Source organism: Streptomyces sp. TRD_SC_5 (assembly GCF_056836825.1).
In genome coordinates, this window is record NZ_JBWZZS010000001.1 from 5966586 (window position 1) to 6081928 (window position 115343).

The following is a 115343-nucleotide window of genomic DNA, read 5'->3' on the forward strand; positions in this document are numbered from 1 at the left end:
GAGTCGAACGGCACCGTCGTCGGGCTGTCCTCGCCCTCGAGACGGGTGGAGGCACCCGTTCCGCGCGGGTCGAACCCGATGAGGTCGTACACCTCGCCCAGCGGGGTCGCGGCGGCGAGCCGGGCGGGCAGCCCCCGGCCGATGCCGTTGTCCCCGCCGGGCCCGCCGTTCACGGACAGCAGAATGCCCCGGCGTCGCCCGGGGTCACCCGTGGCCCGGACCCGGCTCAGGGCGAGCGTGATGCGCGGGCCGTCGGGACGCGCGTAGTCGAGCGGAACTCGGATCTCGGCGTGTTCGAGTTGTCCGTACGGCGCGTCGGCGGATTCCACGGGTGTCCACCGCACGGTATCGGTCCCATTGGTCATGCTCCGCACCTTGCCGCCGGCGCCTCGAGAGGGGGTGGAGCCGGGCGCGCGCGTACCGCCGGCCGTCCGGGGCGTCCAGTTGGGCTGCAGCCTGCCTCAAGGCGGCACGGGCAGCTTGGCCTTCCTGACTGCGACAGGAGGCATCCATGAAAGCCCTGGTCCTGTGCGGGGGTTCGGGGAGTCGACTGCGCCCTCTGAGCCACTCCATGCCCAAGCAACTGATGCCGGTGGCCAACCGACCTGTTCTCATCCGGGCGGTGGAGAGCCTGTGGGAGCTGGGCAACGAGGAGATCGGAGTGATCGTCGGTGACTGGCAGGACGAGACCGAAGCGGTGCCGGGACACGGTGCCGCGCACAGCGCCCGCGTCATCTGCATCTCCCAGCCGGCGCCGCTGGGCCTGGCGCACTGTGTCCTGCTCGCCCGCGAGTTCTTTGAAGGCAGGGTGACCCGGCTCGTCGAGAAGCCGCGGCAGCCGGTGACCGATCTCGCCGTCGTCGGCGTGTACTTCTCCACCCCGGCCCTCGATGACGCCGTCGAGCCCGGCGCCCGCGGCGAACGGGAGATCACCGACGACGTCGTCAGGGACTGCCCGGATCGGCCCGCACACCTCGATCGGATCCGGCTGCACACTCGAAGCCGCCGGGATCTCCGACTCCATCCAGCTGCCGGGCGCCCGTGCGCAGCACGTCAGCGGTGTGCACGGCTCGGTCCTCGGCCGCGAGGCGACCACCGGCCGGGGCGTGGCAGGCCTCCGGCTCGTGGCCGGCGACAGCACCTGGGTGGAGACCGCGGCGTGAGACTCCTCGTCACCGACGGGGCCGGACTCATCGGCTCTGCCTGTGTGCGCAACGCGCTGGACGGCACCCTGACCCGCCTGGGCGACGCCCGGATCACCATCCTGGACAAGCTCACCTACGCCGGCAGCACCGACCAACCGCCCCTCGGGCATCCCCGGCTCGACTTCGTCCGCGACATCTGCGATCTGCCGCTCCTCCTGGATCTGCTGCCCGGGCATGACGCGGTGGTGCACTTCGCCGCTGGATCTTCCGTCGACCGTTCCCTCCAGGACGAGGCGGCCTTCGTCGTCAAGAACTCCCCGTACGCCGCGTCCAATGAGCCCGCGGCGCCCTTCGAGCGGGGCCTGGCCGAGCCGGTGGTCTGGCACCGCCACCGGCTCTTCGCGGGCGCCTGGGCCAGGGCCGCGTCATGAGCGGGGACGGCGGAGGTGGCGTACTCGTCCTCGGAGGCACCGGCTTCGTGGGCCGGCAGGTGTGCGCGGCATTCGCCGCAGACGGCCGCCGGGTGCTGGCCGCCTCCCGGAACCCGCAGCCGCCGGCCTGGCCTGCGCAGCCCGGTGTACGGCCGGTGCGGCTGGACCTCGGCGCCGCGTCGGCCGCCGCCCCGCTGGCCCGGCTCCTGGACACGGAACGGCCCACCACCGTCGTCAACTGCGTGGGCAGCATCTGGGGGCGTACTGCCGAGGAGATGGCGCCCTCGATCGTCGCTCCGACCGAGCGGCTCGTCGAGGCCCTCGCCCTGGCCGCCGCACGACCGCGCCTCGTCCACCTGGGGTCCGTTCTCGAATACGGCCCGGTGGCACCGGGTACGACCGCCCACGGCCCGGCCAGGCCGGACACCCCGTACGGGAAGGCCAAACTCGCGGCCACCGAGACCGTCCTGGCCGCGCACGCCGCCGGGACCCTCGACGCGCTCGTCCTCAGGATCGCCAATGTGGCCGGGCCCGGAACGCCCGGCGTCAGCCTGCTCGGGCAAGTGGCCGCGCGCCTCGCCGCGTGGGACGGCGGGGCTGCCGGGCCGGTGGTGATCGAGCTGTCGCCGCTGCGGGCACACCGCGACTACGTGGACGTACGGGATGTCGCCGACGCGGTTGTCGCCGCGGCACGGACGTCCGTACCCGCATCGGGACAGGTGGTCGACATCGGACGCGGTGTGGCCGTGCCCGTGAGGGAGCTGGTCGAGCTGCTCGTCTCGACCAGCCTCGTCCCTGCCCGGCTGGCCGAAGTCGAACGGGGCGGGCCGGGCGGTGGGGGGCCGGGCGCGGCCGACTGGATGCGCGTCGACCCCGGACCGGCCCGGGAGCTGCTGGGGTGGTGGCCCTGCCGGTCCCTGGAGGACGCGGTACGGGCCTATTGGGAGCAGTACACGGCCGAGTCACGGGCCGCCTGACGGAATGCGTGGATGAGGGGGCACCGGCCGGTGCCCCCTCATCCACGTTCATCCATGTACGCAGTCCGTCATACCGACGCCGGCACCTCGCGCAGCGCCTCGATGCTGCGGTCCTGCACATCACGCGGGAGCGAGGGGTACATCGGCGGCGAAGGGACCACCCTTGCCAGGCGTTCCGTAACCGGCAGCGATGCGCTCCTCCATGCCGTAGTAGCGCAGCCGCCGCAGCGTGCGCTCCACACGCTCGTCGGCCGTGACCACGGCGCCGCCGTCGCCGTACGCGCCGAGCACCTTCGTCGGACAGAAGGTGAACGCGGCGGCGTCCGGCAGTAGGAGTGGGCGAACACACGTGGTCACGGGGTGAGCGTCGTACCCGGGTTGGAACTCCGCTCGACGGCCGCTGGGCCGGGACCGGCGTCAGAGGTGCTTGCCGGTGTCCACCGCGCCGAAGACCAGCGTCGGTTTCGCCTCCAGGATCTCGCCCACCCGCTCCGCCTGGGCCTCGACCTCGCCGAGCCGCGCCTCGGTGAGCTTCGCGAACGCCTCGACCCGGATGTCCAGCTTGCGCCCGGAGCGCTTCTGGTGCCACACCCCGGCCACCACCCCGCCCACGGTGAGAACCTGCACCGTCCCGGCCTGGCCGGTGGACAGGGCCCGTTCGGCGGCCTGCCCCGGGTAGACGAGCTCCCGGGGGTGGCTGCCGACCGCGTACGCGTCGAAGTACGGCAGGAGCCGCACCCCGCCGGGCGCGCCCGTTTCGGCGCTGTCGTCCCCGGCGAGCAGGAAGACCGTCGTCCCGTCGCCCGACGGGCTGTCCACCGGCCGGAGTTCTTCGCCCATCGAGGCGAACAGTTCGGCGGCCCACCGGCGCGGGGCGCTCAGCCACTGGGCGAAGTGCTGCGCGCTGGCCGGACCGTAGGAGCGCAGATAGTGCCGGACCACCTCGGCGAGCGCCTTGTCGCCGTCCATCGGCGTGAAGCCGGGCAGCCAGCGGTCCGGGCTGGTGTACGTGACCTTCCGGCCGCGGTTCGGGCCGAAGCACAGCGCGCCGCGGTGCCCGGCGGTGTGCAGGGCCTGCCGCCAGCGCGGCCACATGCCGGTGAAGCCGGGTACGACCGGGTCGCCGGCCCAGTCCCCGAGCCGGGCGACCACCGCGTCGCTCAGCTCGTCGACGGTGGGCGGCTCACCCTCGCGCACGGCGTCCGCGACGGCCTCGACCACGGCATCGGTCTGCGCGGCGTCCATCCGGGCCGCCTTGGGCAGTCCTCCGGGCGGCATCGGAACGGCGGCCAGCGCCCCTGTCCATAAGGGAAGTTCGGCGGCAGGCAGCAGATGCACCGTGCCGCGCGGCCCGAACGTCTTGACCAGGGTGCGGTCCTCCCACAGCGCCCGGCGCACATCCGCGCGGGTCGTCCCGGCCGTCCGCAGGCCGATCGACAGCTCGGCCGCCGACATCACCTGGGCGTGCGCCCCGCACATCGCTCCCACGACCTCCGGCATCCGCTCGGCGGCGGCGGGCACGTCGAGACTGTGCCCGGCCAGCCGGCGCGCGCAAACCTTCCGCCACGACGCCATGGAGTCTTCGGACTGCTTGGTGCCGACCATGTTCGGGGTTCCTCCTCGAAAGCGTACGAGCCCGTCGCGAGCCCGGCCGTGGGCCGCGCGGCCCCGGTGCCAGCCTGCCACGCCGGGGCCGAGCACCTCTCGAGCCGAGGTCGACCGTGACGTACGACGCTGCCTGACGCGGCAAGTCGCCGTGCCCTGCCTGTCATTCGAGGTGATCGCATGTACGGCGCCGAAGCGGCGGAGATCTACGACCAGACCCACAGCGCCCGGGGAAAGGACTTTCTCGCCGAGGCGGAGAACGTACTGGACCGGATTCGGACCAGGACCAAGGCCACCGGGTCCCTGCTCGACGTGGCCTGCGGGACCGGAGCCCATCTGGAGGTGTTCAGCGGGCACTTCGGCCATGTGGAGGGGGTCGACCTCTCCGAGGCGATGCTGGCGGCGGCGCGGAAGCGGCTGCCGGGGGTGTCCGTGTCGGTCGCCGACATGCGGGACTTCGACCTCGGCCGGACGTACGACGTCATCACCTGCCTCTTCGCGTCGGTCGGCTACCTGGCGACGGAGGAGGAACTGACGGCCACGCTGCGCTGCTTCTTTCGCCATCTGGCCCCCGGCGGCGCCGTCGCCGTCGAGCCCTGGTGGTTCCCGGAGACGTTCCTGCCCGGCCATGTCGCCGCCGACGTGGTGGAAGTCGACGGGCGCACCGTCGCCCGGGTCTCGCACACCGTGCGGGACGGCAGCGCGTCCCGCATGGAGGTGCACTACGTGGTGGCGGACAGCGCCGATGGAGTACGGCACTTCACGGAGACGCACCGGGCGACGCTCTTCTCGCGGGAGAGCTACGAGTCGGCGTTCCGTGCCGCCGGCTTCGACGTCGAGTACGTGCCGGGCGTCCAGAACGGCCGCGGACTGTTCCTCGCCGTACGGGACTGACTGACGCCTCCGGGCCACGACAAGGGGGCTGGGTGCCACGTGGCACCCAGCCCCTTCGTCGTACCGGGGAGACTCAGCCGTGGCGCTCCGCACGGGCCAGCATCTCGTCGGCGGCCCGCGCCGCGCCGCCGGCGTCATGCACGTGCTTGCGCATGCGCCCGACGCTCTCGCGCATCTCCTGGTCCGCGTCCACGGCGGTCACCGTGTCACGGACCAGGGCGGCCGTGACCTCGTCGCGGGAGAGCACCGCGCCGAGGTTCAGCCCCGTGATCTGGTGGGCGAGCTGGTCGGTCTCGCCGACCTGCGGGACGACGACCATGGGTGTCCCCGCGTGAAGGGACTGCATGACCGTGCCCCAGCCGCCGTGGCAGACGAACACCCGGGTGTGCGCCAGCACCGCCTGCAACGGCAGCCACTCGTGCACCTCCACATGGCCGGGAAGCGGGCCGAGCGCCGCCCTGTCCACGCCGGGTCCGGTGATCAGCACCGTGTGCCAGGGCAGACCGGCGAACGCCTCGACGCACATCCGGAAGAACTCCGGCTGCGCGTTGAAGCTCGTCCCCAGGGAGATGAGCACCACCGGACGGCCGCTCACGGGCGGCTCCCATCCGCCGGCCCGCAGGTCGTCCCGGCGCAGACACGGCCCGACGAACGCGAACCGGTCGTCGAACATCTCCTGCTGGTACTGGAACTCGCGCGGTACGGAAACCAGACTCAACGCCTGCGGATCGTCGACCAGTTCGTCGAACGACACATCGCTCACCCCGTGCCGCGCCCCGAACTCCCGCAGCTCCCGCTCGATCCGGTCATACGCCTGCGCGCCGACCGCCTCCCGCGGAATGCTCCGGTTCGTCGGCGACACCGAGTAGAACTTCACACCCGGCCGTTCCCACTTGCGGGTCAGAACACCGCCGAGGAACTGCACGGAGATGTCGTACGCCAGCAGGTCCGGCAGATCGTCACCGAAGTACGACTCGACGACCGGGGCCAGCGCCGCGCTCTCCCGCACGTTGCCGAGCAGTACCCGCGCCAGCCAGTCCTCGGCGCCGGCGGGCACGATCTTCTGCGGGTCGACCGACGACGTGTACGGCAGGACCGTCGCGCCGGTGGAAGCGACGAGGTCCGCGTACTCGGCGGTCGCCGCGTACGTGACGCGGTGGCCCCGGCGCACCAGCTCCTCGACGACACCCAGGGTGGGCATCAGGTGGCCGGTCGCCGGGATGTTGAAGAAGGCGAAGTGGCGGCTCACGACAGTCGCACCACGAGGTTGCCGGTGAACTTGCCTCCCAGCAGGTCGATCAGCGCCTGCGGAGCGGCCTCCAGGCCACCCTCCACCAGGGTCTGCGGCAGTACGAAACGGTCCTCGCCCAGCCACTGCGCGAAGTTCGAGTTCCACGCCCAGATCTGCTCGGGCGTGTGGTAGGTCGCGAAGGGGCGGATGGAGATCTGCTTGACGATCGACGTCATGATGTCCAGCCGGGGGAACGCCCCCAGCGAGTCGCCGACCTGACCGGACAGCGCACCGCACAGCGCAAACCGCGCGCCGGGCGACGCGACCTGGACGGCCGCCTCGAACTGCTCGCCGCCCACGGTGTCGAAGAAGACGTCGATGCCGTCCGGAGCCAGTTCGCGCAGCCGGTCCAGGACCGGGCCGTCGTGGTAGTCGAACGCCGCGTCGTAGCCGAGTTCCTTCACCAGGTAGTCGACCTTGGCCTTGCTGCCCGCCGCACCGATGACGCGCTTGGCGCCCCGGCACTTGGCGATCTGACCGGCCAGCGAACCGACACCGCCGGCCGCGCCCGACACGAAGACGGTGTCGCCCTCGCCGACCTCCACGATGTCCACCATGCCGTGGTACGCGGTGGGGCCCTGCGTCAGGTAGTGGACCGGGCTCGGGAACGCCTCCGAGTCCAGCTTGAAGTAGTCGCTCGCGGGACCGGCCGAGTACTCCTTGAACCCGTCCATGCCCTCGACGAGGTCACCGGCCGCCAGATCGGGGCTGTTGGACTTCACCACGACGCCGACCGCCGCACCCCACATCGGGGCACCGGGCTGGTAGCCGGGCATCGGCAGGCTCGGCTCCGGCTTCATCAGGTCCTGCATCACGGCGGCGAGTTGCAGGTACTGGTAGCGGACCAGCACCTCGCCGTCACCGGGCTCGGGCACCTCGGTCTCGGCCAGCTCGAAATTCGCGAGAGTCAGCGATCCGTTCAGGTGAGCGGCGAGCCGCACTTCCTTGGACTTCGCGGGGATCTTTTCGGTGGTCATGGGGCCCTCCTGGTCGTGTGACTAGTCGGCGGACAGCATTCCGCACGCTGCTCGAATCCCGCTCGACCCTCCCGGCCCGGACCCGCGCCGCACCCCGCCGGAGGTAGGCCCGGAACGGTCGAGCGCGTCTCCAGCCGGGCTCATGGCGCTCGCTGGACCGTTCGAGCCGCAGCATCGGGCCAGGACACCACCGACGGCCGATACGGGGGAGGGCGGGGCGAGATGAGCGAGCGGAGTTTCCAGCTCTACGACACGCCCCTGCGCGACGGCAGCCGGCGGAAAGGGCTTCTCCAACGAACTCAAGGCGCACGAACTCGGCTACGGCTACGGCTACAGCTACAGCTTCGAGAGCGCCGACGCCTCCTTCGAGCTGCTGCTGCGCGAGGAACTGGTGGGCGGCCCCACCCGTCGGCGCGCTCGGCACGGCGCTGGACGCGGGGCCCCGGACCGGTTCTTCCCACAGCTCGCCCGGCTGGCGCTGGTCGACTACCGGGTACGGGTTCTCTGCGGCGAAACGGGCAGCGGAGCGGCCGCTCGCGCCCTGATCCAGTTCCACGACGGCGAACCACCGCTGGGGCGCCGTCGGCGTCGACGAGAACACGGTCACCGCCAGCTGGCGTGCCCTGCTGGAGGCCGTCCACTACGTCCTGCTCGATGATGTGCGGCCGGGCCGCGGCGCCGTGCCCCTGGCGACCGCCTGGGCGGGCTGAAACCCTCGAACTCCGGGAGCATGTTGTGCGCGTGGAAGACATCTGGATACGGGGAACCTCTGTGCGGTTGCCGGCCTCGGCGTCCGTCGCCGACGCGGTCGCCTCCGGGGCCTGCTCGCCCCGGGTCGCCGCCGCCACCGGGCTGGAGTCCGTGGCGTACTCACCCGACGAATCGGCCGCGCAAATGGCGGCCCGCGCCGCCCGCCAGGCCCTGGAACGGGCGGGTTCGGGGGCCGAGGACGTCGACCTGATCCTGCACGCCGACACCTACCACCAGGGCCAGGACCTGTGGCCCGTCGCCTCCTACATCCAGCGGGAAGCTCTCGGCAACAGCTGCCCCGCCGTCGAGATCCGGCAGATGTCCAACGGCGGCCTCGCGGCCATGGACCTCGCCACCGCCTACCTCACCGCCGGCCACGGCCACGGCGACGCCCTGCTCACCACCGCCGACCGGTTCTGCGCGCCCGGCATCGACCGGTGGAACACCGACCCGGGCACCCCCTACGCCGACGGGGCGACCGCCCTGGTCCTCTCCCGCCGGGGCGGTTTCGCCGCTCTCAGGTCCCTCGCGCTGCTGGCCGACCCCGAGCTCGAACCACTGCACCGCGGCGACGACCCCTTCACCCCGGCCCCGTTCACCCACCGCATGCCCGTCGACTTCGACGAGGCCAAACGCGCCTTCATCGGCCGCACCGGCATTTCGTACGCCATCACCCGGGCCCACAACGGACAGCAGGCCGTCATCAAACAGGCGCTGGCCGACGCCGGAATGGAACTCGACGAAGCGCGGTGGGTGATCCTGCCACATTTCGGCCGCCGCAGGCTCCAGTCCATTTATTACCGGCCCTTCGGGATCGAACCCGACCGCACCACCTGGGAGTTCAGCCGCACCGTCGGCCATCTCGGCGCGGGCGACCAGTTCGCGAGCCTCGACCATCTCGTCGTCTCCGGCCGTGCCCGGCCCGGCGACCGGGTGGTCCTGGTCAGCGTAGGAGCGGGCTACAGCTGGGGCTGCGCCGTTGTGGAGATCACCGGGCGGCCCGACTGGAGTCCAGTCGGCCTCCAGTAGCCCTCCAGCAGCCCTCCAGTACACCTCTGACACCTTGAATCCGCCGTTCACACGGCCGCACCGAAGGGAAGGTACGCCGTGACGACCGCTATGTCCGACACGTCGGCGACCCATGTCACGGAACACTCCATCACGGTCGCGGCGCCGCCCGCGACCGTCTACGCCCTGATCGCGGACGTCTCCGCCTGGCCCCAGGTCTTCGGGCCCACCGTCCACGTGGAGGTGCTGGAGGAGGCAGACCCGGACCACGGCGGCGAGCAACTCCTGCGCATCTGGGCTCTCGCCAACGACCAGGTACGTACGTGGACCTCACGCCGCGTCCTCGACCCGCCCGCCCGTACCGTCATCTTCCGGCAGGTCGTGTCCGCACCGCCCGTCGCCTCCATGGGCGGCGAATGGCGGGTGGAGCCGACCGAGGACGGGGCGACGACCCGGGTGGTCCTGCTGCATGACTACCGTGCCGTCGACGGCGACCCCGACGCCGAGCAGCTGATCGCACGCGCAGTCGACCGCAACAGCGTGGCCGAACTCTCCGCCCTGAAGAACGCGGCCGAGCTGGGGAAGACCCGCGACGAGCTTCACCTGACCTTCAGCGACTCCGAGACCGTCGACGGCGACGCGGCCGACGTGTACGCGTTCCTGGAGCGCGCCGACCTGTGGCCGCAGCGCCTGCCGCACGTGGCACGCCTCGACCTCGCCGAGGACGAACCGGGCATCCAGCGCATGGACATGGACACCCGCAGCCCGGACGGCTCCCTGCACAACACCACCTCGGTCCGGGTCTGTTTCGAGGACCGGAAGGTGATCGTCTACAAGCAGCTGAGGGTACCGGCCGCGATGAGCGGCCACACCGGACGCTGGGAGATCGAACCCCGCGGCGACGGCACCGTGAAGGCCACCTCCTGGCACACGGTGACCCTTGACCCGGAGGGTGTCCGTACGGCCCTCGGCCCCGAGGCCACCATCGGCGAGGCGCGTGAACTGGTGCGTAAGGCACTGGGGGCCAACAGCTCCACCACGCTGCGCCACGCCAGGCACTTCGCGGAGGAAGCGCGTGCACGAGCGTAATCCGGACCAGCCCGTGACCGTCATCAACCGGTTCGAGGTCAGGGGAGACACCGAGGAGTTCGAGCGCGAGTTCCACGACCACTCCCAATTCCTGCGGCAACGCCATGACTTCGACTTCCTGGTGACGGTGGGACTGGTCGACGACCCGCAGACGTATGTGCATCTGTGGCACTGGCGGAGCCTGCGGGGCTTTCTGGACACGGTGCACGACGACAACTTCGTGGCGCACGTCCGGCGGCTCCGCCCGATGGTGGACGCCGTGGCCGACCAGGCGGTGAGTGTCCAGCGGACGCTGCGCGAGCTGGCCGCGGTCGGCTCGGCCGGCATCGTGCTCGTCAGCGCCCAGGTGCACGGCGATTGCGGCGAGCTGGAGAAGCGGTTCGCGGAACTGAACTCCCGGTGCGACGAGGCAGGTGGCTTTGGCGGCAGCGACCTGCTCCGGTCCACCGTGCGGCCCCTCGCCTACACCGGCCTGTTGTGGTGGCGGGACGCCGAGCACTGCGAGGAGGCTCGGTCCGGTGACGGTTACCTGGCCGCCCTGGCGGCCCTGGGTGAGGTCGCCGAGATCACCACGGAACACGGCCGGCACGTGGCGTACGAGCGCGCGGCGGACTGAGCGGCCCACGCTCCGCTTTCCGTACTAGATGGTTGATCGGCTTTGCAGGCCGTCCAGAGAGTGTCCAGAACCGGTGGTGTTGAAGCCCGTTCAGCCCCGGAGGATCGCCGTGCACACCGATCTGGACGACGGCATCATCCCCTCGCGCAGGACGCGCTCGGCCCCGGTTCCGGTCGGGCGTCTCTTCCCGCGGCTGCTGTCGCAAAGCTCGTAGAACCAGCGGCTGCGGGATGCGGGCGATCTGATGGAGGAGGCCCTGCGCCGGCTGGCGGAACGCACCCCGCCGTCTGTCGATGTGGTACGGGTCCGGGACGGCGCCCCGGTCCGCTGCGGCCCCCCTCGTACACCGGCGTCCAGTGGTGGCGGGACAGCGCGCACTGCGAGCGCGCGCTCGCCTCCGACGCCTACCGGGGAGCGCTCGGCGACCTGTCCGGGCTCGCCGAGGTCACCACCGAACGAAGCCGGCACCTCGCCTACGAACGAGTGATCGGCTGACCGCTCCGCACGGACAGGAGCCGGGGACGACGCGTCCTCGGCTCCTGTCCGTGTCACCCGCGAGGTCCTCTCGAGCGACCCGGCGCACTCTTCCTCCATGGCAGAAGAGACAGGAATAACCGTGCTGCGGGGCGAACCGGACGCGACGGAACTCGCTGCCGTGACCACCGTGCTGCTGGCGCTCCTGCGCCAAGGGGCCACGGCCCCGCAGGAGCCGGGACCGGCCGTGTACGCCGACTGGAGAGTCCGGGGCACCGGCGGACCGGTCCCGGCGTCGTGGTCCGCGCGCGAGCGGAGGGGGACGCTGTGAACAGCCGGCCGAGCTTCATGGAGTCGTTCCACGCCGCCGCCGCCGAGTTTCCCGAACGGGACGCCCTCGTCCTGCTCGAGGAACACGACGGGCAGCTGCGCCCCGAGAGTGTCACCTACGCCGATCTCGGCGCACTGGTGCGTGAGCTCGCCGCCAGGTTGCGGGCCCACACCTCGCCCGGCGACCGCGTGCTCGTCCTGCAGACCTCGCACCGGCTGTTCGCCGCGTCCTTCCTGGCCTGCCTGCACGCCCGGCTCGTCGCCGTACCCGTGCCGCCACCGGGCCACCGCGGCCACCACGACGAACGCGTCGCGGGCATCATCAAGGACGCCGCCGCGAGCTGCGTGCTCACCGAGAGGGCCCACGCCGCGGAGACCTCCCAGCTGCTGGCCCGCACGGGCTACCCGGCGGTCACCTGCCTCCTCGCGGACAACGTGCCGGACGACGCCGTGCCGGACAGCGCGACGGACGCCGCGCCGGGACCTGACGACGTCGCGTACCTCCAGTACACCTCCGGCTCCACCCGCGAACCCCGCGGCGTGATGGTGACGCACGGCAACCTGGTCGCCAACCTGGAGGCCATCCGCCGGGCCCTCGGCACCGGCCCCGGATCCCGGTTCGGCGGCTGGCTGCCGCTCCACCACGACATGGGACTCGTCGGCCAGCTCCTGCACCCCCTGTGGCTGGGCGCGACCACGGTCATGCTCTCGCCGCAGACCTTCGTCAAGAAGCCGTTCCACTGGCTCGACACCATCTCCCGCTACGGGCTCACGGTCAGCGGAGCACCCGACTTCGCGTACGAGCTGTGCCTGCGCCGGATCAACGACTCCCAGCTCGCCAAGCTCGACCTGACCGGCTGGCGCACCGCCGTCAACGGCGGCGAGCCGGTGCACCCCGCCACCCTGCGCGCCTTCGCCGAACGCTTTGCGGCGGCCGGTCTGCGACCCGAGGCACTCACTCCGGCCTACGGGCTCGCGGAGGCGACGCTGCTCGTCTCCGGCGGCCGGCCCGCTCCGCACCCGGCGGACCCCCCGCACCCGGACCGCACCGAGTCCGGCCCCGGCCGGACCGTCCCCTGCGGGTCGCCCGCTTCGGCGGAGGTACGGATCGTCGACCCGCAGACCGGCACGGAACGAGCCGCCGGCCGGATCGGCGAGATATGGGTACGCGGCGACAGCGTGGCCCACGGCTACTGGCGCCGGCCCGCCGAGACCGCCGCGGTCTTCGACGCCCGGCTCGCCGGCCGCAGCGGCTATCTGCGCACCGGCGACCTCGGCATGCTCGACGACGACGGACAGCTCCATGTCACCGGCCGGATCACGGACATGATGGTGATCGCCGGCCGCAACCTGTACCCGCAGGACCTCGAACGCACCGCCCAGCAGGTCAGCGCCCTGTTCGGCCCGGCCACCGTCTTCGCCGTCCCCGGCGAGCGGGAACGCGTCGTCGTCGTCCAGGAACTGCGGGCCCACAGCCACTACGACATCGATCTCGGCTCGCTCGCCGCGACCGTGGAGACCCGTATCGGCGAGGAGTACGAGGTACGCACCAGCGCGCTGCTCTTCGTCCGGCCCGGCACCGTACGCCGGACCACCAGCGGAAAGGTCGAACGCGCCGCGATGCGCCGCATGTTCCTGCGCGGCGAACTCAGCCCGCTGCACCAGCGCGTCGACCATGAGGTGGAGCAGCTCATGGTGTCGGGAGCAGGCGCATGACCGACGTACAGGAGCGCATCGACGCGCTGGAGCGTTCCTTCGGACCGCTCGACGACCCCGCCCATCCGCTCGGCGGCGCCGCCTTCGTCGCGGCCGACGCGGCGGGCCTGCTGCCACCCGCCGCCGAGGCGGTGCTCGACACGTACGGGCTCAACAAGGAGTTCGTGCCCGCCGGTCTCGGCGGCCGGCTGGAGCGCATGGACGAACTCGGCCGCGTACTGCGCCCGGTCTTCCGCCGCGACGCCTCCCTCGGCTTCGGATACGGTCTCAACTGCTTCTTCGCCGCCGTCCCGGTGTGGACGGCCGGGGACCGCGACCAGCGGGAGCTGGCGGCCCGGCTGCTCCTCGGCGGCGACCGGATCGCCGTCGCACGCCACGGAGTGGCCCACGGCAACGACTTCGTACGGGACGAGTTCACCGCGCGACCAGGACCCGACGGTGCTCTGCTGCTCGACGGCAGCAAGACCGGCATCGCCAACGCCTCCCGCGCCCGCGGCCTGGTCGTCTTCGCCCGGACCGGCGCGTCCGGGCTCGCCCGCGGCCACAGCGTGCTGCTCCTGGACCGCGCCGCACTGCCCGCGGACCGCGTCGTCGACCTGGGCCGGCGCGTCACCAACGGTATGCGCGGCGCCGAGTTCGGCGGGCTGGGCATCGACGGTTGCCCGGTCCCGCCGACCGCGCTCGTCGGCGCCGAGGGCGACGGCTACGAACTGTCGCTCCGCTCCTCGCTGGTCATCCGCGGCCTGATTCCGTCGATCGTCCTGGCGGGCGCCGACACCGCGCTGCGCACCGTGGCGGCGTTCGCGGCCCGGCGCAGGTCCGACGGCCGTTCGTCGCTGGACGTGCGGCATGTCCAGGGCGTCCTGACCGGCGCCTTCCTCGACCTGCTGCTCATCGACTGCCTGGCTCTCGTCGCGACCCGGGCGCTGCATCTGCTGCCCAAGCAGATGAGCGTGTACGCGGCGGTCGCCGCCTATCTCGCGCCCAAGCTGACGGCGGAGGCCATGGACGAGATGTCCGCCGTCCTCGGCGAGGCGACCTTCGCGGAGGACGGCGCCTACGCGATGTTCCAGAAGCAGCTGCGGGATCTGCCGGTCACCTCGCTCGGCCACGCGGGCAGCGCGGGACGCCAGGTCAGCATCCTGCCCCAGCTGCCCTTCTTCGCCCAGCACGCCTGGTTCGCCGACCCGGAGGCCCCGGCCGCGCTGTTCCGGCCGCACGAGGGCCTGCCGCCGCTCGACCTGGCCCAGCCCGCGCTGCTCGGCGACGCCGATCCGCTCGCGGCCACGCTGGTGGCCAGCACCGACCTGTTCGAAGCGGCGCAGCTGCCGCTCAGGGGAGGCGACACGGGGGTGCTTCGCTTCCTCACCCGCGCTCTCGCGATCGAACTCAACGATCTGCGCAAGGCGTTCGCCGAAGTACGGCAGGACGACCGCAGGGCGCTGGGCAGCCCGCACAGCCTCGGCCTCGCCGACCGCTACACGCTCGTGCTGGCGGCCGCGGCCTGCCTGGGGGTGTGGCGGGAACAGCAGGCGGCCGGCGACGCGGGCGACCGGTTCCTCGCCGACACCGCCTGGCCGTCCGCCGCGCTCTACCGGCTGTGCCGCCGCCTCGGTCTCGCGCTGCCGGACCGGCCGTTCGCCGCCGAGCAGCGGGTCCTCGCCGAAGTCCTCGCCCGGCTGCACGGCCGGCGCAGCTATGACCTGTACGCGTCCCCGCTGGTCTGAACGGGATGCCCGCCCCCGCCCCAAGGAGCGAGCCGCATGTCCGCACATGAATCCGACCGTCACGGTGCCGCCCACCGTGAATGGCTGCTGGATCACCTCAGCCGGTACCTCGGCCGCCCGGTGGAGGACTCGGTGCCGCTGTCCGAGTACACGCTCGACTCGGTGGCCGCGCTGAGCCTCTACGGCTCCATCGAGGAGGAGTTCGGGCCGATCATCGACCTCTCCGACATCTGGGAGTACTCCACGGTCCGCGCGCTGGCCCGGCACATGGCCTCCCGCGACCTGCGCCGGGCCGACGCCGGGGTGCGGGCGGCCTTCGTCTTCACCGGACAGGGCTTCCGGCACACCGGGATGACATCGCGGCTGTACCTCGACTCCCCGAGCTACCGCGGTCATCTCGACGAGGTGGCCGCCGAGTTGCTCCCGTACCTGGGAATGTCGGTCGTCGACCTGATCCTCAGCGAGGACCCGCGCATCCAGGGGACGGCGCTGGCCCAGCCCGCTCTGTACGCCGTGGAGTACGCGCTCGCCCGTACCCTGGAGGGCTCGGGCGTGGTCCCGGTCGCCGTACTGGGCCATGGCATCGGGGAGTTCGCCGCGGCGGCCGTGGCCGGGGCGCTCGGTCCGGCCGACGCGGCCAGGCTGATCGCGATGCGCGGCGCCTTCATGCAGCTCCTGCCGCCCGGCGGCGGCATGACCGCGGCCTGTGTCTCCCCGCACGAGGCCGCCGAACTGGTTGCGGACAAGCCGCGCGTGGGCATCGGCGCGGTCAACGCCGCCCGGGCGACCGTGCTGACCGGTGAGGTCGCAGGTCTCGAGCAGATCGAGGGCGGCCTGGAGGCCCGGGGCATCAGGTGGCGGCGCCTTCCGGTGGCGCACGCCTTCAACTCGCCGCTCATGGAACCCATGGTGCCCAAGTTCGAGGCGGTGGCCCGCCGGGTGCCGGGCCGGGCCGCCCGGATCCCGTTCTACTCGACCGTGCGCGGAGCGCTCACCACGGAGCCGCTGTACGCCCCGTACTGGACCCGGCAGCTCACCTCGCCCATCAGGTTCGCCGACGCGGCCCGCGACATGCTCGCGCAGCAGACCCCCACACACATCGTCGAGATCGGTCCGCGCCCGGTGCTCACTCCGTATCTGCGGCGGATGGGCAGCCCGCCGTGCGTCTCCGTGTGCCCCCGGCCCGACAGTGATGCCGTGGACCTGGCCGGAGTGATCTCCGCGCTGAACGCGGGGCCGCTGGCCTCCGCACCGGCTGGAGCCTGAGTGGCCGCCCGCATCGGCCGGCCGTTGCCTGCCCTCGGTCCCGCGGGAGCGTGGGATCCGGTCAGGGACGAACTCGCCGCCAAGGGAAGCGTTCTGGTGTACGGGACGATGCCCGGGTGGCTCCCGCGCGGGGAGGCGGGAGCGGCGGACACGGTGCGCCGCCTGCTGGGCCGTGACTGGGTCCGTTACGAGAGTCTGGCCCGGCCGGGGTCGCGGGACCGGTTCGTCGCCTCCCGGCTGTTCCTGCGGTACACGGCGGCCGCGGTGCTGGACACCACACCGGACCTGGTCGATCTGTCCTACCAGCCTGGCGGACGCCCCTATGTCCGTGGCTGCGACCAGATCGACGTCAGCCTCAGCCACACCGAGGAGATGATGGTCGTCGCCGTCACCCGCCGGGGCAGGATCGGTGTCGACGTGGAGCGGGCCGACCGACGGCTGGCGGGCACGGGTTCGGAGTCGCAGGCCTGCACACCGTACGAAAGCGCCCTGCTCGACGCGGGCGGCGAGCAGGCGCGCAACGACACCATGGTGCGGTTGTGGACCCTCAAGGAGGCCTACAGCAAGGCGCTCGGCCAGGGCCTGCGGTTCCGGTTCACCGAGTTCGGCTTCGAGCTCGGCGGGGAGGCCACGCGGCTGGTACGGCCCGACGGCACGCCGGTCGCCGGCGACGACTGGACGTTCGACACCTTCGGGGTCGGCGAACGGTACGTGGTCAGTGCGGCCGTCCATGACACCGGCTTCGGAGACCTGGCGGATCTGTCCGTGGCGACGATGCTGGACGAGGGCCTGTTCGAGACGCTGCTGGGGCGGCCGGAGGCGGGATCACGGGATCCAGCCGGCTTCCTCGGCTATCCGGATCGCGTCGATGCGGTTGCGGGCGCCGAGCTTGCTGACGATGGCACTGAGGTAGTTGCGGACGGTGCCCTTGGACAGGAACAGGCAGCCGGCGATCTCGGCGGCGTCGGCACCCCGGGCGGCGAGCCGTAGCACCTCCAGTTCTCTGGGGGAGAGCGGGTTCTCCGGCGAGTCCCAGGCACTGAGGGCCAGTTGCGGGTCGACGACCCGTCGGCCGGCAGCCACCGAGCGTACCGCTTCGGCGAGTTGCTGAGGCGGTGAGTCCTTCAGGAGAAAGCCGGTGACATGGGCGGACAGCGCCCGTCTCAAGGTGCCCGGGCGGCCCAGGCTGGTGAGGATGAGCGTGCGACAGGACGGAAGCTGTTCGTGCAGGTCAGCGGCAGCGGTAAGGCCGTCCGTGCCGGGCAGGTCGATGTCGATGACGGCCACGTCCGGCCGCGATTCCAGCGCGGCCTTCACAATCATGTCCCCCCGGTCCACGGAGGCGACGACCTCCAGATCCGGTTCCAGCTCCAGCAGTGCGACGAGCGCGCCCCGGATCATGTGCATGTCCTCGGCGAGCAGAATCTTCACGCATAGCATCGGTCCCCCCGTGCTGTTTCAGGTCGTGACGGTCAGGCGGCAACCTTCGCGCCGGGACGAGGATCGGTGTCGCGTGACTCGTCGTCCGCGGTCCTCGGCCGTGTGGGCGCGTACACCTCGAGGTGGAACCTCCCGTTTTCCCGTAGCCCGGCCGTGAGGCGGCCGCCGATCTCCGTGAACCGCTCTCGGAGGTTGTCCAGTCCGCTGCTCGGCAGCCGCCCGGGCGACGGGCCCTTCCCCTCGTGGACCCCGTCGTTGACCAGGCTGAGCAGGACCGTTTCCTCGTCAACGGTGGCGGAGATGCTGCACCTCTGCACCTTACTGTGCCGCAGAATGTTGGTCACACCTTCGCGAAGAGCCGTGGCCAGTACGGTGTCGGTGACCGGGTGCAGCCGGCCGCAGTCGATGTTCACCTCGGCCTGGATGTCGGCGGCGGCCAGGATCTCGACCGCCGAAGTGGCCTCCTCGCGCAGCGACATGTTCCGGTAGCCGTTGGACACCAGGCGTACGTCGGCGAGGGCCTGGCGGGCCACCCCGAGCAGCTCGGCCGTCTCGACGCGCGCCTGGTCGGGGCGCGCGGCGATCAGCCGCTGGATCAGTTCTCCCTTCAGGGCGATGGCGGACAGGCTGTAGCCCAGCAGGTCGTGCAGGTCGCGGGCGAACCTCAGACGCTCCTGCCCGACGGCCATCCTGGCCAGTTCCTCGCGCGTCCGGTGCACTTCGTGGACGAGGTCGGTGAGGCGGCTCAGGCCGTAGATGACGATTCCGCAGAGCATTCCCGCGATCAGGAGGTAACCCGCCTGGGCGACGGGCTGTCCCAGCACCGTCGCGTACGCCGGGATGCTGACGATCACGGCGGCGAAGACCGGCCAGGCGACCCTGGGGCTGAAGGTCAGCAGCACCGAGGCGGCCAGCGGGCCCTCCATGCTGCCCCAGGACAGTCCGAACCAGAACAGGGGCAGATAGGTCAGCAGCGTCTGAAAAGCGAGGACACCGAGCTTGCGCCGCATGCTCCAGGAACGCGCGGAGGGCGCGGAGACCGCGAACTGCACGCCGAAGAGGACCAGGACGAGACCGATGCTGACGGCGAGGCGCGTCGTACTGGCACCGCCCCAGCGCAGCACGTTCAAAATGGTGACCACCGCGTAGCACAGCAGAGCGAGGACGGTGATACCGCGCGCCAGTCGGGGAGCGGGCAGGTCGGTCCGATCCGGCATCGTGGTCTCCTCGAAAGGACTGTGGCTTCTGACGTAGCCTAGTGATCAAAACTCGGGAGAGACCACCGGAAACCGCGATAGTTCTGATTTCAGACGAACAGACAGACGGGGTTCAACTCCTCGTACGCGGTGGCCTGATCACACCACCCCAGCCGCACAGGTACGTCGAAGAGCCGACCGGAACCGAATCGCGCCCAGAAGTGCCGCAATCCGGGAACCAGGACCTTGACCACGGGCAGCCCCACATCCGGCCGCGTCTGGTCGAGCACCAGTAATTCCATGCCCCGCGCACGTACCATCGCCTCGGCCGCCTCGACGTCCGCCCGCAGGTCCGCGCGTGGGATGTAGGGGTAACTCGCGGGTCTTCGGGGGGTCTCGACGGGGTCCGGAAGTAAATACGGCTGGTTTTCGACGGTCTTTGTACACCACCAATCCTGCAATTCCCGCGGCAGCCCGGCCTTTCCTCGCAGCGACTGGCCCGGCGGTACGTCCGGGGGCAGAAGCTGGCACATCTCGGTGACCGCCCGCCGCAGCGCCAGCCGGGGGTCGAAATGCGCCCCGAATCCGAAGGAGACGCGCTGCTCCGAGCCGTCGGTCCGGCGCGACACGGCGGCCATTACCGGAATGGGGAAATCCGCGGTGAGGTCGAGAACCCACAGCGAACGGCCCACCTTCTCGTAGGCGGTACGGGTCCGCGCGAGCCACGGTTCGTCGAAGGCGTCGAGGTCGACCGCCGGACGCCGCAGCCGGTTGTACCACCACAGCGCCACCGCGTCGCGCTCCACCAGCTCGAGGAAGCCCTGTACGACGGCGTCCTCCAGGCTGGAGCCGGCCGCGTTGCCGTTGGAGTCGGCCCACGGTGTCCGCTCGGCGCCGTCCGCGCCGGGACCGAAGTACAGCATCGAGGTGGGGAGCAGCCGCTGCCGCTGCGCGGTGAGCGACCACACCGGGGTCCACTCGCGCCGCGCACCCTCGTCGAAACGAGGCGGGACCGTGTGCATGGACGTGTGGGTGGCGTTCCAGCGCTCACGCTCGCGGTACTGCCGGTCGGCGAAGAGCTGGACGGTGCCGGGGTGCACCGCTTCCTCGCCGAGTCCCGTGAACGAGTCGCGCACGACGGGCTCGTCGCCCTGACGCGTACCGCAGTAGCGCTCCACCGCCTCGCACAGCGCGCCTGCCTCTGCCTCCTGAGGGGTGACCCCCTTGCCTCCACTGTGTCCGCGCAGCCCCTCGGCCCCACGGCCGCGCCACGCCAGATTCCGGCCCGACACCCACCGGTTGAGCCCGTCGGGCGTACCCGGCGCCGGGCGCAGACCCGACACGATGCCGGTGACCGGATCGACCAGATGCCGGTAGCGGTTCAGTACCTCCGAGGCCGACAGCGCACGGTGGTTGCTGCCGCTCCCACTCGCCTTCGGCCGGGACACCGGCACCACCGGGCGCCGCACCCGCGCGGCGACCAGCCCCGCGTCCCCGCACACGGCGCACTGCGGGCGCTTCGCCACCGGGTGATGGCTCGTACTCAGCGTGCGGGTGTCCAGCGTGCACACGGCGCCCTGCCCCGCGTACCGCATCCCGGCCGCCCACTTCTGGGTCTCCAGCACCGTCGCATGCAGCCCCATCATCCGTACGGCCGTCAGCGTCGCCTCCGGCAGCGGCACCGGGCCGGGCAGCCCGAGGGCATGCCGGACCGGTGCCTGCGACGACCGGTGGCCGCGCAGCCGCTGCGCCAGACACGACCAGCAGGGGCCGCCGGGGGAGCCGAACACCGGCCCCACCCACACCTCCGGGCCACCCGGCCGAGCCAGCAGCCACGGCAGGCCCGCGGCCCGGAACCGGGCGTCGACCTCGGCCAGTTCGTGATCGAGGTAGTCGTCGCACAGCACCAGGCCGAACGCGGCGCTCCCGGCGGACGGGGCGAGCGCCAGCCCGGCGGCCACGCACTCCGCGCGGGCCGCCTGGCCGTCCGTCCGCCCGAGCGGCACCACATGCACGGGAGTCGAGCGGACCGCCGACGCGACACTGGGACCGCTGACACCGGCCAGCTCCCAGTACGCCTCGGCGGCCGAATCCGCTTCCGGATCCCGGTAGCCGACGAGATCGGCCCGCGCGAGCTCGGCGATCACCCGGCCGGCGTCCGCCGCCGACAGCGCGGCCGCCGCCTCGGCGATCACCGCCGCCAGCGTCCGCGTTCCGTCCAGCAGCGGCGCCAGCGCCTGGACCTGCTGGCCCCACAGCACGGTGGTGCCGCGCTCCGACAGCAGGTACACCGCTTCACCGGCCACCGCCTCGACCCGCAGGTGCCGCTTGAACCCGACCGGAAGCCCGGCGGGCACCAGATCGGTGACCGTCACGAGCGCTCCGGGATCGGTCCGTGGGTGAAGTTGCAGAACGAGGCGACGGGGGACGGCCCGTGGGTGAAGTTGCAGAACGAGGCGACGGCGCCGCCGGGGCCGTCGAAGTCCTCGAGGAGCAGGCCCGGCAGCCGGCCGGCGGGGTCCTCCAGATAGACCGGCTCGGTGGCCAGGCCGAACTCGGCGAGCACCTGCAACGGGTCGTTGGTGTACCGCTGTGCCAGCTCCGGTTCGAGACCGGTGCGAGCGGTGAGCAGGGCCAGGCGGTGGTCCGCCTGAGCGTCCATGGTCGTACCGGAATCGATGGTGGTCGAGCCGATCATGAGCTTTCGCCTCCTGCGCCGTCGGACGAGATGTCTTCGTCGCCCTGTGGGTCAGGATTCTGCGTTGCGAGTCTTATCGCGGCCCAGTGTCGGGTTCACCAAACCACCATGACATTTTCACGTCCGCCTTCGTGATCGCCGCACTGGGGCCGGGACGCCCCCGGGTGCAAAGCTCGTGGAACGCTCCGGGCCGAAAGCCGGCGTCGTCCGAGTGACGGTGAACCGAGGCAGAGGGGAACGAACGATGGAAATCAACGTACTGGGGCCGCTTGCCGTCGTCGAGCAGGGAATTTCCGTGGTACCCACGGCGGGTAAGCCGCGCCAGATCCTCGCGCTCCTCGCACTGCAGGCGGACCGGGTCGTCACCGTGCCGACGCTGATGGAGGAGATCTGGGGCGAGAACATCCCGCGCAGTGCGGCGACCACACTCCAGACCTACATCCTCCAGCTCCGACGGAAGATCACCGCCGCACTCGACGACCATCCGCACCAGCGGGCCAAGGACGTCCTCGTCACCCAGCACGGCGGTTACCTGCTCCAGGTCCAGCCGGGCCGGGTGGACGCCCAGGAGTTCGCCCGCCTCGCCTCCTCCGGGCGTGACGCGCATGAGGCCGGTGACTACCGGGCCGCATCCGAACTGCTGGGCAGGTCCCTGGACATGTGGCGCGGCCCCGCACTGGTCGACGTCCGCGTCGGCAGCGTGCTGGAGCTGGAGGTGCTGGGCCTCGAGGAGGCCCGGATGGCCGCGCTGGAGCGACGCATCGACGCCAACCTCCACCTGGGCAGGCACACCGAGATCGTGCCCGAGCTGCGGGTCCTGGTCGCCAAGCACCCGATGCACGAGAACTTCTGCGCGCATCTGATGACCGCCCTGCACCGCTCGAACAGCTCCTGGCGGGCCCTGGAGTCGTACCAGCGCCTGCGCACCACCCTGATAGACGAGCTGGGCCTCGAACCGTCGCCCCGGCTGCAGCAGTTGCACCAGGCCGTGCTCTCCGCCGACCCGGCGCTCGACCTGCAGGTGCCGGCGACCGGCTGACGGCCACGGCCCCGATCCCGCCCGGGTCCGCATCCGGACCCGGGCCGGCTCGCGCCTCCTCCACCGCGTTTCGAGGAGGCGTTCCTACGTTCGGTCAATGACGATCCTTGACGAGATCACGGTCAGCGCCGCCGCCCCCGACCTGCGACGGGCCACCGACGAACTGCGCCGCCTCAAGGAAGAGGTGAGTCGCGGACCTGATCCCGCCGCTACCCGGCGGCAGCACGAGAAGGGCAAGCTCACCGCCCAGGAACGCCTGGAACTCCTCTTCGACGAGGGGACGTTCACGGAGATCGAGCCACTGCGCCGCCACCGCGCCACCGGCTTCGGCCTGGAAGACCGCAAGCCGCACGGCGACGGTGTCGTGATCGGCTGGGGCCTCGTCCACGGCCGAACCGTCTTCGCGTACGCGCACGACTTCCGTGTCTTCGCCGGAGCGCTCGGCGAGGCCCACGCCGCCAAGGTGCACAAGATCATGGACCTCGCCGAAGCGGCGGGCGCCCCGCTGGTCAGCCTCAACGACGGTGCGGGCGCCCGTATCCAGGAGGGAGTCACCGCGCTCGCCGGGTACGGCGGGATCTTCCGCCGCAATGTCGCTGCCTCCGGTGTGATCCCGCAGATCAGCGTCATGCTCGGCCCGTGCGCGGGCGGCGCGGCCTACTCGCCCGCCCTCACCGACTTCGTCTTCATGGTCCGCGACACGGCGCAGATGTTCATCACAGGACCGGACGTGGTCCAGGCCGTCACCGGGGAGAAGATCACCCACAACGGGCTCGGCGGTGCCGACGTCCACGCCACCACCTCCGGCGTGAGCCACTTCGTCCACGACGACGAGGAATCCTGCCTTGAGGACGTACGGTTCCTCCTCGCTCTGCTGCCCGCGAACAACCGTGAGCTGCCGCCCGCCGTGCGCTGCGACGACCCGGCGGACCGGCGCACCGACGCGCTGACCGACCTCGTGCCGGCCGACTCCGGCCGCTCGTACGACATTCGCGCGGTCATCGAGGAGTTCGCCGACGACGGCGAGTACCTCGAAGTGCACGAGTCCTGGGCGCCGAACGTGGTGTGCGCGCTGGCCCGGCTCGACGGGCACCCGGTGGGCATCGTCGCCAACCAGCCCGCCTCGCTGGCCGGCGTCCTCGACATCAACGCCTCGGAGAAGGCCGCCCGGTTCGTCTCCACCTGCGACTCCTTCAACATCCCGCTCGTCACCCTCGTCGACGTCCCCGGATTCCTGCCCGGCGTCGACCAGGAGCACAACGGCATCATCCGGCACGGCGCCAAGCTGCTGTACGCGTACTGCAACGCCACCGTGCCCCGGATCTCCCTCGTCCTGCGCAAGGCCTACGGCGGCGCGTACATCGTCATGGACTCGCGCTCGATCGGCGCGGACCTGTCCTTCGCCTGGCCCACCAACGAGATCGCCGTGATGGGCGCCGAGGGCGCGGCCAATGTCATCTTCCGCCGCGAGATCGCGGCCTCCGATGACCCGGAAGCGGTCCGCGCCGCGCGCATCGACGAGTACCGCTCCGAGCTCATGCACCCGTACTACGCGGCCGAACGCGGACTCGTCGACGATGTCATCGACCCCGGCGAAACCCGGAGTCTGCTCATCCGTTCCTTGGCGGTACTGCGGACGAAACGGGCCGAAGTGCCCGCGCGCAAGCATGGAAATGTGCCGACGTAGTGGGCCTTTCGGCAGTTCCACGCTCACGCGAGCCACGGTCGAGAGCACACACGTTCCATGGCTGCACCGGAGAACGGGGGCACGCCATGAGCGAGCCGCCGGCCCGGTACCCGGCCGGCCGGGGCGGGGAGGATCCGACCCTGAACCGCCCCGGCCGTCGCATCGATTCAGGAGCGTCACGGACGAAGGGATCGACAGTGACCCCCACAGTTCCATCCGGCTGGTGCGCTGCGACGCACCCGGCCCCGTCGAAGGCCAGGTAGCCCATGCGCAGAGTCGCCATCACCGGCCTGGGCGTCGTGGCGCCGGGCGGGGTCGGTGTCAAGGAGTACTGGGACCTGCTCACGGCGGGCCGCACCGCCACACGCAGGATCAGCTTCTACGACCCCTCACCGTTCCGCTCCCAGGTCGCCGCCGAGTGCGATTTCGACCCGCGGGCCGCGGGTCTCTCCCACCAGGAGATCCGCCGGCTCGACCGCGCCGCGCAGTTCGCGGTGGTCTCCACCCGCGAGGCTCTCGCCGACAGCGGGCTCGACACCTCGGTGCTCGATCCCGGACGCATCGGCACCTCGCTCGGCAGTGCGGTCGGCTGCACCACAAGCCTGGAGCGGGAGTACGTCGTCGTCAGCGACGGCGGACGCAAGTGGAACGTCGACCACGAGTACGCGGTCCCCGAGCTGTACCGGCACTTCGTGCCCAGCTCGATGGCCGCCGAGGTCGGGTACGCGGCCGGGGCGGAAGGCCCCGCTGCGGTCGTCTCCACCGGCTGCACCTCCGGCCTCGACTCGCTGGGCCACGCGGTGGAGCTCATCCGCGAGGGCACCGCCGACGTCATGATCGCGGGCGCCACCGAGGCGCCGATCTCGCCGATCACCTCGGCCTGCTTCGACGCCATCCACGCCACCACCCCGCGCAACGACACACCGGAAAGCGCGTGCCGGCCCTTCGACCGCACCCGCAGCGGGCTGGTGCTCGGCGAGGGCGCGGCGATCCTCGTCCTGGAGGAGCTGGAGAGCGCCCGCCGCCGGGGCGCGCACATCTACGCGGAGATCGCGGGCTTCGCCTCCCGCTGCAACGCCTTCCACATGACCGGCCTCAAGCCGGACGGGCGCGAGATGTCCGAGGCGATCGACGTCGCACTCGCCGAGGCCCGGCTCGCCGGCGACACCATCGGCTACATCAACGCCCATGGCTCCGGCACGAAGATGAACGACCGCCATGAGACCGGCGCCTTCAAGCGCAGCCTCGGCGACCACGCGTACCGCACGCCCATCAGCTCCATCAAATCAATGATCGGTCACTCCCTCGGAGCCATCGGCTCCCTGGAGATCGCGGCCTGCGCCCTGGCGATGGAGCACGGCGTACTGCCGCCCACCGCCAACCTGCACGAGCCGGACCCCGAACTCGACCTCGACTACATCCCGCTGACGGCCCGTGAGGCCAGGCCCGACGTGGTCCTCAGCGTCGGCAGCGGCTTCGGCGGCTTCCAGAGCGCCATGGTGCTGGCCCGTCCGGAAAGGAGCGTCGTATGAGCAGGACCGCCGTGGTGACCGGCCTGGGTGTGGTCGCGCCCAACGGCCTGGGCACCGAGAAGTACTGGAAGGCCACCGTGGCCGGTGAGTCCGGGCTCGGCCCGGTCACCCGCTTCGACGCCACTCAGTACCCGTCGCGGATCGCCGGCGAGGTGTCCGACTACGTCGCCGAGGAGCACATCCCGAGCCGGCTCATGCCGCAGACCGACCACATGACGCGCCTCGCGCTGACTGCCGCGGACTGGGCCCTGGCCGACGCCGGTATCGACACCGACGAACTCCCGGAGTACGGCATCGGCGTGGTCACCTCGGCCTCCGGAGGGGCCGTCGAATTCGGCCAGCGCGAGCTGCAGAACCTCTGGAGCCAGGGCAAGGAGTACGTCAGCGCGTACCAGTCGTTCGCCTGGTTCTACGCCGTCAACACCGGCCAGATCTCCATCCGGCACAAGCTGCGCGGGCCCAGCGGGGTGCTGCTCACCGAACAGGCCGGCGGCATCGACGCGATCGGGCAGGCCCGCCGCCATGTCCGCAAGGGATTTCCCGCCGTGATCTCCGGTGGCGTGGACGCGGCCATCTGCCCCTGGGGCTGGGTGCCGCAGATCGCCTCCGGGCTGATGAGCACGGAGAACGACCCTGACCGCGCCTACCTGCCGTTCTCCTCCGAGGCGGGTGGTTACGTGCCGGGCGAGGGCGGTGCGATCCTGCTCGTCGAGGACGCCGAATCGGCCCGCGACCGAGGCGCGGCCCGGATCTACGGCGAGATCGCCGGCTACGCGGCGACGCTCGACCCGGCCCCGGGCTCCGGCCGGCCGCCCGGTCTGCGCAGGGCCATGGAGAACGCCCTGGCCGACGCCGGCGTCACGGCCGCCGGCATCGACGTCGTCTTCGCCGACGCGGCGGGAGTCGCCGAGCACGACCGGGCCGAGGCCGAGGCGCTGGCCGCCGTCTTCGGCCCCCGCGGCGTCCCCGTCACCGCGCCCAAGACGATGACGGGACGCCTGCTCGCCGGGGGAGCGGCACTGGACGTGGCGAACGCGTTGCTCGCACTGCGCGACGGCGTGATCCCGCCCACCGTCAACGTCGGCGAACCGGCACCCGGACACCACCTCGACCTGGTCACCGAGGCCCGCGGGGCCGACCTGCGCACCGCGCTCGTGCTCGCCCGCGGTCACGGCGGCTTCAACGCCGCCCTGGTCGTACGCCGCGTCTGACCCCTAATCGCCCCCCGAAAGCACCGCAAATCAACAGGTTCGACCGAGAGGACGCCCCACCATGACCACCACGAGTACCACGAGCACCCACACCATCGTCACCCTGACCGACCTGACCCGCATGCTGCGCGAGAGCGCGGGCGAGGAGGAGGGCGTCGACCTGGACGGCGACGTCATCGACACCCCGTTCATGGACCTCGGTTACGACTCGCTGGCCCTGCTCCAGGTCATCGGCCAGATCCAGCGCGAGTACGGCATCGAGATCCCGGACGACGCCGTGGTCGACGCCGAGACCCCGGGGGCGCTGCTCGCCCTCGTCAACTCCGGCCGGGAAGCGACTGCCTGAGCCGGCTCCAGCCGCGGTCGCCCCGCCCAACATCCCCCGTGGGCGGGGCGGCCGCCCCCCACCTTCCGCCCCCCACCTTCCATCCCCCACCTCCCCCACACGACAACGCATGGAGGCAACCATGTCGCTCACGTCGTCCAGCGCGGTGGTCCGAAGGCTGGTCGTCAGCCCCGGCGCCGCGCAGTCGCAGCAGGTCGCGGCATCCCCGGCGGGCGTCTCGGCGGTGCTGCGCGCCTTCGGCCGCCCGCTCGAACAGCTCCCGGCGCGCACCGTCGTCTACATCGGCGCCGCCATCTCCGAACTTAATCCCGAACACGAGGGATTCACCGTTCGCACCGTGCCGGGCCTCGGCCGCGCCCTGCGCCTCGCCCACCGCGAACTCCACGACGGCACCACCGACTTCGCCCTCGTCGCCGGGTTCGGCGAGCCGGACCCGCAGACCATCACGGTCCACGCGGTCAAGCGGGCCGCCGAAGCCGTCGCCGACGCCGATGCCGTAGTCGGCGTACTCGACCTGGCCGGCGGCACCGAGGACGACATCCCGCCCCTGCGTCCCCTCCAGCACGGACGCCGCGTCACCGACCCCGAACGCCACCGGCTGCTGCTCTGGTCGGGCCGGGACCCCCAGGACGAGGTCCGCGTCCGCGACGAACTGGGCTCACTGCTCGACGGACTGCCCGGTGAGGCGTTCCCCGCTCTGCCCACCGCCCTTCCCTGCGGCGCGGCCCCCGGCCCGGTGCGGGGCGCCGCCGTCGCCGTCTCGGTGCCCGCCGCCGGAGCCGTACGGAAGGCAAGGGCCGTACGCGCCGACCGGCCGCGACCCGTTGCCCTGCTCTTCCCCGGCCAGGGCTCCCAGCATCCCGGCATGGCCGCCGGCCTCTACCGCCGCGAGCCGGTCTTCACCGCGGCCGTCGACGCCGCCTTCTCCCACATGGGCCAGGAGGGCCCCCTGATCCGCGAGGACTGGCTGACCACCGGCGAGCCCCGGGTCCCGATCGACGACGTACGCCGCGCCCAGCCGCTGCTGTTCGCGATCGACTACGCACTCGGCCGGCTCGTCCTCAGCTGGGGCGTGCGTCCGGTCGCGCTGCTCGGCCACAGCGCCGGCGAACTGGTCGCGGCGACCCTGGCCGGGGTGGTCTCCCTGCCCGACGCGGTCGCCATGGTGAGCGCCCGCGTGCGGGAGGCGGTGAAGATCCCGGCGGGCGGCATGCTGGCCGTCGGCGCGAGCGAGGAGCAGGTACGCCCGTACCTGACCGACGAGGTCACCATCGCGGCGGTCAACGCCGCCCAGCAGGTCATGCTCGCCGGCTCGGCCGCTCCGCTGGCCGCCGTCGAAGCCCGGCTCAGGGCGGACGCCTTGACCGTGGTCACGGTCCCTGCCACCAGCCCGTTCCACTCCCCGGCGATGGCCCCCGCCTCCGAGCTCCTGGAGAGCGACTACAGCCGGATCCCGCTGTCCGAGCCGCGACTGAACCTCTACTCCGGTTACACCGGCGCCCTCATGCGCGCCGAAGAGGCTCTCAGCCCGCGCTTCTGGGCCCGCCAGGTCACCGACACCGTGTACTTCCGGTCCGCGTTGGAGGAACTCCTCGCGATCGAGGACGTCCTGCTGATCGAGGCGGGGCCGCGCCAGACGCTCACCGCCTTCGCGCGCAGGCACCGCGCGGTCCGCCTCGGAGCGAGCGCGGCGGCTCCGCTGCTGCCGGCCCGCCGGGGTACCGGTGAAGCCGACCGCCAGTCGGTCCTGACGGCGGCCGCCCGTATCTGGACCGAGGGCCACGACCTCGATCCGGACGCCCTCGCCCGCCTCTGGACGTGGAGCGACGAGGACTCCACCGCTGCTGCCGGGCGCCGGGACCCGGCCCCCGCCCTGCGCCGATGAGGACACTGAACCGAATGCTGAAGGGGTTCTACGGGGCCATGGTCGCAGCGGGCTGGATGTCGCTGGGCATCGCCATGCCCCCACCCGTCGAGCCCCGCCGCCCCTTGCACCCGCCGCCCCCGGGCTACCCGGAGCGACTGCGTCCCGACATACCGCTCAGCAGCACGGAAAGAGCGCTGGAACGCCAGCTGATGGAGCCGACGAGGAAGCGGGAGTGAAACGGCCTACGTGCTCCCGCGCGGTGCGGACCCGGTGCTGCCCCGCGCGGGCCGACGAGTTCGCGTGGCACCGCGCCCTCGGGGGTCAGCCCTGGGTCTCCTGCGGTTTCGCCTCGACTTTCCGCATACTCTGGTCTTTCAGTTCGGTGCGGGCTTCTGTGCGATGGCCGCGGGCGATGTAGTCACGTACCACCGCCTCGATGGCGTCCTGGGGCGAACCGACCCCGGCCAGAACCATCACTTCAACCACCAGCTCGGCATCGAGACTGATGTTGACCTTGGCCACAGACGCCCCCTTCGACACGGATCTGGAACTCTAACGCAGTCACCTCGGCCGCCGCAGTGGTTCGAGGCCGGCTGAGAAGCGCGCCACCTACTCCTCCCCGTCCAGGGTGATGACTACCTTGATGTCGTCGTCCTGCGCGGTGAACGCCTCGGCTGCGCGTTCCAGCGGCACCCGCCTGCTGATCATCCGTTCCAGCCAGGTGTGATCGGCCCGGGCCAGCGCGTCCGCGGCCAGCCCGTAGTGCCGCAGGTTGGCGTTCACCGATCCCACGACCGCATCGTTCTCCAGTACGAGTTCGCGGTTGAGGCTGCCGGCGTCGATCGTGAGCCGCCGGCCCCTGGGGGAGACGCCTGTCAGGCAGACGATGCCGTAGGCGGCGGTTCCCGCGATGGCCTCGAAAACCAGGTGGCTGACGCCGGTGGCCTCGATGATGATGTCGGGCCGGACGCCGGCGACCACCTGGTCGACGCCGTCGGTGTGGTAACTCGCCCCGAGGTCGGCGACGAGGGCCGGCTTGGGCCCGCTGGTGACCTGGTCCAGCACGTGCACGTCCAGGCCTCTTTGTGTCCCGAGCAACGCTGCCAGCAGCCCGATGGGACCCGCGCCGGTCACCAGCACGCGCTGCGGCTCGAACCAGGCCCGCGCGCCGACCCTCTCCACCTGCTCCCACGCCTTGGCGACCACGGTGGTGGGTTCCATCAGCATTCCGACGCGTTCCAGCCTCGGGTCGAGCTTGACGGCATAGTCACATTCCACGGTCCAGGACTGCGAGGCGTAGCCGTCGCGTTCCTTGATGCCCCGCTCGGTGTAGCGGCCGTTGCGGCACATGTCGAACTCCCCGTGCGCGCACGCCGGACACGGCTCGGGGTCGGGCCGGCGTACCACCCCCACCACCAGGTCACCGGTCTGGAACCCGCTGTTCCCTGGTGCCCGGCGCACCCGGCCCAGCGACTCGTGGCCCAGGACGAGCCGGTCCCGGCCCGGCGGGGCCCACCCGTACTCACCTGCGGCGATCTCCTTGTCCGTGCCGCACACGCCGACCGCCAGGCCGTCCACGAGCATTTCGCCCTCGGCGGGCACGGGATCGGATACGTCGCTCAATTCCAGCGAGCCCGAGTGCATCGGCCGGACGGTTACCGCGCGCATGGCCTGTCCTTTCTGTCGGGAACACCTGGTTCCGCGGCCGCCGTGGTGTCGTCGTAGACCAGCAGACCGTCGGAGCGCAGGCGCAGCCCCGGCGTGGGTGGATGAGGAACGAGCCGCCCGTCGTGCATCAGGTGATGTACGGGTACATGGCGGGCCACGGCGGCGAAATCGGCGATCAACCGGCGGTGGCAGCGCCACCAGAGAGCCTCGCCGCACATCACCGCCGTCCGGCAACGGGAGGCTCCTTCGAGCAGCCGGTCCATGGCGGCCACGAAAATCGGATCCCGGGTGTGGGCGGCGTACCCCCGGAACGAGGAGTTGCGCCAGATGACGTCGGGCGAGTCGGGCGGCGCCTTCCGGAAACCGCCCAGAGCCTGTTCCCACCGGTAGGCGATTCCAGCTTCGGGCATCCATCGCGCGAGGCGGTCCCGGCCGAGATCGGGGTTACGGCGGCTGCCAGGTCCGATGCGCACATCGACCACCGACTTCACATCGGCACCCTGCAGCAGTTCGACCAGACGCTCACGCTCCGCCGTGCTGTGGCCGAAGGTGATCAGGCTCGGTCCGTGCACGCTCAACGCCCTCTCTTCTCCGCTCAGGACCCGCTTCCGTACCTCGAGTCTTCCCTTCGCCCACGGGATCTGCCACAACAGGCCGGGGGCACACCTCTGCCTTCCGCGCAGGCACCGAAGCGGTCGGTCCGGTCGGTCCGGTCGGTCCGACGTCGCCGGCAGAGCCGACCCCGAGCCCATTCACCGCATACCCGACAGATACAGTCAGACTGCGCCGACCGAACCACGACACGTGCGCCAGGGCGAGCCACCTGTCGATCACAGTGCTCCGCGCAGCTCACCCGCCCTCGCTCCGCCCCTGTCCGGCCATCGGCCGCCTGCCCCGGAAACGCCATCACATGAGCATCGACGCTGACCTGCGTCCCGAACCCGCCCGCGCCGGCCCTGAGGCGCTCCGCCGACGCAAGGGGAAGGCCGCGGGTCCTGCTCCGGCGCGCCCCACGCCTGCGGCCGCCTTCCACAGCGTGAGCGCCGCGACAGCCATCCTGCTGGGCCTCGCCGCTATCGGCGCGGTCATCCACGAACCGGTACTGATACCGCCGCTCGCCGCCAGCGCGGCCCTCGTGCACAGCGCCCCCACCCTCCCGCTGGCCCAGCCCCGCAGCGTCGTCATGGGCCACCTCCTGGGCGCCGCCGTCGGCTACGGCGTCCTCGCGGCCGCAGGCAGCAGCGCATGGGCAGCGGCCGTGGCGGCCGGCGTCACGCTGGCCCTGATGACGGCCGCGCGTACCCCGCACTCACCCGCCTGCGCCACCGCCGTCGTCATCGTGCTCCAGACTCCCGCACCCGCCCGGTTCGTCCCCCTCCTGCTCGGCGCCACCGTCCTCCTCGTCCTGGCGGAATTCGCCGCCTCCCGCATCCGCCGCACGGCACCGAAGTACCCCGCCTACTGGTAAGAAGTCGACGCCCCCTGACGCGGCACGCACGCAAGCCGCTCGCCGGCAGCGCCAACTCCCGCACCCGGCAGCATGGTTCGACTCGGGACCGGCTCTTGTAGAAGTCTACGAAGAGCCGGTCTCAGCCTGCGGACTTTTCATGTCTTCCACCCCTAACCGATTCCGCTCGGTTGGCTGTGTACTCCTCACACAAGTTGCAACGAAGCAAGGGATGAGGGGCGTGGACTTACTCCGACCCGCCGCATGGGCGGAAGCGCTGGATGCGAGCGGGGAAACTTCCACTCGAGCGACACCAACATCGTTGACGCGGGGTCGAGTTCGGCTTCCCGTCACGACCCGGGACTACCACCACCCCCAGACGTACGCCAGTTGGACTGTGCGCAGGACGTCGGCAAGGCGGGTGGTTCCGCGCAGGGGCGGGACATGCCACCGATGGCGGTGAATGTCATCGAAATGACCCACACCCCGGCCGCACCGGAGCGCATTGTCGGCGTCGAGCCGCAATGACCCGCGGGGCGCCACTTGTTGCCCCGGGCGCGGTGTCCCGCAGGGGGAGAGCATCCGGGGATTCCCTACCGTTTTCGAAGAAGGAGCGACCGTGACCGCAAACACCCAGGAAACCAGCATCCAGGATTTCGAGCGCGTCTGGATGGAAGAGGCGATCAGATTGGCCACCAACAGCGTGACGAACGGCGGCGGTCCGTTCGGCGCACTGGTCGCCAAGGATGGCGAGGTTGTCGCGATCGGGAACAACCAGGTCACCGCGACCCTGGACCCGGTGGCGCACGCCGAGGTGAGCGCGATGCGTGCCGCCTGCAAGCGACTGGACGCCTTCTCGCTCGAGGGCTGCGTCCTGGTCACTTCGTGTGAGCCGTGTCCGATGTGCCTTTCCTCCGCACTGTGGGCGCGAGTCGACCGGATCGTCTACGCCGCCGATCGGCACGATGCCGCGGTGGCCGGTTTCGACGACCGCAAGTTCTACGACCTGTTCGAAAAGAAGCCCGCGTCGATGTGGCCGATGCCGGTCGAGCGGCTGGACCTGCCGAACCGTACGGCGCCGTTCGACGCGTGGCTGGCCAAATCCGACCGCATCGACTACTGAGCAGCGGGTTCACCGCTGGGTCTGCGCTGTACAGCAGGCGGCCACCGCTTGATCTTCGCTTGTTCACACCACGAGATGATCACCGGTGGTCGCTCCGCAGAGGGTCGACGGTCCTCGACGGTGGTGGACCCGTGCATGCCGCTGTTACGGCACGGGAGCGCTCCCAAGTAAACCGTGCAACTGGCCTTGCCACGGCACCAGGACGCCCCTACAGTCCCAGCCGATGGAGATGGGAGCGCTCCCAAGAGCGTTTCGGCCAAGTTGAACCCTCCACCGACGGAAGGGCAGCATCCAATGAGGCGGTTACGAAGAGAAACACGGCGTCTGCGAACGCTGGTTGCCGCGGTCATCACCGCAGGACTCATATCGGTGGGCGGCCTCGCGGGCGCAACGACGGCCCAGGCCGCCCCAGTGGTCGAAGAGGGCGCGAGCGGCGCCGCCGCGGCCAGTGACGACTGGCTGCACACCAAGGGCAACAAGATCGTCGATGCGAACGGTGACGAGGTCTGGCTCACCGGCGCCAACTGGTTCGGCTTCAACGCCTCCGAGCGGGTCTTCCACGGACTGTGGTCCGGCAACATCACCGGCATCACCAAATCCATGGCCGACCGCGGCATCAACATGGTCCGGGTGCCGATCTCGACGCAGCTCCTGCTGGAGTGGAAGAACGGCCAGGCGACCGTCCCGTCCGGCGTCAACAACCATGCCAACCCCGAGATCGCCGGCAAGACCTCACTGGAGGTCTTCGACTACTGGCTGAGCCTGTGCGAGCAGTACGGCATCAAGGTGATGCTCGATGTGCACAGCGCGGAAGCCGACAACTCCGGTCACAACTACCCGGTGTGGTGGAAGGGCGCCATCACGACCGAGCAGTTCTACGCCGCGTGGGAATGGGTGACAGCCCGCTACAAGGCCGACGACACCCTCGTCGCCATGGACATCAAGAACGAGCCGCACGGCAAGGCGAACGAGCCCACCCGTGCCAAGTGGGACGGCTCCACCGACCAGGACAACTTCAAGTACGCCTGTGAGACCGCGGGCAAGCGGATCCTGGCCATCAACCCGAACGTCCTGGTGCTGTGCGAAGGCATCGAGGTGTACCCCAAGGCCGGTGTGAGCTGGACCTCCACCACCCCGGCCGACTACCACTCCACCTGGTGGGGCGGCAACCTGCGCGGCGTACGCGACCACCCGGTCGACCTCGGCGCCAACAGCGACCAGCTCGTGTACTCCCCGCACGACTACGGACCGCTCGTGTACGCCCAGCCCTGGTTCACCGGCACCTGGGACCGCACCACCCTTGAACGGGACGTCTGGGATCCCAACTGGCTCTACCTGCACAAGGAGAACAAGTCGCCGCTCCTCATCGGCGAATGGGGCGGCTTCCTCGACGGCGGACCGAACGAGAAGTGGATGAAGGCGCTGCGCGATCTCATCGTGGAGAACCGCATGCACCAGACCTTCTGGTGCATGAACCCCAACTCCGGTGACACGGGCGGCCTGCTGCTCGGTGACTGGAAGTCGTGGGACGAGCAGAAGTACGCCCTGCTGAAGCCAGCCCTGTGGCAGCACGGCGGCAAGTTCGTCAGCCTCGACCACGAGGTCCCGCTCGGTGGCACCGGGAGCACCACGGGCATCAGCCTGACCGACGTGTACGGAGGCGGGGAGCCCGACCCGACCGACACCACCGCCCCCACCGTGCCGGCCGGGCTCAACTCCACCGCCACGACGGCGAACAGCGTGTCCCTGTCGTGGTCGGCTTCGACGGACAACGTGCGCGTGACCGGTTACGACGTCTACCGGGGCACGGCCAAGGTGAACGCCACACCCGTGACCGGTACGTCGTTCACCGACACGGGCCTGGCTGCCTCGACCGCGTACAGCTACACCGTGCGGGCACGGGACGCGGCGGGCAACGTGTCGGCGTCGTCAGCGGGGTTGAGCGTGACGACCCGGGCCCAAGACGGTGGTGGCGGCGATCCGTCGGGCGCGGTGAAGGTCCGGTACAAGAACAATGACAGCTCCGCCACGGACAACGCCATCCGCCCGGGGCTCCAGGTCGCCAACACCGGATCCACCCCCCTCGACCTGAGCACGGTGTCGGTTCGCTACTACTTCACCCGGGACGGCGGGGCGCCCTCCGTCAGCGCGTGGTGCGACTACGCGGCGGTCGGGTGCGCGCAGGTGAAACTGAGGGTCGTCCCACTGACCACGCCCCTCACGGGCGCGGACGCCTACCTGGAGGTGACGTTCGCCGGCGGCTCCCTCGCGGCGGGCAAGGACACCGGTGACATCCAGCTCCGGATGAGCAAGTCGGACTGGTCGAACTTCAACGAGGCCAACGACTACAGCCGTTCGGCGGCGACAACCGCGTACGCCGATGCCCCCGCCGTCCCCGCGTACACCGGCACCACCCTGGCCTGGGGCGCACCACCCGCCTGAACGGTGGACTGTTCGGGCGCGCCGACCGCCCCGGCGGGGCAGTCGGCGTACCGCTCACCTGCAAGGTCACCGCGTCGTGGGGCGGTGGATTCACCACCGACCTCGCGGTGAAGAACACCGGCGCCACCGCGATCGGCGGCTGGAAGCTCGGCTTCGCCTTCAAGGGCACCGAGAAGGTCACCACCGCCACCAACGTCGCCCACAACGCCGCCATTCCGGCGGGTGGCACCGTGTCCTTCGGATTCCAGGGCTCCGGTGTGCCTGCCGGCAGGTGGGGCAGCGGCGTCGCGACGGCCTCAGAGAGGCGAGACGTCGAGGCCGGGCAGGTCGGCCGGTGCCGGGCAGATCCTGCGGCCGTAGTGGTCGAAGACGTACAGATGCGCGAGGTCGACGAGGAGCGGAACCTGCGTGCCGCTCCGCAGCCGCATGTCCGGACCGGTACGGACGACCAGGTCGCTCGCCCCGAGCGTGGGGCGCTCCGAGTCGTGCGCGGTGCCCCCGGGCGGCGCCGCGACGTCCGGTTCGTCGAGGACCACGACCGGTCCCGCGACGTGCTGCGCCGCCCGCTCCCTCAGCCGGGACAGCATGCCCGGCGCCGGAGTGCCCCGGCGGCGACGTACGGCAGGTCGCGGCCGCGGTGACTCCAGATCCGGTACGACGGCGGGCTGCGAGCCGGTGTTGAGGTGTACGAGTGCCTCGTGCCCCTGGTACTCCATGTGCTCGACCAGACCGCTGATCGCGACCTCACCGGGGCGGGCCTCACTGGGCGTGGCGATTCGTACGGCCTCCGAGCGCAGCCCGACGATGATCCGTCTGCCCTGCTGGATGCGGAGCAACTGGTGGTCCGGGCTGAGGGGCTCGGGAAGGCGCAGCCGCTGCGCGCCGAGAGCGATCGACATCGCGCCCTCCAGCGGCGCGTGCACGACGGCCTGGAGGAGGTTGATGCGCGGGGTGCCGATGAACGCGGCGACGAAGACGTTCTCCGGCAGCCCGTAGGCGTCCCGGGGGTGGCTGAGCTGCTGGAGCACGCCGCCGCGCATGACCGCGACCCGGTCGCCGAGTGACATCGCCTCGGACTGATCGTGCGTGACGTACACGGTTGTTACGCCCAGTTCGCGGGTGAGGTGCGCGATCTCGGAGCGCAGACGGCTGCGCAGCTTCGCGTCGAGATTGGACAGCGGCTCGTCCATCAGGAAGACGGTGGGCCGCCGGGAGATGGCCCGTCCCATCGCGACGCGCTGCCGCTCACCGCCGGAGAGCTGACCGGGGTAGCGGTCGAGGATGTCCTCGATGCCGAGCATCCGGGGGGTGGCCTCGACGCGTGGGCCGGAGTCCTCTCCGGGGGCCTCGAAACGCAGGGGGAAGCCGATGTTGTCGCGGCTGGTCATGTTCGGATAAAGGGCGAAGTTCTGGAAGACCATGGCCATGCCGCGCTGCCCCGGCGGCAGGTGATTGGCGTACTCGCCGTCGAGGAACAGATCGCCCGCGGTGATGTCCTCAAGTCCGGCGATCATGCGAAGGACAGTTGACTTTCCGCATCCGGAAGGGCCGAGCAGCACGAGGAACTCGCCGGGGGCGATGTCGAGGGAGACGCGGTCGACGGCGCGAACGGCCCGGTCGTACGTCTTGGAAACGCTGTGCAGGGAGATTGAGCCAGACATGGGGTTCCGCCCAGGGCGATTCAGCGCGACGGCTGCGGCCAGAAGTGACAACTGGGCACGCAACGTAGCCTGCTACTGGTCAGTCAGGAATGGCCTGGCCCGAAACACTCATGACGCTGAGCACGCGATCCGTCGCCCGGCTGCAGGGGAAAGCGACGATCCTCGTCCGATGTCTTGACGCGGCATCTGCGACCTTCGACATTGGGAGCGCTCCCAAAGTCACTCCCACCGCACCCGTAACTCGCCATGTCTCAGGCTCCGCGAACCTCCCTACTCCCCGCTGGAGGACCCGGCGTGTCGCATCCTCAGCCTCCCCTTTCCCGTACGACTCGGCGTCGCAGACGCTCGGCGCCGGGTGTCGCAGCCCTGGCTGCTCTCGCCGGCCTGCTGGCCGGCACGGTGGTCGCCTCACCCGCCGCTGTACCCGCCGTCGCCGCCGAACCGGCCGACGAAACACCCGAACTCATCGCCAACGGCGACTTCTCCGAGGGCACCGCCCCCTGGTGGTGGACCGGCAACAGTCCCGCCGCGGTCGTGGACGGGCGCCTGTGCGCCGATGTCCCGGCGGGCACAGCCAACCCGTGGGACGCCATCATCGGGCAGAACGCTCTCACTCTCGCCGTCGGCGAGGGATACACGCTCAGCTACACGGCGACCTCGACGGTGCCGCTCACCATCCGTACCAACGTGCAGCTGGGAGCCGATCCCTGGACCACGGAACTCTCCGCGACGCAGCAGGTCGGCGAGAGCGCCGAACGCGTCAGCCACACCTTCACGGCGGCGGCAGACCACGATGCCGCGCAGCTCGTCTTCCAACTCGGGGGCAGCGAGAAGGCGTTCACCTTCTGCCTCGACGACGTTTCGCTGCGTGGCGGCACCGCACCGCCCCCGTACGAACCGGACACCGGCTCTCCCGTCCGCGTCAACCAGGTCGGCTACCTCACCCACGGCCCGAAGAACGGCACATACGTCACTGAGGCGACCGAGCCACTTCCGTGGACGCTCAACGCCGCCGACGGGACCCGGCGGGCCAGTGGCACGACCACCCCGGCGGGCGTCGACACCACCTCACGGCAGAACGTCCACACCTTCGACTTCGGCACAGTCACCACCGCCGGACAGGGCTACACCGTCACGGTCGCGGGGGACAAGAGTGAGCCGTTCGCCATCGGCGACAACCTCTACGCGTCGCTCCGCACCGACGCGCTCGCGTACTTCTACCACAACCGCAGCGGCATCGAGATCGACGCTGACCTCGTCGGGGAGGAGTACGCCCGCCCGGCCGGCCACGTCAACGTGAGCCCCAACCAGGGTGACAACGACGTGCCGTGCCAGCCCGGCGTGTGCGACTACCGCCTCGACGCGGCCGGCGGCTGGTACGACGCCGGTGACCACGGCAAGTACGTCGTCAACGGCGGTATATCCGTAGCACAGTTGATGTCCGCCTTCGAACGGACCCTGACCGAGGAGAACGCCGACGCCGCACCGCTGGGCGACGGCGAACTTCCGCTGCCGGAGCACGGCAACGCCATCCCCGACATCCTCGACGAGGCCCGCTGGGAGATGGACTTCCTCATGCGCATGCAGGTCCCGGCGGGCGAGCCGCTGGCCGGCATGGCGCACCACAAGCTCCACGACAAGGCATGGACCGGGCTGCCGACCCGGCCCGACCGTGACCCCCAGCCCCGCGAACTGCACCCGCCGTCCACCGCGGCCACCCTCAACCTGGCGGCCACCGCCGCCCAGTGCGCCCGTCTCTTCGCGCCGTACGACGCCGCCTTCGCCTCTCGCTGCGACAAGGCCGCCCGTACCGCCTGGAACGCGGCGAAGGCCCACCCGGACATCCTGGCCGACCCCAACGACGGCACGGGCGGCGGCGCGTACTCCGACACCGACGTACGGGACGAGTTCTACTGGGCGGCGGCGGAACTGCTCATCACCACCGGGCAGGACACCTACCGTCAGGCACTTCTCGGCTCACCGCTGCACGGCGACACCGACGCCGTCTTCCCGCGCGGCGGTATGTCGTGGCAATCGACGGCGGGCCTGGGCGCCCTGGATCTGGCGACCGTGCCCAACCGGCTCTCCGCCGACCAGCTCAAGGCGGTGCGCGGCACGGTGACGCGAGCGGCGGACGGTTACGCGGCCGACTCCGGCAAGGCCGCGTACGGCATTCCGTACGCGCCATCCGACGGCCACTACGTGTGGGGCTCGAACGGCCAGGTCGCCAACAACATGGTGGTCCTGGGCACCGCGCACGACCTGACCGGCAAGGCCGCCTACCGGGACGCCGTGCTGCGCGGGCTGGACTACCTCCTGGGCCGCAACCCGCTCAACACGTCGTACGTCACCGGCTACGGCGAGCGGGGCGCGCGCAACCAGCACCACCGGTTCTGGGCCCACCAGCTCGATCCGTCCCTGCCGAACCCCGCGCCCGGTTCCCTCGCCGGCGGACCGAACGACGCCATCCAGGACCCGCTGGCGCAGAGCAAGCTGAAGGGGTGCGCCCCGGCGATGTGCTACATCGACCACATCGAATCGTGGGCGACGAACGAGGTCACCATCAACTGGAACGCCCCACTGGCCTGGATCGCCGGTTACGCCGACGACCTGGGCGGCGGCGAGAGCCGGACGGCGACCTGCGAGGTCGCGTACGCCTCACAGCGCTGGGACGGCGGCTTCACCACCCAGGTCGTGCTGAAGAACACCGGCACCCGGGCGCTCAGCCCCTGGCAGCTCACGTGGTCGTTCGCCGACACGCAGCGGGTGACCGACACCTGGGGAGCCACCATTTCCCAGACCGGCCCTGCCGTCGTGGCCAAGTCACTGAGCTGGAACGCGAGCCTGCCTCCCGGCGGAACCGCGCGCTTCGGCTTCAACGGAAAGTCGACCGGCCAGGTGAACGACCCCCGGGTCTTCGGGCTGAACGGCCGGCCCTGCGGGGTGAGGCCGGTCCGCTGAGCGCGTCATGAAGGGCGTCTGACGGGCACATGCCCAGGTCAGACGCCCTTCATACGCCTCACATATGCTCCGCGCCCGCCTTGATCGCTGCGCGGATACGGACGTACGTGCCGCAGCGGCAGATGTTGCGTATGCCGTCCAGGTCGTCGTCGGTGATACGGCGGCCTTCCTCCTTGACGCGGCGGACCAGGGCGACGGCGGCCATGATCTGGCCGGGCTGGCAGTAGCCGCACTGGGCCACGTCTTGGTCGAGCCAAGCCTGCTGCATCGGGTGCAGTTCGGCGCCGACGGTGGCCGCAAGCCCTTCGATCGTGGTGACTTCGTCGGTCGGCCGCAGGTCCTTGACGGGGATCGCGCAGGGGTTGGCGGCCTTGCCGTTGACGTGGCTGGTGCAGGCTTTGCAGACGTTGATGCCGCAGCCGTACTTCGGTCCGGTGATGCCGAGGATGTCGCGCAGCACCCACAGCAGTCGCTCGTCATCGGCGGCATCGACGGTGACCTGCTCGCCGTTGACGCGGAAGGTGTGCTCAGGCACGGGGGGCTCCTGTCTTCAACGGACGTGTTCCAGGCCGTCGGTGGGGGACGCGGGGATCGGAGGAACGGTGGGCTTGGGGGTGAAGGACAGGGCGCTGTGGTTGATGGGGAAGCTTGTCGGCATGGTGCCAGTGGCCCGGCCGTAGGCGCAGGCGACCGCGGCCATCGACGCGGCGACGCCGAGTTCTCCCGCACCGCCGGGTTCCCCGGTGGTCGTCGGCATGACGATGATCTCCAGCTCAGGTGGTGTGTTCCACTGCCGGGTGTAGAAGTAGTTGTCCCAGCTGGCCTCGAGGAAGTGCCCGTCGCGCAGGTGCAGGCCGGCGGTCAGCGTCTGGGCGATCCCGTCCATGAGGCAGCCCATCATCTGGGCCTCCAAGCCGCGGGGGTTGACGGCCAGGCCGACGTCCACGGCGAAGACGGCCTTGGTGACACGTGGCCCGGCCACGCCGTCGCGGATGGGGCGGTTGACCGTCTCGGGCCGGCAGTCGATCTCCACGAGCACCGCGCTGACCGCGTGGTACTCGGAGTGGAAGGCGATGCCCTGCGCGGTGCCGTCCGGCATGGCGCGGCCCCAGTTTCCGACCTCGGCGACCTTGTCCAGTACCGCCCTGGAGCGGTCGTCGCGGAGGAAGTCGCGCCGGAACCGGTAGGGGTCCTTGCCCATCTTCGCCGCGAGCCGGTCGACGATCAGCTCCCGCGCGCAGGTGACGTCGGGGGAGTAGACGCCCCGCATACTGCCGGTGTTGAAGCTCTTGTCGGTTTCGGCGAGCAGTCGGCTGTGGGCGCCGAAGTTGTAGGGCATCGACTGGGAGAGCTGGAAGAACGTCTCGGAGAAGCCGATGTCACCCACCGGAAGTTTCGCGGCCAGGGCGGTGAAGACCTCGCCGAGCCCATGGCCGAGGTCGGTGGCCACGCTGGTGTGCCGTTGCTTGTAGCTGAGCACTGAATTGCCGAGGTAGGCGGCGCGCACGCGGGAGATGGCCATCGGGTGGGTGCGTCCCTGGCGGGAGTCGTCGGCCCGGTGCCACATGAGTTTGACGGGTTTGCCGATTTCCCGGGATATCTCGGCGGCTTCCAGTGCGGCGTCGTGGAACAGCTTGCGCCCGAAGGAGCCGCCGCCTTCGATGACATGCACGGTGACCGCGTGGAGCGGCAGCCCGAGCTTGGCGGCGATGGCCTGTTGGGCGACGATCGGTGCCTTGAGGCCCGACCAGATCTCCGCGCGGTCGGACCGCACGTCGGCGATGGCGCAGTTGGTCTCCAGGGCGCTGTTGCTGCGGAAGTGAAAGGTGAAGGAGGCTTCCACCGACGGAGTCACCGGGGGAAGCCCGAGCGGGAGTTCGGCGGCGCGCAACTGCTTCCGTACGGACTCGTCCGACTTCCCCTCCGCGCTGCCGGGCTTCCAGGACACCTGGAGGGCGCGCACGGCGTCGATGCACTGGCCGAATGTCCGAGCGCGCACCGCGACGCCGGTGGAGATCACCACGACATCGGTGACGCCGGGCATGGTGCTGACCTGGGCGAGGTTGGTGACGGAGCCGACCTTGCCGTTGATGGTCGGCGCACGGCAGACCATGGTCGGCCTGGCCTCCGGGACATTGAGGTCCATCGCGAACTTCTTGCGCCCGGTGACGGCGTCGAGCGCGTCGATACGGTTCTGTGGCGTGCCGATGACAGTGAAGTCCTGGCGCTCCTTGAGCTCCACGGACACGTGCCGCGACTCGGCACTCGCGGCCTTCCCGGCGAGAGCACCGATGCCGATGCTCCCGCCCACGAGGTCGGTGACGACGCCGGCCTTCAAGGTGAGGTCGGTGACCGCCGCGCCGAGCTCGATCGCCGCTGCATCGAGGAGGCGGCCCCGGGCGACGGCGGCGGCGACCCGGACCGGGGTGAAGGTCGAGATCGTCGTGTTCGAAGCACCGGTGAGCTGATTGAACACCAGCTCGGGCCGCGCGTCGGCCGACGTGACCCGCACCTTGTCGAGCGGGACGTCCATCTCCTCGGCGATGAGCATGGCTGTCGACGTGGTGATGCCTTGCCCGACCTCGGCCCGCGGCAATGCGAACGACACGGTGCCGTCCGTGTTGACCACGACCTTGATCAGGTTCGCGGTCGGCAGGGCCGCCGCGGTCATCACGTCGTTGAGGTCGACCAGCTCGGTGATGTCCGCCGACGGTATCCCGGCCGCCGCGGTCCGGGCGGTGGCCTCCGGCGCCCGGCCGATTTCGGCGGCGGTCGCCAGCGTTGGAGCGGCCAGCACGTAGCCGAGGAACCGGCGCCGGCCGATGCCGGGTGCAGCGGACTCGGGCCGAGTCGTACGCGCAAGGGGCCGAGCCGAACGGTCATCTCTGGTCATCGACGACGCCCTTCACCCATCGCTCCACACGGCACCATCTCGTCTTCATCCGTTCTCCTGCGGCTCGCTGTCGTACGTGCGCGTGACCCGGGCTCTTCCCCGGCGCGGCCGGGGTCAGGCGGGACGGTTCGCGTCGGGGATCTCAATGCTGATGGGTTTGCCCTCGGACAGGAAGAGCAGGACGAACCTGCGGATGGCTTCCTCCATGGTCCAGGCGGCTTCCGGGACCAGCGGCAGCGGAATCAGGCCCTCGCGGAAGGCCACAAGGAGCGGCCAGGCGTTCCTGATCACCGGCTCCCAGAACGGCTCCTCGGACAGTCCGATCAGGTCGCCGACCCGGTCACCGAGCGTGTACCGGGAGAACGCACTGACCAGGGGGCGGCTCAGCCCGCCGTCGATCTCGGCGACGATGTCGAGAAGCACCTCGGTCAGCTTGACGCCTTCGGTGGTGCGGCCCAGGGCCGGGTCGAGGAGTTGCCTGGACTGGGCGTTGGCCGCGTCCCAGGTCGCGGGGACGTACTCGTCGCGGACGCCGAGCATGTGCGCGGTCACCTGCCACACATGCAGGTACGCCGCCGACTCGGCCGACGAGATCCGTACCTTCCATTCGAGCATCTTGCGCATGACGAAGGTGGGCAGGCTGTGCCAGGTGACCAGGATGTCCGCCTGGCTGATCGGGATCTTCTGGCCGCCGCTTGTCTGGGACCAGCCGGGGGATTTCGGCAGCAGGTGGCGTACGGCCGCGTGCACGAGGCGGGTCTTCACCGCCGTCACGATCATCGAGCCCTGGGGCTGATACGCGTCCAGGTCCCCGACGTCGTACCCGAGCTTCGCGGTCTTGGCGATACGGTCCTTCATGTCCGCACCGCCCTTGGAGTAGTAGACGGCGCGCGCCTCCCGGGGGATGGCGGTGCTCATCAGACCGCTGCCGAGGCCGTACAGGGCGCCGACGTAGATCCCCTTGGTGTTGTTGAACCGGGCGGCTCGGTCGAGCTTGCCCTGGTCGGCCCAGGAGGGCAGTTGGCGCGCCTTGTCCATGAACTCCCGCAGGTCCTGGGGCAGTCCGCCGGGAAGTGGCTGGTCGTTGCGGTTCCAGGTCCGCAGCAGTTCGTTGACTTTGGGTACGTCGCCCCGCTCGATGAGGGCGGAGAGGAGCCGGTCGGCTTCGTCGTCCCACACCCCGTTGGGGTCGCTGCCCGTCCCCGCGCCGGCCACCGAGCCGCCGGACGCCCAGGTCCAGGCCGTCTGAGCGCGGGCCGGCGTGGCTGCACCGAGTAACCCGAGTGCTCCCAGACTCCCGCTCGCGAGCAGCATCTTGCGCCTGCTGAGTTCGTCCATGCCCTGAACCCTCCTTGAGTTCTTCCGATGGAAAGCGAATTGCAGAGTGCGAAAGAATTGCCGACGTATTCCGAGCGGCCGGGGTCAGGCCGGACGGTTGGTGTCGGGGATCTCGATGTGAACCTCGCGCCCCTTGGAGAGGTAGAACAAGATGTACTGGCGGGCAGCTTCGTCGATCGTCCAGGCGATCTGCGGGACCAGCGGCAGCTTGATCAGGCCCTCGCGGTGCGCCACGAGCTTCGGCCAGACGGCCTTGACCGTCGTCTCCCAGAACGGCGCTCGGGGAATGCCGTCCCAGTCGGCCACCTGGTCGCCCACCAGGTAGCGGGCGAACGCGTTGACCAGAGGGCGGTCGAGGCCGCCGGGACTGGTCTGCTCTGCGAGCTGGCGCAGCAGGATGTCGGTCAGCTTGACGCCTTCGGGCGTGGGGCCCAGGACCGGGTCGAGGAGCTGCTTGGACTGGGCGTTGGCCGCATCCCAGGTCGCTGGGATGTACTCGTCGCGGATGCCGAGCAAGTGCGCGGTCACCTGCCACAGATGCAGATACGCCGCTGAGTCGGCGGAGCTGATCGGGACGTCCCATTCGAGCATCTTGCGCATGGCGAAGGTGGGGAGGGTGTGCCAGGTGACCAGCATGTCCGCCAGGCTGATCGGGATTTTCTGTCCGCCGCTGGTCCCGGACCAGCCCGGCGATTTCGGCAGCAGGTGCCGTACGGCCGCGTGCACGAGGCGGGTCTTCACGGCTTCCACGACGACGCTGCCGTCCGGCTGATACGCGTTGAGGTCCCCGACAGCGAAGCCCAGCTTGCTCGTTTTGGCGACGCGGTCCTCCATGTCGGCGCCGCCCTTGGAGTAGTAGACGGCTCGGGCCTCCCGGGGGATGGCGGTGCTCAGCATGCCGCCACCGATTCCATTGAGCACGTTGAGGTAGAAGCCCCTGGTTTCGTTGAACTGGGCGGCTCGGTCGAGCTTGCTCCGGTCGGCCCAGGAGGGCAGTCGGCGCGCCTTGTCCATGAACTCCCGCAGGTCCTGGGGCAGTCCGCCGGGAAGTGGCTGGTCGTTGCGGTTCCAGGTCCGCAGCAGTTCGTTGACTTTGGGTACGTCGCCCCGCTCGATGAGGGCGGAGAGGAGCCGGTCGGCTTCGTCGTCCCACACCCCGTTGGGGTCGCTGCCCGTCCCCGCGCCGGCCACCGAGCCGCCGGCCCCCCAAGTCCAGGCCGTGTTGGCGCGGGCGGGGGATGCGATGCCGAGCAGCCCGAGTGTTCCCAGAGTCCCGCCCGCGAGCAGCATCTTGCGCCTGCTCAGTTCGTCCATGCTTGAACGCCTCCTTGAGTCGCCGAAGCCTGTCCTGCCTGATACTCTGATACAGATCTTGTATCTGCGTATCTCCAGCGAAACGTAATCCGAATCCGAGCGCAAGACTTGAGGGTCAACTTCTTTGTAACCGCCGGTAATCCGTGGAGGGGCAGAGCTTTTGGCCTCAGCCATCCCGGAATGTGTGCCAAGAAAGGCGACCGTGGAACCTGTGTTTTCCCTCGCTGCCACGCCCCACGACTCGGATTCCGTGCTTGAGCGTGCGTTCGCCGAGGCCGCCGAGCCTGTCGACGACAACGACGAGATCACCACGCGCGTGCTCGACGCCGCTTTCGAGCAGTTCCGCCGCATGGGCATGCGGCGCTCCACCATGGAGGATGTCGCCCGCCGGGCAGGAGTCTCCCGGATCACGGTCTACCGCCGGTTCGCGTCCAAGGACGCGCTGATCGAGCAGGTCGTCCGGCGCGAGTTCCGGCGGTACTTCGACCAGTTCGGCGTCGACGTCCAGGACGCAGAGACCGTCGCCGACCGTGTGGTTCTCGGGTTCGTGAGCTCCCTGCGGACGATCCGCCGCAACCCCCTCATCGGTGGCCTGATGGCCGCCGAACCGGACGCGTTCGTACCGTCCATGACCGGCGACGAGGGCCGCACCCTGGAGGTCGTACGGCACTTCGTCGCGGGCCGACTGCGCCTGGAGCAGCAGGCGGGGAACGTCGCCCGCGACGTGGACGTGGACGTCGTGGCCGAGATGATGGTCCGGGTTTCCGCGTCCTTCCTGGTCATCCCCAGTCAGGTCATCGACATCGACGACGAGGAGCAGTTGCGCGCGGTGGCCCGGCGATTCCTCGTCCCGATGCTCGAGCCACCGCGCCCCCCTCACTCGTAGCGCTTCCCCTTCCCTCGTGTCCCTAGTGGCTCCCATCCGATCGGTTGTCGAGACGCAGAGGGCAACCTCTTGACCTCCGTGGCCCCAGCCACTAATTTGCGGTAGACGCCGACCCATAACTCCCGAAAGGAGGCGACCAGCGGATGAACACCAGCTCTGATCTTGGTCGCCTCGCCCAGCGCACGGTCTGGGTTCCGGGTCGGATCGCGCACGGCTGCTGAGCACGCCGTTCTTATGTGCCCGTCCGTGGCACATTCCTGACTTCCCGTCACATTTTCCGGCACCTCACTGTTGCGTGCCGTCTTGCGCCCGCTCTTCTCACATGGCGCGTCTGAACACAGAAAGCTGCCTGAAATTGGCGAACATAATGAATCGACCGATCGCGCACCGAAACGAAGGCCCGTCATGGTAGCGCCGCGGATCACGGTCAATGGGAAAGAAACAGCGATCTCACCGGCTGTGCCCCAGACCACAGTGCTGGATTTCCTGCGCGAGCGTGGCCTCACCGGCACCAAGGAGGGCTGCGCCGAGGGTGAATGCGGCGCCTGTTCGGTCCTGGTGGCCCGTCCCGGGGTGAACAAGCCCACCGACTGGGTGGCCGTCAACGCCTGCCTGGTCCCGGTCGCGGCGCTCGACGGCCAGGAGATCATTACCTCCGAAGGCCTCGCCACCGCCGACCAACCCGGCATGCCGCCCACCCTGCACCCGGTGCAGGAGGAGATGGCGGTCCGCGGCGGCTCCCAGTGCGGTTACTGCACGCCGGGCTTCATCTGCAGCATGGCCGCCGAGTACTACCGACCCGACCGCTGTGCGCACGCGGACTCGGCCGACAGCGCGGATTCGACCGAAAGCACCGACGCCGAGCACGGTCCGAACGGTTTCGATCTGCACGCGCTGAGCGGAAACCTGTGCCGCTGCACCGGCTATCGCCCGATTCGCGATGCCGCGTTCGCCGTCGGTACGCCCACCGACGAGGACCCGCTGGCGCAGCGCCGCGAGCAGTCCCCGCCCGCACCGGTTGCCACCGAGTACGCCCAGGACGACAGCACGTTCCTGCGGAAGAGCACCCTTGCCGAAACGCTGCGGTTGCTGCGCGAGCGGCCCGACGCGGTGGTGGTCGCCGGATCCACCGACTGGGGCGTAGAGGTGAACATCCGATCCCGCCGGGCGAGTTGTGTGGTCGCCGTCGACCGCCTTTCCGAACTGCGGGAGCTGCGGGTCGAATCCGACCACATCGAGATCGGGGCGGCGCTGACGCTCACCGAGATCGAACGCCGCCTCGACGGCGACATCCCGCTGCTGGCCGAGCTGTTCCCGCAGTTCGCCTCCCGGCTCATCCGCAACGGTGCGACCATCGGCGGCAACCTGGGTACCGGCTCCCCCATCGGTGACAGCCCGCCGGTGCTGCTCGCGCTGGAGGCATCGGTGGTGCTCGCCGACGCCGACGGTGAGCGCGAGGTCCCGCTGGCGGACTACTTCACCGGCTACCGGCAGAGCGTGCGCCGTCCCGGCGAGCTGATCCGCTCGGTGCGCATCCCGCTGCCTTTGTCGCCGGTCACGGCCTTCCACAAGATCGCCAAGCGACGCTTTGACGACATCTCCAGCGTGGCAGTCGCTTTGGCGCTCGACATCGAGGGCGGGATCGTCCGCAAGGCACGCATCGGCCTGGGCGGCGTGGCCGCCACCCCGATCCGCGCCCTCGCCACCGAGGCGGCCCTGGAGGGCAAGGCATGGGCGGCGGAGACCGTCGAGGCCGCGGCCCGGGCGCTTCAGGCCGAGGGCACGCCGATGGACGATCACCGCGCCAGCGCCGACTACCGCTCCGCGATGCTCGGCCAGAGCCTGCTGAAGCTGTACGCGCAAACCACCGAGGCGGTGTCGTCATGAGTCACTTGTCCGAACGCCCCGAAAAGCCTGTCGTCGGCGTATCGATGCCGCACGAGAGTGCCGTCCTGCACGTCACCGGCGCCGCGCTCTACACCGACGACCTGGTGTATCGCACCAAGGACGTGCTGCACGCCTACCCGGTCCAGGTCATGAAGGCCCACGGCAGGATCAGCGCGCTGCGCACCGAGCCCGCGCTCGCCGTGCCCGGTGTGGTCCGCGTGCTGACCGGTGCCGACGTGCCCGGCGTCAACGACGCCGGGATGAAGCACGACGAACCGCTGTTCCCCGACGAGGTCATGTTCTACGGCCACGCGGTCGCCTGGGTGCTCGCCGAGACCCTGGAGGCGGCCCGGCTCGGTGCGGCGGCCGTCGAGGTGGAACTCGACGAACTGCCCTCCGTGGTCACGCTGCAGGACGCCATCGAGGCCAACAGTTTTCACGGCGCTCGGCCCGTGATGCTGACCGGCGACGTCGACGCCGGCCTCGCCGACTCCGCGCACGTGTTCACCGGCGAGTTCCAGTTCTCCGACCAGGAGCACTTCTACCTCGAGACGCACGCGGCGCTGGCCCATATCGACGAGGCCGAGCAGGTGTTCGTCCAGAGCAGCACCCAGCACCCTTCTGAGACCCAGGAAATCGTCGCGCACGTGCTCGGTCTGCACAGCCACGAGGTGACCGTGCAGTGTCTGCGGATGGGCGGCGGCTTCGGCGGCAAGGAGATGCAGCCGCACGGGTTCGCGGCCGTTGCCGCGCTCGGCGCCAAGCTGACCGGCCGTCCGGTACGGCTGCGGCTCAACCGGACGCAGGATCTGACCATGTCCGGCAAGCGGCACGGGTTCCGCGCCGACTGGAAGATCGGCTTCGACGCCGACGGCCGCATCCGGGCCCTGGACGCCACCTTGACCGCGGACGGCGGCTGGAGCCTGGACCTCTCCGAGCCGGTGGTGGCGCGAGCGCTGTGCCACATCGACAACACCTACTGGATTCCCAACGCGCGCATCGCCGGTCGCATCGCCAAGACCAACAAGGTCTCCAACACCGCCTTCCGCGGCTTCGGCGGACCGCAGGGCATGCTGGTGATCGAGGACATCATGGGCAGGTGCGCGCCGCTGCTCGGCCTGGACCCGATGGAGCTGCGGGAACGCAACTTCTACCAGCAGGGTCAGTCGACGCCGTACGGACAGCCGGTCGTCCAGCACGAACGGATCTCCGCCGTCTGGCGGAAGGTTCAGGACAACGCCGGCATCGCCGATCGCAAGCGCGAGATCGCCGCCTTCAATGCCGCGCACCTGCACACCAAGCGGGCACTTGCGCTCACCGGCATCAAGTTCGGGATCTCGTTCAACCTCACCGCCTTCAACCAGGGCGGCGCGCTGGTGCTGATCTACAAGGACGGCTCGGTCCTGATCAACCACGGCGGCACCGAGATGGGCCAGGGCCTGCACACCAAGATGCTGCAGGTGGCCGCGACCACGCTGGGCATCCCGCTGCACAAGGTGCGGCTGGCCCCGACGCGAACCGACAAGGTGCCCAACACCTCTGCCACCGCCGCCAGTGCCGGGACGGATCTCAACGGTGGGGCGGTGAAGAACGCCTGCGAGCAGTTGCGCGAGCGGCTGCTGCAGGTGGCCGCCGGCCAGCTGGGTTCGAACGCCTCGGATGTGCGCATCGTCGAGGGCGTCGCGCGCACCTTGGGCAGCGACAAGGCGCTGGCCTGGGACGACCTGGTGCGCACCGCGTACTTCCAGCGAGTGCAGTTGTCGGCGGCCGGTTTCTACCGGACCGAGGGACTGCACTGGGACGCGAAGACGTTCAGGGGTTCGCCGTTCAAGTACTTCTCCCATGGCGCCGCCGCAGCCGAGGTGGAGGTGGACGGCTTCACCGGCGCGTACCGCATCCGGCGGGTGGACATCGTGCACGATGTCGGCGACAGCCTGTCCCCGATGATCGACATCGGTCAGGTCGAGGGTGGCTTCGTGCAGGGGGCGGGCTGGCTGACGCTCGAGGACATGCGCTGGGACGCCACTGACGGGCCGCACCGCGGCCGGCTGCTGACCCAGGCCGCGAGCACCTACAAGCTGCCGAGCTTTTCGGAGATGCCCGAGGAGTTCAACGTCACGCTTCTGGAGAACGCCGCCGAAGAGGGCGCGGTGTACGGGTCAAAGGCGGTGGGCGAGCCTCCGCTGATGCTGGCGTTCTCGGTGCGAGAAGCGTTGCGGCAGGCCGCCGCCGCGTTCGGACCGAGCGGGGCCGGCGTCGAGTTGGCTTCGCCCGCAACCCCGGAGGCGGTGTACTGGGCGATCCAGGCGGCTCGCCAGAGCGATGCCTCCCCGAACGGTCACGCCGTAAACGGACACGCCGCCAACGGCAGGATCCGAGCCAACGCCAGTGCGTTGAGCGGTGCCTGACATGACGTGGATCGCCGCGGTCGCACGGTTGCGAGCACGCCGGGAGTCCGGCGTGCTGGTGACCGTCGCGATCGTGCGCGGCCATGCCCCGCGCGATGCCGGTGCGAAACTCGTGGTGGGGCAGACCGGGACATGGGGCTCGATCGGTGGCGGCAATGTCGAGGCCGTCTCGATCGATCGGGCCCGGGAGATGATCACGGCGTCCAAGCCGGAGCCGGAGCTGATCGATTTCGCCCTGAACGACAAGGTGACCAACCAGCATGGCGTGCAGTGCTGCGGCGGTACGGTCTCGGTGCTGCTCGAACCGCTGCCGGTGGTACGGGCGGTGGCGATCTTCGGCGTCGGGCACGTCGGTCTGGAACTGGCGCGCATCCTGGCCCGTCAGGATCTCGACCTCCATCTGATCGACAGCCGCTCCGACCTCCTCACGAAGGAGCGGCTCGACGTGCTGGCAGACGCGGTGGCGCAGGTGCACGTGCATCACACGCCGCTGCTGCCCGAGGAGGTGCTGGAGGAGTTGCCGCGCGGCACCCACACCCTGATCATGACCCATGATCACGCCGAGGACGCCGCTCTGTGCGACGCCGCCTTGCGCACCACCCATCTCGGCTCCATCGGGCTGATCGGGTCGGCGGCCAAATGGGTACGGTTCCGCAAACGCCTCGCCACCGAGGGCGGTCACGACGAGGCCACCATTGATCGGATCAAGACCCCGATCGGGCTGGCCGACATCACCGGCAAGGAACCCGCGACAATCGCCGTGAGCGTCGCTGCCGATTTGCTGCGCACCTTCGAAACCGAGGGGAACTGACTCCACCCGGATCGACAGGGGTGCCCCGCGCTCGTGCGAACGCACACATGCGGGGCACCCTTTCGGCACGACTATGCAGGCGCCGGTACGTGCCGTGGTCGTAGCCCACGTCGGCGAGCAAAACGTCCGGCCGACGACGTGGGCGACGAGGGCAACCCCGCCCCGGGCGGAGTGCTTCTCCAGGCAAGACGGCTGGTCTCTTCGGGTGGTCTGTGCTGTGCGGCACCTCGATGGAGGCCGTTTGGGTAATGGTGCTGTCGGCGTCCGCGGCCACTTTGCGTAACCTCGTTACCAGAAGGGCACCGACAGCTATTCCGCCACCGCTCCGCCGGTCGCGGTGCAAAGGGGTGCTGGATGTCGATGACGAGTCGGCGCGGTCTGCTGGCGAGATCTGCGGGAGCGGTGGCGGTCACCCTCGTGCCCAGCTCCGGCGTGGCAGGGGTGAACACACCACGGGAGCGGCCGGTCACTACGGTCGACGGGCGCGTGGACTGGGACGCCTTGCGGGCGCAGTTTCGTCTGGAGCCGGGATGGGCGAACCTCGCGTTGTTCTACCTGGCCTCGCATCCGAAGGTGGTGCGGGATGCGGTGGATCATCTGAGTGCGCAGGTCGACGCCAATCCTCTGTCGGTGCCCACGGGGCTGGCGCTGCCCGACGGTCCGACCGGATGGCCCCGGGTACGCCAGGCGCTCGCGGCCTATCTGGGTGGCCGGGCCGAGGACATCGCTATGACGGCGAGCACGAGTATCGGGCTGGGTGTCGTCTACAACGGCGTCGTGACCCGTCCGGGACAAGAGTTTTTGTTGACGGAGCACGACCACATCTCCCATCGCACCGCCGCCCGGTTGGCCGCCGAAAAGCAGGGCACCACGGTGCGGCTGGTCTCCTGGTTCGCCGATCCGGCCACCGCGACGGCGGACGGCATCGCAGCGGCAGTCGGCGAGGCGATACGCCCTAACACCAGAGTCGTGGGGATCACCTGGGTGCAGTCCAGCACGGGACTTCGGATGCCGGTGCGTGCGGTGGCCGAGGTGGTGCGCCGGGCCAATGAAGGGCGCAGTCCGGCCGACCGGTGCCTGCTGGTCGTCGACGGCGTGCACGGGCTGGCGGCAGTCGACGAGGATGCCGCCGGCCTGGGCGCGGACGTGGTGATCGCCGGAACGCACAAATGGCTGTTCGGTCCAAGAGGAACGGGGATGGTCTGGGTGGCGCCGGACGTCCTCGACCAGCTGCGGCCCACGTTCGTGAGCTTCATCAGTGGCGGGGGAGCAGCGCCCTTGTCGCCCGGCGGGTTTCTGGCGTTCGAGCATGCCTTCGCCCTGCCGGTGGCGGTGGCGCTGCAGGAGCAGCTGGGCCGAGCACGCGTCGCCGCCCGCATCACACAGCTGTCGACGCGGGCGAAGCAAGGACTGAGCCGCATCCCCGGGGTCACCGTGCACACCCCTGTCGACCCTGAACTCTCAGCGGGCATCACCTGTTTCAGCGTGGCCGGACACACCCATCAGCAGGTCGTCGACCACGCCGCCACCCACCGCGTGCGGCTGTCCACCTCGACCTACACCCGCATCGGCACCGCCGTCATCAACACTCCAGCAGAGATCGACACCGCACTCAACAGCCTGGCCGACCTCACCCGCTGAGACCGTTCTCGTCGGCGCATCCGGCCTGCTGCCTACAGCCAGTCCCGCCGCTTGAAGATGAAGTACAGGCTCGTGCACACCGCTGCCATCAGCAGGATCGCGAAGGGGTAGCCGTACGTCCACTTCAGCTCCGGCATCGCGTCGAAGTTCATGCCGTAGATCGTTCCCACCAACGTGGGTGCAAAGAGAATGGCCGCCCACGACGAGATCTTCTTGATCTCCTCGTTCTGCTCGAAGCCCGCCTCCGCGAGCGCCCGCATTTCCGCGTTCTGCTGCTGCGTGACCAGCGTGGAGTTGACCGTGAGGATGTCGGCCAGGGCCTGGCGGAAGCCGTCGACGCGTTCGCTGGTGTGGGTGACGTGGTCGGCCACGTCGCGCAGGTAGCGCTGGAGCTCCTCGTCCGTACGGTACTTCGCGAAGCCCGCCATCAGGCTGTGCAGCATGCCGACCAAGGGGCGTGTGGCGCGCTGGAACTCGACCATTTCGCGGGAGAGTTCATAGATGCGGCGCGAAACCTCGGGGTCGCCGCGGAAGACCTCGGTCTCGATCTCGTCGATGTCGTTCTGTACGCCCTCGACGACCGGAGCGTACCCGTCGACCACCGCGTCGAGGATCGCGTACAGCACCGCCTCCGGTCCCAGCGCCAGCAGCTCGGGGGCCTCCTCCATGCGCGTGCGTACGGCGGAGAGGTCGGGCGCCGCGCCGTGGCGGACCGTGATGACGAAGTCCTGGCCGACGAAGACGTGCAGCTCACCGAAGTCGACCTCCTCCGCGGCGTCGAGATAGCGGGCCGCGCGCAGTACGACGAAGAGCGTGTCGCCGTAACGCTCCAGCTTCGGTCGCTGATGGGCCTCCAGCGCGTCCTCGACGGCGAGCGGGTGCAGGTCGAACTCGGCGGCCAGGGAGTGGATTTCGTCCTCGGACGGACGGTGCAGGCCGATCCAGGCCATGCCGTCGGGGTACTCGCGCAGCTGGCGGAAGGTCTCGGCGAGCGAGTCGGGTGTGGAGACGTGGTGGCCGTCGCGGTAGAGCGCGGCGTGCACGACACTGGCGCCGGTGCGCTGTACGCCGTCACAGGAGGCGGCCGGGTCGCCCGAGGCGGGCCCGTCGTCCAGGCCGGCCGGCGGTGCGGACTGCCTGCGCCAGGCGTGCTTCATGGGGGACAGCGTGGGACGTACGCGTCGCTCCGTCATCGCCGATCTCACCTCCCGCGTCGGACCGGGCGCGCGAGCCGGGGCGCGCCGTGGCATGGGCAGGATATACGTCCCAAATGTCGTCGGCATCGTACTGCCGCCGCGGACCCGGACCTGTCCGCGAGCGTGGGTAGCGTGCGGAGCATGGCCTCGCAGAAGACGAACCCGGTAACCGCGCCGACCGTACTGAGCACCCGCGCGCTCAACCGCGCCACCCTGGCGCGCCAGCTGCTGCTCCGGCGTACCGCGATGTCCGCGAAGGACGCCGTCGCGCACCTCGTCGGCCTTCAGGCCCAGAACACCAAGCCGCCGTACTATCAGCTCGCCGCGCGACTGGAGGGCTTCAGGCCCGAGGAGCTGTCCGGGCTGATGGCCTCCCGCGAGGTCGCGCGCCTGGTGACGCTGCGCTCCACCATTCACACGCACACCGCCGACGACTGCCTCACGCTGCGCCCGCTCGTGCAGGCCGCGCGCGACCGCGAGCTCAGCCTGTTTCGCAAGGGGCTCACGGGCGTGAACCTGGAACGGCTGGCGGCGATGAGCCGCGAGCTCGTCGAGGAGCGGCCCAGGACCCTGAAGGAGATCCGCGAGGCACTGCTGAAGGAGTGGCCCGACGCGGAGCCGCTCGCCGTCACAGTCGCAGCGCGCTGCCTGCTGCCGCTGGTGCAGGTCACGCCGCGCGGGCTGTGGGGACAGAGCGGGCAGGTGGCGCTGACCACCGCCGAGAAGTGGTTCGGGCGGGAGTCCGAGCCGGCCCCGGCGCCCGACGAGACCGTACGGCGCTACCTCGCGGCGTTCGGCCCGGCCTCGGTCAAGGACATGCAGACGTGGTGCGGGCTGACCCGGCTGCGGGACGCGTTCGAACGGCTCCGGCTGCGGCTCGTCACTTTCCGGGACGTGTACGGCGTCGAGCTGTTCGACCTTCCGGACGCGCCCCGGCCCGACGAGGACACCCCGGCGCCGCCGCGGTTCCTGCCGGAGTACGACAACGTGCTGCTGTCCCACGCGGACCGCACGCGGGTGGTGCCGGCGGAGTACAAGACGCGCACCTGGAAGGGCAACCAGAGCCACTGCACCTTCCTGGTGGACGGCTTGCTGGCAGGCATCTGGCGGCTGGAGGAGACGAAGGACCACGCCTCGGCCACCCTGACGATCGAGCCCTTCGGCACGCTCGCGCGGGCGCAGCGGGCGGCGCTGGTGGAGGAGGCGGAGTACGTACTCGCGACCATGACGTCGGCCGGTACGTGCGACGTACGGTTCGGTGTCTTCTCGGGGTGACGAAAACTCAGCATCATCGACGTCATTGACTGCACGATGTCAATGAGCGGTCCGGCAGTGGTCACGCGATCAGGAGGACACATGGCGGCACAGGGCGACGCGACGGAGCGATTCCGGGTGGCCCGGGACTTTCTGCTCCAGCACCGGGAGGACTACGGGGCGGCGTACGAAGGCTTCGTCTGGCCGCGTCCCGAGCGGTTCAACTGGGCGCTCGACTGGTTCGACCGGATCGCCGAGGGCAACGACAGGACCGCTCTGCACATCGTGGAGGAGGACGGCCGGAGCACGGAGGTCTCCTTCGAGGCCCTGTCGGCGCGCTCCGGGCAGGTCGCCAACTGGCTGCGCGCGCAAGGTGTCTTGGCGGGGGACCGCGTCCTGGTCATGCTCGGCAACCAGGTCGAGCTGTGGGAGACCGCGCTCGCCGCGATGAAGCTGCGCGCCGTGGTCATTCCGGCCACGCCGCTGCTCGGACCCGCCGATCTGCGGGACCGGGTCGAGCGCGGCAGGGCCCGGCACGTGATCGTGCGGGACGAGGACGCGGCGAAGTTCGACGACGTACCGGGGGACTACACGCGCGTTGTTGTGGGCGGCCGCGCGGGCCCGCTGTCGTACGCCGATTCCTACCGCAGCCCGGAAGCCTTCGTGCCCGACGGCGTTACGCACGCCACCGACCCGCTGATGCTCTACTTCACCTCCGGTACGACGGCCCGGCCCAAGCTCGTCGAGCACACCCACGCCTCGTACCCCGTCGGGCATTTGACGACCATGTACTGGATCGGGCTCAAGCCCGGCGACGTCCATCTCAACATCTCCTCGCCCGGCTGGGCCAAGCACGCCTGGTCGAATCTCTTCGCCCCGTGGAACGCCGAGGCGACCGTCTTCATCTACAACTACACACGCTTCGACCCGGCCAGGCTGATGGCCGAAATGGACCGCGCCGGCGTCACCAGTTTCTGCGCCCCGCCCACCGTCTGGCGCATGCTGATCCAGGCCGATCTCGGGCTGCTGCGCACTCCGCCGCGCGAGGCACTCGCCGCCGGGGAGCCGCTCAACCCGGAGGTCATCGAGACGGTGCGGCGCGAGTGGGGCGTGACGATCAGGGACGGCTTCGGGCAGACGGAGACGTCCGTCCAGGTCGCCAACACCCCGGGGCAGCGGCTCCTCGCCGGCTCCATGGGGCGGCCGAGCCCCGGTTTCGTCATCGAGCTGCTCGACCCGGTCACGGGGGAGGCGGGGGTGAGCGAGGGCGAGATCTGCCTCGACCTGTCCGCCGAGCCGGTCGGGCTGATGACCGGCTACCACGGCGATCCCGAGCGTACGGCGGAGGCCATGGCGGGCGGCTATTACCGCACCGGAGACATCGGTTCGCGGGACGCCGACGGGTATGTGACGTATATCGGGCGTTCCGACGACGTTTTCAAGGCCTCCGACTACAAGATCTCGCCCTTCGAGCTGGAGAGCGCGCTGCTCGAACACGAGGCGGTGGCGGAGGCGGCGGTCGTGCCCGCGCCCGACCCGCTGCGGCTCGCCGTGCCGAAGGCGTACGTCGTACTCGCGCAGGGGTGGGAGCCGGGGCCCGACACGGCCAAGGTGCTGTTCGCCCACTCGCGGTCGGTGCTCGCGGCGTACCAGCGCATCCGGCGCATCGAGTTCGCCGAGCTGCCGAAGACGGTGTCCGGCAAGATCCGCCGGATCGAGCTGCGTGAGCGTACGGCGATGGGTTCGGAGGCGGAATACGACGAAGGGGACCTGCGATGAGGCCGACACCGGACGCCAACTCCTACGCGCACGGGACCGGGTCCACCCCGCTCCTCGGCGAAACGATCGGCCAGAACCTCGACCGGGCGATCGCGGCGTACCCGGACCGGGAGGCGCTGGTCGATGTGGCGGAGGGGACCCGCTGGACGTACGCCGAATTCGGCGCGGCCGTCGACCAGTTGGCGCGCGGGCTGATCGGGACCGGGGTCGCGAAGGGCGACCGGGTGGGGATCTGGGCGGTGAACTGCGCCGAGTGGGTGCTCGTGCAGTACGCGACCGCCCGGATCGGCGCCATCATGGTGAACATCAATCCCGCGTACCGGGCGCACGAGCTGGCGTACGTACTCGGCCAGGCCGGGGTCTCGGTCCTCTTCGCCTCGCAGTCCCACAAGACGAGCGACTACCGCGCGCTGGTCGACCAGGTGCGGCCGGACTGTCCCGGACTGCGGGCGGTCCACTTCATCGGGGACGGTTCGTGGGACGTGCTGCTCGACGCGGCCCAAGAGGCCGACGCCGGGCAACTGGCTCTGCGCGCTGCCGAGTTGTCGTGCGACGATCCCGTCAACATCCAGTACACCTCGGGAACGACGGGCTTCCCGAAGGGCGCCACCCTCTCCCACCACAACATCCTCAACAACGGGTACTTCGTGGGCGAGATGGTCGGCTACACCGAGCAGGACCGGATCTGCCTGCCCGTCCCGTTCTACCACTGCTTCGGCATGGTCATGGGAAATCTCGCGGCCACCTCGCACGGCGCGTGCATCGTGGTCCCCGCCCCTTCCTTCGACCCGGCGGCGACGCTGCGAGCCGTTCAGGAGGAGCGCTGCACCTCGCTCTACGGCGTCCCGACGATGTTCATCGCGGAGCTGGGTCTCGAGGACTTCTCCTCGTACGACCTGTCCTCCCTGCGCACCGGCATCATGGCCGGCTCGCCCTGTCCCGTGGAGGTGATGAAACGGGTGGTCGCCGAGATGCACATGGCCGAGGTGTCCATCTGCTACGGCATGACGGAGACGTCCCCGGTGTCCACCCAGACCCGCCGCGACGACGATCTGGAGCGCCGTACGGGCACGGTCGGCCGGGTCATGCCGCACATCGAGGTCAAGGTCGTCGACCCGGTGACGGGCGTGACGCTGCCGCGCGGTGAGGCGGGTGAGCTGTGCACCCGTGGCTACAGCGTGATGCTCGGCTACTGGGACGAGCCGCAGAAGACGGCGGACGTCATCGACGCGGGCCGCTGGATGCACACGGGCGACCTGGCGGTGATCCGCGAGGACGGCTACGTCCAGATCGTCGGCCGGATCAAGGACATGATCATCAGGGGCGGTGAGAACGTCTATCCGCGCGAGATCGAGGAGTTCCTCTACGGCCACCCCAAGATCTCCGACGTCCAGGTGGTCGGTGTCCCCGACGAGCGTTACGGCGAGGAGATCCTGGCCTGCGTCGTCCCGCGCGACCGGCAGGATCCCCCGACGCTGGAGGAGCTGACGTCGTACTGCCGCGAGCAACTGGCCCACTACAAGATCCCGCGCCGCCTGCGGGTCATGGACTCGTTCCCGATGACGGTCAGCGGGAAGGTCAGGAAGATCGAACTGCGGGAGCGGTACCAGGGTTAGGTCCGCTCGCCCGCCCTGCCGTCACAGCTCGCGCCGCATGCGGACCCGCGGCCGGCGGTCCAGGCCGTGCGCGGCCTCCTGCCGCCGTCGCTCAGACGCCGGTGCTGAGCAGTTCGTCCGCCGGGCGGTTGACCGGTTGCGGCGTCCCCGTGAGGTCCATGACGAAGAGCGGCACCCCCAGGGCGTCCGCGCGGGCCCGGGCGTCGTCGGCGTACCCGGCGAGGGAGAAGAACACACTCACCGCGGACGCGCTGAGGCCGTGGAGCCACAGGCACTCGACCTCGCGCAGGCCGGCCGGGTGGGTCGTCGGGTCGACCTGGGCGACCAGGCCCGGTGCGCGCAGGTCGATGCCGGAGGCCGGCCGCTCGGGGGACTGCATGATGTCGCGGAAGCCGAGCCACTTGAGGTAGAGCGCCGCCGCGGTCACCGCGTCCCGCGCGGTCCTGATCGTCATCGGGCGGAACTTCGGACGCGGGGGAGCCGCCGTCGGCGGCAGCGGGATGTGGAACGGGCGGAAGCCGGCGGAGCCCGGTCCCGGCCCGGCGGAGGGCGCGGCCGAAGGCGGCGCGGGGCGCGGCACGGGACGTACCGGAATGCGCAGCACCGCGCCGCAGGCGCAGCCCAGCTCCGGCTGCGGCCACTGGTCCTGGCGGCCGCACGAGCCGCACCGGACCGTCACCCACGCGTCGGTCCAGGTGCGGTGGGTGATCCGCTCCGGCGCCGCGCCCCGTAACAGCGGCGGCGCCAGTGGCTCCCCGCACGCGCACGGGAAGACCGGTGGCGTGAAGGTGTGCTGTCGACGGCATGCCGGGCAGCGCACCGGCACGTTCTCTCCCATGACCGTCCCCCTCGGACCGGTGCGTACGACTGCGGTACGTCGCCCATCGTCCACCAAGAGCGACCCCTTGGGGAGGGTCTTCAACCAAGCCCGCTCTTGACGTGCGCCCGGCCTCGCCCTAAATTGCTTCCGTATAGCAGAATCAGAATTCCGCATTATGGAAACTATGGAGTGAAGCTCACCGGCCCGCAGCGGTGAGTCGCTCCGACTGGCCGAGCAGGAGTATCGCGATGCCTCGAATGACAGCCGCCGCCGCTGCAGTGGAGATCCTCAAGCGGGAGGGTGTTGAGCAAGCGTTCGGCGTGCCCGGCGCCGCGATCAACCCCTTCTACCGCGAGCTCAAGAACGTCGGTGGTGTCAAGCACACGCTGGCCCGCCACGTCGAGGGCGCTTCCCACATGGCCGAGGGCTACACCCGTGCCAAGGCGGGCAACATCGGTGTCTGCATCGGTACCTCGGGCCCGGCCGGCACCGACATGATCACCGGCCTGTACTCCGCGATCGCGGACTCGATCCCGATCCTGTGCATCACCGGACAGGCCCCGGTCGCGAAGCTCCACAAGGAGGACTTCCAGGCCGTCGACATCGCGTCGATCGCCAAGCCGGTCACCAAGGCCGCGACGACCGTCCTGGAGGCCGCTCAGGTTCCCGGCGTCTTCCAGCAGGCCTTCCACCTGATGCGCTCCGGCCGTCCCGGCCCGGTCCTGATCGACCTGCCGATCGACGTCCAGCTGACCGAGATCGAGTTCGACCCGGAGACCTACGAGCCGCTGCAGCCCTACAAGCCGCAGGCGACCCGCGCCCAGGCCGAGAAGGCCATCCGGTTCCTGCTGGAGTCCGAGCGCCCGCTGATCGTGGCCGGCGGCGGCATCATCAACGCCGACGCCTGCGACCTGCTCGTCGAGTTCGCCGAGCTCACCGGCGTCCCGGTCATCTCCACCCTGATGGGCTGGGGCACCATCCCCGACGACCACGAGCTGAGCGCCGGCATGGTCGGCGTGCAGACCTCGCACCGCTACGGCAACGCGACCTTCCTCGAGTCGGACTTCGTCCTCGGCATCGGCAACCGCTGGGCCAACCGCCACACCGGTTACAACCTGGACGCCTACACCAAGGGCCGGAAGTTCGTCCACGTCGACATCGAGCCCACCCAGATCGGCAAGATCTTCGCCCCGGACTTCGGCATCGCCTCCGACGCCAAGGTCGCACTGGAGCTGTTCATCCAGATCGCGAAGGAGCTCAAGGCCGAGGGCAAGCTGCCCGACTTCAGCGCGTGGGCCGCCTCCGGTCAGGAGCGCAAGGCCACCCTGCAGCGCCGTACGCACTTCGACAACATCCCGATGAAGCCGCAGCGCGTGTACGAGGAGATGAACAAGGCCTTCGGCCCGGAGACGCGCTACGTCACCACCATCGGCCTCTCCCAGATCGCCGGCGCGCAGATGCTGCACGTCTACCGGCCGCGCAACTGGATCAACTGCGGCCAGGCCGGCCCGCTCGGCTGGACCATCCCGGCCGCGATCGGTGCCGCCACCGCCGACCCGGAGACCCCGATCGTCGCGCTCTCGGGCGACTACGACTTCCAGTTCATGATCGAGGAGCTGGCTGTCGCCGCGCAGCACAAGGTTCCCTACGTTCACGTCCTGGTGAACAACGCCTACCTGGGTCTGATCCGTCAGGCGCAGGGCGGCCTGGGCATCAACTTCGAGGTCAACCTCGAGTTCGAGAACATCAACACCCCGGAGCTGGGCGTCTACGGCGTCGACCACGTCAAGGTCGCCGAGGGTCTGGGTGTCAAGGCCATCAGGGTCACCGACCCGAACGAGCTGGGTGCCGCCTTCGAGCAGGCCAAGAAGCTGGCCCAGGAGTTCCAGGTCCCGGTGGTCGTCGAGGCCATCCTGGAGCGCATCACCAACATCTCGATGAGCAAGACGGTCGACATGAGCGACGTCACCGAGTTCGAGGAGCTGGCCACCGAGCCGGGTCACGCCCCCACGGCGATCCGTCCGCTCGTCTGACGCGTCTCGTCCGACGCATCGCGTTTTCCTCTGCCCGTTCCCGAGGCCCGGTCTGCTTCCGCAGGCCGGGCCTCCGGCGTTCGGGGCGGGCACGTACACCTCATTGCGTCCTCCGGCTTGCAGATCCCGGACGCAGCGGTTGATCTTGATCCAGCACCTCATCCGGTGCCCATCCCGGTCATACCGCTCCGAGGGAGTGCCCCCTTGCGCCTGAACTGCCCACGAGCCGTCATCGGCATCCTCGCGACGCTCGCACTCGTCGCCGTCCCCGCCACGGCCGCGCCCACCGCTGCCGCCGGGAGCCATCGGGCGCCTTCGGCGGACCCCGCGGCGGTCCGCGAATGGAACGCCATCACCACCCAGACCATCAGCGCGAACCTCGGCGCCATGCACCCCTCCGGTCAGGTGGCCGTCTGGCACGCGTTCGTCTCCGCCGCCGTCTACAACGCCGTGGTCGGCATCCAGGGCCGGTACGCCCTCTACAAGTGGAAGGCGAGAGGGCCCTCCACCGCGTCCCCCGAGGCGGCGGCCGTGGCCGCCGCACACCGCGTACTGCTCACCTACTTCCCCGCGTCCCAGACCCGGCTCGACGCCGAGTACGCCAAATCCCTCGCCAAGATCCCCGACGGCCGCGCCGAGGACCAGGGCGTGGTCTACGGGAAGCGCGCCGCCGAACACATCGTCAAGCTCCGCGAGGACGACGGCCGCTTCGAACCGGTCGAATACGACGCCCCGCCCGCCCCCGGCGCCTGGCGGCCCACCCCGCCCGCGCATCAGCCCTATCTCGACACCTGGCTCGGCACGATGCGCCCGCTGCTGCTCGAGGCCCCGGACCAGGTACGCCCCGGCCCGCCGCCCGCTCTGTCCTCGGCCCGCTACGCGAGGGACGTGAACGAGGTGAAGGCCATGGGGGCGGAGACGGGATCGAGCAGAACCGCGCACCAGACCGAGACCGCCCTCTTCTTCGGAGGCAATCTGCTGGTGCAGTTCCAGACAGCGTTCCGGGACTACGCCGCCCGGCACCGCCTCGGCATCGCCGACACGGCGCGGCTGTTCGCCGCGGTGAACACCTCCGCGGCCGACGCGGTCATCACCGCGTGGGACTCCAAGCTCCACTACGGCCTCTGGCGGCCGATCCACGCCATCCACCTGGCCGACGCCGACGACAACCCCGCGACCGAGCCGGACCCCGACTGGCAGCCGCTGCTCGTCACGCCCCCGCACCCCGACTACATCAGCGGCCACGCCGCCGTCGCCGGCGCCGTGATGCGGACCGCGGCCGGGGTGCTCGGCACGTCACGCCTCGACCTGTACGTCCGCTCCGAGGCCACCGCCACCTCACGGCACTACACGCACGCCGACCGGTTCAACCAGGACATGGTCGACGCCCGCGTCTGGGGCGGAATCCACTTCCGCAGCGCGGACGTCGCCGGGTGCAACGCCGGCGGGCGCGTCGGGGACTGGGCGCTCGCCCACTACTTCCGGCCGCTGCGCAGGGCCACGCCGCAGCCATCGCAGCTGTCGGGGGCATCGCTGCCGCCGCAGTGGTCTCTGCCGAAGTGTCCTCGCTGAAGTCCGCATCTCCCTCTAATCGGTTAATTAACCCGCATGGGGACATGACCGTCGTCCCACTTGGGGATGTGTGTCGGACATCGACCCGCACACCGTCTGGAGCAACGTGGAGACCACCGGCACCGTATGGAGCTGCCCCTTCGACTACGCGGAGGCCCTCGAGTTCGACCCCCAGCTCCGGCAGATGCTGGAGGCCGAGCCCGTGGCCCGCATCCGGATGCCGTACGGCGACGGCGAGGCCTGGCTCGTGACGCGCTACGAGGACGTGCGGACCGTGACCACCGACCGGCGGTTCAGCCGCAGCGCCGTCAAGGGCCGCGACTTCCCGAGGATGACGCCCGAGCCGATCGTGCAGTCCGAGTCGATCAACCTGATGGACCCGCCGGCGAGCAGCCGGCTGCGCAGCCTGGTCGCCAAGAGCTTCGCGCCGCGCCATGTGGAGCGGATGCGGCAGCGGACCCAGAGCGTCGTGGACCTGATGCTCGACCGGATGGCGGACCTCGGCTCACCCGCCGACCTCATCGAGCATGTGGCGGCGCCGCTGCCGCTCATGACGATCTGTGAGGTCCTCGACATTCCCGAGGACGACCGGCCCCGGCTGCGCGCGCACGCGCTCACCATGATGAACGTGAGCGCCGACAACCGGGAAGCGGCCGTCCGCTCCAAGGCCGAGCTGCGTTCCTACTTCGCCAGGCTCAGCGCCGAGCGGCGCCGCGCCCCCGGCGACGACATGATCAGTACGCTGGCCACCGCCCGCGACGGCGCCGAGCTGCTCGACGACGACGAGCTGGCGGTCATGTCGATGGTTCTGCTCATCACGGGCCAGGACACCACGACGTACGAGATCGGGAACATCGCGTACACCCTGCTCAGCCGCCCCGAAGTACTGGGCACACTCCGCGCGCGGCCCTCGGCCCTTCCGGCGGCGATCGAGGAGCTCCTGCGCTTCATCCCCTTCCGCAAGGGCGTCGGCATCCCGCGGATCGCCACCGAGGACGTGGAGCTGAGCGGGGTGCTGATCAGGGCCGGGGACGTCGTCCACGTCTCGTACCTCACCGCTAACCGCGACGAGCGGAAGTTCGACCGGCCCGACGAGCTGGACGTCGACCGGCCCACCGTTCCCCACATGACCTTCGGCTGGGGAGCGCACCACTGCCTCGGGGCGCCGCTCGCCGCGATGGAGCTGGAAGTCGTCTTCGCCACGCTCCTCGACCGCTTTCCCGGCCTGCGGCTGGCGGTGGACCCGTCGGAGGTGCGCTGGAACACGACATCGATCTGGCGCTACCCGCTGGGCCTGCCCGTCGCGTGGTGACAACCGCCCGTGTGACGACCACCCGCGGTGCCGACCACCCGTGGTGACTACAGCCCGGCGATACCGCTGCCCGGCATGAGACAAGGAAAACCCATGGCCACACTGTGCCGACCGTCCGTCGCCGTACCCGACCATGTCATCACGATGGAGCAGACACTCGCGCTGGCCCGTGAGACGCACGCGGACCATCCGCAACGCGACCTCGTCCTGCGCCTCATCGAGAACACGGGTGTGCGCACCCGCCATATCGTCCAGCCGATCGAAGACACCCTGCGGCACCCCGGTTTCGAGATCCGCAATCAGCTGTACGAGGCCGAGGCCAAGGCGCGGGTCCCCGGCGTCGTACGCCAGGCGCTCGCCCACGCCGAGGTGGAGCCCGGCGACATCGACCTGATCGTCTATGTCTCCTGCACCGGCTTCATGATGCCGTCGCTGACCGCCTGGCTGATCAACACGATGGGCTTCAGATCGGAGACCCGGCAGCTGCCCATCGCCCAGCTCGGCTGCGCCGGAGGCGGTGCGGCGATCAACCGCGCGCATGATTTCTGTACGGCGTATCCGCAGGCCAATGTGCTGATCGTGTCCTGCGAGTTCTGCTCGCTGTGCTACCAGCCGACCGACCTGGGGGTGGGCTCACTGCTCTCCAACGGCCTGTTCGGCGACGCGATCTCGGCGGCCGTGGTGCGCGGCGAGGGCGGCGTGGGCATGCGGATCGAGCGCAACGGCTCACATCTCGTGCCCAACACCGAGGACTGGATCTCGTACGCCGTACGGGACACCGGGTTCCACTTCCTGCTCGACAAACGGGTCCCCGGAACCATGCAGATGCTGGCACCGGCCCTCAAGTCGCTGATCGCCCAGCACAGTTGGGAAATCGCGCAGATGGACTTCTTCATCGTCCACGCGGGCGGGCCGCGCATCCTCGACGATCTGTGCCACTACCTGGAGCTGCCGCCGGAGATGTTCCGGTTCAGCCGGGCCACGCTCACCGAGCGCGGGAACATCGCCAGTTCCGTGGTCTTCGACGCGCTGGCCCGGCTGTTCGAGGAGGGCGGCGTCGAGCACGGAGCGGGCGGGCTCATCGCCGGGTTCGGGCCCGGCATCACGGCCGAGACGGCCATCGGCCGGTGGGCGGGCGCGACCGCGGTCACTGCCCCGGGCGTCGTGGCGGCGGTGTCGGTCGGCTGACCCGGGGCAAGCAGTCCCGCGACCGGCCGGCCGCCCCAGCGCACGGGGCGGCCGGCCGGCCGTCATTGCGCCGAGAGCGAGCGCGCGTTCCCAAAGGGACTCCCGCTCGGCAGAGTGGCCCGCATGAGGCTACTGATCTTGGGCGGTACAGAGTTTGTCGGCCGCGCCGTCACCGACGACGCGCTGGCGCGAGGCTGGGACGTGACGGTGTTCCACCGGGGGCAGCACGCGGCGCCGCCCGGCGTCGTCGCCCTGCACGGCGACCGCACGGCCGCGGACGGCCTCGCGGCGCTCGGGCAGGGGGAGTGGGACATCGTCGTCGACACGTGGTCGGGCGCGCCGTCCGCCGTACGGGACGCGGCGCGGCTGCTGGCCGGGCGCGCCGGGCACTACGCGTACGTGTCGAGCGCCTCCGTGTACGCGTACCCGTCCCCGGCGGGACAGGGGGAGGACGGTGCGGTGGTCGACGGCTCGGCCGACGCGGGCGACGACGTCGCGTACCCGCAGGCCAAGCGGGGCGGTGAGCTGGCGGCGGTCGAGGCCTTCGGCGACCGGGCGTTGCTGGCACGGGCCGGGCTCATTCTCGGCCCCGGCGAGAACATCGGCCGCCTGCCGTGGTGGCTGACGCGGATCGCCCGGGGCGGGCCGGTGCTGGCGCCCGGGCCGAAGGACATGGCGGTGCAGTACGTCGACGCGCGTGACCTCGCGGCATGGCTGCTGGACGCCGCCGCGCGAGGCCTCGGGGGACCGTACAACATCATCGGCCCGCGGGGGCACGCGACGATGGGCGAGCTGCTGGAGGAGTGCGTACGGACCACGGGCGGCGACGCGGAGCTGCGCTGGACCGACCCCGAGGTGATCGTGGCGGCGGGGATCGAACCGTGGCTGGAGCTGCCGGTGTGGGTGCCGCCGGGGGAGCTGTACGACACGATGCACGACACCGACGTCAGCAAGGCACTCGACGCGGGGCTGCGCTGCCGGCCGGTCGGCGAGACGGTGGCCGACACGTGGGCGTGGCTGGGGAAGCTGGGCGGGGTGGCGCCGCAGCGGCCGGACCGCCCGGTGGTCGGCCTGCCCCCGGAGAAGGAGGCGCGGGCGCTGGGCGCCTGAGAACGCCTGAAGGGCACGGGGTGCGCACGGGACCGTCCGTACGCACCCCGCGCCCTGGCAGGGAAACTGCTACCGCCCGACGGCACGAGACTGGCGCGACATGACGTTCGCGCCGTCGGGCGGAGTGTGTGGGCAGGGTTCCGCGGCGGGTGGCGATGAGCTGCGGATCGTTCTCCCCTCAGGTCGAGGAGGACGGTCCGTAAGCCTTGACCACCGCACTGGCTCGCTCGCCGCCGCGGTACCCGTTCCGTCCGTAACCCCGGCCACCCCTCATTCGGGCCGGTGGTACGGACTGCGCGGTTGACGTGACCTCCCGTCACGTCACCCGCGCGGTCTGGGGCCTAGTCCTCGCGCAGGGCGCGGACCGCTTCCTCGACGCGCTTGCCGTACTCCGCGTCCGCGGCGTGGAAGTGCGCGAGGTTCTTCTCGATCACGTCGTCGCGGCTGACCTGCGAGAGGCCACCGGCGATGTTCGCGATCAGGCGGGACTTCTCTTCCTCCGACATCAGGCGGTAGAGCTCACCGGCCTGGAAGAAGTCGTCGTCCTTGACGTGAACGGCGTTGGCGTGGGCGCCGGTCCAGCCGGACACCGCCAGCGGGGCGGAGAGCGCCTGGTCCGTCTGCGCGGGGCCCTGGTACGAGTTGGGCTCGTAGTTCTTGTCGTGGCGCGAACCGTAGCGGGTCGACATGGCGCCGTCCCGGCCGTAGTTGTCGGCCACGGTCGCCTTCGGGGCGTTCACCGGCAGCTGGGTGTGGTTCACACCGAGGCGGTAGCGGTGGGCGTCCGCGTAGGCGAAGAGCCGGCCCTGGAGCATCTTGTCGGGCGAGGGGCCGATACCCGGAACGAAGTTGTTCGGGGAGAAGGCGGCCTGCTCGACCTCGGCGAAGACGTTGTCCGGGTTCCGGTCGAGGACCAGCCGGCCGACGCGCTGCAACGGGTAGTCCGCGTGCGGCCAGACCTTCGTCACGTCGAACGGGTTGAAGCGGTAGTCCGGGGCCTCGGAGGCCGGCATGACCTGGACGTACAGCGTCCAGGACGGGTTCATGCCGCGCTCGATGGCCTGGAGCAGGTCCGTCTGGTGCGAGTTGGCGTCCTTGCCGGCCAGTTCGGCGGCCTGCTCGGACGACAGGCAGCGGATGCCCTGGTTCGTCTTGAAGTGGTACTTGACGAAGAACGCCTCGCCCGCTTCGTTCGTCCACTGGTAGGTGTGCGAGCCGAAGCCGTTCATGTGGCGGTACGAGGCGGGGATGCCGCGGTCGCCCATCAGCCAGGTGATCTGGTGGGTGGACTGGGGCGAGTGCGCCCAGAAGTCCCAGACGTTGTCCGGCTCCTGCTTGCCCGTGAAGGGGTCGCGCTTCTGGGAGTGGATGAAGTCGGGGAACTTGACCGGGTCGTTGAGGAAGAACACCGGGGTGTTGTTTCCGACGAGGTCGTAGTTGCCCTCTTCGGTGTAGAACTTCAGCGCGAAGCCGCGCGGGTCGCGGACCGCGTCCGCGCCGCCGAGGTTGTCCGCGACGGTGGAGAAGCGGATGAACGTCTCGGTCCGCTTGCCCACCTCGCCGAGGAAGTTCGCGCGGGTGAAGCCGGTGACGTCGTCCGTCACCTCGAAGTAGCCGTACGCGCCCGAGCCACGGGCGTGGACGACGCGCTCCGGGATGCGCTCACGGTTGAAGCGGGCCAGCTTCTCCAGCAGGTGCTGGTCCTGGATGAGGAGCGGGCCACCGACACCGGCGGAGGCGGAATTCTGGTTGTCGGCGACCGGGGCACCTGACTCGGTCGTGAGCACACGCTGCGACATGGGGGACCTTCCTGCGGGATCTGCTGGCGGCGTGAGGAGCGTAAGTAGGCTTCACGCGTTACGTCAACAGTTTGTTGAAGTTGAAGAGGGACTTCGGCGCTGACTGGGGCGAAAAAAATTGAAACCGGGCGGCGGCAGCGCCTGGGCGCGACAGGACAGGTGTCAGCGCCGCCGCAGCCCGGAGTTCAGGGGGTCAGCTCTGGACGGGCTGACCGGAGAGGCGCTCGACCGAGCGCAGCAGGGCGGAGTGGTCCAGGCCACCGTCACCCTGGGCGCGCAGCGAGGCGACCAGCTGGGCGACGACCGCGCCGACGGGGAGGGCGGCACCGACATTGCGGGCGGCGTCGGTGACGATGCCCATGTCCTTGTGGTGCAGGTCGATCCGGAAGCCCGGGGCGAAGTCCCGGTTCAGGAAGTTGGCCTTCTTGCGGGTCAGGACGGTCGAACCGGCCAGTCCGCCGTTGAGTACGTCGAGGGCCGCTTCGAGGTCCACGCCGGACTTCTCGAGGAAGACGACGGCCTCGGCGCACGCCTGGATGTTGACCGCGACGATCAGCTGGTTCGCGGCCTTCACCGTCTGGCCGGAGCCGTGCGGGCCGCACAGGACGATGGTCTTGCCGAGCGCGTCGAGCACCGGCTTGGCGGCGTCGAAGTCCTCCTGCGAACCGCCGACCATGATCGACAGTACGGCCTCGATCGCGCCGGCCTCGCCGCCGGAGACCGGGGCGTCCAGGACGCGCAGGCCCTTCTCGGCGCCGGCCTTGCCCAGGTCGACGGAGGTCTGCGGGGTGATCGAGGACATGTCGATCAGGAGGGCGCCCTTCTTGGCGTTCTCCAGGATGCCGTCCTCGCCGTACGCGATCGCCTCGACCTGCGGGGAGGCGGGCACCATCGTGATGACGACGTCGGCGTCCTTGACGGCCTCGGCGATCGAGGACGCGCCCTTGCCGCCGGCGGCGACGAGGCGGTCGATCTTGGGCTGCTCCAGGGTGTAGCCGGTGACGTCGTAACCCGCCTTCAGCAGGTTCTCGGACATGGGAGAGCCCATGATGCCGAGGCCGATGAAGCCGATCTTGGGAAGGTTGCTCATGATGGGTGCCTCTTTCACGCGCTAAAAACAGTGGTCAGTTCGAGAGCCAGCCGAAGGCTTCGGCGCTCGGGCGGTCGCCGGGCTTGTACTCCAGGCCCACCCAGCCGTCGTAACCGGCGCTCTTGAGCTGGTTGAGCAGCTCTTCCAGCGGCAGGTCTCCCGTGCCGGGCGCGCCGCGGCCCGGGTTGTCGGCGATCTGCACGTGGCCGGTCTTGCCGGCGTACTCCGCGATCACGTCGGGGAGGTTCTCGCCGTTCATCGACAGGTGGTAGATGTCCAGGAGGAACTTGGCGTTGCCGAGTCCGGTCGCCTCGTTGACCTTGTCGACGACCGCGATGCCGGCCGGTGCGCTCACCAGCGGGTAGAGCGGCGACTCCGGCTTGTTGAGGGTCTCGATCAGCAGGATCGCGCCCACCCGGTCGGCGGCGCGGGCGGCCACCACCAGGTTCTCCAGGGCAAGCTTGTCCTGGACATCCGGGTCGACGCCGTCCACGCGGTTGCCGTAGAGCGCGTTGAGCGCCTTGCAGCCGACCGAGGCGGCGAAGTCCGCCGCCACGTCGATGTTGGCGCGGAAGCGGTCCGACTCCTCGCCGGGCACCGAGAGTGCGCCGCGGTCCGGGCCGGGCAGCTGCCCGGCGTAGAAGTTCAGGCCGACCAGCTGGGTGCCGGCCTCGTCGAGCGCCTTCTTGAGCGCGTCGAGCTCGGCCTGGTCGGGGGTGGGGGTCTCGATCCAGGGCCACCACAGCTCGACCGCCTTGAAGCCTGCCGCGGCGGCGGCCGCCGGGCGCTCGAGGAGCGGGAGTTCCGTGAAGAGGATCGAGAGGTTCACATCGAAGCGCTGGTCCGTGTAGCCCATGAGGGTTTCGGCGCTCCTTCCGTATCGCGGAAGTTGTTTTCTGCCTGATGGAATGTTGCCTGGGGTGTGGAGGCCTGTCAAGAGGGCGTGGCCAGGTCGGGCGGCCTGACGGTGCGGAAGGTGCCGCTGCGGTGCCGGGTGACCGGGGGGATGGCTGAGGGGTGACGGGTCCCCGTCCGCCATGGCCTGTCTTTATATGGCCGGTATTCAGTCACGGCTCACAGGGGGCACATAGGGAACGCATAGTTCATTTTTGCGGCCGAGGTGTTTACCGGCGGGAATGGAATTTTGGGTGCGCGGTTCGCTCGGTGGCCTGGACCTTTGCGGAATGACTGATTCGCAGTGCGGAGCGCCTTCATGAGAAGGAAATTAGAATTGACATGCTCGTGCTGCTCTGAGCAGAATCGCGTCGCTCGCTCACCGAGTGGGCAACGGGTTCAAACGGGTTCAACAAGACGCGTTGAATGGGGAAAAGATGACGATCCGCAAAAACCTGGGTCTCGTCGGGGCCGGCGCCATGCTGATGCTGGGCGCCGGGGTGGGCATCGCGCCCGCCGCAAGCGCGGCTTCCACCGGGGACGGCCAGGCGGTCTCCACCTCGCAGTCGTCCAAGGGGCAGGTCAAGTCCGGGGTGGGCACCAAGTCCCTCGGCAAGTCGGGTGGTGCCGCGGCTGCCGCCCAGGGCGACGTGAACATCAACGCCAGCTGCTGGAACGGCAGCAGGTCCGGCAGAAACTTCTACATGACCTGCTCCGGCAACGGCTACCGGGTCTACGTGGACTGCTCGAACGGCTACCGGTACACCTTCGGGACGTACTACTACGGCACGTGGAACCACACGCTGACCTGCCCCTCCGGCACCAACGCCGTCTGGGGCGGCTCGATCGGCGGCTGACCCTTGCCGCCGGCCCTCGCCGCTGAGCGGCGCTGACCGACGAAGGCCGAATCCAGGACTGTCCGGACAGTCCTGGATTCGGCCTTCTCGCGTTCGGCGGATACGGGAATCTTCCCCTCCTTTTGTTCTCAGCTGAATCTCATAAATCTCTCAGTGATCTCTTCGGAGGGCCTTGCTATTCATGAGTGACGCCTGAATTTGACGAGGAGCTTACGTTGAACCTCAAACCTTTGAGTGTCGTACTGCTTTCGGTGGTGCTGCTGACCGGATGCGGTGCGGACGAGGAAAGTGAAGTGCCCTCCGCCGGCGGAAAGACATCGCCCGGCAGCAAGACCGAAAAGCCCGGCGCCGGTGACGCGGACGCCGACGTTCTCAAGTTCGTACGGTGCCTGCGCCAGAACGACATCGAGGTCGACGACCCGGAAACCAACGGGAACGTCTCCATCCAGGTCACGGACACTCAGGACCAGGCCAAGATCAGCAAGGCACAGAACGCCTGCAAGCAGTACATGGACGAGGGCGGCAGCGGCGGCGGTGCGGCCGGTGGCGGCAAGGAGACGGAGGAGCAGAAGGTGTGGCGGCTCAAGGTCGAGCGCTGCCTGCGCGACAAGGGCTTCGCGATGGGCAACGTCGAGGAGAGCGAGCGGGCGGCACACGAGAAGGCGTCGAAGGAGTGCTACAAGGAGGCCGGTCCCGTTCCAGGTGCGGGACAGTGACCGGGACCGAGACCGGGACCGAGACCGGGACCGGGACCGAGACCGGGCCCGGACCCCGGACCGTCGATGAGGCGGACGGCCTCCCTCCGCGCCCCCGCCGAGCCCGCAAGCTGATCGTCTCCTGCGCGGTCGTGCTGACCGCCGGCGCGGTGGCCGTCGTGGTGGTCCGCGACCGCGCGGACGGCGCGCCCGCGCCGACGCTCCCGCCGTCGGCGGCCACCGCCCCGGTGACGCGCGGCGACCTGACCGCGAAGGAAACCCTGGACGGGACGCTGGAGTACGCCGACGAGGTGTACCTGCCCAACCGCCTGACCGGCACGGTCACCTGGACGGCCCGTCCCGGAGCGACGGTCTCCCGGGGCGGGGTCCTCTACCGAGTCGACGAGAAACCCGTCGTGCTGCTGTACGGACGGATCCCGGCCTATCGCGCCTTCGCCCCCGGCATGTCCGACGGCGGCGACGTACGCCAGCTGGAGAAGAACCTCGCCGCCCTCGGCCACACCGGCTTCACGGTCGACGAGACGTACACCGACAACACCGCGTACGCGGTGAAACGCTGGCAGCGCTCCCTCGGCCTGCCCCGCACCGGGCGGCTCGAACTCGGCCGCGTCCTGTTCGCCCCGCGGTCCGTCCGGGCCGGCGAGGCCGACCGCAAGCCCGGTGACGAGGCGCAGAGCGGCAGCCCCGTACTGGACACGACCAAGGCCGAACGCACGGTGACGGTGAAGGCGAAAATGTCCCAGCAGCGCCTGCTCCCCGTGGGCAAGAAGGTGACCGTCACCATCCCCGGCCGCGACAAGCCGGTCGCGGGCAGGGTCACCTCGGTCGGCACCGTCGTCGGCGGCGGCAAGGGCGACGGCGGCGACGGCGAAAACGACGAAGGTGAGGGCGGAGGCGGCGGACAGAGCCCCCGGACCGGCGACCAGACCGTCACCGTACGGATCGCCCTCGCCGATCAGAAGGCCGCCGGCTCCCTCACGTACTCTCCGGTCCGTGTGGAGGCCGAGAACGAACGGCACCGCGACGTCCTGTCCGTGCCCGTCGCCGCACTGCTCGCGCTGCGCGAAGGCGGGTACGGCGTTCAGGTGGCCGGGGACCGCCCCGACGACCCCGACCGCATCGTCCCGGTGACCACCGGGCTCTTCAGCGGCGGCCGCGTCGAGGTGTCCGGCGCGGGCATCACCGAGGGCCTCAAGGTCGGGACGCCCACGCTGTGAACGCCGTCAGCGAGGTGACGAACGCGCCGGCCGCCGAGCCGGGCGGCCCGCAGCCGCCCGAGCCCGTCATAGAGCTCACCGAAGTGACCCGCAGCTACCCCGGCGCCCCGCCCGTCCACGCCGTCCGCGACCTCACCCTGCGGGTCCTGCCCGGCGAACTCCTCGCCGTGGTCGGCCCCTCCGGATCGGGCAAATCCACCCTGCTCAACCTCATCGGCACGCTCGACCGGCCGACCGCAGGCCAGGTACGCATCGCGGGCTACGCCGTGGACCGGCTGTCCGACCGCCAGTTGTCGGCCCTGCGGGCCGAGCACATCGGCTTCGTCTTCCAGCAGTTCTTCCTCACCCAGGGGGTGAGCGCCGTCGACAGCGTGGCGGAAGGGCTGCTGTACGCCGGACTCTCCCGGCGGGCCAGGACGGCGGCCGCCGCCGAGAGCCTGCGCAGAGTCGGTCTCGGCCACCGGCTGCGGCACCGCCCGCACGAGCTGTCCGGCGGCGAGCGCCAGCGCGTCGCCCTGGCCCGCGCGGTGGCCGGCCGCCCCTCCCTGCTGCTCGCCGACGAACCCACGGGGTCGCTCGACACCGCGTCCGGGGCCCGCGTCGTCGAACTGCTGCGGGAACTCAACGCCGACGGCACCACCGTCGTCGTCATCACCCACGACACGGAGCTGGCCGCCCGGCTGCCGCGCCGGGTGGTCATGCGCGACGGGCGGCTGGTCGAGGACCGCGGCCGCGCAGCCCTCCGTACCGCCGAGCGCACAACCCTCCGTACCGCCGAGGAGGCCGCCCGATGACGATGACCCCGCCCGACTCCGCGACCCGCTCCCGTCCCCCGCTGCGCCCCGCCCGGCTGGGCCCCCTCGACGTCCTGCGGCTGAGCCTGTCCGGGCTGCGCGCGAAACCCCTGCGCGCCGTCCTCTCGGCGGCGGGCATCTCCATCGGCATCGCCGCGATGGTGGCCGTGGTCGGCATCTCCACCTCCAGCCGCGCCGAACTCCAGGCCACCCTCGACACCCTTGGCACCAACCTCCTGCACGCCGAGGCGGGGGAGTCCCTGACCGGCGGCGAGGCGAAACTTCCCACCGGGGTCACCGAGACGGTCCGGCGGGTCCCGCCCGTGAACGAGGTGAGCGCCGTAGGCAGGATCGACGCCAAGGTGTACCGCTCCGACCTGATCCCACGCGAGGAGACCAACGCCCTGGAGGTCTTCGCGGCCAACCCCGATCTCCTGGCCACCCTGGGCGTACGTACCTCCAGCGGCACCTGGCTCAACCGGGCCACCGGCGAGTACCCGGCCGTCGTCCTCGGCTCCGCCACCGCCCGCAGGCTGGGCGTCGTCCGCGCCCATCCCGATGTCCAGGTCCTGATCGGCGGCCATCACTTCACGGTGATCGGGGTCATCGAACCGGTCGTCCTCGCGCCCGAGCTGAACAGCGCGGCCCTGATCGGCTTCGGCGCCGCCGAGCAGACGCTGGGCTTCGACGGCCACCCCACCGCCGTCTACGTACGGGCCGACGAGAACGCCGTGACCGACGTACGGGACGTGCTCGCCCGTACGGTCCATCCCGAGCAGCCCGACGCGGTACGGGTCGCCCGGCCCTCCGACGCGCTCGCCGCGAAGCTCGCCGCCGACGAGGCGTTCACCGGGCTGCTGCTCGGCATCGGGGCGGTCGCCCTGCTGGTCGGAGGGATCGGCGTGGCCAACACCATGGTCATCGCGGTACTGGAGCGGCGCGGCGAGATCGGCCTGCGCCGGGCTCTGGGCGCCACCCGTGGCCAGGTCCGCAACCAGTTCTTCACCGAGTCCCTGGTGCTCTCCGGGCTGGGCGGCTGCGGCGGCGCGGCCCTCGGGCTGCTGATCACCACGGTGTACGCCGATCACCGGGGCTGGCCGGTCGCTCTGCCCGCGAGCGCGGTGCTGGCCGGTGCGGCGGGCACCCTGGTCATCGGGGCCGTGGCCGGGCTGTACCCGGCGATGCGCGCCGCGCGTGTCTCGCCGACCACCGCGCTGGCAACCGGCTGAGGGCCGGGCCTGACGGACTCCCGGCCGCCGCCAGTAACGTGGGGGCATGGTGCGATTGAGAGTGGAGTTCACGACGGAACCCTTCGATCTCGACGAGGCGCCGGCGCACGCGCTGGCGGCCCGCGAGGTCATCCAGGTGGCCGAGCTGGACGCTGTGGACGTAGGCCCGTTCGGGAACACCGCCGAGGGCGGCGCGGACGAGGTGCTGACCGCCGTCGACGCGCTGCTGCGCAAGTCCCTGGCCGCGGGTGCCACCCGGGTCTCGTTGCAGGTCAACGTGATCGGGGAGGGCGAGAAGTGACCGATCTCAGCGCGCCGGACGATCACCCACTCGTCATCGCGGTCAAGCCGCTGGTCGACGCCATGGGCGGCGAGATGATGGTGCCCGAGCAGGCGGCGGGTGACGACGTGGTGCTGGCCTGGGAGGGCCGGGACGTCGTCGCCGTACGCCTTCCGCAGCTCTCGGACTCCCTCGACCACATCCTGGCCGCGCTGGAGCGCCGGCACGGCATGCCGCTGGCCGAGCTCGACCGCAAGGAGAAGCAGTCGGTCGTACGGATCCTGGAGGCGCGCGGGGCCTTCTCCGTGCGGCACGGAGTGGAGACGGTGGCGAGCGCCCTGGGGGTCAGCCGCTTCACCGTCTACAACTACTTGAACAGGGAGAACGGCTCCAAGAGCGGCTGATCCGCTGTCCCTCAGCGTCCAGCGCTGTCCAGTAAGTGGGCATATTTGATCGATCATTCGGGGAGGCCGCCGTCCGGACAACGGGACGGCGGCTTTTACGTTCGCAAGATTTCAACAAAGTGTTGACGAGCTGTTCTTGAGGGCGTTAGCTATGCCCAGCCCGTCCAGCACATAGCCACGGAGGCTCCCGTGACTTCAGGTTCGACACCGGGCCTCGCCCGGTTCAATACCTCGGCGGACAGCGAGGCCTCGGCCGCGCTCCACGAGGTATGCGCCAGCTCGGCGTGGGGGAGCAAGTTGCTCGCCCAGCGCCCGTACACCAACGCGGAAGCCCTCTTCCTCGCCAGTGACGCCGCCATGGCCGAACTGACCGCGGAGGATCTGGCCGAAGCGATGGCGGGCCACCCGCCGATCGGCCGGCCTAAGCCCGGTGACCCGACCTCCTCCCGCGAACAGCGGGGGATGGCCGGAGCGTCCGAGGAACTGAAAGCCGAGATGCTCGAACTGAACCTGGCCTACCAGGAGAAGTTCGGACATGTCTTTCTGATCTGCGCCACCGGTGCGACCGGTGAGCAGATGCGTGACGCGATGCGGGACCGGATCGGCAACACCGCCGAGGCGGAGCGCGAGATCGTGCGCACCGAACTCGGGAAGATCAACCGAATCCGGCTGACCCGTCTCGTAGAAGAGGACTGAGGACTGATGAGCACCGCGACCACTGCTTCGGTGTCCACGCACATCCTGGACACCAGCATCGGACGCCCCGCCGAGGGCGTCGCCATCTCGCTCACCGCCCGCAGTGGCAGTGACGCCGAATGGGTGGCACTCGGCGGGTCCGCGACCGACGCGGACGGGCGCTGCAAGGACCTGCCGGCCCTGCCGGAAGGCACGACCCATGTGCGTCTCGATTTCGAAACCGAGGCGTACTTCCGTAGCAAGCAAGCCGAGGCACAGCAGGACGCCCCCCGCGTAAGGGACAGCGGCGCGTTCTTCCCGGAGGTGGCGATCACGTTCGCCGTCGTCCCGGGCGAACACTTCCACGTACCGCTGCTGCTCAACCCGTTCGGCTACTCCGTATACCGAGGGAGCTAGCACCGACATGCCCACGATTCTCGGCCAGAACCAGTACGGCAAAGCAGAGAACCGCGTCGTCAAGATCACGCGGGACGGCGACACCCACCACATCAAGGACCTGAACGTCTCCGTCGCCCTCTCCGGCGACATGGACGACGTGCACTACTCCGGCTCGAACGCGAACGTCCTGCCGACGGACACCACCAAGAACACGGTGTACGCGTTCGCCAAGGAGTACGGCATCGAGTCCGCCGAGCAGTTCGGCATCCACCTCGCCCGTCACTTCGTGACGTCGCAGGAGCCGATCAAGGTCGCCCGGATCCGGATCGAGGAGTACTCCTGGGACCGCATCGCGACCTCGGACAACAACTCCAAGTTCATCGGCTCCGACGAGGTCAACCACTCCTTCGTCCGCCAGGGCCAGGAGCTGCGCACCACACAGATCACCTACGACGGTGAGAAGTGGGAGATCATCTCCGGCCTGAAGGACCTCACGGTCATGAACTCCACCAACTCGGAGTTCTGGGGCTACGTCAAGGACCGGTACACGACGCTCAAGGAGGCGTACGACCGCATCCTGTGCACCGATGTCTCCGCCGCCTGGCGTTACAACTGGACCGACGACGCGGACCGGATGCCCAACTGGGAGAAGTCGTACGCGCAGGCCAAGAAGCACATCCTCCAGGCCTTCGCCGAGACGTACTCCCTCTCCCTCCAGCAGACCCTGTACCAGATGGGTTCGCGCGTCATCAACAGCCGGAGCGAGATCGACGAGATCCGCTTCTCGCTGCCGAACAACCACCACTTCCTGGTCGACCTCGAGCCCTTCGGGCTGAAGAACGACAACGAGGTCTACTTCGCCGCCGACCGCCCGTACGGCCTCATCGAGGCCACCATCCTGCGGGACGGCGTCGAGCCGCAGATCCCGGTCGACATGACCAACCTCTGACGCGGGACCGGTAGGCCCCCGCCCGCCCGACAGCAGGCGGGGGCCCACCGGACCGGAGGGAAGCTCCATGGCAACGCCTGCATGTCGGGCCGACGACGGCCCCTGTGTCCACGTCGTGAACGCAGCGCCCCGTCTCGCGTCCGGTCCAGTTCCCCGCTTTCGCACCCCGGCGGCGGCACGTGTTACGCACGTGATCCAGCCCGAGGCGGGCAGGGTTCCCGGTACGCAACGCCGTCTGGACGCGTCCGACGCCCGAACGAACCGTATGGCGCGTGGCGCGACTCACCGGCCATCGACGGCGGGCCGCGAAGACTGCCGTCGCCTGCGCCGCCGTTCCGGGAGCATCCCCGGCATCAGCGCCGGCCTGCCCGTCCATGGTTCCTTCAGCAACCGCCGGTCTCGCGACCGCAGGGCCGACGGGCGGACCATCACCCGCGGCCTGCGCACCGACGGCATCCCGACCCTCGTGGGACCGGTCTTCGGCTCCTTCCCGACCAGCGCCTTCGCCCCGAACGTCACCGTCGCCGGCGGCGCTCTCCTGGTCCTCGGCGCGGTCGTACTCGGCGGCGCGGGCGTCATCCCGCTCGCCGCGCCCGCCTTCTCCACGGATTTCCCGGCCTGGGCACAGACCGTGCTCGGCTCCGGAATCAGTGCCGGAGCACTGGCCGCGGTCCTGCTCAACCTGTTCTTTCACCATCTCGGCACCCGGAGCCACGCGGCTGCGGCACTCAAATCCTCCTAGGGTCCTGCCGTGCCCACATCACTGAGAGAAGGACGCACCATGGCAGCACAGGCAGCCGCGCGCACCATCATCGAGAACTGTGCCATCGCAACGGTCGACGCCAACGACACCGAGTACGCCTCGGGTTACGTCGTGGTCGCCGGCAACCGCATCGAGTCCATCGGCGCGGGCAAGGCCCCCGACGGCCTGGAGAACGTCGTACGCCGCATCGACGGCACGGGCCATCTGGTCACGCCCGGCCTGGTCAACACGCACCACCACTTCTACCAGTGGATCACGCGTGGCCTGGCCACCGACCACAACCTCTTCAACTGGCTGGTCGCCCTCTACCCGACCTGGGCGCGCATCGACGAGCCCATGGTGAAGGCGGCGGCGCAGGGCTCGCTGGCCATGATGGCCCGCGGTGGTGTCACCACCGCGATGGACCACCACTACGTGTACCCGAAGGGCTCCGGCGACCTGTCCGGCGCCATCATCGGTGCCGCCTCCGACATGGGCGTACGCTTCACCCTCGCCCGTGGCTCCATGGACGCCAGCGAGAAGGACGGCGCCCTCCCGCCGGACTTCGCCGTCGAGACCCTCGAGGGCGCGCTGGCGGCGACCGAGGAGACCGTCAAGAAGCACCACGACGCCTCCTTCGACGCGATGACCCAGGTGGCCGTCGCCCCCTGCTCGCCGTTCTCGGTCTCCACCGCGCTGATGAAGCAGGGCGCCGAACTGGCCCGCCGCCTGGGCGTGCGCCTGCACACCCACGGCAGCGAGACGGTCGAGGAGGAGCAGTACTGCAAGGAACTGTTCGGCATGGGCCCGACCGACTACTTCGAGTCGACCGGCTGGCTCGGCAGCGACGTGTGGATGGCCCACTGCGTCCACATGAACGACTCCGACATCGCCGCATTCGCCCGTACGGGCACGGGCGTCGCCCACTGCCCGTCCTCCAACGCCCGCCTCGCGGCAGGCATCGCCCGCGTACCCGACATGCTGAAGGCCGGCGTCCCGGTCGGTCTCGGCGTCGACGGTACGGCGTCCAACGAGTCGGGTGAGCTGCACACCGAGCTGCGCAACGCGCTGCTCATCAACCGCCTCGGCGCGCACCGTGAGGCGGCGCTCAACGCCCGCCAGGCGCTGCGCCTCGGAACGTACGGCGGCGCCCAGGTGCTCGGCCGCGCGGACCAGATCGGTTCGCTGGAGGCAGGCAAGCTCGCCGACCTGGTGATGTGGAAGATCGACGGCCTCGGCCACTCCACCATCGCCGACCCGGTCACCGCGATCGTCTTCGGCGCCGCGGCTCCGGTCACCCTGTCGCTCGTCAACGGCAAGCCCGTCGTCGAGGACAACCACCTGATCACGGTGGACGAGGACGCCATCGCCCGCGACGCGCGGGCCGAGTCGCAGCGCCTCGCGCGGATCGTCGCGCAGGCCTGACCGTCCCCCCGGAAGTCCGGCTGAGGGGGACGGCCCTCAGCCGGCGGCCGCGGACCCGAGCGGGGTCCACGGCAGCTGTGCCCGGGGGCGCGCGCCCAAGTGCGAGCGCCCCCGGGGACGGTGAACAGCCGTCACCGGTACCGCCGCCCGGTACCGGCGGCACCACAGACCCCACAGCCTTCCCGCCCAGCACACCCCCCATGCGTCATGCACGTCTGCACCACCTGCTTCAACGCTCCACTCCGCACCACCTCCATGACATCCACGTCCCCGCAGGCGTGTAACCGACCGGAGGAACCGCCGTGGCCGCCAAGCCCAGGTTTCGCAAAGATGCATCCGCCGAATCCGACCCCGCCGAGACCGGACCCCAGTCGGGATCCTCGTCCGGCCCCGACCTGAAGCACCCGGTCGACGAGAAGCTGCCGCCCGGCAAGATGTTCACCAGCGGCCTCCAGCACGTGGCCGCGATGTACGCCGGTGTGGTGGCCCCTCCCATGATCGTCGGCCCCGCTGTCGGGCTCGACGCCAAGGAGACGGCCTTCCTCATGGGGGCCAGCCTCTTCACGGCCGGCATAGCCACCCTTCTCCAGACCCTCGGGTTCTGGAAGATCGGTGCCAAGCTCCCCTTCGTCAACGGCGTTTCGTTCGCCGGCGTGACCCCGATGATCGCCATCGGCAAGGGCGAGGGCGACAACGCGATACCGATCATCTTCGGAGCGATCATCGTCGCCGGTGTACTGGGCTTCTTCGCGGCCCCGTACTTCTGCAAACTCGTCCGCTTCTTCCCGCCCGTCGTCACCGGCACCGTGATCACCCTGATCGGTGTATCCCTGCTGCCGGTCGCCTTCAACTGGTCCCAGGGCGGCAATTCCCAGGCCGACGACTACGGTTCGATGACCAACATCGGCATGGCCGCCGTCACCTTCGTGATCGTCCTGGCCCTGCGCAAGTTCCTGCGCGGCTTCCTCCAGCAGATCGCGATCCTGCTCGGTCTCATCGTCGGCACGCTCATCGCCATCCCGGTGGGCATCACCAACTTCGACGCCATCAAGAACGCCGATCTGGTGGGCTTCCCGACCCCCTTCCACTTCGGCGCCCCGCAGTTCGAGATCGCCGCGATCATCTCCATGTGCATCGTGATGCTCGTGTGCATGACCGAGTCGACCGCCGACATGCTCGCCCTCGGCAAGATCGTCGGCCGCCCGGCCGACGAGAAGACCATCGAGGGCGGCCTGCGCGCCGACACCCTCGGCAGCGCGATCAGCCCGCTCTTCAACGGCTTCATGTGCAGCGCCTTCGCGCAGAACATCGGCCTGGTCGCGATGACGAAGGTCCGCAGCCGCTTCGTCGTCGCCACCGGCGGCGGCATCCTGATCCTGCTCGGACTGTGCCCGGTCCTGGCCTCCGTGATCGCCCTCGTACCGCTGCCGGTACTCGGCGGCGCCGGAATCGTGCTCTTCGGTACGGTCGCGGCCAGCGGCATCCAGACCCTCGCCACGGCCGCGCTGGAGAAGGGCGAGAACGCCCTGATCGTCGCCGCGGCCCTCGGAATCGGCCTCATCCCGATCGCGGCGCCGACCTTCTACCACGCCTTCCCCGAGGACCTGCTGGTCGTACTCGACTCGGGCATCAGCACCGGGTGCGTGGTGGCCATCGTCCTCAACCTGGCCTTCAACCACCTGGGCAAGAAGGACAGCCAGGACGAGAACCCCACCCAGCCGGAGATCCCGGACCAGATCCCCGCGTCCGCCCACTGACACAGCGGTGTCCGGCGCGTACGGCACTTCGGTGCCGTACGCGCCACACGTCGTACATACGCCTCTACTCCGCTGAGCCCGTCACAGGCGAGAGGCTCACCGTCAGCCACCCGTCGCCGACCAGTTCGGCGGCCAGGTACGCCGGCGGTGAGCCGCTGTCCCCGGCGGCAAGGCCGTGTTCCAGCAGCCGGTCGATGACCAAGGACTGCGGTTCGCCGCACTCCGCGAGTCGCAGCGTCACCGCGTCGACCAGTACGCAGCCGCCGTACGGCAGGCGGGTGAGGGTCACGTCCGGGGCCAGCCGAAGGACGGCCGGCGCGGACAGCGGTACGGCGCCGGCAGTGGCCATCAGCGCCCTCGCAGCCATTGGCACACCCACACCAGACGCAGCATCGGAAGGGCGTGTTCCGCCAGTTCGCGTCCGTCGCGCAGCACCGCCAGCACCCGGCCCACGTCGAGCACACCCAGGTCGGCGAGCGTGCTCTCCTGCTCCAGCCAGCGGTGGATGCGTCCGCGCTCACGGTGCAGATGGGCGACCGCGGCCAGTCGCAGCCAGTGTCCGGACGGCGCGCGGCATACGCCGTACACCTTCCGCCTGCTGAGAGCGCGTTCGAGCGGCCGGTGGTTGCGGAAGGCCCCACGGTGGATTCGCGCCAGCTTCGCCGGCCGCAGCGCGGCCACGGCCGCGATCACCTCCGGGTCCAGCGCGGGCAGCAGGGCCCCGGCCGCGCCGCGCTCCTCGAGAGCCGCGACCACCCGGCCCGACACCGGGTCGAGGAAGTCGAGATGGTTCTTCCACAGCGCCAGCATCCCGCGCCGGGCGGAGGCAAGCGCCTCCTCTCCCTCCGGGGTGAGGCCGGGCAGGGGCGGCGCGCCGGCCGGCCCGGGCGGAGCCGGCTTCCCCGCCAGCTGTTCGTCCGCAACCGCCCGGCCGTTCGATCCGGGCGCGAACACGACCTTCCCGCTGAGCAGTTCGCGTGCCTCGGCCAGGCCGCGCAGCGTGTCGGTGATGTGGAAGGGTTCGCAGCCCAGCAGTCTCCACCCCCGGTAACCCGTGTCGGCCTCGGGCAGTCTGGCCGACGCCAGGTCCTTCAGCAGCCCGCCGCTCACCACCGGCAGTCCGCAGCTCTCGCTCAGCCGGTCCATCAGCCGCCGCGGCACCTGTGTGTCGGGCAGCGGCGGAACGGGTTCGCGTCCGCCGACCGGCTCGTGAGCCAGCAACTCGGCCGGATCGACGCGGACATGCCGGATCTCCAGACCGGGAATCGGCGGCGGCCCGGCGGGAGACCTCTGCCCCCAGGCACCGCCGAAGTCCGCGTGCAGCAGTACGGGCCGGTGACCCGCCGCCAGAGCGCTGACGGCGAGGAACGCCGAGGCGAGACCTCCGCTGTAGGCGATGGCGTAGTCGCTTCGCAGACCGTCGAGTGCGCGGCCCACGGCCTCCGCCGCACCCGTCCCCGGCTCGGGCAGCTCGGGCCGCTGCCGCGTGACGGTGACCCCGGCCGCGTCCACCCGTACGGCGGTGCCCACGGCCAGCCGCCGCACGTCCGGCAGCCCGGTGGCGTCGGGCGAGGGCACCGTGCCGTGGATCAGTGCGAGCAACTGCCCCGGGCCGGGCGGCCGGTGAGACCCGCCGGTTACGAACGCTCCCAGATCGTCGCCCCATTCGACACGTCCGTAACGGACTCTGTAGTACACGGGCCGGCTCCCCGGGCTGTCGCGGCTCAGCCGGAAGACGCCCGGCGACGGCCGTTCGATGCGTACGCCGTCGGGCTCGGCCCATGGGCTGGGATCGCTGCAGCGGACCCCGCCGCGCGTCGCCTCCGCGCATCCGAGGACGCCGGCCGGTCCCGCCATCGTTTCCGTCATCGGTCCCGCCCCGATCGGTGGACCTCGACATAGGTCTCCCGTACCGGAAGCGACGTGCTCACCACGGCTTCCCCGCACTGCACCCACACGTAAAACCCCGAGGGCGGTCTGACCGGGACCATCTCGCGGCCCAGGTGGAAGGAGGCGGGAACGCCCATCCGCCGCAGCCCGGCCACCAGGAAGAGCGCGTCGTCCACCGGGTCGAGGAACCCCATCGTCAAACGCTGTGCGACCCGCAGCCGTGTGACCAGGGCACCGGTGTCCCGGCGTCCGGGGCCGCGTCCCGGGCGCCGGACGCGCCGTACCTGCGGCCAGTGGTCGAGGCGGTACGAACCGTCCTCGCCCTTGACGGATTCCACGAACCGGCGCGCGCTGCGCGCCGCTTTCACCAGCAACAAGAAAGGCCCTCCCCGAGCACAGTGACGAGCGGTGGGACGGACGAGTCGCAGCACGCGGCCTCGAACGGCTCGCACGCCGCCGCGACCGTCGTGAGCGGGGAGAACAGGTGCTGCTGCAGGCCATCACTGGCGAGGCGCGCGGCAAGTGACGTCGTGGTCACGTAGTCCCCTTTCCCCGTGCACGGCGACGGCCGCGCACGGACTCGATCCGTCACTAAAAGTATCGTCACCTGTACTTACCGTCACCGGGCGTGCGGGAGCCCGTACCCGGGCGGAGAGTGCGCTGCTCACGCTCTTGTGGTCCGACCCGGTCCGATGTAAGCGACCTTTCGTGAGGTCAGGCACCCGCGCGGTCCGAGCGCCCCGTCCCGGCCTGTAGCGTCGGGGCCATGGGTGAGCACTCTGTAGTTGATGTCGGCGACGTACGACTGGCCTATCGGACCTGGGGCGATTCGTACGGGGCGCCGGTCGTGCTCCTGCACGGGCTCGGCTCCTCGTCGGCGAGCTGGGAAGAGGCCGGGCAGGCGCTCGGCGAGGAATGGCGGGTCTACGCGATCGACCTGCGCGGGCACGGCGAGAGCGACTGGCCCGACGAGTACTCCGTCGAGCTCATGCGGGACGACGTGCTGGGCTTCCTCGACGAACTGGAGCTGGACCGGGTCGGCGTGGTCGGTCACGGCATGGGCGGTGTCGTCGCCCGCCTGCTGGCGCAGGACAACTCGGACCGCGTGGAGCGGCTGGTCCTCGAAGAGACCCCGCCGCCGTTCCCCGGCGGCATGGAGGCGCCGGCGGTGCGTCCCGACGAGCCGCTCGACTACGACTGGCCCGTCGCGGCGGCCATCGCGGCCCAGATCGCCGACCCCGACCCGGACTGGGCCGAGAGTCTCGGCGAGATCGTCGCGCCGACCATGATCATCACCGGCGGTCCGGACAGCTCCATGCCTCAGGACCGGATGCCGGACATGGCCGCGCTCATCCCCGACTGCCGGCTGATCACCATCCCGGCCGGCCATTACGTGCACGAGGAGCGGCCCCGCCCGTTCGCGCACGAGGTCACGGAGTTCATGACCAGCTGACCTCGTTCGCGTCGAGGCCGGTGACAGGCCGGTGTGCCGGCCCCTCGCCCGGAGCTAGCGGTGGTACCAGTCCGTGCTGTCGCTGATGGCGATCGAGACGTACGTCTGATGGATCGCCACCAGCGAGGCCACCATCCGGGGGTCCCAGTGGTCCTGCAGGACGCGGTAGTCGCCCGCAAGGCCCCGGAAGGACATCACGGCCCGGCCGGCGCTGTCGCGCCATACGATGCGGCGCGGGGTCGTGACCGGGTCCTGGGCGAGGCCGGTGAAGGCGGCGACGAGCAGCGCGACGTTGAGGGGCAGGAGCACCGTCCACCACAGCGCCCACCACATCAGGCGGCCCGCCGAGCCGCGCACGGGCGGCGTGCCCGCCTGCTCCATGGTCCAGTGGGAACGGCCGATCCTGAAGATCCGCCCGCGCCGCAGCGAGATGCGGCCGATCGGTGTGCCGTCCGGGTCCAGCACCCGGTAGACGAAGCGCGGGCCGCCGAATCCGAAGCCCGTGCCGTGTTCCGTCGTCACCGAGGCGAGGACTTCGCGGCACGTGTCGTCGCCGTACAGGAGGATCTCCCGGGCGCCCGGGAGGTACGCGTTCGGGTCGCCCGCGGCGGTGTTGCGCAGCAGGTACGCCACGGGGCGCCGGCCCTGCGGCGTACCGTCCTCGGCGACGACCACGACCGGAGCGCCGGGCTTGCTGTCGAGTGAGGTGTCGCGGCCGCGCCCGGTGTGGCTGCGGGGGTCGAGCATTCTGTACGTGATCGCCATTGAGGCGGCCCCCTATTTCGTGATCCGGTCCGTTCTGGGGCGTCAGCCTAATAGTGGGCTTCGCGCGGGCTCTTGCCGGGCGTCGCCGCGCATGGCATACAGGTCTGGACCAATGTCCTCGGATGAAGGGTCTGACCCGTGCAACGCCCCACCGTATGCGCTGTGTTGGCCTGCTCCGCGTTGCTTTTTGTGACGGCGACCGCTTGTGCCACGGCCCCCGGACCGGAACGGGACACCGAGAAGCCCTCCAGGCCGGGCGGGGTGACGGCCCAGGCGGGCAGCGCCACCTCGGTCCATGTGATGTGGGACCGGTCGACCGACAACAAGGCGGTCGTGGGTTACGAGGTGTACGAGAACGGCGCCAAGGTCAAGGACGTGGCGGGGGCGCGGCACATGGTCGACGTCGACCGGCTCGCTGCCGGGACCGCGTACACCTTCACCGTCCGCGCCCGTGACGCGGCGGGCAACATGTCCGCTCCCAGCGGTGCCGTTCCGGTTACCACCCCCGCCTCCACACCCGACGACCGGAAGGCGCCGTCCGCGCCCGCGAAGCTGCGGGGGCGCGTCGAGGGGACCGGTGCGGTGCGTCTGTCCTGGGGGCGGGCCGCCGACGACACGGGCGTCACGTCGTACGACGTCTACCAGGAGGACTCCCGCGTCCACAGTGTGCGCGGCACGAGCACCACGGCCCGGGTCACCGGTCTGCGGCCCGGGACCGTCTACACCTTCACCGTCCGGGCACGGGACGCCGCCGAAAACTCCTCCGGGGACAGCAACGCCCTCGACCTGACCACGGTTTCGGGGCGCGGTGAGGGGCCTTCCACCGCGCCGGGGGATGTGGAGGCGACGGCTCGTACGAAGGAGGGTGCGCGCGGGATCGAGCTGCGGTGGACTCCGCCGCGTGTGGGGGGCGGGGAAGACATACGGGAGCATCAGCTGTTTCTCAACGGCGAGCTCGCGACGACGATCGTGTGGGGCGGGGACCCTCCCGCGGGCAGGGCGGCGTACCACTTCACGGTGAGCGAGCCGGCCGGTACGCGCTACAGCATCAAGCTCCGGGCGAAGCTGCCGGACGGGAAGTGGGGCGACTTCTCGGCGCAGCGGACTGTGGTGACGCACTGAGTGGTCCTCCCGCGGGGGGCGGGCTCAGTGGTCGGGCGGCGGTGCCAGCAGGCGGTTGTGTTCGGCTTCCGGGACCTGTTCGCCCGAGGACGGGAGCAGCTGGGGGATGCCGTCGACGATCGGGTAGCGGCGGCGCAGGCGGGGGTTGTAGAGCGCGTTCTCCGGTGCGAGGTGGATGAGGGGGCCCTTGTCGAGCGGGCAGGCGAGGATCTTCAGCAGGGGGTCATCGGGGGTCATGGCTCAACTCCTTGGTGGTGGTCGGCTCTTGCTGGTGTGCGGTGAGGGCCAGCAGGACTGCCACCGCGAGGGTGGCTCCGGCGATGCGCAGGGTCAGGCGCAGCGGGTCGTCGGGGAGGGACTCGCCGAAGGCGTACGTACCCACAACTGCTGTGTAGAGGCAGGACGTTGTCGTGCAGACGGGGACGACCAGGGAAGCACGGCAGCGTTGCAGTGCGGTCTGGGAGAGGAGCAGGCCGGTTGCTCCGGTGACCAGGAGGAGGTACGGGTACGGGCTCGTGAGGAGCGTGCGTGCGGCTGCGGCCGGAGCGTCCAGGGTTGCCGTGGTGAGGTGGGCCGAAACTCCCTTGATGGCCAGGGAACTCACGCCGTAGACGAAGCCGACGGCCACCGCGTATTCGACGCCGTTCGTGGTGGGTGCGCGGTGGCGGCGGGCGGTGCGGCGTTCCGTGGCCGCGTACAGCGCCAGGCCTGTGGTGAGAGAGAGCGCGCTGATCAGCAGGATCTGCGGGTACGGGGCGCTCTGGCCGACGTTGTCCGTGTGCTCGCGCAGGGAACTGACCACCATGAGCAGGGACAGGAGGATCGTCGCCAGGGCGTAGCGCTCGCGGGGCGACGTGCGTTCGCCCAGGAAGACGTTGGAGAGGAGGAGCAGGAGGACCAGGCCGGAGACGAACAGGGCTTGGGCGACGGCCATGGGGAGCGTTCTGTACACGATGAGCTGCGCGGCGAAGCCGCCGGCCAGGGCCAGTGAGCCGGCGATCCACAGGGGGCTGCGCAGGACGTGGCTCAGGAGGTGGACCGGGCGGCGCACGTTCAGCGCCGGGAGGTTGGCCAGGGCGCGCTTCTCCAGTACGAAACCCGCGCTGTACAGGACGTTCGCCAGCAGCGCGGCCGCCACGCCCCACCACATCCTGGTCAGTCCCCGGCTCGGCGGCGGGCGTGCGCCAGCAGGATCGACGCCGCGGTGGGCGCGGCGGAGGCCATGAGCCGGTCCAGGGGGCGCAGGGAGCGGGGGACGCCGTGGAAGGGGGCGCCGGTGATGCGGAGTACGTCGAAACCCGATGCGGTCAGGAATTCGCGCAGGGCCCGGGCCGTGTAGAGGCGGAGGTGGCCCACCACCTCGGTCCCCGGGCGGCCGTGGATCGCGCGCAGGCTCACCTCCGAGAAGACGGGCTGGGTGCCGGTGAGGAGCAGGGCACGGTTGTACCAGGCGGCGAGGTTGGGGGTGGAGAGCATGAGGTGGCCGCCGGGGGTCAGGACGCGGCGTAGTTCGTCCAGTGCGCTGTCGGGGTCGACCAAGTGCTCTATTACTTCGCTGAAGAGGATCGCGTCGGCTGTCGCCGGGGCGAAAGGCAGGCCGTTGTCCGTCAGTTCGCCCCTTACCACGTGGGTGAGGTGCTTCGACGCGCGGCGCAGTGCGTCCTGCGACCAGTCGACGCCGATGACGCGGTGGCCGCGGAGGAGGGGCGCGGCGGTGGCGGCCGCTGTGCCGTCGCCGCAGCCGATGTCCAGGATCGTGGCTCCTGGGCCGGGGAGGGCGGCTGCGAGGATGCGGGCCTGGCGGAGGGTGCGGGGGGTGCCGGAGGCCACTGGGACTGCTGGGTTCTCGTAGAAGTCCTGGAGGGTTGTCGGTGGTGGTGGTTGTGGCGGTGGCGGTGGTGTCATGGGGTGCCTCCGGACGTGGCGTCCAGGTATTCGGCGAAAAGGTCGCGCAGTTGTCGGCCGTCTGCGGCGCCCAGCAGTACGCCCGACCAGCGCAGGGCCAGGTGCAGGTGGCCCGCCGTGCTTGCCGTGGTGACCGTCAGACCGCGCGGCATGCGGGCGGGAGCGGAGAACCAGACGGCCGTCGCACGGCCCGTGCCTTCGCCGAAGTCCAGGGGGTACGGGACCCGGCCGATGTTGCTGAGGAGGGTGGTCGATGTCCATGGCCCAGCGGCTCGGCGCAAGGTGCGGGTGAACGCGGCGCGGACTGCGACCGGTAGTACGGGGGCGGTGAGCAGGGCCGCGCCGTGGCCCAGCTGGGGGCGGGGAAGCGCCTTCAGGGTCCGGGTCCGGATCGCTGTGCGGCGTAGCAGGTCCGGGATGTCGGGGGACGGGGGCAGCTCTTCGGCGGCGTACGGGACCTCCACCAGGCGGGTGCCGTTGCCTATGGGCATGTCCAGGCCGCGGGAGCGGTCGTCCACCGGCATCGTGATCCGCATGGGGCGGGGCGGGCTGCCGTGCTCGCGGTTCCAGGCGGCGATCATGCGGGCCGTCGCGACCATGAGCTGGTCGTTGACCGTGTACGGGGCGTCGCGCGGGCGGGTCGGGAGGGGGAGGTCGGCGGTCAGCATGCCGTTGGGGGCGGCTGAGGTGGGTGTGCCCCGGGCTACGCGTGCCACCGGGGCGAAGCCGGCGCGAGGAGTGGGGGCGGGCTGGTTCTGCGGGGTGTGGGGGGCGGGGGCGCGGGTGGGGGCCGTTGTCGTGGGGGAGTTGTCGACGCCGCCGTAGATTTCGGCGGCGGTGGCCAGGACGCGGAGGCAGGCAGGGCCGTCGAGGGCGGTGTGGTTGATGGTGAGGAGGAGTACGCGGTCTATGACTTCCAGGCGTACGGGTGGGGAGAGGGTGAGCGGGGGCGCCAGGGAAAGGGCGCGGGCCCGGGCCTCGGTCAGGGCCTGGGGGGTGGAGGGTGGGAACGTTACCGCCTCGGCGTCGGGGTGCGGTGTCAGCTCCCATTCGTAGCGGCGGCGGTACCAGGGGCCGGGAGCCTCTCGCATCAGGATGCGGGGGTGGCGTCGCAGGGCCTCGTTGAAGGCGGTGCGCAGGCGGGCGGGGTCCGGCCGGGCGGGCAGGTGCACCTCGATGTGTACGGTCTCGGGCACTCGGGGCTGCAGGCAGTGGCGGGTGACTTCGTCCACGACGGTGAAGGGCACGCGGCGGGGTGGGCTGCCGGGGTGGCGGGAGGGGTGCTGAAGCGCGGTCACTTTGGGCTCTCCTCGCCGGGGCGGTTGCTCTGGGTTGCCGCGCTCGCGCCGGTCGGCCCGTGGGGGCCTCCCTGGCTTCGTGCGTCTGCGCCGGGCTCCGTCCGTCGGGCGGGGGTCCCCTGGCCCGGGCCGGCGCCCGGGGTTCCCGGGGGCGCGGGCGTCGGGGTCGGTGCCGCGCCGGGGCGTCTCCTCGGGCGCCGAACGTTCGGGGTGGTGTCTTCTTCGGGCTCGTTGCGTTCGACGCCCTGCGGGGAGCGCCCCGGCACGTCCCCTCCTGGCACCCAGGTGTGCGGGGCGGCGCGGCGGGCCCTTCGCGCGGAGCCGGGTGTCGTTACCAGGGCCGCTGTCAGGGCCGTCAGGGCCAGGAGTTGGGCTGCTGGGCCGAACGCGCCCTCCGAGGCCGAGGCGGGGGCGCCAGCGTGCAGGGCTGCCACTGTGCCTGCCGCCGACATGGTGAGGAGGGCTATCGGGGGGAGGAGGGTGGGGCGGAAGTGGGCCAGTAGGGCCAGGGGCAGGACCAGTAGGGCCAGGGGGCCCGCTGTCAGTGCCAGGGCGAGGGTCAGGGCTGCCAGGCCCAGGATCGGGCCTGGTGGTGGCGGTGTGGTGGTGGGGTTGGGGGTGGCGGGTTGTTTGCGGCGGTAGAGGGTGGCGGCCGCCAGGGTCAGTAGGGCTATGCCTCCGCCGATCAGGCCCGCTTCGTACAGGCGCGCCGGTTCGTACTCCATGCGTACCTCGCCGCCCGCGCCTTCCGGGATCAGCCAGCCCTGCTGCCAGCCGTCCAGGCGGAGCGAGGGCAGCTTCTTGCCGTTGAGGGTGGCTTGCCAGCCCGCGTTCGCGTTCTCGAAGGTCTGGAGGTACGACGCTTCTCCCGGGCCCACCGTGAGGGACCGGCGGTCGCCTGCGGTGTCCTGGATCGTCAGTTCGCGCGACCGTTCGGCGGGGGGTGTGGCCTTGCCCCTGTTCAGGGTGATGTCGGTCAGGGCCAGAGGGCCCGCGTCGCCGGCTTCCACGCGGTGTGTGCCGGCGGACAGGCTTGCTTTGCCGTCGCGCTGAGGGCCCGCGCAGAGTGAGACCTCTACGGGACGGCGTTCCGTCAGGTCGCTCAGCTTTCCCTCGGCCGAGGTGGCGTGCAGTGTGCCGTCTATGGCGAGGATCGGGCCCTTCCCGCAGGGGAGTTGGAAGGTTCGGGTCGGTTCTGGTTGCGGGACCCGGAACTCGTCCAGTGCGGGGACGTACACCTCGCTCAGGCCGACGGGCAGCTGCATCCGGCCGTCCGCCACCGGGTTGTGGACCGTGAGGGGGGTCGACCGGGTGATTTTGATGTCCAGGCGGTCGGTCCTGATTGGTTCGAAGCGGGCCAGGCCGTTTTCGTCCACCGAGGCTGTTGTGGCTCCGTCGGGGGAGCTGATCTCCACTTGTTCCGGGCGGGTGGACAGGCCGCCGGCCGGAGCGAAGACGATCTCGCCTATGGGGCGCTTTCCCGGCCAGCGCAGGTGGACGGTCGGGTTGTTGCCGGCTATCCATGCCGTGGTCAGGTCGCCGTCGACCAGGTTGCGCGGGGTGAGCGACGCGCCCAGGCGGGAGGTCGAGTCGGCTGTGGCCGTCAGTTGGCGGCGCTGGTCGGGGGCCAGGCTGTAGAGGAGTTCGTCCAGTGCGTCGCCCGGTACGGGCAGGGCCGTTGCCCTCAGTGCGTACGTACCTTGTGTGGCCGTCGAGAACTGGCGGTGCAGGCCTACCTCCGCCGATGCCGGCGACAGGCCGCCCGGGTCGCTGCCCCGGTGGAGGGAGATGAGGTCCGGGTCGGCGTCCCGCGGGAGGGAGAGGAGGCGGGTCACCTGGACGCCGGGGATGTCGATGGTGGTGAAGCCCGCGCCCATCAGGCCTGGGCGGCCCTGCTGGGCGCTGGTGATGGTGAGCTTCAGGTAAGTGGCGTTGCCCGGAGGCGTGTTGATCAGTTGGGGTGCGCCGTTGGGGTGGAGGGGGCTCGTCCTGCTGCCGTTGTCCGTCTCGACCCGGACGGAGGTGGGTGCGGCTCTTACTCCGTCGGACGGGAGCGGAGTCACGCGGATCTGGGAGGGCATGGTGACGCGGGATGTGAAGGCTATGCGCAGCCACTCGCCAGTCGGCTGTGCCGCGCTGCCCTCCGCCCACGCCGTGTCGGGATTCCCGTCGAAGGCGTTCACCGGGTCGTACTGCGGCAGGTGGAACAGCCAGTTGCCGCTGCTCGACGCCGTCACCGACTCCGCGCCGCGCAGCACCGCTGTCGTCTGGTGCTTGATGTTGTTGGTGGGCAGGATCTGGCGCGGGGCACGGCCCGGGTCCTGAAGGCTTTCGGTGTGGTTCTTCTCGGTCGCCGTGTAGGTGTACGACGTGTTGGAGTTGACCAGGCCGAACCGCGTATCGGCACGCCGCAGTCCGTCGCTCGTTGCCTGTATCGCCGGGTCGCCCAGGCCCGGGTGGCTGTCGCCGGTGAGTATGGCGGGGCGCCTGCGCATCGTGGGGTCGGAGGAGAGGCGGAGGAGTGATTCCGGGCCGCCGCTGATGATCGCGGTGTCCGCCACCGGGGTGATGTCCGCTCGGCCGGGGCGCTTTGTCGAGGTGGGGGGCTCGTAGATCTCTACTGCTCGTTGCCTCGGGTAGAGGCCTTCGACCTGGACGGGGGTGTCGTCCGGGATACGGCCGCCGGTGAGTACGGGGCCGAAGCCCGTGGTGCGGCGGTAGCCGGACTCCTCCAGCGTGCGTTTCACCGTTTGCGGGGGCACGTAGCCCATCTGGTCCGGGTCGAGATCGTTGCGTACGACGATGTAGTGCAGGCCGGCGCGGCTCAAGTAGTCGCTCAGGCCCGGGACTTCCGCTCCGGTGGTGAGTGCCTGCTCCACCGCGTCCATGGCCCGGCGGTTGCCAGGAGTGCCGAACGGCACGTAGTCGCGCTGCGCCCAGCGGGATTTCGCGAGTACGTCCAAGGGCTGGTCGATGGTGGAGCCCCAGGTGTAGATGCCGTGCGCGGTGGCGGGAACCACCAGGGCGCGGCTGTCGGGCGAGTACTTCTTCAGCCAGTCGGCCGTCGCCTGCCAGTGGGTGGGGAGCTTGGTGAAGGAACCCGGCTGGAGGATGTTGCCGTTGAGGTAGGGCAGAGCCAGGGCGGGGAGGATGAGCAGAGCTGTGAGGGGTGGGGCCAGGCGGCGGGCCCTCGGCGGGCGGATGGCTGTCGCTGTGATATGTGCCAGGCCCAGGGCCAGGGCGAGAGCCAGGCCCGGCTGGAACTTGTAGATGTTGCGGAACGGGACCAGCGGGCCGTTCAGCCAGTCCTGGATGGATGAGTGGAACGGTCCGCCCAGGGAGCCGCCGTATCCGGCGAGGGTGATCGTCACTATGGAAAGTGTGGTGAGGAGCAGCCAGCGCCGCTCCGGGAGGTCCCGGCGGGCCAGGCCCGCCAGGCCGAGCGCGGCGGCGAAGGCCGAGCCGAGGATGGTCAGGGCCGCCGTGGCGACCGTCCAGCCCGCCGGCAGCCACGCCTCGCCGAAGTGCAGGTAAGCCGTCCAGTTGCCCGCGCCGCGCAGCAGCTCCGTGGCGGACATGGTCGCCGTGGTGGTCTCGGCCTGTTCTACGTAGGGCAGGAAGTTCTCGCCGTGCAGGCCCAGGAGGAGGAGCGGGACCACCCACCAGGCCGTGGCCAGCAACACTCCCGGCACCCACCAGGCGATCAGCGCCCGGCGCCGGGGTGTGGGCGGGCGGCTGAGGAGGTAGAGCGCCACGGGGAGGAGGGCGGCCAGTGTCGAGGCCGCGTTCACTCCGCCCATGCACGGGATCAGGAGCGCCGAGCGCAGTGCCGCGATACGGGCGCTGGTGTGGGGGTTTGTGAGCGGCAGCAGGACCCAGGGCAGGAGCGCTCCCGGCAGTGCGGCCGCCGACGTCGAGCCGATGACGATCGTGTACGTCGGCCACAGGGCGTACGCCGCCGCTCCCAGCAGGCGGGTCGCGGGCGAGCCGAAACGCAGGCGCTCGGCCAGGCGCAGCGCGCCCCAGAAGGCCGTGGTCACGACGATCGAGAGCCACAGGCGCTCCGCCAGCCAGACGGGTATCTGCAGCAGATCGGCCAGCGCGTAGAACGGCAGCATCGGGAAGGCGTAGCCGATGTACTGGTCGAAGATGCCGCCGAAGCCCGCCCTGCTGTGCCACAACTCGCCCAGGTCGGAGAGGAATTGGAACGGGTCCAGCGCCACTCCGAGTTTCGTCTCGAAGGTCGTTCGGCCCGGTGCCGCCGCCAGGAAGGCCACGAGGGTCGCCGCCCAGAAGCCGAAGAGCCATCGGCGCGAGCGCGGCTCGTGGGGTGGGGCGGGAGGGGGCGGTGGTGTCCTGGGAGGTGCCTGGAGGGTGGTCGTCATGGACACCGCCGGAGGATGAGGAGGAGATTCCAGGTGGCGAACTCGCGCAGCAAGGGGATTTTCGGTACGACGCGGGGGAGGAACGGCCAGTAGCGGGCCCGGGCCGTTACCAGTTGGGCATCGGTGCGGGAACGTACCTGCCGCAGGGTGTCGCCGATGTGGATGGCGAAGAGGTTCTCGCCGAGGGTGTGTTTGGCCGGGCGGCCGGTGCGGCGCTCGTAGCGGCGGCGGGCCCGTTCCGCGCCCAGGTAGTGCCAGGGCGCCCACTCGTGGCCGCCCCACGGGGAGTACCAGTTGGTGAACGAGACGTAGATCAGGCCGCCGGGCGCCGTGACGCGTATCAGCTCGCTGAGGAAGGTCCCCGGGTCCTCGACGTGCTCCAGGACGTTGGAGGAGAAGCAGATGTCCGCCGCGCCGTCGGGGAGGGGCAGCAGGTAGCCGTCGGCGACCACCGTGCCTTCGGGGCTGCGGCCCCTCAGTTCCCGTACGTCCGGTTCGAAGAGGTAGCTGTGCGCGCCGCGCCTGCGGAATTCCTCGGTGAAGTGGCCGCTGCCGCCGCCGATGTCTACGACGATCCGGCCGGCCAGCGGCTCGTACCGCTCCAGTTGGTCGGCCGCGTCACGGGCCAGCAGCGAGTAGCAGCGGTCCGGATCGGTCTGCTCGTGCAGGAAGGCCCGGAAGAGGGTGACGGACCTGCGGAAGGAAGGGTCCTTCACCGGTGGTCACCTCCGCCGGTGGGAGAGGGCCGCCTCCGCCGCCACCGCCCGGAACTGGCGCACCGTGCTGCTCCACCGGTAGTGCGCGGCCCGCGCCGCGGCCGCGCGGCCCATCGCCTCCCGGCGCTCGGTGCTCAGGGCGAGCGTGCACCAGGCGGCGGCGAAGGAACTCTCGCCGCGGGCCAGCACGCCCGTCACCCCGTCGGCTATGGAGTCCCGCAGCCCGGGTACGTCGAAGCCGATCGCGGGGGTGCCCCGGGTCGCCGCCTCGGTGACCACCAGGCCCCAGCCCTCGACCGCGGAGGGATGCAGGAGGAGGTGGGCCGCGCAGAGGAGTTGATGTTTTTCCGCTTCGGAGACATGGCCCTTGAAGATCACGTCGGGGCCGGCGAGCGCCTCCAGGCGATGGCGTTCGGGGCCCTCGCCGATGATCACCAGCTTGCCGCCGGTGACGGGTCTCACCCGCTCCCACAGGCGCAGGAGGAGGTCGATGCGCTTGTACTCGACCAGGCGGCCCATCGCCAGGAAAAGCGGTTCGGGTGAGCGCGGGGCGCGCTCCGCCGGATGTTCGACTCCGTTGTGCACGACCCGGATGCGGGCGCGGTCCACTCCCAGTGCGCTCAGTGCGCCGGCCGTGGATGTCGATACGGCGACCAGCAGGTTCTCGCGCTGCGCCGCCGACAGCGCCCAGTGCTCCAGGCGGCGCCCGAGACCGGCGGCCGGGCGCGGGTAGCGCATGCCCCACAGTTCCGTGTGCACGTGGTTGACCAGGCACAGGGTGGGGCCGCGGTGCCAGAGCGGGGTGAGGTAGGGCAGGCCGTTGCAGACCTCGACCAGCAGGTCGCAGTCGCCGACCTGCCGGGCGAAGGTGTGACGCGCCTTGATGAAGTGGCCCAGGTCGCCGCCCGCGGAGACGACCCGGTAGTCGCGGTACGCCGCCGGGCCGCCGCACAGCAGCGTCACCTGGTGGCCCAGGGCCGTCAGGCCCTCCGCGAGGCGGTCGACGAGGAGTTCGGAGCCGCCGGCGGCGGGATTGCCGAGGTCGCGGCGGGAGAGGAAGACGATCCGGCGGGGGTGCGGGGAGGTGGGGTGGGGGAGTGGCTTGTGGATCTCTTGGGGTTTCGCATCGTGCAGGGTGGGGGGCACGTGCTGGGGCATGCGAGCTCCAACTCGTTTCAGGGGTGCGGAACCGGTGGGGGCCGTGCTCGGGGTGGGAGGTCAGTTTTCGGCACGACGTTCGATGCGGCTACTCACCTCGGTGACAAATTCGGGCCCAGTGTGAGCTGATGTGTCATCACATCGTGATGACCGGTGTGGTCCTTCGTGGTTCCCGTCCGCGTACGACGAGCACCGCGCCGGCCGCCGCCAGCAGGGCTCCCGCCCCGCCGCCGCCCATCGGCAGTGTCTCGCCCACCAACTTCAGACGGTCGCTGTCGGACGAGGCCAGCTCGACCTGAGCGCGCTGCGTGGCGGGTGTGAACTCCAGGCGGCGGCTGTCCAGAAGGACGACTTCGTCCCGCTTGCCGCCGGGCGCGCGCAGCGTCTTGCGCGGGCCGATCGCCGCGTTCACGATGCGGCCCGTGCGCCGGTCGACGACCAGCTCGATGCCGTGGTTGGCGTACCACTCCTCGGCGAGCACCTGGCTGCGCTTCGGCAGCCCCACGAGCCGCCCCGGCACCAGCCGGGTGCCGGTCTGGGCAGGTTCGACGGCGCCGGTGAAGCGGTAGCCCTCGTACCCCTGGATCTTCTTGGTTCCGGCGAAGCGGAGGCGGACGGTCGAGCCGAGCGTGTTGTCCCACCAGCGGTACGAGCGTTTCTCTACGCCGAAGGGGAACTTGAGGTACGCCTCGCCGTCGAAGGCCGGTTCCTCGCCGCAGCAGTGCACGGGCTCGTTGGTGCGCCGGTCGGTCACCCAGCGCTCCAGCGTCCACTGGAGCGAATCGTGGGTGTCGGCGGCGGGGAGGGTGGCCTCGGTGTCGACGGAGGTCGAGACGTCCCAGACGGCCCGGCCGCTCCTTTCGCTGTCGGCCACATCGCCCCGCACCTGTCTGGTGATCGTGAGTTCTCTGTTCTTGAGGGTCTTGATCTCGGTGGTGTCGAAGTAGCTGCCGGTCCCGGTGAAGACCGTGGTGACGTCCACGTCGACCGGTGTGCGCTTCGCGCGTGGCTCGACGTACCAGGCCAGCATCGGGGCGAGTACGAGCAGGAAGACGCCGGCGCCCAGCAGGGCCAGCGAGAGGGGGGAAGCGGTGCGACGCATACGGGCGACTCCAGAGGGGGCCGACGGGGGGTGGCTCGGCGGATACGTGCACATGCGTATGGGCCGGGAACCGTAGGCGTCCTCTTGACGGACTGTCAATGGAGTGTTGACACTGGGCCATTGCCGGACGGGGCCGGCGGGACACCGGTGGGGTCACAGCGTCAGAGAGGCCGACCCGACCATGTCCAGACTCCTTGCAGCAGCGCTGACCACCGCCGCCGCCGCCGCCCTCGCCGTAGGGGCCGCCTTCGCCGTCGTGGCACTGCTCAACGCCACCCCGGACCAGCCGAACGTGCCGCTGATCAGCTATGAGTCGGCGACGCCCCGGAAGTGACCCCGGTGGGAGCACCCCCGGTGGAGACGACCGCGGTGGAAACGACCGCAGTGGACGGGGAGCGATGTATGGCCGACTGCTCGGCATGGCAGGACGTGCCCCGCCTTCAGGTGCGGCAGTTCACCGACCGGGCGATGCGCGAAGTGCCCTCGCTCGCCCAGGAGATCCTCGACTGCATCTGCCGCGAACACCCCAAGCTGCCGCTGCTCGTCGACGAATCGGGCGAGCTGATCGCCCTCGTCGGCATCCGGCGCGCCCTGGAGGACTTCGTACAGCATCTGGTACGGGAGAAGGGGCCCCGGCCGCATGTTCATCTCGAAGTCTTCCAGGAGTTCGGGCGGGGCGAAGGGCTCCACGGCCGCTCCCTCGACTCCCTCCAGGCCATGTACCGGCTCGGCGTCCGGCTCGCCTGGCGGCGGCTCGCCGAGATCGGGCAGCAGGTGTCCATCCCGCCGCCGGCGATGTACGAACTCGCCGAGTCCGGATTCGCCTTCCTGGACGGGCTGGTGGACCAGACGGTGCGCGGATACGCCGAGGCCGCCGCCCGACAGGCCGGGGAACGGCTGCGACTTCAGCGGAAGTTGACTCAGGAACTGGTCGCGGAGGGCGCCGAGCCCGCCGACCCGGCCCGCACCCGCTCGCTCGCCGAACACGCCGCCCGGATCGGCTGGGCGCTGCCGGAGCTGATCGCCGTGGGGGTGCTGCTGCGCCCGGCCCGCGAGTGCGTCGCACCGGCCGTGGGGCAGGGCGTACTCCTCGACATGGAGACCGAGCAGCCTCTGATGATCGTGCCCGACCCGGCGCTCGCGGGGCGCCCCGAGCTGCTGCGCCGGTCGATGAAGGGCTGGTCGGGGGCGATCGGGCCGACGGTGGCGCTGGTGGAGGCCGCGAAGTCGCTGCGCTGGGCGGCGGCCGCCGTACGCCTGATGGAGCGCGGCCTGCTGCCTTCGGGGCGGCTGCTGCACTGCACCGAGTACACCGAGGCACTGGTCCTGCTGCCGCCCGAGGAGCTGATCGGTGACCTGACCCGCCGCTGCCTCGCGCCGCTCGCCGACTGCGGTCCCACACAGGGGCGGCGGCTCGCGGAGACGTTGCTGGCGTGGCTGGAGACGCGGGGCGGGGCGCCGGAGGTGGCGGCCAGGCTCGGCGTGCACCCGCAGACCGTGCGCTATCGGATGCGGCAGATACGGGAACTGTGGGGCGACGAGGTCGACCACCCGGACCGCCGCTTCGAGCTCGAACTGGTGCTGCGGGCCCAGCGATTACGGGGGGAGCTGTCGGAGCCGATCCGGTGAGGTGCGGGCCGTCGTCCGGAGAACCGGCTCCGCCCCCGGTGCTGTGCGGTCCCGGGGGCGGAGAGCGGAAGAGCGGTCGTGATCAGCCGCGCAGCTGCTCGTACGCCGGCAGCGTGAGGAAGTCCGCGTAGTCCTCGTCGAGCGAGACCGTGAGCAGCAGGTCGTGCGCCTGCTGCCACTTGCCCGCCGTGAACGCCTCGTCGCCGATCTCCGCACGGATCGCGGCCAGTTCCTCCGCCGCGATCTTGCGGGCCAGCTCGGGGGTGGCCTTCTGGCCGTCCTCGAAGACGACGCCCGCGTTGATCCACTGCCAGATCTGCGAGCGGGAGATCTCCGCCGTGGCCGCGTCCTCCATCAGGTTGAAGATCGCGACGGCGCCCAGACCGCGCAGCCACGCCTCGATGTAGCGGATGCCGACCTGGACGGCCGAGACCAGTCCTTCGTACGTCGGGACTGCGTCCAGCGAGTCGATGGCGATCAGGTCGCCGGGCGCCACCGACACGTCCTCGCGCAGCCGCTCCTTCTGGTTCGGCCTGTCGCCGAGGACCGCGTCGAAGGACGCCATCGCGATCGGCACGAGGTCGGGGTGCGCGACCCAGGAGCCGTCGAAACCGTCACCGGCCTCGCGGTCCTTGTCGGCCTTGACCTTCTCGAAGGCGACCTTGTTGACCTCGGCGTCGCGGCGGGACGGGATGAAGGCCGCCATGCCGCCGATGGCGTGCGCGCCGCGCTTGTGGCACGTACGCACGAGCAGCTCGGTGTACGCCCGCATGAACGGGGCCGTCATGGTGACCGCGTTGCGGTCCGGCAGGACGAACTTCGCGCCGCCGTCACGGAAGTTCTTGACGATGGAGAAGAGGTAGTCCCAGCGGCCCGCGTTCAGGCCCGCCGCGTGGTCGCGCAGCTCGTAGAGGATCTCCTCCATCTCGTACGCCGCCGTGATCGTCTCGATCAGGACGGTCGCGCGGACGGTGCCCTGCGGGATCCCGACGTAGTCCTGCGCGAAGACGAAGATCTCGTTCCACAGGCGCGCCTCGAGGTGCGACTCGGTCTTGGGCAGGTAGAAGTACGGGCCCTTGCCGAGCTCGATGAGGCGCTTGGCGTTGTGGAAGAAGTACAGGCCGAAGTCGACGAGGGCGCCCGGCACCGGGCGGCCGTCGAACCGGAGGTGGCGCTCGTCGAGGTGCCAGCCGCGCGGCCGCATCACGACGGTCGCGAGGTCCTCGCTGTCCTTCAGGGCGTACGTCTTGCCCGACCTGGGGTCGGTGAAGTCGATCCGGCGCGCGTAGGCGTCGATCAGATTGCGCTGGCCGAGGACGACGTTCTCCCAGGTGGGAGCGGACGCGTCCTCGAAGTCGGCGAGCCAGACCTTCGCGCCCGAGTTCAGGGCGTTGATGGTCATCTTGCGGTCGGTCGGACCGGTGATCTCCACGCGGCGGTCGTTGAGCGCGGCCGGGGCCGGCGCGACCTTCCAGTCGCCCTCACGGATCTGTGCGGTATCCGGGAGGAAGTCGAGCGTGGACGTGCGGGCGATCTCGGCGCGGCGCTCGGCGCGGCGGGCGAGCAGCTCGTCACGGCGGGGCGTGAACAGCCGGTGCAGCTCGGCCACGAAGGCGAGAGCCGCGTCGGTCAGGACCTCTTCCTGCCTGGGCAGGGGCTCGGCATCGACGATGGCCAGCGGGGACGGCGCTGGTGCGGACATGAGCGGTCACTCCTTAGGCGGGCGGGCGCCTGACGGCCGCCGGGTCGCCCAAAGACGGCACAGCGTGCCATGGCTCCGAGGTACGGTCGCGGGCGCCGCCGGGTGGTGCAGGGCGCTTCTGACGTGTGGATAGTAGTTTCCTCATGGTGGAAGTTCAACGGTCTGTTGACATCGAGATTCTCCGGGTCGACAGAAACTGGCGCTCAGTGCCATGCCGGTCACTCCAGGTGGAACAGGTCGTCGGGCGTGTCGATGTCGTACGCCTCGGCCACATCCCCGCACTCGACGAGCGTGACCGAAGTCTCGTGGTCCTTCAGGTAGGCGCGTGCCCCCTGGTCGCCCGTCGCAGTCCTCACGATGTCCGTCCACCGCTCGGCGCCGAAGAGCACCGGGTGCCCGCGCCTGCCGTCGTACGCCGCCGCCACGAGGCTCGAAGGCGAGCGGTACGCCGCCACCACGCGGCCCACCGCCGCCGCGCCGATCCCCGGCTGGTCGACGAGGGACACGAGCGCGGCCGAAGCGCCGGTGGAGGCCAGGGAGGCCAGACCGGCCCGCAGCGACGAGCCCATTCCCTCGTCCCACTCCGGGTTGTCGACCAGTACGCATCCGGTCAGGTCGGCGCGCTCGCGCACCTCGGCGGCCGCCGCGCCCAGCACCACGTGCACCGGACCGCAGCCGCCCTCGCGCAGCACCCGTACCGCGTGCTCGACCAGCGGCCGCCCCCGGTGCTCCAGCAGCGCTTTCGGCCGGCCGCCGAGCCTTCGTCCGCCGCCCGCCGCGAGCAGGAGGCCCGCGACGACCGCCGGCCCTTCGACTGTTGTAAGTGCCATGGGTTCTGCATACCTCATCGGGGCGGGCGCCGACGGTCCGTCCTTGGATAGGGTGCGTTCGATATCGGCGCTCTGCGTGGGAGACATGAGTTGATGAGCGGTCAGCAACCGGACCGGGGCAACGCCCCTCAGGTCTTCCAGCCTCTCGCGGGCGACGACCCGACCACCATCGCCGGTTACCGGCTGGCCGCCAGGCTCGGCGCGGGCGGCATGGGCAAGGTGTATCTCTCGTACACACCGGGTGGCCGGCCCGTCGCCATCAAGGTGATCCGGCCCGAATTCGGTGAGGACCCCGAATTCCGCCGCCGGTTCGCCCAGGAAGTGCAGTCCGCGCAGCGCGTGCAGGGGCTGTTCACCGCGCCCGTCATCGACGCCGACACGAACGGCGCGCAGCCGTGGCTGGCCACCGCCTACGTGCCGGGCCCCTCGCTCGCCGACGCGGTCGTCGAGCACGGGGCGCTGCCCGTCGAGGCGGTGCTGCTGCTGATCGCCGGCATGGCCGAGGCCCTGCACGTCATCCATGGCGCGGGCATCGTGCACCGTGATCTGAAACCCTCCAACGTGCTGCTCGCCGCCGACGGCCCCCGCGTCATCGACTTCGGTATCGCGTACGCCGCCGACGCGACGTCGCTCACCGGCAGCGGGGTCACCATCGGCACCCCCTCGTTCATGGCCCCGGAGCAGGCCGCCGGGCGGAAGGTGACCCCGGCCACCGACATCTTCGCCCTCGGCCAGGTCGCGGCGTACGCGGCGACCGGGTCCCCGGCCTTCGGCGAGGGCACCTCGCACGGGGTGCTCTACCGGATCGTCCACGAGGAGCCCGACCTCAGCGGGGTCCCGGAGCGGCTGATGGAGCTGGTCAGCCGCTGTCTGGCCAAGGACCCGGCGGCCAGGCCCTCGATCGCCGAGGTCATCGGGCTGTGCCAGACCGCGAACGCCGAGACGGTCCTGCGCCGTCCCGAGGACTGGCTGCCGGGCGCCGTCGCCGCCGACATCACGGTCCGCGCGGCCGCCCCCGCGCCGGTCCAGACCCCGCCGCCCCCGTCCGCCGCACCCGCGGCGGCCTACTCGCCCACCATGCCCGTCGGCCCTGCTGCGGCCTACTCGCCCACCACGCCCGTCGCGCCGGCGACCCCGCCCCCGGGCTTCGGGCCGTCCGTACAGCATCAAGCCCCTCAGCAGTTCGGTACGCCGCCTCCTGGGCAGGCCCACGCGCACGCCTACGCCCCGACCCGGATGCCGACGCACCAGCCCCAGGCCTACCCCGGGCACCCGGCGCCTCCCAAGCCGCCGGCCAAGCGGGGGCCGCTCGTCGCCCTCGCGGCCGCGCTGATCTTCGGAATCGCGGGCGGCGGCACGGCGTACGTCCTGCTCAAGGACGGCGGGCAGCAGACGCGGGGCGGTGGCGCGTCGCAGGGCGAGGAGACGAACGACGGGGGGAGCGGGGGCGCCGGCGCCGACCCGAAGCCCAAGGCCGATCCGAAGCCCGCCGTCTACAAGGGCATCAACCTCACCGCGGGCTACCACCTGACCCTCGGGGACGACGCCCTCCGGCCCCAGAAGGGCGAGGACGGTTCGTACGAACTCTCCTACGACACCGGCGGGTATCTCGACGAGGAGACCTGGGACGGAAGCCTGGCGCTGCTCGATCCGGGGCAGGAGGGCTCGCTCGCCGCCTGCCGCGCGGAGACGCGGTTCGCGGAGAGCGTCTATGTGAACAAGCTCTCGAAGGGGCGGCAGGTCTGCGTCACCACGGGCACCGGGCACATGGGCCTTGTGACGGTCCAGGGAATCGCGGTCGAGGGTGAGCCCAGTGGCGACTACCTCACACTGGACGTGACCGTCTGGCGCAACGCCGCCGGCTCCGGCACGGGCAGCTGAGCTGCTGCCAAGTGGCGTACGGCCTGCCGATTGGCGTTAACTGACCCCCGGCTCTTGTGTACGGCGTCCGACCAGCGGCGTACGGGCTGAACCACTGGGGGAGAGACGTTGTTGAGAAGTGTGGAACAGAGGTGCGTGACCGGCGACGGTGAGGACCCGCGAGTGACGGAGCTGCGTGCTGCCGTCTCGCGGCTGCGCCGTGAACTGGCCGGGCATCCTGCGGAATTGCCCGACCGGGGGGTGGCGGAGGACGAGCTGGCGTCGCTGCACGCGATGGCGCTCAGCGGCGTGCCGGAGATCATGCGGCTGCGGCGTTCGCTGCTGCTGGTGGCGGGGTCGATCGGCTCGGTCAGCGCGCTGGCGGGGGCGATGGCGCAGGTGCGCAACGCGGTCGAGCTCTTCGGGCGCGACTGAGCTTGCCGCGGGTTGCTCCTGGTTTGCTGCTGGGGGGCTTTTTCGCGGGGGCGTTGGGGTCGGTGCCGCGCCGGGGCGTCTCCTCGGGCGCGAACGTTCGGGTACTGGGTCTTGCTTCGGGCGTGTTGCGTTCAGCGCCCTGCGGGGAGCGCCCCGGCACGTCCCCTCCTGGCATCGTGCGCTGCGAGGCGGAGCCGTCAGCGGCGGATCAGGCGGCGTGTCGTTGCCACGGCCACTGCGGATGTGCGCGAGTCCACGCCCAACTTGGCGTAGACGTGCACCAGATGGGACTTGACCGTTGCCTGGGAGAGGAAGAGCTGCTTGCTGATCTGGTGGTTCGACAGGCCCTCGCCGACCAGCTGCAGCACCTCCAGCTCGCGCCGCGTCAGCGCCTCCGCCGGCGTCCGCATCCGGTCCATCAGCCGGTGCGCGACCGCCGGTGCCAGCGCCGACTGGCCCGCCGCCGCCGTGCGCACCGCGGCCGACAGCTCCTCCGGTGGCGCGTCCTTGAGCAGGTAGCCGCTCGCGCCCGCCTCCACCGCCGCCAGGATGTCGGCGTCCGTGTCGTACGTCGTCAGGACCAGCACCCGGGGCGATCCCGGCCGCGCGGTGATCGCGGCCGTGGCCTCCGATCCGTGCATCCGGCCCGGCCCGAACTGCAGGTCCATCAGTACTACGTCGAAGTCGTCGGCGGCGGCGAGCTCCACCGCCCGCTCGGCGGTCGCCGCCTCCGCGACGACGAGGAAGCCCTCCTCGGTGTCGAGTACGGCGCGCAGGCCTGCCCGTACGACGGGATGGTCGTCGGCCAGCAGGAGGCGGACGGGGGGCGTCACGTGGGGTCTCCGGAGCCTGTTGACGGCAGGGGCAGGGTGATCGCCACGGCCGTGCCCTGTCCCGGTGCCGACTCGACGCTCAGCGTGCCGCCGAGCGAGCGCGCCCGCGAGCGCATCGCGGGCAGGCCGAAACCGCCGCCCGACCGCAGCCGGGTTGCCAGCGGGTCGAAGCCCCCGCCGTCGTCCACGACGTCCAGCGCCACGGCGGTCTCCATGAAGCTGAGGGTGATCTCGGCGCGGGCCGCTCCCGCGTGCCGGACCGTGTTGGCGAGCGCGGACTGGGCGATGCGCAGCAGGGCCACCTCGTACGGAGTGGGCAGCTTCACCGGCGTACCGCTCACGCCGAACTGCACAGCGGGTCCCGGAGTCCCCGCACACAGCCGCTCCAGCGCGGCGGGCAGCGAGCCGTGCTCCAGGTCGGGCGGGGTCAGCGCCCGTACGAAACGGCGTGCCTCGGCGAGATTGTCCTGCGCCGCCTCGCGGGCCTGGCGGACATGGGCGGCGGCCGGGTCGCCGGCGGGCAGTGTGCGTTCGGCGGCGCGCAGGAGGAGCTGGATGCTGGACAGGCCCTGGGCGAGCGTGTCGTGGATCTCGCGGGCCAGCCGCCCGCGCTCGGCCAGCGTCCCGGCCGTCCGTTCGGCGACGGCGAGGTCCTCACGGGTCGCCAGCAGCTCGTCGATGAGTTCGCGGCGCCGCTCGCTCTCGCGGTACAGCGCCTGGTAGCCGAGGACCGTCGCGACGGCGACGGCGGCGCCGAGCAGCGGCCCGATGAACGTGCCGGGCGTCACCGTCTGCCCGTGCAGGACGAAGCCGGCGATGGCGGCGGCCGCCGTGGTGACTACCGCGGTCAGGCCCCAGCGCACCGGCAGCAGGTGCAGCTGGAGGAAGTAGAGGGGGAACGCCGCCCAGAGCCCGTCGGGGGAGAGGGCGAGGAGTATCAGCCAGGCGAGGCCCAGTGCGGCGAGCCAGACGGCGGCTGCCCGGGGCGAGCGGTCGACGGAGGGGCTCAGGGTCCCGACGGTGTAGACGACGGCCATCGTGACGGCCGCGAGTACGACGGCGGTCGCGTGCGGGGCGTCGTCGGCCACGGCTTTCACGGCCGCGAGCGCGATCAGCCCGCCGAGCAGCGCGTGCAGACACAGGCGCAGGGCGCGCAGTACGGGAGTGAGGGGACGCGAGGGGGGAGCGGAAGAGCTGGGGTCCATGGCGTTTCCAGCGTAGGGCTCCGGAGCCGTTGCCCCGTCAATCAAAAGATTGATGTCGCGCCGATCCGTGGCGCGATGCCTTCGCGCGCCCCCTTGGCCAGGCTGGAAACATGTTTGTCGCATGGAGAGACCTCCGGTTCGCCAAGGGCCGGTTCGCGCTCATGGGCACGGTCGTGGTACTGATCACGCTGCTCGTCGGGCTGCTGTCCGGCCTCACCGCCGGGCTGGCCAGGGACAATACCTCGGCCATCACCTCGCTGCCGACCGACCGGCTGGCCTTCGACCGGCCGCCCGAGGGGCAGCAGGTGTCGTTCACCAATTCCTCGGTGGCCGAGAGCGTCTGGCGGAAGTGGGGCCGGCAGCCCGGCATCACCGCCGCCGAGCCGCTCGGTATTCGTACGACCAATGCGGGCGCGGGGGAGCGGACGGCCGCCGTGTCGGTGTTCGGCGCCGAGCCCGGGTCGGGACTGGCGCCGGCCGTCAAGGGCTTCGGGTCCGGGCGGGTCGTGCTGTCCGTGCGGGCGGCCGAGGACCTGGGCGCCGGGGTCGGTGACACGGTGCGGATCGGTGATGTGGAGTCGATTGTTGCTGCGGTTGAGGGGGAGGATTCGTACAGCCATACGCCTGTGGTGTGGGCCTCGCTCGACGACTGGCAGCGGCTCGGCAACGGTGGAGGGGAGCAGGCCACTGTCGTCGCCCTGACCACCGGGGAGGGCGCGGACCTCGCGGCGGGCGACAAGGCGGCGGGCACCGAGACCCGCACCCTCGACGGCTCGCTGAGCGCGCTGGCCTCCTACGAGGCGGAGAACGGTTCGCTCCAGCTGATGCGCGGCTTCCTCTTCGTCATCTCGGCGCTCGTCGTCGGCGCCTTTTTTACTGTGTGGACGATTCAGCGCAGCGGTGACATCGCGGTTTTGAAGGCGCTCGGCGCCTCCACGCCGTACCTGCTGCGCGACGCGCTCGGCCAGGCCGTCCTGATGCTCTGCGCCGGTACGTTCCTGGGCACCGCACTCGCCACGCTCATCGGCGGGGCCGTCACCGGAGCGGTCCCGTTCGTACTCGAACCGGCGACGCTGCTCGTCCCGGCCGCCGTGATAATCGCCCTCGGGGTGGTCGGCGCCGCACTGTCCGTCCGGCGCATCACCGCCGTCGATCCCCTCGTCGCCCTCGGGAGCGCCCGATGACCCTGTCCCTCACGGAAGTGACCCTCACCTACCCCGACGGCGACTCCCGGCTGACCGCCCTCGACGACATCGCTCTCGATGTCGCCGCGGGTTCGCTCACCGCCGTCGTCGGACCGTCCGGCTCCGGCAAGTCCAGCCTGCTCGCCGTCGCCGCGACGCTCGTAGCGCCGGACCGGGGCACGGTGGTCGTCGACGGTACGGACACGGGCCCCCTGAGCCGGGCCGAGCGGGCGGAGCTGCGGCGGACCCGTATCGGCATCGTCTTCCAGCAGCCGAACCTGCTGCCGTCGCTCACCTCGGCCGAGCAGCTCCAGGTGATGGCCCACCTCTCGGGGCGAGCGGCCCGGCAGGCCCGCGACCGCGCGTTGGAGTTGCTGGACGCGGTGGGCCTCGCCGACAAGGCCGGCCGTCGGCCGCACCAGCTGTCCGGCGGTCAGCGCCAGCGGGTGAACATCGCCCGCGCGCTGATGAACGAACCGGCGGTCCTGCTGGTCGACGAGCCGACCAGCGCCCTGGACCACGAGCGGGGCGCGGAGGTGCTCGACCTGCTGGTCGGGCTGACGCGTGAGCGCGGCACGGCGACGGTGCTGGTCACGCACGACCGGGCGCACCTGGAGCGGATGGACGCCGTGGTGACGATGGCCGACGGCCGCGTGCTGTGATCAGCCCTGCGAGCCGTTGTTGCCGTTGTTGGTGAGCACGACCGACAGGTCCTGGGCGACTTCCTGGAGTATCGGGACGATCTTCAAGGTCGCCGCCTCGGTGACCCGGCCCGCCGGGCCGGAGATGGAGATGGCCGCGGCGGTCGGTGAGTTGGGCACCGGGACCGCCAGGCAGCGGACGCCGATCTCCTGCTCGCCGTCGTCCACGGCGTAACCGGCCCTGCGGACCTGCTCCAGGGCGTCCAGGAAGCCCTCGGGAGTGGTGATCGTCTTCTCGGTGGCGGTCGGCATGCCCGTACGGGCGAGCAGTGCGCGCACCTCCTCCGGCGCGGTGTGCGCGAGGAGCGCCTTGCCGACGCCCGTGGAGTGCGGGAGGACCCGGCGGCCGACCTCGGTGAACATCCGCATCGAGTGCTTCGAGGGGACCTGGGCGACGTACACGATCTCGTCGCCGTCGAGCAGCGCCATGTTCGCGGTCTCGCCGGTCTCCTCGACCAGGCGCTGGAGGTACGGGCGGGCCCAGGTGCCGAGCAGCCGGGACGCGCTCTCGCCGAGGCGGATCAGGCGCGGGCCGAGCGAGTAGCGGCGGTTCGTCTGCTGGCGTACGTAACCGCAGGCGACCAGCGTGCGCATCAGCCGGTGGATCGTGGGCAACGGCAGACCGCTGCTGGCCGAGAGCTCGCTGAGTCCGACCTCGCCGCCCGCGTCGGCCATCCGCTCCAGCAGGTCGAAGGCGCGCTCAAGGGACTGGACACCACCGCTGGGCGCAGCAGATTTTGAAGCGTCGGTGGTGGCGTTGGACGACGGCACGTCAACGGTCCTTTCGAGGCGGATGGGCAAGGCAGCAGCCTACCCGCCGCCTGCGCGGAGCACACGGTCTGCGTCAAGACGTCCCCGCCGGTCAGAGGGCGTTTGTCCCTGTGTCGGCCGTCACTTCCGAAGATCCTCCGCCGCAGCCCTGTGGGTAGCTACCTTCTGCTACTCGAAATTATGCTTCCACTTCATGGAAACCTCTAAATTCCGTGGGTCGCGGTCCGGGCGGTCTGGGGGAGTCTTGACGGGGAGGGTGCCGGAGTGAAGACTCCTTCAACAGTTCGTTGAATTTCATAGCCTTGTTTTTTGGCACGGAAGTGAGGGACAGGGTGTCCGACGTGGACCTGGTACTGCGCTCGACGCGCGTCATCACCCCCGAGGGGACGCGCGCCGCATCGGTGGCCGTCGCCGCCGGGAAGATCACGGCTGTGCTGCCGTACGACGCCGAGGTGACGGCCGGGGCCCGGCTGGAGGACTTCGGGGACGACGTCCTGCTCCCCGGCCTCGTCGACACGCACGTCCACGTGAACGACCCGGGCCGCGCCGAGTGGGAGGGCTTCTGGACCGCCACCCGCGCCGCGGCGGCGGGCGGCATCACCACGCTCCTCGACATGCCGCTGAACTCCCTGCCGCCGACGACCACCGTCGACAACCTGCGCACCAAGCAGGACGTCGCCCGCAGCAAGGCGCACATCGACGTCGGCTTCTGGGGCGGTGCGCTCCCGTCCAACGTGAAGGACCTGCGTCCGCTGTACGACGCCGGCGTCTTCGGTTTCAAGTGCTTCCTTTCGCCCTCCGGTGTGGAGGAGTTCCCCGAGCTCGACCAGGAGCAGCTCGCCCGGTCGATGGCCGAGATCACCGGCTTCGGCGGTCAGCTGATCGTCCACGCCGAGGACCCGCACCACCTGGAGACCGCCCCGCAGAAGAGCGGTCCGGCGTACGCCGACTTCCTCGCCTCCCGGCCGCGCGACGCCGAGAACACCGCGATCGAGGGCCTGATCGCGCACGCCAAGCGCCTCGGCGCCCGCGTTCACGTGCTGCACCTGTCGTCCTCGGACGCGCTGCCGCTGATCGCCGCCGCCAAGCGTGACGGCGTACGCGTCACCGTCGAGTCCTGCCCGCACTTCCTCACCCTCACGGCCGAGGAAGTCCCGGACGGGGCAACAGAGTTCAAGTGCTGCCCGCCGATCCGTGAGGCCGAGAACCAGGACGCGCTGTGGGAGGGGCTCGCGGACGGCACGATCGACTGCATCGTCTCCGACCACTCGCCCTGCACGACGGATCTGAAGACGCCGGACTTCGCGTCCGCGTGGGGCGGGATCTCCTCCCTCCAGCTGGGCCTCCCGGCGATCTGGACCGAGGCCCGGCGCCGCGGCCACTCGCTGGAGGACGTGGTGCGCTGGATGTCCGCCGCGCCCGCGGAGCTGGCAGGCCTGTCGCAGAAGGGCGCCATCGAAGCCGGCCGCGACGCCGACTTCGCCGTCCTCGCCCCCGACGAGACCTTCACCGTCGACCCGGCGGAGCTGCACCACCGCAACCAGGTCACGGCGTACGCGGGCAAGACCCTGCACGGCGTCGTCAAGTCGACATGGCTGCGCGGCGTACGTATCGCCGACAACGGCACCCTGGCCGAGCCGACCGGCCGGCTGCTCGAAAGGAACAACTGATCGTGGCGACCCCCTCTTTCACCGGTGACGCGAACCCGTACGGCGGCGGCGACCCGTACGCCGACTACCGCACCGCCGACTTCCCCTTCACGCACTTCGCCGACCTCGCCGACCGGCGGCTCGGCGCGGGCGTGATCGCCGCCAACGACGAGTTCTTCGCCGAGCGCGAGAACATGCTGCGGCCCGGGGCGGCGGAGTTCGACCCCGAGCACTTCGGCCACAAGGGCAAGATCATGGACGGCTGGGAGACCCGCCGCCGCCGTGGCGTCAGCGCCCAGCAGCCCCACCCGACCGACGAGGACCACGACTGGGCCCTCGTACGGCTCGGGGCGCCCGGTGTCGTACGCGGAGTCGTCATCGACACCGCCCACTTCCGCGGCAACTACCCGCAGGCGGTCTCGGTCGAGGCCACCTCGGTGCCCGGCTCGCCCTCCCCCGACGAGCTCCTCTCCGGTGACGTGAAGTGGGTGACTCTCGTACCCCGTACGGCAGTCGGCGGCCACGCGGCCAACGGCTTCGCCGTCGACGTCGAGCAGCGCTTCACCCACCTGCGGGTCAACCAGCACCCCGACGGCGGCATCGCCCGCCTGCGCGTCTACGGCGAGGTCGCACCCGACCCGGCCTGGCTGGCCACCCTCGGTACGTTCGACCTCGTCGCCCTGGAGAGCGGCGGCCGGGTCGAGGACGCCTCCGACCGCTTCTACTCCCCGGCCACCAACACCATCCAGCCGGGCCGCTCGCACAAGATGGACGACGGCTGGGAGACCCGCCGCCGCCGCGACAAGGGCAACGACTGGATCCACTACCACCTGGTGGAGCAGGCCGAGATCCGCGCCGTCGAGATCGACACGGCGTACCTCAAGGGCAACTCGGCGGGCTGGGCGACGCTCTCGGTGCGCGACGGGGCCGATGGTGACTGGACCGAGATCCTGCCCCGGACCCGGCTCCAGCCCGACACGAACCACCGTTTCGTGCTGGACGCGGCCCCGGCGGCCACCGAGATCCGGATGGACATCTTCCCGGACGGCGGCATATCCCGCCTGCGCCTCTTCGGCTCCCTGACGGAGGCGGGCACGTCGCGGCTGGCGGCCCGTCATCAGGAACTGGGCGGCTGACGCCACCGCGGGACCAATGACGCGGAGTGCACCGGGACGCGACGGCCCCGATGCACTCCGTTCCCGTCTGTGTCAGGCGGCGTGGCCGCCGTCCACCAGCACGTCGGAGCCCGTCATGTAGGCGGCCTCGTCGCTCGCCAGGTACGCGACCAGCGACGCCACTTCGTCCGGAGTGCCGAAGCGGCCGAGCGCTGTCATCTCACCCTGCGGCGCCGCGTACGGGCCGTCCGCCGGGTTCATGTCCGTGTCGATCGGGCCCGGGTGGACGAGGTTGGCCGTGATGCCCCGGCTGCCCAGCTCGCGTGCCAGGGCTTTCGTCAGGCCGGTCAGCGCGGCCTTGCTCATCGTGTAGAGCGTCCCGCCGGGGCCCGGCACGCGCTCGCTCATGCAGCTGCCGGTGGAGATGATCCGGCCGCCGCGTTCCATCCTCGCGGCCGCGGCCTGCGAGGCCAGGAAGACCGCGCGTACGTTCACGGCCAGGACCTGGTCGACGTCCGCGAGCGTCAGGGTGCCGATCGGGCCGAGTACGCCGACGCCGGCGTTGTTGACCAGGATGTCGAGCCGGCCCAGTTCGTCGGCGGCGCGGCCCACGACGGCGGTGACCGCCGCCGGGTCCGCCGCGTCGGCGCGCAGCGCGATGCCGCGCCTTCCGGCCGCTTCGATCTTCTGGACGACGTCGTGGGCGGCCTGCTCGCCCTGTACGTACGTGATGGCCACGTCGGCGCCGTCCTGCGCCAGCCGCAGGGCGATCGCCGCGCCGATGCCGCGGCTGCCGCCGGTGACCAGAGCCGTCCTGCCGTTCAGTGAAGCCATGTCGGCTGCCTCTTTCCTGTGTTGGCTGTCCGCAGTGGTGGTTGCGGATTCAAGGAAACCGGTGGCGGGCGGCCCGCGCTGGCGGCAAACGGACGCGGTGTCCGACTCCACCGATGAGTTCCGTGGAAGCGTGGAGTCAGAGCTGGTGACACCTACGAAGAGAGGGCTTCGGTCATGAAGATCACGCTCACCACGTTCCTCACGCTCGACGGCGTCATGCAGGCCCCGGGCGGCACGGCGGAGGACACCAGCGGCGGCTTCGAGCAGGGCGGCTGGCTGGTTCCGTTCGCCGACGAAGGCATGGGCCGTTTCATCACCGGCGTGTTCGACCGCGTCGACGCGTTCCTGCTCGGCAGGCGTACGTACGAGATCTTCGCGAGCTACTGGCCGAAAGTCACCGACGAGAACGACCCGGTCGCGAGCCGCCTCAACAACCTCCCCAAGTACGTCGCCTCCACGACCCTGGACAAGGCCGACTGGAACAACTCCACCGTCATCTCCGGCGACATCGTGGAAGAGGTCTCGCGGCTGAGGAAGCAACCCGGCCGTGAGCTCCAGATCCACGGCAGCGGCGTGCTCGCCCAGTCCCTGATGCGGCACGACCTCATTGACGAGTACAACCTGTTGACCTACCCCGTGGTCCTCGGCGCGGGACGGCGGCTGTTCGCCGACGGCGGCCTGCCGACCTCCTTCGAACTCGCCGACAGCAGCACCACCGGGGCGGGGATCGCCATCCACACCTACCGGCCCGTCGGCAGGCCGTCGTACGGCACTTTCGAGCTCGACCAGTGACCTCCGCGCCGGTACGGTGATCACTCCGCGTGCGAGCCGCCGAAGTCTCCACACCACCCTTCCCGGGGGAGACCGCGCCTGTGGCCGCCGCATCATCGCCGACCGCCGTACCCGCATCCGCACTCGCGCCGCCCGGCCGGGCGGCCTGGCTCACCGACCTGCCCGTCCTGCTGGTCGCGGTCGTGTGGGGCGCGAGCTATCTCGCGGCCAAGGAGATCACCACCGCGCAGACCGTGGTGGCCGTCCTGGTCCTGCGTTTCGCCATGGTGCTGCCCGTGCTCGTCGTCGTCGGCCGGCGGAAGCTGCGCGCGCTGAGCGCCGCCCAGTGGCGCGGCGCGGGGACGCTCGGGCTCGTACTGAGCGTGATCTTCCTGCTGGAGACGTACGGCGTCGTGCACACCTCGGCGACCAACGCCGGGCTCATCATCAGCCTCACCATGATCTTCACCCCGCTCGCCGAGGCCGTGGTGACGCGGACCCCGCCGCCCCGCGCCTTCCTGGGCGCGGCGGGGCTCTCGGTGGCCGGGGTGGTGCTGCTGACCCAGGGCGGCGGCTTCACGACGCCTTCGCTCGGCGACCTGCTGATGCTGCTGGCGGCGCTCGCCCGAACCGTGCACGTGCTCGCGATGGCCCGCACCAAGTCCGTCCAGGGCGCGGACGCTCTGTCGCTCACGACGGTTCAACTGGGCAGCGCGGTAGCCGTTTTCGCGGTACTGGCGGCCGCTCCCGGCACCGGGCCCGCACCCTGGACCGTCGCGGCGGGCTTCGGGCCGCGCGAGTGGGCGGGGCTGGTCTTCCTCTCCGTCTTCTGCACGCTCTTCGCCTTCTTCGTGCAGATGTGGGCGGTACGCCGGACCTCCCCGTCCCGCGTCAGCCTTCTCCTCGGCACGGAACCGCTGTGGGCGGCGGCGGCCGGCATCGCGATCGGCGGCGAACGACTGGGCACGCTGGGCATCGTGGGCGGCGTACTGGTACTGGCCGGCACGACGTGGGGCCGCCGGGCGGTGCGGGCGTAGGAGACCGGCGCCCCGAAGGGCCCTACACCCGCCGGAAGCGGTCCGCCGAGGCCATCAGGGCTACGCCCACCACCGCCAGCACGATGTTCGTGTA

99 protein-coding genes and 4 pseudogenes (2 of these 103 cut by a window edge) are annotated in these 115343 nt (G+C 70.5%); 61 read left to right on the forward strand and 42 right to left on the reverse strand.

The features are described from left to right. Nucleotides 1–365, reverse strand: partial view of an alpha/beta fold hydrolase gene (locus AC1P0E_RS27355; RefSeq protein ID WP_482744768.1) — the start only. Its footprint begins 1069 nt before the window's first position; the window shows 365 of its 1434 coding nt (coding positions 1–365); the start codon lies at nt 363–365; its stop codon lies beyond the left edge, outside the window. A gap of 146 nt (nt 366–511) precedes the next feature. Here AC1P0E_RS27355 and AC1P0E_RS27360 point away from each other — a divergent pair, with 146 nt between their 5' ends. Further along, nucleotides 512–1576 (forward strand): sugar phosphate nucleotidyltransferase, encoded by a 1065-nt coding sequence (locus tag AC1P0E_RS27360; protein ID WP_482744769.1) that lies wholly within the window; start codon nt 512–514, stop codon nt 1574–1576. Continuing rightward, nucleotides 1573–2553 (forward strand): NAD-dependent epimerase/dehydratase family protein, encoded by a 981-nt coding sequence (locus tag AC1P0E_RS27365; protein WP_482744770.1) that lies wholly within the window; start codon nt 1573–1575, stop codon nt 2551–2553. The genes AC1P0E_RS27360 and AC1P0E_RS27365 overlap by 4 nt, the downstream gene beginning before the upstream one ends. Nucleotides 2554–2745: 192 nt before the next feature. Here the strand turns inward: AC1P0E_RS27365 and AC1P0E_RS27370 are convergent. Both AC1P0E_RS27370 and AC1P0E_RS27375 read right to left on the reverse strand, forming a co-directional pair. Then, a pseudogene (locus AC1P0E_RS27370) lies at nt 2746–2877 on the reverse strand (DegT/DnrJ/EryC1/StrS family aminotransferase); the annotation flags it as partial. 93 nt (nt 2878–2970) lie between these two features. Beyond that, nucleotides 2971–4158: a winged helix DNA-binding domain-containing protein gene (locus tag AC1P0E_RS27375; RefSeq protein WP_482744771.1), complete on the reverse strand. Its 1188-nt coding sequence runs from the start codon at nt 4156–4158 to the stop codon at nt 2971–2973. 180 nt (nt 4159–4338) lie between these two features. Between AC1P0E_RS27375 and AC1P0E_RS27380 the strand changes: the two genes are divergently transcribed. Then, complete coding sequence (locus AC1P0E_RS27380) at nt 4339–5052, forward strand: class I SAM-dependent methyltransferase (protein ID WP_482744772.1); 714 nt, start codon at nt 4339–4341, stop codon at nt 5050–5052. A 73-nt stretch (nt 5053–5125) separates the two neighbouring features. Here AC1P0E_RS27380 and AC1P0E_RS27385 read toward each other — a convergent pair whose 3' ends face one another. Both AC1P0E_RS27385 and AC1P0E_RS27390 read right to left on the reverse strand, forming a co-directional pair. After that, nucleotides 5126–6301: a macrolide family glycosyltransferase gene (locus AC1P0E_RS27385; protein WP_482744773.1), complete on the reverse strand. Its 1176-nt coding sequence runs from the start codon at nt 6299–6301 to the stop codon at nt 5126–5128. Next, a complete protein-coding gene (locus AC1P0E_RS27390; protein ID WP_482744774.1) occupies nt 6298–7320 on the reverse strand; it encodes a zinc-binding dehydrogenase in 1023 nt (340 codons plus the stop codon). The genes AC1P0E_RS27385 and AC1P0E_RS27390 overlap by 4 nt, the downstream gene beginning before the upstream one ends. A gap of 735 nt (nt 7321–8055) precedes the next feature. On the opposite strand from AC1P0E_RS27390, the gene AC1P0E_RS27395 reads away from it, so the two are divergent. From AC1P0E_RS27395 to AC1P0E_RS27430, 8 genes and pseudogenes are all read left to right on the forward strand, one after another. Beyond that, nucleotides 8056–9099, forward strand: coding sequence for a ketoacyl-ACP synthase III family protein (locus AC1P0E_RS27395; RefSeq protein WP_482744775.1), 1044 nt, complete (start codon nt 8056–8058; stop codon nt 9097–9099). A gap of 78 nt (nt 9100–9177) precedes the next feature. Beyond that, on the forward strand, nt 9178–10167 hold the full coding sequence (locus AC1P0E_RS27400; RefSeq protein WP_482744776.1) for an aromatase/cyclase: 990 nt from the start codon (nt 9178–9180) through the stop codon (nt 10165–10167). Continuing rightward, nucleotides 10154–10783 carry a hypothetical protein gene (locus AC1P0E_RS27405; protein WP_482744777.1) on the forward strand — a complete coding sequence of 210 codons (630 nt, stop codon included), beginning with the start codon at nt 10154–10156 and terminating at the stop codon, nt 10781–10783. Before AC1P0E_RS27400 ends, AC1P0E_RS27405 begins: the two co-directional genes overlap by 14 nt. 592 nt (nt 10784–11375) lie before the next feature. After that, a complete protein-coding gene (locus AC1P0E_RS27410; RefSeq protein ID WP_482744778.1) occupies nt 11376–11588 on the forward strand; it encodes an acyl-CoA carboxylase subunit epsilon in 213 nt (70 codons plus the stop codon). Next, the gene (locus tag AC1P0E_RS27415) at nt 11585–13303 is read left to right on the forward strand and encodes a fatty acyl-AMP ligase (protein WP_482744779.1); all 1719 of its coding nucleotides are present in this window, start codon (nt 11585–11587) and stop codon (nt 13301–13303) included. Before AC1P0E_RS27410 ends, AC1P0E_RS27415 begins: the two co-directional genes overlap by 4 nt. Continuing rightward, entirely contained in the window at nt 13300–15030 is a 1731-nt protein-coding gene (locus AC1P0E_RS27420) for an acyl-CoA dehydrogenase family protein (protein ID WP_482744780.1), read from the forward strand. The genes AC1P0E_RS27415 and AC1P0E_RS27420 overlap by 4 nt, the downstream gene beginning before the upstream one ends. A 36-nt stretch (nt 15031–15066) precedes the next feature. After that, nucleotides 15067–16296: an acyltransferase domain-containing protein gene (locus tag AC1P0E_RS27425; RefSeq protein ID WP_482744781.1), complete on the forward strand. Its 1230-nt coding sequence runs from the start codon at nt 15067–15069 to the stop codon at nt 16294–16296. A gap of 375 nt (nt 16297–16671) precedes the next feature. Then, nucleotides 16672–16968, forward strand: a pseudogene (locus tag AC1P0E_RS27430) (4'-phosphopantetheinyl transferase family protein); the annotation flags it as partial. A 153-nt stretch (nt 16969–17121) separates the two neighbouring features. Here the strand turns inward: AC1P0E_RS27430 and AC1P0E_RS27435 are convergent. From AC1P0E_RS27435 to AC1P0E_RS27450, 4 genes are all read right to left on the reverse strand, one after another. Then, complete coding sequence (locus AC1P0E_RS27435) at nt 17122–17736, reverse strand: response regulator transcription factor (RefSeq protein ID WP_482744782.1); 615 nt, start codon at nt 17734–17736, stop codon at nt 17122–17124. A 32-nt stretch (nt 17737–17768) separates the two neighbouring features. After that, a complete protein-coding gene (locus AC1P0E_RS27440) occupies nt 17769–18953 on the reverse strand; it encodes a sensor histidine kinase (RefSeq protein ID WP_482744783.1) in 1185 nt (394 codons plus the stop codon). Nucleotides 18954–19042: 89 nt separating this feature from the next. Next, nucleotides 19043–21307 carry a TOMM precursor leader peptide-binding protein gene (locus tag AC1P0E_RS27445; protein ID WP_482744784.1) on the reverse strand — a complete coding sequence of 755 codons (2265 nt, stop codon included), beginning with the start codon at nt 21305–21307 and terminating at the stop codon, nt 19043–19045. Beyond that, entirely contained in the window at nt 21304–21630 is a 327-nt protein-coding gene (locus AC1P0E_RS27450) for a hypothetical protein (RefSeq protein ID WP_482744785.1), read from the reverse strand. Before AC1P0E_RS27450 ends, AC1P0E_RS27445 begins: the two co-directional genes overlap by 4 nt. Before the next feature lie 244 nt (nt 21631–21874). Here AC1P0E_RS27450 and AC1P0E_RS27455 point away from each other — a divergent pair, with 244 nt between their 5' ends. The 7 genes from AC1P0E_RS27455 (at nt 21875) to AC1P0E_RS27485 (ending at nt 29548) form a co-directional block, all read left to right on the forward strand. Beyond that, a complete protein-coding gene (locus AC1P0E_RS27455; protein WP_482744786.1) occupies nt 21875–22669 on the forward strand; it encodes an AfsR/SARP family transcriptional regulator in 795 nt (264 codons plus the stop codon). Between the two features lie 97 nt (nt 22670–22766). After that, nucleotides 22767–24356, forward strand: coding sequence for an acyl-CoA carboxylase subunit beta (locus AC1P0E_RS27460; RefSeq protein ID WP_482744787.1), 1590 nt, complete (start codon nt 22767–22769; stop codon nt 24354–24356). Nucleotides 24357–24622: 266 nt separating this feature from the next. Beyond that, on the forward strand, nt 24623–25888 hold the full coding sequence (locus tag AC1P0E_RS27465) for a beta-ketoacyl-[acyl-carrier-protein] synthase family protein (RefSeq protein ID WP_482744788.1): 1266 nt from the start codon (nt 24623–24625) through the stop codon (nt 25886–25888). Beyond that, nucleotides 25885–27099, forward strand: a complete 1215-nt coding sequence (locus tag AC1P0E_RS27470; RefSeq protein WP_482744789.1) for a ketosynthase chain-length factor — start codon at nt 25885–25887, stop codon at nt 27097–27099. The genes AC1P0E_RS27465 and AC1P0E_RS27470 overlap by 4 nt, the downstream gene beginning before the upstream one ends. Before the next feature lie 61 nt (nt 27100–27160). Next, entirely contained in the window at nt 27161–27445 is a 285-nt protein-coding gene (locus AC1P0E_RS27475) for an acyl carrier protein (RefSeq protein WP_482744790.1), read from the forward strand. Nucleotides 27446–27566: 121 nt separating this feature from the next. After that, nucleotides 27567–29330: an acyltransferase domain-containing protein gene (locus tag AC1P0E_RS27480; RefSeq protein WP_482744791.1), complete on the forward strand. Its 1764-nt coding sequence runs from the start codon at nt 27567–27569 to the stop codon at nt 29328–29330. Nucleotides 29331–29344: 14 nt separating this feature from the next. Then, complete coding sequence (locus tag AC1P0E_RS27485) at nt 29345–29548, forward strand: DUF6059 family protein (RefSeq protein ID WP_482744792.1); 204 nt, start codon at nt 29345–29347, stop codon at nt 29546–29548. A gap of 85 nt (nt 29549–29633) precedes the next feature. Here AC1P0E_RS27485 and AC1P0E_RS27490 read toward each other — a convergent pair whose 3' ends face one another. The 3 genes from AC1P0E_RS27490 to AC1P0E_RS27500 all read right to left on the reverse strand — a co-directional run bounded on the left by AC1P0E_RS27490 (nt 29634) and on the right by AC1P0E_RS27500 (nt 31558). Next, entirely contained in the window at nt 29634–29834 is a 201-nt protein-coding gene (locus AC1P0E_RS27490; protein WP_482744793.1) for a type II toxin-antitoxin system VapB family antitoxin, read from the reverse strand. 87 nt (nt 29835–29921) lie between these two features. Beyond that, complete coding sequence (locus AC1P0E_RS27495) at nt 29922–30980, reverse strand: glucose 1-dehydrogenase (RefSeq protein ID WP_482744794.1); 1059 nt, start codon at nt 30978–30980, stop codon at nt 29922–29924. After that, complete coding sequence (locus tag AC1P0E_RS27500) at nt 30968–31558, reverse strand: DUF488 domain-containing protein (RefSeq protein ID WP_482744795.1); 591 nt, start codon at nt 31556–31558, stop codon at nt 30968–30970. Before AC1P0E_RS27500 ends, AC1P0E_RS27495 begins: the two co-directional genes overlap by 13 nt. A 332-nt stretch (nt 31559–31890) precedes the next feature. Between AC1P0E_RS27500 and AC1P0E_RS27505 the strand changes: the two genes are divergently transcribed. From AC1P0E_RS27505 to AC1P0E_RS27520, 4 genes and pseudogenes are all read left to right on the forward strand, one after another. Next, entirely contained in the window at nt 31891–32448 is a 558-nt protein-coding gene (locus AC1P0E_RS27505; protein ID WP_482744796.1) for an HPP family protein, read from the forward strand. 598 nt (nt 32449–33046) lie between these two features. After that, nucleotides 33047–33550: a nucleoside deaminase gene (locus AC1P0E_RS27510; protein WP_482744797.1), complete on the forward strand. Its 504-nt coding sequence runs from the start codon at nt 33047–33049 to the stop codon at nt 33548–33550. A gap of 369 nt (nt 33551–33919) precedes the next feature. Further along, complete coding sequence (locus AC1P0E_RS27515; protein ID WP_482744798.1) at nt 33920–35992, forward strand: cellulase family glycosylhydrolase; 2073 nt, start codon at nt 33920–33922, stop codon at nt 35990–35992. Nucleotides 35993–36099: 107 nt separating this feature from the next. Then, a pseudogene (locus AC1P0E_RS27520) lies at nt 36100–36189 on the forward strand (hypothetical protein); the annotation flags it as partial. 99 nt (nt 36190–36288) lie between these two features. Here AC1P0E_RS27520 and AC1P0E_RS27525 read toward each other — a convergent pair. Then, nucleotides 36289–37653 carry an ABC transporter ATP-binding protein gene (locus AC1P0E_RS27525; protein ID WP_482744799.1) on the reverse strand — a complete coding sequence of 455 codons (1365 nt, stop codon included), beginning with the start codon at nt 37651–37653 and terminating at the stop codon, nt 36289–36291. 387 nt (nt 37654–38040) lie between these two features. Here AC1P0E_RS27525 and AC1P0E_RS27530 point away from each other — a divergent pair, with 387 nt between their 5' ends. Then, nucleotides 38041–40614: a glycoside hydrolase family 9 protein gene (locus AC1P0E_RS27530; RefSeq protein WP_482745916.1), complete on the forward strand. Its 2574-nt coding sequence runs from the start codon at nt 38041–38043 to the stop codon at nt 40612–40614. 58 nt (nt 40615–40672) lie between these two features. Here AC1P0E_RS27530 and AC1P0E_RS27535 read toward each other — a convergent pair whose 3' ends face one another. The 4 genes from AC1P0E_RS27535 to AC1P0E_RS27550 all read right to left on the reverse strand — a co-directional run bounded on the left by AC1P0E_RS27535 (nt 40673) and on the right by AC1P0E_RS27550 (nt 46159). Next, complete coding sequence (locus tag AC1P0E_RS27535; protein ID WP_482744800.1) at nt 40673–41149, reverse strand: (2Fe-2S)-binding protein; 477 nt, start codon at nt 41147–41149, stop codon at nt 40673–40675. Between the two features lie 15 nt (nt 41150–41164). Further along, nucleotides 41165–43507, reverse strand: a complete 2343-nt coding sequence (locus AC1P0E_RS27540; RefSeq protein WP_482744801.1) for a molybdopterin cofactor-binding domain-containing protein — start codon at nt 43505–43507, stop codon at nt 41165–41167. Between the two features lie 114 nt (nt 43508–43621). Further along, on the reverse strand, nt 43622–44845 hold the full coding sequence (locus tag AC1P0E_RS27545; RefSeq protein WP_482744802.1) for an oxygenase MpaB family protein: 1224 nt from the start codon (nt 44843–44845) through the stop codon (nt 43622–43624). An 84-nt stretch (nt 44846–44929) separates the two neighbouring features. Continuing rightward, nucleotides 44930–46159: an oxygenase MpaB family protein gene (locus tag AC1P0E_RS27550; RefSeq protein ID WP_482744803.1), complete on the reverse strand. Its 1230-nt coding sequence runs from the start codon at nt 46157–46159 to the stop codon at nt 44930–44932. Nucleotides 46160–46361: 202 nt separating this feature from the next. Between AC1P0E_RS27550 and AC1P0E_RS27555 the strand changes: the two genes are divergently transcribed. From AC1P0E_RS27555 to AC1P0E_RS27575, 5 genes are all read left to right on the forward strand, one after another. Beyond that, nucleotides 46362–47045 (forward strand): TetR/AcrR family transcriptional regulator, encoded by a 684-nt coding sequence (locus tag AC1P0E_RS27555; RefSeq protein ID WP_482744804.1) that lies wholly within the window; start codon nt 46362–46364, stop codon nt 47043–47045. Between the two features lie 405 nt (nt 47046–47450). Beyond that, nucleotides 47451–48932 (forward strand): xanthine dehydrogenase small subunit, encoded by a 1482-nt coding sequence (locus AC1P0E_RS27560; RefSeq protein WP_482745917.1) that lies wholly within the window; start codon nt 47451–47453, stop codon nt 48930–48932. After that, the gene (gene xdhB, locus AC1P0E_RS27565) at nt 48929–51340 is read left to right on the forward strand and encodes a xanthine dehydrogenase molybdopterin binding subunit (RefSeq protein WP_482744805.1); all 2412 of its coding nucleotides are present in this window, start codon (nt 48929–48931) and stop codon (nt 51338–51340) included. The genes AC1P0E_RS27560 and xdhB overlap by 4 nt, the downstream gene beginning before the upstream one ends. A 1-nt stretch (nt 51341) precedes the next feature. Next, the gene (gene xdhC / locus AC1P0E_RS27570; RefSeq protein ID WP_482744806.1) at nt 51342–52151 is read left to right on the forward strand and encodes a xanthine dehydrogenase accessory protein XdhC; all 810 of its coding nucleotides are present in this window, start codon (nt 51342–51344) and stop codon (nt 52149–52151) included. Nucleotides 52152–52637: 486 nt separating this feature from the next. After that, nucleotides 52638–53792, forward strand: coding sequence for an aminotransferase class V-fold PLP-dependent enzyme (locus tag AC1P0E_RS27575; protein ID WP_482744807.1), 1155 nt, complete (start codon nt 52638–52640; stop codon nt 53790–53792). A 32-nt stretch (nt 53793–53824) separates the two neighbouring features. On the opposite strand, the gene AC1P0E_RS27580 is transcribed toward AC1P0E_RS27575, so the two are convergent. Next, nucleotides 53825–54985: a magnesium and cobalt transport protein CorA gene (locus tag AC1P0E_RS27580; RefSeq protein WP_482744808.1), complete on the reverse strand. Its 1161-nt coding sequence runs from the start codon at nt 54983–54985 to the stop codon at nt 53825–53827. Between the two features lie 144 nt (nt 54986–55129). On the opposite strand from AC1P0E_RS27580, the gene AC1P0E_RS27585 reads away from it, so the two are divergent. The 3 genes from AC1P0E_RS27585 to AC1P0E_RS27595 all read left to right on the forward strand — a co-directional run bounded on the left by AC1P0E_RS27585 (nt 55130) and on the right by AC1P0E_RS27595 (nt 59637). Beyond that, nucleotides 55130–56263, forward strand: a complete 1134-nt coding sequence (locus AC1P0E_RS27585) for a winged helix DNA-binding domain-containing protein (protein WP_482744809.1) — start codon at nt 55130–55132, stop codon at nt 56261–56263. Between the two features lie 81 nt (nt 56264–56344). Further along, the gene (locus AC1P0E_RS27590; RefSeq protein WP_482744810.1) at nt 56345–58021 is read left to right on the forward strand and encodes an AMP-binding protein; all 1677 of its coding nucleotides are present in this window, start codon (nt 56345–56347) and stop codon (nt 58019–58021) included. Then, nucleotides 58018–59637 (forward strand): AMP-binding protein, encoded by a 1620-nt coding sequence (locus AC1P0E_RS27595; RefSeq protein ID WP_482744811.1) that lies wholly within the window; start codon nt 58018–58020, stop codon nt 59635–59637. The genes AC1P0E_RS27590 and AC1P0E_RS27595 overlap by 4 nt, the downstream gene beginning before the upstream one ends. 91 nt (nt 59638–59728) lie before the next feature. Here AC1P0E_RS27595 and AC1P0E_RS27600 read toward each other — a convergent pair whose 3' ends face one another. Further along, entirely contained in the window at nt 59729–60475 is a 747-nt protein-coding gene (locus tag AC1P0E_RS27600; RefSeq protein WP_482744812.1) for a hypothetical protein, read from the reverse strand. A gap of 230 nt (nt 60476–60705) precedes the next feature. On the opposite strand from AC1P0E_RS27600, the gene gcl reads away from it, so the two are divergent. The 5 genes from gcl to AC1P0E_RS27625 all read left to right on the forward strand — a co-directional run bounded on the left by gcl (nt 60706) and on the right by AC1P0E_RS27625 (nt 67672). Then, nucleotides 60706–62490: a glyoxylate carboligase gene (gene gcl / locus AC1P0E_RS27605; protein WP_482744813.1), complete on the forward strand. Its 1785-nt coding sequence runs from the start codon at nt 60706–60708 to the stop codon at nt 62488–62490. A gap of 204 nt (nt 62491–62694) precedes the next feature. After that, nucleotides 62695–64062 (forward strand): vanadium-dependent haloperoxidase, encoded by a 1368-nt coding sequence (locus tag AC1P0E_RS27610; RefSeq protein WP_482744814.1) that lies wholly within the window; start codon nt 62695–62697, stop codon nt 64060–64062. A gap of 79 nt (nt 64063–64141) precedes the next feature. Next, nucleotides 64142–65374 carry a cytochrome P450 gene (locus AC1P0E_RS27615; RefSeq protein WP_482745918.1) on the forward strand — a complete coding sequence of 411 codons (1233 nt, stop codon included), beginning with the start codon at nt 64142–64144 and terminating at the stop codon, nt 65372–65374. Between the two features lie 93 nt (nt 65375–65467). Then, nucleotides 65468–66562: a type III polyketide synthase gene (locus AC1P0E_RS27620; protein WP_482744815.1), complete on the forward strand. Its 1095-nt coding sequence runs from the start codon at nt 65468–65470 to the stop codon at nt 66560–66562. A 123-nt stretch (nt 66563–66685) separates the two neighbouring features. Next, a complete protein-coding gene (locus AC1P0E_RS27625) occupies nt 66686–67672 on the forward strand; it encodes an NAD-dependent epimerase/dehydratase family protein (RefSeq protein WP_482744816.1) in 987 nt (328 codons plus the stop codon). 341 nt (nt 67673–68013) lie between these two features. On the opposite strand, the gene AC1P0E_RS27630 is transcribed toward AC1P0E_RS27625, so the two are convergent. The 3 genes from AC1P0E_RS27630 to AC1P0E_RS27640 all read right to left on the reverse strand — a co-directional run bounded on the left by AC1P0E_RS27630 (nt 68014) and on the right by AC1P0E_RS27640 (nt 71417). Then, on the reverse strand, nt 68014–69471 hold the full coding sequence (locus AC1P0E_RS27630) for a catalase (RefSeq protein WP_482744817.1): 1458 nt from the start codon (nt 69469–69471) through the stop codon (nt 68014–68016). A gap of 193 nt (nt 69472–69664) precedes the next feature. After that, on the reverse strand, nt 69665–70564 hold the full coding sequence (locus AC1P0E_RS27635; RefSeq protein WP_482745919.1) for a 2-hydroxy-3-oxopropionate reductase: 900 nt from the start codon (nt 70562–70564) through the stop codon (nt 69665–69667). Between the two features lie 31 nt (nt 70565–70595). Further along, nucleotides 70596–71417 (reverse strand): TIM barrel protein, encoded by an 822-nt coding sequence (locus AC1P0E_RS27640; RefSeq protein WP_482744818.1) that lies wholly within the window; start codon nt 71415–71417, stop codon nt 70596–70598. Nucleotides 71418–71892: 475 nt separating this feature from the next. On the opposite strand from AC1P0E_RS27640, the gene AC1P0E_RS27645 reads away from it, so the two are divergent. From AC1P0E_RS27645 to AC1P0E_RS27705, 13 genes and pseudogenes are all read left to right on the forward strand, one after another. Then, a complete protein-coding gene (locus AC1P0E_RS27645; RefSeq protein ID WP_482744819.1) occupies nt 71893–72312 on the forward strand; it encodes a hypothetical protein in 420 nt (139 codons plus the stop codon). 215 nt (nt 72313–72527) lie between these two features. Continuing rightward, nucleotides 72528–73028, forward strand: a complete 501-nt coding sequence (locus tag AC1P0E_RS27650; RefSeq protein WP_482744820.1) for a hypothetical protein — start codon at nt 72528–72530, stop codon at nt 73026–73028. Next, on the forward strand, nt 73025–74245 hold the full coding sequence (locus AC1P0E_RS27655; RefSeq protein WP_482744821.1) for a peptidoglycan-binding protein: 1221 nt from the start codon (nt 73025–73027) through the stop codon (nt 74243–74245). The genes AC1P0E_RS27650 and AC1P0E_RS27655 overlap by 4 nt, the downstream gene beginning before the upstream one ends. A 14-nt stretch (nt 74246–74259) precedes the next feature. Beyond that, on the forward strand, nt 74260–75039 hold the full coding sequence (locus tag AC1P0E_RS27660; RefSeq protein WP_482745920.1) for an ABC transporter ATP-binding protein: 780 nt from the start codon (nt 74260–74262) through the stop codon (nt 75037–75039). Beyond that, nucleotides 75036–76268 carry an ABC transporter permease gene (locus AC1P0E_RS27665; protein WP_482744822.1) on the forward strand — a complete coding sequence of 411 codons (1233 nt, stop codon included), beginning with the start codon at nt 75036–75038 and terminating at the stop codon, nt 76266–76268. Before AC1P0E_RS27660 ends, AC1P0E_RS27665 begins: the two co-directional genes overlap by 4 nt. A gap of 49 nt (nt 76269–76317) precedes the next feature. After that, on the forward strand, nt 76318–76569 hold the full coding sequence (locus tag AC1P0E_RS27670) for a hypothetical protein (RefSeq protein WP_482745921.1): 252 nt from the start codon (nt 76318–76320) through the stop codon (nt 76567–76569). A gap of 62 nt (nt 76570–76631) precedes the next feature. Next, a complete protein-coding gene (locus AC1P0E_RS27675; protein WP_482745922.1) occupies nt 76632–76952 on the forward strand; it encodes a helix-turn-helix domain-containing protein in 321 nt (106 codons plus the stop codon). A gap of 189 nt (nt 76953–77141) precedes the next feature. After that, entirely contained in the window at nt 77142–77648 is a 507-nt protein-coding gene (uraD, locus tag AC1P0E_RS27680; RefSeq protein ID WP_482744823.1) for a 2-oxo-4-hydroxy-4-carboxy-5-ureidoimidazoline decarboxylase, read from the forward strand. 6 nt (nt 77649–77654) lie between these two features. Beyond that, a complete protein-coding gene (gene uraH / locus AC1P0E_RS27685) occupies nt 77655–78044 on the forward strand; it encodes a hydroxyisourate hydrolase (protein ID WP_482744824.1) in 390 nt (129 codons plus the stop codon). A 7-nt stretch (nt 78045–78051) separates the two neighbouring features. Then, complete coding sequence (gene pucL, locus AC1P0E_RS27690; RefSeq protein ID WP_482744825.1) at nt 78052–78975, forward strand: factor-independent urate hydroxylase; 924 nt, start codon at nt 78052–78054, stop codon at nt 78973–78975. A gap of 403 nt (nt 78976–79378) precedes the next feature. Beyond that, nucleotides 79379–79717, forward strand: a pseudogene (locus AC1P0E_RS27695) (purine permease); the annotation flags it as partial. A gap of 39 nt (nt 79718–79756) precedes the next feature. Next, the gene (locus tag AC1P0E_RS27700; RefSeq protein WP_482744826.1) at nt 79757–81142 is read left to right on the forward strand and encodes an 8-oxoguanine deaminase; all 1386 of its coding nucleotides are present in this window, start codon (nt 79757–79759) and stop codon (nt 81140–81142) included. Between the two features lie 302 nt (nt 81143–81444). Continuing rightward, nucleotides 81445–82899 carry a nucleobase:cation symporter-2 family protein gene (locus tag AC1P0E_RS27705; RefSeq protein WP_482744827.1) on the forward strand — a complete coding sequence of 485 codons (1455 nt, stop codon included), beginning with the start codon at nt 81445–81447 and terminating at the stop codon, nt 82897–82899. A gap of 64 nt (nt 82900–82963) precedes the next feature. Here the strand turns inward: AC1P0E_RS27705 and adfB are convergent, their stop codons facing one another. Genes adfB through AC1P0E_RS27725 form a run of 4 tightly spaced genes read right to left on the reverse strand, consistent with a single transcriptional unit; the run spans nt 82964 to nt 85327 of the window. Further along, nucleotides 82964–83266 carry an actinodefensin-associated protein B gene (gene adfB, locus AC1P0E_RS27710; protein ID WP_482744828.1) on the reverse strand — a complete coding sequence of 101 codons (303 nt, stop codon included), beginning with the start codon at nt 83264–83266 and terminating at the stop codon, nt 82964–82966. Beyond that, on the reverse strand, nt 83248–84768 hold the full coding sequence (locus AC1P0E_RS27715; RefSeq protein WP_482744829.1) for an asparagine synthetase B family protein: 1521 nt from the start codon (nt 84766–84768) through the stop codon (nt 83248–83250). Before AC1P0E_RS27715 ends, adfB begins: the two co-directional genes overlap by 19 nt. Next, nucleotides 84765–85166, reverse strand: coding sequence for a hypothetical protein (locus tag AC1P0E_RS27720; protein WP_482744830.1), 402 nt, complete (start codon nt 85164–85166; stop codon nt 84765–84767). Before AC1P0E_RS27720 ends, AC1P0E_RS27715 begins: the two co-directional genes overlap by 4 nt. Further along, nucleotides 85154–85327 (reverse strand): hypothetical protein, encoded by a 174-nt coding sequence (locus AC1P0E_RS27725; RefSeq protein WP_482744831.1) that lies wholly within the window; start codon nt 85325–85327, stop codon nt 85154–85156. Before AC1P0E_RS27725 ends, AC1P0E_RS27720 begins: the two co-directional genes overlap by 13 nt. A 228-nt stretch (nt 85328–85555) precedes the next feature. Here AC1P0E_RS27725 and AC1P0E_RS27730 point away from each other — a divergent pair, with 228 nt between their 5' ends. After that, nucleotides 85556–86242, forward strand: coding sequence for an alpha/beta fold hydrolase (locus tag AC1P0E_RS27730; RefSeq protein WP_482744832.1), 687 nt, complete (start codon nt 85556–85558; stop codon nt 86240–86242). A 54-nt stretch (nt 86243–86296) separates the two neighbouring features. Here the strand turns inward: AC1P0E_RS27730 and AC1P0E_RS27735 are convergent, their stop codons facing one another. Beyond that, entirely contained in the window at nt 86297–87007 is a 711-nt protein-coding gene (locus tag AC1P0E_RS27735) for a hypothetical protein (RefSeq protein ID WP_482744833.1), read from the reverse strand. A gap of 138 nt (nt 87008–87145) precedes the next feature. On the opposite strand from AC1P0E_RS27735, the gene AC1P0E_RS27740 reads away from it, so the two are divergent. Further along, entirely contained in the window at nt 87146–88129 is a 984-nt protein-coding gene (locus tag AC1P0E_RS27740) for a fibronectin type III domain-containing protein (protein WP_482744834.1), read from the forward strand. Nucleotides 88130–88153: 24 nt separating this feature from the next. On the opposite strand, the gene AC1P0E_RS27745 is transcribed toward AC1P0E_RS27740, so the two are convergent. From AC1P0E_RS27745 to pgfA, 8 genes are all read right to left on the reverse strand, one after another. Then, nucleotides 88154–88366, reverse strand: a complete 213-nt coding sequence (locus AC1P0E_RS27745) for a Trm112 family protein (RefSeq protein WP_482744835.1) — start codon at nt 88364–88366, stop codon at nt 88154–88156. Continuing rightward, nucleotides 88353–89279 carry a DMT family transporter gene (locus AC1P0E_RS27750; protein ID WP_482744836.1) on the reverse strand — a complete coding sequence of 309 codons (927 nt, stop codon included), beginning with the start codon at nt 89277–89279 and terminating at the stop codon, nt 88353–88355. Before AC1P0E_RS27750 ends, AC1P0E_RS27745 begins: the two co-directional genes overlap by 14 nt. A gap of 5 nt (nt 89280–89284) precedes the next feature. Beyond that, complete coding sequence (locus AC1P0E_RS27755; protein WP_482744837.1) at nt 89285–90034, reverse strand: class I SAM-dependent methyltransferase; 750 nt, start codon at nt 90032–90034, stop codon at nt 89285–89287. After that, nucleotides 90031–91332, reverse strand: coding sequence for a condensation protein (locus AC1P0E_RS27760; protein WP_482744838.1), 1302 nt, complete (start codon nt 91330–91332; stop codon nt 90031–90033). Before AC1P0E_RS27760 ends, AC1P0E_RS27755 begins: the two co-directional genes overlap by 4 nt. After that, entirely contained in the window at nt 91329–95717 is a 4389-nt protein-coding gene (locus AC1P0E_RS27765) for an alpha-(1->3)-arabinofuranosyltransferase domain-containing protein (RefSeq protein ID WP_482745923.1), read from the reverse strand. The genes AC1P0E_RS27760 and AC1P0E_RS27765 overlap by 4 nt, the downstream gene beginning before the upstream one ends. Continuing rightward, on the reverse strand, nt 95714–96433 hold the full coding sequence (locus AC1P0E_RS27770; RefSeq protein WP_482744839.1) for a class I SAM-dependent methyltransferase: 720 nt from the start codon (nt 96431–96433) through the stop codon (nt 95714–95716). The genes AC1P0E_RS27765 and AC1P0E_RS27770 overlap by 4 nt, the downstream gene beginning before the upstream one ends. 6 nt (nt 96434–96439) lie before the next feature. Continuing rightward, nucleotides 96440–97591: a glycosyltransferase family 4 protein gene (locus tag AC1P0E_RS27775; protein WP_482744840.1), complete on the reverse strand. Its 1152-nt coding sequence runs from the start codon at nt 97589–97591 to the stop codon at nt 96440–96442. A gap of 136 nt (nt 97592–97727) precedes the next feature. Then, nucleotides 97728–98693, reverse strand: coding sequence for a cell envelope lipid trafficking protein PgfA (gene pgfA, locus AC1P0E_RS27780; RefSeq protein ID WP_482744841.1), 966 nt, complete (start codon nt 98691–98693; stop codon nt 97728–97730). A 181-nt stretch (nt 98694–98874) separates the two neighbouring features. On the opposite strand from pgfA, the gene AC1P0E_RS27785 reads away from it, so the two are divergent. Further along, nucleotides 98875–99027, forward strand: a complete 153-nt coding sequence (locus tag AC1P0E_RS27785; protein ID WP_482744842.1) for a hypothetical protein — start codon at nt 98875–98877, stop codon at nt 99025–99027. A 68-nt stretch (nt 99028–99095) separates the two neighbouring features. Further along, nucleotides 99096–100322, forward strand: a complete 1227-nt coding sequence (locus tag AC1P0E_RS27790) for a PucR-like N-terminal domain-containing protein (RefSeq protein WP_482745924.1) — start codon at nt 99096–99098, stop codon at nt 100320–100322. 82 nt (nt 100323–100404) lie between these two features. On the opposite strand, the gene aceB is transcribed toward AC1P0E_RS27790, so the two are convergent. Together aceB and AC1P0E_RS27800 are read right to left on the reverse strand one after the other, a co-directional pair. Then, on the reverse strand, nt 100405–102024 hold the full coding sequence (gene aceB, locus AC1P0E_RS27795; protein WP_482744843.1) for a malate synthase A: 1620 nt from the start codon (nt 102022–102024) through the stop codon (nt 100405–100407). A 218-nt stretch (nt 102025–102242) separates the two neighbouring features. Next, a complete protein-coding gene (locus AC1P0E_RS27800; RefSeq protein WP_482744844.1) occupies nt 102243–102854 on the reverse strand; it encodes a nucleotidyltransferase family protein in 612 nt (203 codons plus the stop codon). Between the two features lie 93 nt (nt 102855–102947). Between AC1P0E_RS27800 and AC1P0E_RS27805 the strand changes: the two genes are divergently transcribed. Beyond that, nucleotides 102948–104735 carry a serine/threonine-protein kinase gene (locus AC1P0E_RS27805; RefSeq protein ID WP_482744845.1) on the forward strand — a complete coding sequence of 596 codons (1788 nt, stop codon included), beginning with the start codon at nt 102948–102950 and terminating at the stop codon, nt 104733–104735. 108 nt (nt 104736–104843) lie between these two features. After that, nucleotides 104844–105149: a DUF5955 family protein gene (locus AC1P0E_RS27810; protein ID WP_482744846.1), complete on the forward strand. Its 306-nt coding sequence runs from the start codon at nt 104844–104846 to the stop codon at nt 105147–105149. A gap of 197 nt (nt 105150–105346) precedes the next feature. On the opposite strand, the gene AC1P0E_RS27815 is transcribed toward AC1P0E_RS27810, so the two are convergent. Together AC1P0E_RS27815 and AC1P0E_RS27820 are read right to left on the reverse strand one after the other, a co-directional pair. After that, on the reverse strand, nt 105347–105982 hold the full coding sequence (locus tag AC1P0E_RS27815; protein ID WP_482744847.1) for a response regulator: 636 nt from the start codon (nt 105980–105982) through the stop codon (nt 105347–105349). Further along, nucleotides 105979–107187 (reverse strand): sensor histidine kinase, encoded by a 1209-nt coding sequence (locus AC1P0E_RS27820; RefSeq protein ID WP_482744848.1) that lies wholly within the window; start codon nt 107185–107187, stop codon nt 105979–105981. The genes AC1P0E_RS27815 and AC1P0E_RS27820 overlap by 4 nt, the downstream gene beginning before the upstream one ends. Before the next feature lie 110 nt (nt 107188–107297). Here AC1P0E_RS27820 and AC1P0E_RS27825 point away from each other — a divergent pair, with 110 nt between their 5' ends. Continuing rightward, on the forward strand, nt 107298–108371 hold the full coding sequence (locus tag AC1P0E_RS27825; protein WP_482744849.1) for an ABC transporter permease: 1074 nt from the start codon (nt 107298–107300) through the stop codon (nt 108369–108371). Continuing rightward, the gene (locus AC1P0E_RS27830; protein WP_482744850.1) at nt 108368–109033 is read left to right on the forward strand and encodes an ABC transporter ATP-binding protein; all 666 of its coding nucleotides are present in this window, start codon (nt 108368–108370) and stop codon (nt 109031–109033) included. The genes AC1P0E_RS27825 and AC1P0E_RS27830 overlap by 4 nt, the downstream gene beginning before the upstream one ends. Here AC1P0E_RS27830 and AC1P0E_RS27835 read toward each other — a convergent pair whose 3' ends face one another. Continuing rightward, on the reverse strand, nt 109034–109843 hold the full coding sequence (locus AC1P0E_RS27835; RefSeq protein WP_482744851.1) for an IclR family transcriptional regulator: 810 nt from the start codon (nt 109841–109843) through the stop codon (nt 109034–109036). Between the two features lie 332 nt (nt 109844–110175). Between AC1P0E_RS27835 and allB the strand changes: the two genes are divergently transcribed. Together allB and alc are read left to right on the forward strand one after the other, a co-directional pair. After that, nucleotides 110176–111513 carry an allantoinase AllB gene (gene allB / locus AC1P0E_RS27840; RefSeq protein ID WP_482744852.1) on the forward strand — a complete coding sequence of 446 codons (1338 nt, stop codon included), beginning with the start codon at nt 110176–110178 and terminating at the stop codon, nt 111511–111513. Then, entirely contained in the window at nt 111513–112628 is a 1116-nt protein-coding gene (alc, locus tag AC1P0E_RS27845; RefSeq protein ID WP_482745925.1) for an allantoicase, read from the forward strand. The genes allB and alc overlap by 1 nt, the downstream gene beginning before the upstream one ends. 72 nt (nt 112629–112700) lie before the next feature. Here alc and AC1P0E_RS27850 read toward each other — a convergent pair whose 3' ends face one another. Then, a complete protein-coding gene (locus tag AC1P0E_RS27850; protein WP_482744853.1) occupies nt 112701–113441 on the reverse strand; it encodes an SDR family NAD(P)-dependent oxidoreductase in 741 nt (246 codons plus the stop codon). A 174-nt stretch (nt 113442–113615) separates the two neighbouring features. On the opposite strand from AC1P0E_RS27850, the gene AC1P0E_RS27855 reads away from it, so the two are divergent. Together AC1P0E_RS27855 and AC1P0E_RS27860 are read left to right on the forward strand one after the other, a co-directional pair. Continuing rightward, nucleotides 113616–114233: a dihydrofolate reductase family protein gene (locus tag AC1P0E_RS27855; RefSeq protein WP_482744854.1), complete on the forward strand. Its 618-nt coding sequence runs from the start codon at nt 113616–113618 to the stop codon at nt 114231–114233. 80 nt (nt 114234–114313) lie between these two features. Beyond that, a complete protein-coding gene (locus AC1P0E_RS27860) occupies nt 114314–115249 on the forward strand; it encodes a DMT family transporter (protein ID WP_482744855.1) in 936 nt (311 codons plus the stop codon). A gap of 22 nt (nt 115250–115271) precedes the next feature. Here the strand turns inward: AC1P0E_RS27860 and AC1P0E_RS27865 are convergent, their stop codons facing one another. Continuing rightward, a protein-coding gene (locus tag AC1P0E_RS27865; RefSeq protein WP_482744856.1) for a hypothetical protein crosses the window boundary here: on the reverse strand, nt 115272–115343 show its end. The gene runs 138 nt beyond the window's last position; the window shows 72 of its 210 coding nt (coding positions 139–210); the start codon falls outside the window, past its right edge; its stop codon occupies nt 115272–115274.

Excerpts from the sequence above, each read along its gene's own strand:
- AC1P0E_RS27360 (WP_482744769.1), top strand. The coding sequence starts at position 512 with ATGAAAGCCCTGGTCCTGTGCGGGGGTTCGGGGAGTCGACTGCGCCCT.
- AC1P0E_RS27365 (WP_482744770.1), top strand. The coding sequence starts at position 1,573 with ATGAGCGGGGACGGCGGAGGTGGCGTACTCGTCCTCGGAGGCACCGGC.
- AC1P0E_RS27375 (WP_482744771.1), bottom strand. The coding sequence starts at position 4,158 with ATGGTCGGCACCAAGCAGTCCGAAGACTCCATGGCGTCGTGGCGGAAG.
- AC1P0E_RS27380 (WP_482744772.1), top strand. The coding sequence starts at position 4,339 with ATGTACGGCGCCGAAGCGGCGGAGATCTACGACCAGACCCACAGCGCC.
- AC1P0E_RS27390 (WP_482744774.1), bottom strand. The coding sequence starts at position 7,320 with ATGACCACCGAAAAGATCCCCGCGAAGTCCAAGGAAGTGCGGCTCGCC.
- AC1P0E_RS27410 (WP_482744778.1), top strand. The coding sequence starts at position 11,376 with ATGGCAGAAGAGACAGGAATAACCGTGCTGCGGGGCGAACCGGACGCG.
- AC1P0E_RS27420 (WP_482744780.1), top strand. The coding sequence starts at position 13,300 with ATGACCGACGTACAGGAGCGCATCGACGCGCTGGAGCGTTCCTTCGGA.
- AC1P0E_RS27425 (WP_482744781.1), top strand. The coding sequence starts at position 15,067 with ATGTCCGCACATGAATCCGACCGTCACGGTGCCGCCCACCGTGAATGG.
- AC1P0E_RS27435 (WP_482744782.1), bottom strand. The coding sequence starts at position 17,736 with ATGCTATGCGTGAAGATTCTGCTCGCCGAGGACATGCACATGATCCGG.
- AC1P0E_RS27440 (WP_482744783.1), bottom strand. The coding sequence starts at position 18,953 with ATGCCGGATCGGACCGACCTGCCCGCTCCCCGACTGGCGCGCGGTATC.
- AC1P0E_RS27450 (WP_482744785.1), bottom strand. The coding sequence starts at position 21,630 with ATGATCGGCTCGACCACCATCGATTCCGGTACGACCATGGACGCTCAG.
- AC1P0E_RS27455 (WP_482744786.1), top strand. The coding sequence starts at position 21,875 with ATGGAAATCAACGTACTGGGGCCGCTTGCCGTCGTCGAGCAGGGAATT.
- AC1P0E_RS27460 (WP_482744787.1), top strand. The coding sequence starts at position 22,767 with ATGACGATCCTTGACGAGATCACGGTCAGCGCCGCCGCCCCCGACCTG.
- AC1P0E_RS27465 (WP_482744788.1), top strand. The coding sequence starts at position 24,623 with ATGCGCAGAGTCGCCATCACCGGCCTGGGCGTCGTGGCGCCGGGCGGG.
- AC1P0E_RS27470 (WP_482744789.1), top strand. The coding sequence starts at position 25,885 with ATGAGCAGGACCGCCGTGGTGACCGGCCTGGGTGTGGTCGCGCCCAAC.
- AC1P0E_RS27475 (WP_482744790.1), top strand. The coding sequence starts at position 27,161 with ATGACCACCACGAGTACCACGAGCACCCACACCATCGTCACCCTGACC.
- AC1P0E_RS27480 (WP_482744791.1), top strand. The coding sequence starts at position 27,567 with ATGTCGCTCACGTCGTCCAGCGCGGTGGTCCGAAGGCTGGTCGTCAGC.
- AC1P0E_RS27485 (WP_482744792.1), top strand. The coding sequence starts at position 29,345 with ATGCTGAAGGGGTTCTACGGGGCCATGGTCGCAGCGGGCTGGATGTCG.
- AC1P0E_RS27495 (WP_482744794.1), bottom strand. The coding sequence starts at position 30,980 with ATGCGCGCGGTAACCGTCCGGCCGATGCACTCGGGCTCGCTGGAATTG.
- AC1P0E_RS27505 (WP_482744796.1), top strand. The coding sequence starts at position 31,891 with ATGAGCATCGACGCTGACCTGCGTCCCGAACCCGCCCGCGCCGGCCCT.
- AC1P0E_RS27525 (WP_482744799.1), bottom strand. The coding sequence starts at position 37,653 with ATGTCTGGCTCAATCTCCCTGCACAGCGTTTCCAAGACGTACGACCGG.
- AC1P0E_RS27540 (WP_482744801.1), bottom strand. The coding sequence starts at position 43,507 with ATGACCAGAGATGACCGTTCGGCTCGGCCCCTTGCGCGTACGACTCGG.
- AC1P0E_RS27545 (WP_482744802.1), bottom strand. The coding sequence starts at position 44,845 with ATGGACGAACTCAGCAGGCGCAAGATGCTGCTCGCGAGCGGGAGTCTG.
- AC1P0E_RS27550 (WP_482744803.1), bottom strand. The coding sequence starts at position 46,159 with ATGGACGAACTGAGCAGGCGCAAGATGCTGCTCGCGGGCGGGACTCTG.
- AC1P0E_RS27560 (WP_482745917.1), top strand. The coding sequence starts at position 47,451 with ATGGTAGCGCCGCGGATCACGGTCAATGGGAAAGAAACAGCGATCTCA.
- xdhB (WP_482744805.1), top strand. The coding sequence starts at position 48,929 with ATGAGTCACTTGTCCGAACGCCCCGAAAAGCCTGTCGTCGGCGTATCG.
- xdhC (WP_482744806.1), top strand. The coding sequence starts at position 51,342 with ATGACGTGGATCGCCGCGGTCGCACGGTTGCGAGCACGCCGGGAGTCC.
- AC1P0E_RS27580 (WP_482744808.1), bottom strand. The coding sequence starts at position 54,985 with ATGACGGAGCGACGCGTACGTCCCACGCTGTCCCCCATGAAGCACGCC.
- AC1P0E_RS27585 (WP_482744809.1), top strand. The coding sequence starts at position 55,130 with ATGGCCTCGCAGAAGACGAACCCGGTAACCGCGCCGACCGTACTGAGC.
- AC1P0E_RS27590 (WP_482744810.1), top strand. The coding sequence starts at position 56,345 with ATGGCGGCACAGGGCGACGCGACGGAGCGATTCCGGGTGGCCCGGGAC.
- AC1P0E_RS27595 (WP_482744811.1), top strand. The coding sequence starts at position 58,018 with ATGAGGCCGACACCGGACGCCAACTCCTACGCGCACGGGACCGGGTCC.
- AC1P0E_RS27600 (WP_482744812.1), bottom strand. The coding sequence starts at position 60,475 with ATGGGAGAGAACGTGCCGGTGCGCTGCCCGGCATGCCGTCGACAGCAC.
- gcl (WP_482744813.1), top strand. The coding sequence starts at position 60,706 with ATGCCTCGAATGACAGCCGCCGCCGCTGCAGTGGAGATCCTCAAGCGG.
- AC1P0E_RS27620 (WP_482744815.1), top strand. The coding sequence starts at position 65,468 with ATGGCCACACTGTGCCGACCGTCCGTCGCCGTACCCGACCATGTCATC.
- AC1P0E_RS27625 (WP_482744816.1), top strand. The coding sequence starts at position 66,686 with ATGAGGCTACTGATCTTGGGCGGTACAGAGTTTGTCGGCCGCGCCGTC.
- AC1P0E_RS27630 (WP_482744817.1), bottom strand. The coding sequence starts at position 69,471 with ATGTCGCAGCGTGTGCTCACGACCGAGTCAGGTGCCCCGGTCGCCGAC.
- AC1P0E_RS27640 (WP_482744818.1), bottom strand. The coding sequence starts at position 71,417 with ATGGGCTACACGGACCAGCGCTTCGATGTGAACCTCTCGATCCTCTTC.
- AC1P0E_RS27645 (WP_482744819.1), top strand. The coding sequence starts at position 71,893 with ATGACGATCCGCAAAAACCTGGGTCTCGTCGGGGCCGGCGCCATGCTG.
- AC1P0E_RS27665 (WP_482744822.1), top strand. The coding sequence starts at position 75,036 with ATGACGATGACCCCGCCCGACTCCGCGACCCGCTCCCGTCCCCCGCTG.
- AC1P0E_RS27675 (WP_482745922.1), top strand. The coding sequence starts at position 76,632 with ATGGGCGGCGAGATGATGGTGCCCGAGCAGGCGGCGGGTGACGACGTG.
- uraH (WP_482744824.1), top strand. The coding sequence starts at position 77,655 with ATGAGCACCGCGACCACTGCTTCGGTGTCCACGCACATCCTGGACACC.
- pucL (WP_482744825.1), top strand. The coding sequence starts at position 78,052 with ATGCCCACGATTCTCGGCCAGAACCAGTACGGCAAAGCAGAGAACCGC.
- AC1P0E_RS27700 (WP_482744826.1), top strand. The coding sequence starts at position 79,757 with ATGGCAGCACAGGCAGCCGCGCGCACCATCATCGAGAACTGTGCCATC.
- adfB (WP_482744828.1), bottom strand. The coding sequence starts at position 83,266 with ATGGCTGCGAGGGCGCTGATGGCCACTGCCGGCGCCGTACCGCTGTCC.
- AC1P0E_RS27715 (WP_482744829.1), bottom strand. The coding sequence starts at position 84,768 with ATGACGGAAACGATGGCGGGACCGGCCGGCGTCCTCGGATGCGCGGAG.
- AC1P0E_RS27730 (WP_482744832.1), top strand. The coding sequence starts at position 85,556 with ATGGGTGAGCACTCTGTAGTTGATGTCGGCGACGTACGACTGGCCTAT.
- AC1P0E_RS27735 (WP_482744833.1), bottom strand. The coding sequence starts at position 87,007 with ATGGCGATCACGTACAGAATGCTCGACCCCCGCAGCCACACCGGGCGC.
- AC1P0E_RS27745 (WP_482744835.1), bottom strand. The coding sequence starts at position 88,366 with ATGACCCCCGATGACCCCCTGCTGAAGATCCTCGCCTGCCCGCTCGAC.
- AC1P0E_RS27750 (WP_482744836.1), bottom strand. The coding sequence starts at position 89,279 with ATGTGGTGGGGCGTGGCGGCCGCGCTGCTGGCGAACGTCCTGTACAGC.
- AC1P0E_RS27755 (WP_482744837.1), bottom strand. The coding sequence starts at position 90,034 with ATGACACCACCGCCACCGCCACAACCACCACCACCGACAACCCTCCAG.
- AC1P0E_RS27765 (WP_482745923.1), bottom strand. The coding sequence starts at position 95,717 with ATGACGACCACCCTCCAGGCACCTCCCAGGACACCACCGCCCCCTCCC.
- AC1P0E_RS27775 (WP_482744840.1), bottom strand. The coding sequence starts at position 97,591 with ATGCCCCAGCACGTGCCCCCCACCCTGCACGATGCGAAACCCCAAGAG.
- pgfA (WP_482744841.1), bottom strand. The coding sequence starts at position 98,693 with ATGCGTCGCACCGCTTCCCCCCTCTCGCTGGCCCTGCTGGGCGCCGGC.
- AC1P0E_RS27785 (WP_482744842.1), top strand. The coding sequence starts at position 98,875 with ATGTCCAGACTCCTTGCAGCAGCGCTGACCACCGCCGCCGCCGCCGCC.
- AC1P0E_RS27790 (WP_482745924.1), top strand. The coding sequence starts at position 99,096 with ATGGCCGACTGCTCGGCATGGCAGGACGTGCCCCGCCTTCAGGTGCGG.
- aceB (WP_482744843.1), bottom strand. The coding sequence starts at position 102,024 with ATGTCCGCACCAGCGCCGTCCCCGCTGGCCATCGTCGATGCCGAGCCC.
- AC1P0E_RS27800 (WP_482744844.1), bottom strand. The coding sequence starts at position 102,854 with ATGGCACTTACAACAGTCGAAGGGCCGGCGGTCGTCGCGGGCCTCCTG.
- AC1P0E_RS27805 (WP_482744845.1), top strand. The coding sequence starts at position 102,948 with ATGAGCGGTCAGCAACCGGACCGGGGCAACGCCCCTCAGGTCTTCCAG.
- AC1P0E_RS27820 (WP_482744848.1), bottom strand. The coding sequence starts at position 107,187 with ATGGACCCCAGCTCTTCCGCTCCCCCCTCGCGTCCCCTCACTCCCGTA.
- AC1P0E_RS27825 (WP_482744849.1), top strand. The coding sequence starts at position 107,298 with ATGTTTGTCGCATGGAGAGACCTCCGGTTCGCCAAGGGCCGGTTCGCG.
- AC1P0E_RS27830 (WP_482744850.1), top strand. The coding sequence starts at position 108,368 with ATGACCCTGTCCCTCACGGAAGTGACCCTCACCTACCCCGACGGCGAC.
- AC1P0E_RS27850 (WP_482744853.1), bottom strand. The coding sequence starts at position 113,441 with ATGGCTTCACTGAACGGCAGGACGGCTCTGGTCACCGGCGGCAGCCGC.
- AC1P0E_RS27855 (WP_482744854.1), top strand. The coding sequence starts at position 113,616 with ATGAAGATCACGCTCACCACGTTCCTCACGCTCGACGGCGTCATGCAG.